Origin of the sequence: Clostridium sp. C8-1-8, assembly GCF_009928445.1 — a bacterium.
GTDB lineage: Bacteria > Bacillota > Clostridia > Clostridiales > Clostridiaceae > Clostridium_AR.
Genome location: NZ_JAABNO010000004.1, coordinates 1 through 115343, shown reverse-complemented (window position 1 = coordinate 115343; position 115343 = coordinate 1). Strand labels below are relative to the sequence as shown.

Below are 115343 nucleotides of genomic sequence, written 5' to 3'. Positions count from 1 at the left end.
ATGCATCTTCTTCATGAAAGGCATTTTGCTGAAGATAGTCTTCTCTTATGGACTTGGCAACCTCAAGCTTCAATCTATCAGCTTCTGATAATGCATCTATGCCTACAAGCCTAACAATTTCCTGGAGATTTGCTTCCTCCTGTAATAGTGTCATGGCTTCTGTTCTCAAGGCTGACCACTGCTCATCTATATTTCTATCCATCCATTGTCCAACTCTATCTGCATATAAAGAATATGAATTAAGCCAATTTATAGCTGGAAAATGTCTTCTATATGCAAGCTGGGCATCCAATCCCCAGAACACTTTTACAATTCTTAAAGTAGCTTGAGATACTGGCTCAGATATATCACCACCTGGAGGAGATACTGCCCCTATAGCGGTAATGCTACCTTGTCTTTTTTCAGTACCTAAACATACAACTTTCCCTGCCCTTTCATAATAGTCAGCTAGTCTAGAGCCTAAATAAGCAGGATATCCTTCATCACCAGGCATCTCTTCAAGTCTACCTGACATTTCTCTTAAAGCCTCTGCCCATCTCGATGTAGAATCTGCCATTATTGAAACCGAATATCCCATATCTCTAAAATATTCTGCTATGGTTATTCCTGTATATATAGATGCTTCTCTTGCAGCTACGGGCATATTGGAGGTGTTTGCTATAAGCACTGTACGTTTCATTAAACTCTCTCCAGTTTTAGGGTCTTTAAGTTCTGGAAACTCATTAAGAACGTCCGTCATCTCATTACCACGCTCACCGCAACCAACATATACTACAATTTCTGCATCACCCCATTTTGCTATTTGATGCTGCACCACTGTTTTTCCTGCTCCGAAAGGCCCAGGAACTGCTGCCGCTCCACCTTTTGCTACTGGAAAAAACGTATCTATTACCCTTTGACCAGTAACCATAGGTTCTACTGGATTTAGCTTTCTTCTATAGGGTCTTCCCTTTCTTACCGGCCACTTCTGGAGCATAGTTATTTCCTTAACTCCATAGTTAGTTGCTATAGAACAGATTTTTTCTTCTACAGTAAACTCTCCACTTCTTATATCCTTAATAGTGCCTTCAACCCCATATGGAACTAATATTTTTTGTTCTATAACTGAAGTTTCTTGTACTGTTCCTAAGATATCACCTGCTGAAACTTTATTACCTATATTCGCTACTGCTTTAAAGATCCATCTTTTTTCCCTATTTAAAGCTTTTATAGATAGTCCTTTTACAAGAAACGCACTGTTAGAAGCCTTCATAAAGGCATCTAAGGGTCTCTGAATACCATCAAACATTGATTCTATCAATCCAGGTCCTAGCTCTACAGAAAGCGGTTCTCCAGTTGATATTACCGGATCTCCTGGTCCGATACCTGCAGTCTCTTCGTATACTTGTATTGAGGCTCTATCCTGCCTCATCTCAATTATTTCACCAATTAACCCTTTTTCTCCAACCTTAACTACATCATAAAGGTTGGCCTCTTCCATTCCTTCAGCAACAACCAAAGGTCCAGAAACCTTTATTATCCTTCCTGTCTTCAATATACCAACCTACCTTCCTATAAGATGTTCACTCCTACTGCCTTCTCAACATTATCTCTTATTCTTCTTAATCCTATATTTAAAGATCCTTGGTTGCTAGGAATAAGTATAACTGCAGGGAGTGTTTGTTTACTATATCTCTCTATTGTATCTTCAATATCCTTTGCCACTTGTTCTGTGACAAAAATAACGCCATAATCCTTCATAGCTAGTCTATCTATAGTTTTTCTCGCCTCTTCCACCTCAAAAACTGGAAACACCTCTATGCCTAAGGCCTTAAAAGCAAGCACTGAATCCTTATCTCCTACAACTGCTATACCTTTATACATATACCTCACGCAGCCTTTCTCTTATAACTTCTGAAGGAATGTTATTTAACTTTCCAACCATTATAATCCTTAAATTCTTTATCTCACTTTCTTTTGCAAATATATAGGCTAATATAGGCTCTGGTCCAAAAGTTACATACTTAGCATCCTTCATAAACTTCATTAGGTAATTATCACTAAGTTTTTCTATGTTACTAGCAGATTCCGTTTTTATATAATGGTCAATGCTACTTTTAAGTACCATTGCGTACTCAGTATGAGCTAGCTTATTATATATATTTTCTGGAGCTTCATTTAATAGAATAAGCAACTTATCCTTGTCTAGCTTTCCTCCAGTTAATAAAGTTTCTCTAAAAAACTCTCTTCCTTTTTTAAGTTTTTTCACTCTTAATAAGGTTATTATATTACTTAGATCTATTGAAAAATCTACATACCTTCCTATGAAAGGATTATCTAGTAGTTCTGAAATATCCCTTATTGCCTGATATTGATATCGATCTACTATTATATCTATCCTCTGAGGATCTTTTTCCTTTGAGAAATCTAAAAGAACTTCTTCTATTGCCTTTGCCATAACCTTAGGTATATCTCTATAACTTTCATTCATTACAGCATCACTTAGCTTCTCAAGCTCTACAGTTCCTATATTAACTAATATATCCTTCATATCCTTTTCAGAAAGTTTGCTTTTTATTAGAACTTTTATATTATGAAAGTCATACTTAATGCTCATCAAGTCAACTATCTCTCTATAAGGACTAACCTCATACATTAGGTTAAATACTCTCTGTAATTCATTACTCAATACTCCCTCATAAGCTCTAGGATTACTTGAGTTATTTAAAACATTATTATACTCAGTTTCCTGCAGTATTTTTAATACCTCTTCAGTAGAAGCTGCATCAGTCATCCTATCAATTTTAGCTTTATCAAGGAGTCTGTTTTCAAGCACTCTAATCCTCGGAATAACCTGGGTAAAATCCATAGCCTCCATATATTTAAGCCTCCTCAATTAAAATAGAATACTTGCTACCTCTGTTTCCAATTCATCCCTACAAGAACTTATTAGCGCCTCAAAGGTATTATTTATTTCCACTCCATTTTTCTCCAGTATAAAACCACCTCTAAAATTTCTAGTTTCTTCGCTTATTGTAAGCGTCCCAACCTTGCCCATGTTTAAAAGTTCTGTATTAAGTTCAGCAATGAAAGAACTATCCACAATGTCTTTTCCATAAGAGTTAAGTATAAGCTTCTCATCACCTTTAATATCTGCTTTTAAAATTACCGACTTTAAGTATATTAAGAAATCATCTTTAGTCATAGAACAAAGATCATTTAAAGCTTGCTGAAACACCTCATCCATTATTTTCTGCTTAAGCTCAAGCTTTTCATTTCTCAGTTTTAAGGATGCAGTTGACAGCATTCTTTCTCTCTTTAATTCAGCTTCTTCATAGGCTTTAGCTATTATAGTTTTTTCTACTTTTTTTGCTTCTTCAAGCGTTTTTCTTACAACCAACTCTTTCTCTTTTTCAGCTTCTTCTAAGATTCTTTTACTCTCACCTTCAGCATCTTTAAGTATTTTATTAACTAAATGCTCTATTTTAGACATTTATATCACTCCAAACCCTCAACAAGGTATCTTATTACTTATTTAACAAACAAAACCATGAACAGTGATGCTACGAAGCCTAAAACTGCATAGGTTTCAACCATAACTGCATATATTACACCCTTCATTACATCGTTAGGCCTCTTAGCTAAGATTTGTACCCCAGCTGCAGCTACCTTACCTTGCCATATAGCTGATCTCCAACCTGCTATAGCAACAGGAAGGCAAGCCATGAAATACTTTAATCCTAAAGATAAACTAGGAGCATCCCCTCCAAAAATTCCTATCTTAGTAAATAATAATAAAGCTATAACAAATCCATATAACCCCTGAGTACCAGGAAGCGCTACAAGAATAAAAGTCTTACCAAACTTTTCTGGCTCTTCTGTCATAAGCCCTGCTGCTGCTTGACCTGCAATTCCTATTCCTTGTGCAGAACCTATGCCTGCGAGTCCTACTGCAAGTGCAGCCCCTAATAGTGCCATTATCAAACCATTACTTGTTGATTGAAAAAATTCTACCCATGTATTCATAACTTCATTTTCTCTCCTTATTATTTAATCTTTATATATTTATTTGAAAAGTTGTATGGAGTAAATTTCTTGCCCCCACCTTCATAAAACTTGTTAAAGAACTCCAAATACTGAAGTCTTGCTGCATGCACATACGCTCCTAAGGCATTTACCAGTAAATTAAAAGTATGCAAACCTACAAATAAGAATGGCGCTAATACATATTTGTAAGGCGATGGAATCAGGCTGATTATAAGATTTAAGGCATTAGCAATAAATCCTGTAGCTAGTCCTAAAGCCAATAATCTAGAATAAGAAACTATATCGCCTAAGTAGCTTGTTATACCATAAACTCCATATACCCCCCAACCTATCTTTCCTCCTATAGTTGGAGCGCTTCTACCTTGTGTAAGCAATAGAACTACTAAGCCTACCACTATCATTATTAACCCTAACTTTCCTCCTATACCTAAAATAGCTATAAGTATCCCTATTAGTGTTATATACCAAGTTAATACGTCATATATAGCAGCCCTTATATCTCCTGCTCTTATAAGCATATAGCCTTTAATCCCAAGACCTATAAATATGTGCACTATCCCAAAGCCTAAGGACATTATAAATATTGTTGTTATATCTCCTGTACTATCTAATAACTTTGGCGGAACTATTCCAAAATAGCTTGGAAGATCTCCAAACCAACCTCCATATATTGCTCCCCATATAACCGTAGATAATCCAGCTAAGAAGAACAGCTTGTAACTTTTTCTCTTTTCCTCATCCTTTACCCTATAGAGCGCAAAACTGGCTGCTGCAACTATAATCAAACCATAGCCTGCATCCGATAACATCATGCCGAAGAATAAGAAATAGAATATAGAAAGTATTGGTGTAGGATCTACTTCAGAGTAAACTGGCATGCTATACATTTCAATGACGCCCTCAAAAGAAGCTGCGAATTTATTGTTCTTAAGCTTAATTGGTACCTGCTCTAGCTCTTCTTGTCTTACTTCTTCAAACTCTATATAGTAATCTGATCCAATTGCCTCTTCTATAGTCCTCTTCAATTCATCATTGGCTTCAACAGGATTCCACCCAGAAATAGCTATTACATTTTTTGTTTTTAAGAAGTTAATAGAAACTTGTAGTTTAGTTATAAGGTTATTGTAGTATTCATACGCAAACAATAATTCTTCTCTTTTATCTTCAAACTTAGATATAGCTGCTATTATGTGTTTTTTCTCTGCTCTTATTTCTTCTATCTGTGTTAAATTATTTTCTATATATTCTTTTGGAATACTTTTTATATCTGAAGTAAAAGATGTGAACCCGTAGTTTTTTAAAATTTCCTCAGTAAGGTCAGTTTCACAATTATGAGTGATGACCAATAGATATAGATCCTGATTTGTTCTCTGCACGATCTCTATATAAGAATAATTAAGCTTTTCTTCTAGCTCTTTTAATGCATTGCTTTCATATTGCTTTGATAAGGTTCCTAATATAGCCTTTGAAGCTTTGAATTGTTTAAATCTAGAAGGTTCAACATCTAAAGCTTCCCAGTTCTTTAGCTCGTCAATGGCTCCCTTAAGTGAATTAATTTTGTTATCTAAATCACTTAAATAAATTTCTTTAGCTTTAAGCTCTTCATAAACCTCATTCCAATCACTGTCTGTAGCAATAGCTTCTAGCTCATTGATAGTAACTTCTCTTTTATCCTGAAGCATAGAAAGTAAAGGTTTCTTTTCTGGAAAAAACTTATTTATAAAGTCTATTGAAAAAGTTATTTTCGAAAGACATTGTTCATAAACTTCATACTCTTCTCCTAGGTTATCTTTCATTATAGTTCTACTATTCTGGTCATCTTCTAACTTTTCTTCAGCTTGAAGATTAATAAATTGAACCTTTTTTAATTTTTGCAGAGCGGTTAGAAGCTTATCTTTGTCAGATTGGATAGAGAGTAATGTAAATTTATTCATCTTAACTATTGCCATGAATATCCACTATCCTCTCAATTATTAATTTCACCGCACTATGTTTTTTTTCTTCTGTAAGGTTTTTATTTATTTCATCTAACTCTTTATTTGTCTGTATGCTAAGAGTTTCAATTTGCTTTTTAGCCCTTTCAGTAGCAGAATCTAATAGTTTCTCAGCTTCTTCTTTGCTTTGCATTAAAACTTTTTTATATTCTTCTTCACCAAATTTTGTAGCACTTTTTATTATTTCCTTGCTTTTTTTGTTAGCCTCTATTATAAGTTTCTCTGCCATCTTCTCTGCATTAGTTATTTCTTTAACTGCTTCTAGTGCCAAGCCTTCATCCCTCCTCTATACCACCAATATACATTAATGCTTTATAGGTTATTTAATAACGCTTTATTATTAAAGGATACCATGTTTTCAGTTATTTTTCAACTCATTTTCATTTTTTTTACATCCATCAACGGACTTTTTATACATTAAAAAATGATAAGGATTATTTTTACGAATATATATTTTTACTTAAATATAAAATTTCAGCCACTTTAATTATACTTATTCACTATTATTTATAAAAAAGTGCCACTTCTATTCGGATTACCTTTCCAAATAGAAGTGGCACTTTTTCTCTTTTACCTATATTTAATAACATCGTTGAAATCAAGTGGTCATGAAGGAGATGCTATATGAGCAATCTATTAGCTCAAGCTCATTTAAGCATAGGATGACTGACCACTTAATTTCAACCCAGTACTTTAACAGCGCCTTTATTTTTAATATTCCCTCTGAAGATATATCATATTATCTGCATCATCTAAGTCAAATATTATGTAATTAGTCTCCATACAAAACTGATTATTTTCCAAATACTTTTTAACATCTAAATCAAACTTTTCTATATGAGCTCTCTTTAGATTCATATCCTCTTTTAAATTGTCCTTTATTATTCTTTCCTCTTCCTTGGTAATATCTCTATTCAAAAAGTCAGGAAGCCACTTTTTCTTATTATATCTTAGATAATCATATTTGATTATATCTCTTACTGCTTTATCATTTTCTCCGCTAAATCTATAATTATTAAAGTCTACAAAGGCTCTATAATACTCTGTGTTTCCTATATTTATATTAAAATATCCTCTATCATAAAAATACTTACCCATTTCATGATAAAAGTCAAAAGGACTTTCAAACTTACTTAAGAAGTATTTTAAAATAGTATTAAACTTTTGAGAATTATAGTATTTATCCACTATTTCTTCTACCTTTTTAAGCTCTAAAAGTTCTTCGTAGCTTATATCCTTTGATTTTAGGATTTCATAGGGAGCGTAAGGCGCATAAACTATACCCCACTTTTCAGCTTCTTCTCTCATAGAAGATCCCTTTAGAAGTTTTAAGAATCCAAGCTGTATTTCATCAGGTCTTATAGAATGCACATCATTGAAGGAATCTTTAAAAGATGAAAAATCCTCTCCTGGCAGACCTGCAATTAGATCTAGATGTTGCTTTACGTTATTGGCCTTAGCTATCCCTACAACCTTATCCTTTAGAGTTTCAAAACCAACATATCTATTTATATTATTTAAAACCTGATTATTAGTGGTTTGAACTCCAACTTCAAGCTGAATTCTTCCTTTAGGCGCTCTGTTTAACAATTCTATCTCATCATCTCTTAATAAATCTGCTGATATCTCAAAGTGAAAAGTAGTTTCAGTATCTTGCTCTATGAGAAAGATCCAGATTTCCTTAACAAAATCATGCTTGCAATTAAAGGTTCTATCAACAAACTTAACAAGTCTTACCTTTTCATCAATAAAGAACTTTAGCTCTTTCTTTACTCTGTCTATATCTAGAAATCTAACCCCATCTGCTGTAGAAGATAAACAATACTTACATTTAAACGGACATCCTCTAGAAGCTTCATAATAGACAATCTTATTATGAATCTCCTTATCCCCTTCTTTATAAGGGAATACTAATTTATTCATATTCATCTGAGGTCTTATACCATTAAATAGAATACCATCTTCAGCTCTGTAATAAAGGCCTCTAATTGATTTTATTTCTCTTTGACCAAGTTTATATTCTACAAATTCCTTAAAGGTCTCTTCTCCTTCGCCAGCAATTACATACTCTCCTAAGTTCTCCTTAAGGAAATTCTCACTGTCATAGGAAACCTCAGGTCCACCATATAATATCTCTATATTGCTATCAACTAGCTTTATTAGATTTGCAAGCTTATTTACATATTCCATATTCCAGATATAGCAAGAAAATGCCACCACATCTGCCTTCTCTGTTATTATCTGTTCTAGTATTATTTCAATTCTGTCATTAATGCTAAATTCTCTTATTTTACATTCACATGGTAACTCTTCAGTATAGGCTTTAAGATAGCGTATAGCTAAATTACTATGTATGTATTTTGAATTTACCCCTGTTAATAATATTTTCATCCGCTGTTCTTTCCCTTCTTTTTGCTTTCACAAAGTAAATTTTATCATAAAAATCAACTTTTTCTATTTCAAAATAGCTTTCTACAACTTTTTTTAGAAGATCAATATTAAGTTGATTGATAGGATTTAGATCTCTATATTTAAAGGATTTAGTTTTTTCTCCTGGAAGTAGCACATTTATCTTGGCATTTACTATCTCCTTTGATTTTTTATCATAATCCCATATATAAAGATAACCATCATCTTTTATCAAATCCCACACATGTTTTATTATACCTCTTCTTTCGCTATTAGTATAAATTTTTCCCATGGTAAAAAATAAAACCGCGCCATCGTAAAATACTTTTTCCTCTTCAGCTATAGTTTTACTATCGCTATAATAATCCACTGATATCTCATCATCCATATTCTTTTTCAAGTTATATATTATACCATAGTTTTCTTTTCCTATATCAAGTAAATCTCCATCTAAATTTATCTCTCTTAAATCTAAAGTATATTCCATATAATACCACCTTTGTTAATATTATCTTAAATTAGTATTCTACATAAAAAAAAGAATTCCTCTAAATCACCGGAATTCTTTTTCAGTATTCTACAAGTCTTTTTCTTTATCGTAATTCATAATTACTGTATCATAATAGAAAAGCAAATATCCTGCTGTAGTTATTTGTGCTTCTCTTAAAATCTCTTTTGATACTTTGTAATACCTTTGCTCTGTATCCTCGATTTCCATATACTTATGGTGGACGCTATTTGCAAACTTAGCATTATTTTTAATGAATTCTTCCACACTATTATATCTTTTTGTCCCAGCCATTATTGAAAAATTATATTGTTTAAATAATCTATCTATAATCCAAAGCTCAAACTTTCTATGACTTTTTAATAGCCTGTTATTAACATGATGAGGAACAGTCATGTCTTGAATCAAGTGTGCTGAAGCTCCTAAGAAAAACAACCCCTTATGTTCCTCTCCATTCTTTATAAGCCTTATAGACTCTTCATAGTACTTTTGGCACTCAACTAGTGCATTTGAAAAACCATATAAGCCTCTTTCTAATTTATAATGATAAAAATGATTGGTACTTTTAAAGTCTTGATCCGCCCAAGTGACTCCATCATTTAAATGCTTTATATGTTTTTTATAGAATATATAGGCATCGTCATACCCGTCATTTTTCAATATCTCTACCGCTTGTATATTTATATATTTATGAACAACACAATGAGTTTTCACAGCCATCTTCTTAACAGGATTAACTGCAACCATAACTCCTCTGGCCATCCTACCATAAGTTTTTTCCATCTGTCTTCTCATAATTTTCTCCTTGCTTTTATCTACATAATTTACTTTATCTTAATACTAAATTTAACTATTATTATACCCATAGCTAATATTATTACACAGAGTGAAAAAAACACTAAACTGCTGGAACTACTCATAAGGTTTTTCTTCTGTTTTTGTGCTTCATATAGTACCCCATTATTTTTATCTAATATATAAAGTGAATTATCTATTAACTTTATATCCTTTATTTGAGCATTACTTCTAAATTTAAACACCTTACTAATAAGTCCATTTTTATCTAGATTGTAAATAGCTTGTTGTTTTTTATCATAAAAAAAACTTGAATCCTTTCCTTTAATGATGCCATTTTTGTCTATAATTAAAGAACTAATGGCTCCTACATCCTTATAAACATAAGCTGGCGCAGGAGGACTAACCATGGGCCATTTACTTAGAAGCAGTTTTACAGCTTTACCCTTATCATCTGTAAACTTTGGTGAATCTAAAGGATCTCCCCCGCTAAAGTCAGGCCAGCCATACCATATATCCTTTTTAAGCTCATATATATAATCCGTATCTCCTTGAATTGGTCTTAGTCCTCTATCCTCCATACCTCCTACTATTGCCATTAAGGAACCTTCAGAATTGTAGTCCCATCCTTCAATATTTCTTATTCCTGATGCAAATAGTTCTGCTTTATTATTTTTAATACTGTACTTTATCACCGATGCGTTACCAGGAAAGCTCTTTTTGATAACCTGTCCATTTTTAGTTTTAACACCATACTTAGAGAAAGCTCCTGTAGGTTCTTCTCCATAATTACTTCCTTTTAAGGTTATATCCATAGGTGAACTGTCTGGAACAGCTTCTTTGCCACTTACTATTCCTGAATTAGTTGCTGCCCCAATGGCTATATATATATCATCCTTGCAGATGATTAATTTACACTTGTTATAATCTCCTTTATCTGGCAAGTTATTAATTAATTCACTTTTTATCTTATTTTTAATATCATAAGATATTAGATTACTACCTTCTACATAATAAAGCTTTCCATCCTCATACCCTATGGAATTGATATTTATATTACTTTCTTTTATTACGTATTCACTCTTGCCATCAGTTCTATATAATTCTATACCATTATCTGAGCCAAAATATATATTCCTTTTTTCATCAAAGGTAAAGCAGTTAGCTTCTTTAATACCTTTTACTTTTATTTCCGTTCCTAACCCAGAGCCAATCAAAGATACATTAACCCTCATGGCATTTGTAAAAAGCAAAGCACCACCTAAAACTGACAGGATTATAATACCTATTATAATTTTTGTTCCTCTCATACCATCCTCCATCATAAGGTTTCTAAGTTAAATATATTTTTAGTTAATACAAATAATGATAACCAATGAATATTTGTCCACTTTTTTGAATAATTTTTATTATTGAGGCTTAGAGGAGTGATTGTATTGGAGCAAAATAGTTTTTATAAGAATTCTATTCTTTTAACTGTAGCCAACCTAACCACGGGAATGTTAGGATTTATATTTTCGATTTATCTTTCAAAGGTATTGGGACCTGAAGGAATGGGGCTTTATGGTTTAGTAATGCCTATTTATAATCTTTTTATATGTCTGATGACTGCAGGAATTGTGGCAGCTATTTCTAAGGTATCAGCAGTTTATTCTTCAAAAAATGATTTTGGAAATCTGTTTAAGACAATTCGAACTGTAGCTATCTTCAACCTTGTTTGGGCTACTATAGTTGGAATTTTAGTATATTTAGCTGCACCAGCTATTGGATCTTACTGGGTTAAAGACCCAAGAACAATAAATGCCATCAAGATCACTTGCCCTGCTATGGTTTTTATTGCTCTTTCAAACATATTAAAGGGATACTTTTATGGAAGCTCAAAGATAGTTATGCCGGCTTTCATAGACATACTAGAAAAAGGTATGAGAATTTTTGTAATTGCCTTACTGATTTATTTTTTCAAAGCTAATTCTCTTTCTTCCTTGGTCACCGTAGCGTATATTGCTCTTTGTATTGGTGAGTTTCAAAGCTTGGCTTTACTTTATGTATACTACAAAAGCCTTACTAGAAAAATTATGATTATGCCATCAAAAAAAGAAGGACGAGCTCAGCTTCTATTCGATGTTTTAGTTGTATCTGTCCCACTTTGTATTACTGGATTTTTAACAAGTATATTCTATACCATGTCAGCTTTAGTTGTACCGAGAAGACTTGTACAAGCCGGTTTTGAATATAGTACTGCTTTATCCATGATTGGTAAGTATAACGGAATGGCCTTGACCATAGTAACCTTTCCTTTTTTAATAATACAATCTCTAAATACTTTGCTTATACCAGACTTATCTCAGTCCATGAATAAAAAGGATTATTATTCAGCTGCAAGGAGAATAAAAGAGGTAATAAAGCTAGTTTTCCTAATAGGTATATGTACTTCTGTTATATGCATATTGATTCCTGACTCCTTAGGACAAATGTTCTTTCGAAGAAATGACTTAGGTGATTACATAAAAATAGCCGCTTTCTGTACACCGCTTTCTTTTACTTCAGGCACTATGTTCGGTATACTCAACGGTTTAGGAAAACAAAATGTAATACTGAGAAACTCAATAATTATTGAAGTTATAGAACTTATCTCTCTATATATCCTAACAGGAATACCTTCTATAAATGTTTATGGATATGCTATAACCGCATTGCTAGTTTCAAGCTTAAGTCTTATCTTAAACTTATATGAGGTTAATAAAAACATTGAACTAAACCTATCCTTTGGCGCAGTTATTATCTTCATACTTATAGGCGTTTTGACCTTCTACCTATTGTCTATATTATTGCCTTTACTTACTGGCATTAATATAATACTAAAGAATATCATATTGATAGTTGCTTGCTTTACCTTCTTTATAGGGGTTTCTGTAAAATTGAGAATAGATTAATGTTTATATACTTAGAAACTTGGTTCTTTTAAAGTACACTGTTGAAATTAACTGTTCATTCATCCTACACTTTAATAAAAGTTACAATTTCATTAAAGTTTTATTAAAAAAAGACGATAAATAAGGGATGAGCTCTAAGGCTCACCCCTTATTTATTATTTTAGTAACCCTATAAAATTATATAATTAAATAATTTAATAGGAATACACTAATTACTAAACTTATTATATTTTATTTTAGACGTCTTTTTAAGAATCCAGGCATCATCCTAGATACCTTTGGAGATAGTGAATCCATCTCCTTTTTAGTGATACCTCCGATAGATATCATAGCGTATAAGTAGGTTATGCCGCCTAAAGCTATAGCTATAAACAGAATAATAGAGTTTACTATTCTTCCTTCTCCTAAATAAGTATTCATTATGCCAAAAACTGATATCTTTAAAAGCAAGATAACTATGGTCATAGCAAGTGAACTTAATATAGGCTTAGAGGCCACTCTAAGCAAGGAGAACTTGAACTTAAGAGTCTTACACATCTTTCTATGATTCAATATCATAGGTACGAAGAAGCATAGCACTCCTCCTACTACAGCTCCCTGTATATTTATATCTTTATAACCAATCAAAATATAGTTTGATACTATCTTAAGCACTATACCTATGCATAAGGAACCAACTACAAAATAAAACTTATTTACTGCCTGTAGTATGGTATTTTGTATTTGTACTATAGCCATAAATACAACTACAATAGATCCGTAAAGCATAAGCTGTGAACCTGTGGTCTTTCCAAATAAGACCTTATAAATCTCACTGCTTAGTATAGCTAGTCCGAATGCTGCTGGAATTGCTACATCATAACTTATTCTAATAGCAAATAATATTTTTTCCTTCATTGTCTTCTTATCTTTAACTACCAGCGCTCTAACTATTGCTGGCATAACTGCAGTAGCTAAGGCAGTTATTATTGTCAAAGGAACATATAAAAGTGTCTTATAGTATCCCAAGATACCATATAATACATTACCTTGATCTTCTGTAAAGCCTGCATATAATAGTCTTTTAGTAACATTCGTCATATCAACTACAGCTCCAAAGTTCTGTAGTCCTGCACTTAAGGCTATTGGGATCCCATACATACCAAGCTTCTTAATTATTGTCTTAGTTCTTACTCGCTTTATTTCTTTATCTTGATTAGAAACCTTCCTGTCAATTCTCTCGATTGCAGCTATGTATATTAGATAAACTATTGCTATAAACGCACCTAAAGAAGTTCCAACGGTTCCTCCTGCACTTCCTTTTTCAACGCCATACTTTATAAATATATATGCAAATATTAAACTTGCAGCTACGTTCATAAACTGTTCTACTACTTGAGACACAGCTAAGGGCGTCATTATTCCTTTTCCTTGAAAATACCCTCTATAAACGCATAAAACTGAAGTTAACGCTATAGCAGGTGCTAAAGTTATAAGTCCCATAAATATTCTTGGACTTCCAGTATTTACAGCTATAAACTTAGCACTAACTATAAGTATGATTGATATTCCAGTTCCAACTAATAATAAAAGCGTTCTAGCCAATCTAAAAGTTCTTTGTGCATCTCTATGGTTACCCATGGCCATAAGTTCAGATATGTATTTTGCCACAGCTGTTTGTATACCTAGATTTAATACAGCGTATAGGAAAGTGAAAATTTCATAAGTCTTTTGGTATATGCCATATCCTCCAGTCCCGATTATAGCTTGTAGCAGAGGTACATATAGCAAAGACAAAAGCTTTGCTAATATGCCTGCTAATGAAAGTATGGCAAATCCTTTGGTGGTTGATTGCTCTTTCATGATCTACCCCTATCTAAATAACAAATTTAAATACGTCCTTTTTAACCTTTTTGAACATAGGAGGAAGTCCTTCTGCTATAGTCTTATTGTTAAGGTAGTTAAACTTCTCTGGAACTTCCCTAAATATAACCTTATAAGCATATAAAAATTGATAGGTAAGGCCAAATTTATTTTCAAAGAAATTATTTAGCTTTTTGTCACCGTATTTAGGATCACCTATAATAGGATTATTCAAATGTGCTAAATGAGCTCTTAGTTGATGACTTCTACCTGTAATTAATTCCAACTCTACAAGTGAATATGCACCATTACTTTGAATAGTCTTAACATCCATAGCTATCTTCTTAGTATCTGGAGCATACTTGTCATACACTGTAGCAGTGTTGTTTTCATCATCCTTAGATATATAAGCTTCATATCTACCGTCTTTAATTCTGCCTTTAACCAATGCAGTATAATACTTCTGAATCTTTCTTTCTCTTATCATCTCATTGAGAAGCTTTAAAGATTCGAAGTTCTTCCCAAAGAAAACTATTCCTGAAGTATTTCTGTCCAGTCTATTGCATGGAGCTGGTGTAAAGGTAAGTTCCTTCTCTGGTGTATAATCTCCCTTTTTGTGTAGGTATGATAATACATAGTCAGTTAGAGTAGGATCTCCATTCTTCTTATCTGAATGAACCAGTACTCCTGGCCACTTCTCCACTAAAACCATATTTTCATCTTCATAGGTTATCTTTATTGACTTAGGATCAACAAGCTGAAAAGTTTCAGCCTTTTCCCTCTTAGACTCTATGTATTTTATCTCTATGCTATCTCCAACTTGAAGAGAATACTTCTCTTTTTCTTTCTTGCCGTTTACTTTAACGTCACCTTTTCTAAGTGCTTTAAAAATAGCACTAAGTGGAACATCCTTTAAAAGCTTTCTAAGAAATTTATCCAATCTTTGACCTGCTTCATTTGTTCCTATCTCTATTTTCACATAATCAACTCCTAATTAAGTTTCTTCCATTGTTTAGCTTAATATTATTTCATTATCTTGTCAAATAATTAAATACAGTTTGGCATTGTACCGCTACTCCAACAGGTAAACACTGTTCATCAATATCGAAGTTTGCGTTATGGATTGGAGCCACAATGCCTTTCTCTTTATTGCCGCAGCCTAACATATAAAAGCATGCTGGTCTTTCATTTGCGAAGTAAGCAAAGCTCTCCACCCACATTCTTGGTACTGGTTGAATTAAAACATTTTCCTCGCCTATTGCTTCTTTAGCAGAAGCTCTTAAAAGTTCAACCATGTCATCATCATTGTATAAACAAGGATAGCTTTCTTCTATTTCAAGCTCATAGCTTCCTCTCATTGCTGCACATATGCCTTTAAGTATTTCTTCTAGCCTTAATTTTGTATTTAATCTATCTTCTGAAGACATTGTTCTAATTATTCCTGTTAGCTTAACTTCATCAGGAATAATGTTTTGTGCTGTACCACCTTGTATGCTTCCTATAGTAACTACAGCAGGGTTAAATGGATTTATTTCTCTGCTTACTATAGTTTGCATTGCCAATACAACTTGAGCTGCCATAACCACTGGATCTACAGCATTATTTGGTGCTGCTCCATGCCCACCTTTACCTTTAACCTTTATGGTAAAAGGATTTGAAGCTGCATTAACAACTCCATTCTTAACCATTATCTTTCCTGCTTCTAAGTCTTCAGTTACATGAAGTCCAAATACTGCATCTACCTTAGGATTTTCTAGTATTCCTTCGGTTATCATAACTCTTGATCCGCCAGTGGTTTCTTCCGCTGGTTCGAATATTAGCTTTACTGTTCCCTTTAAAAGATGTTTATTTTTATTTAAAAGCTTAGCTGCCCCTAAAAGTATGGTGGTATGTGCATCATGACCGCAGGCATGCATCTTACCAGCTACCTTTGAGCTGTAATCACAAGATTTCTTATCTTGTATAGGAAGTGCATCCATATCTCCTCTTAATGCAACAGTCTTACCTTGCTTTCCACCTTCAGCAGTTCCTTCTATGATTCCACATACTCCTGTGCCTGCATAAACTTCATAAGGTATACCTTCTTTTTCTAAAAACTCTTTTACCTTACCTGAAGTTCTATGCAAATCAAAATCCAGCTCAGGATTCTCGTGAAAATCTCTTCTTAAACTTACAAGCTCATCATTTATTGATAATGCTTCTTTATAAAAGTCTAGCCCCATTACTTATTCACCTCTTAATTCCAAAATACTTCTATTTTGTCGCCCTCGTTTAATTTATCAGTATAAGCTGCATTTTTACCATTTAGCAGTAGATTAAGTGTGCCCTTAACTACAGTGAGATCAAATTCAATATAATTGAATATATCTACAAAAACATAATCCTTCTTACCTTTAAGCTCCTTAGGTTCACCATTTGCAAAAACCTTTAAGGTTATTCCTTGTTCTTCTTTTTTAGTAGGATTACTTTCTTCCTTATCTTTAAGCTTTTCTTCAACTATAGCTATTCTATCTCCGTTTTTAACTTCATATCCTTCTGGTTCAATTTCACCGTTTATACTTAAGATTATGCTATCTTCAAGCTTTAATATGTATTTTTTTATTCCTTTTAAGGTTCTAGGATAAATTATGTTTACTTCATCACTATTTTTTATTACAGAATCTAAACTTGCTTTCTCACCATTAATTAAAATTACTGGTTCGATTGTTATAAGCTGTTCCTTATAGTAGCAAGTTAAGTCCTCTATATCTGTCATATAGTCCATAACCCTTGGTGCAGCATCTTTTCCATCCTGAGCATAATCAATTGTTATCTTATCACCATCGGATACTAAGGTTTCAAGAGTTGCCTCTTCATCATTTATTTTTAACCTTGCGTTGGTTCCTAATTCACCAAAAGCCATTCTTTTTGAACCATTGATAGTAAATCTTATGTTTTTGCCATTCTTACCAATCAAAATTTTAGGATTGATATTAGCATGAAGTAAAACATCCATAACATTGTGCTTGTGAGAGTTAAACAAGCTTATTAAGCTATCATTTAAAGCTACATCTATAAAGTTGTGACCTAAGCTCTTTATAGATAATAAGGCTATACCAAGCACTGTAACTCCTGAGCTTCCTGGTGTAAGATCTGTACAAACACAATCAGTAACAGCATCTCTTCCTTTTATGCCGATTCTCTGTATAGGTATATTTAACTTTTCACTGATTAATTCCTTCAAATATGGAGTATGAGCACCACCACCTACTAAAAACACCGCACTAGGAGCCTTAGATCCATTTAAATCTATTATCTTTCTAGAAACCTCTTCCGCTATTTTTTGAACTATTGGCTCTACAAGCTTAAAGATTTCATCCTTACTTACAGTATTTTCAAAACCAATTACATCGGTATAGGCTATTTGATCCTTTTCAACAGATTCCTTTTTTATTCTCTCTGCAGTATTAAAGTCCACAAGATAAGTTTGAGCTATGGCTTCTGTAACCTCATCACCAGCAAGGGGAACCATACCATAAGCAGTTACGCTTTCTTTATTGCATATGGCTATATCTGAAGTTCCTGCTCCAACATCCACTAGGGCTATGTTAAGAAGTCTTAGGTTCTGAGGCACTACTGCTTCCATAGCAGCAATAGGTTCTAAGGTTAAATTAACCACATTTAGATTAACTTTATTCATTACGGAGTAAAGGCTGTCCACAACTGATCTAGGCAAAAAAGTAGAAATAACTTCTACAGCTATATTCTCTCCCTTATGACCTAATAAGTTGGATATTACATAACCATTTAAATAATAATTTTTAACACTATATCCTACACAATATAATTTACCATCAGTAGTCTTATTAATTTCTTCCTCAGCTTTTAGCACTGCAGTCATTTCCAGACTTCTAAGAGTATCCTTACTTATCTCTTCATCATTAAGTTCCATTTCAGCTTTACTTTCTACAGTTCTTAAGAATCTACCAGCAGCTGCTATAGCCACCTCTTTTAACTTAAAGCCAAGCTCCTCTTCCAGTTCTCTCTTAACATTGTTCACCCCAGAAGCTACTAGATTTATATCATGAATTTGTCCATCTACCATAGCTCTTTCATCATGCTCTAAAAATCTTTCACAAATAACATGAAACTTCTTATCCTTAACCATTCCAACGGTAGCTTTAATAGTTCTTGTACCAATATCTAAAGAAAATATGACATCCTGCTCTACTATATTATCCATAATCATATTCGCTTAACCCCTCTTACGTTAAAATCTAAAGGCTCATATTCTAATGAATATGAGCCTATACTTACTTATGATTATATTATAAATTTACCAATGCCACAATGTTTACTTTTCATTCTTACATAATCTAATAATAGAGTGATTTTAAAGAAACTTTTATTTTAAATTGTTTATAGAAATATATTCTATTCAATTACTATTACCTCATTGTGGAGCCTTGAAAAATATAGTAAAATTCCCTTAATGCATTGATTTCAATATCTTGAGGTTGGTAAGGCACTAACATTTTTAAAGCAGAAACAGAAAAAAATGACAGTCCCAAGTAATCAATACTTTAAGTTCGATATATATTTAGAGACTATTAAAAATAATACGTTTAGAAAATAAATAAGCTCTTAATTTTGCTAAATAAGAGTCTTAAAATGTTTCACATAAGTAAATAATAATTTGAATATGTCCATGAAAGGATATGCACCATGTATAAGAATAAACACAATAAATATAATATGCCTATACGATTTTTTCCTAAATATAATATAACCTATAAAATTGTTATTGCTTATTTTAATTTATGTACTATAGCTCTTGATATTTTTTTATTTTATGAGCTTATTATAGAACATATGAATATAAGAGATATTTTAATAATATTAGCTATAACACTTCCTTTACATTTATATGTAACATATCTAGATGCTGATTTAGTAGGTTCTATAATTCTAAAAAGGCAATACGTTGAAATAAATTATGACGGTATCATAATCAAAAAGTTGTCTAAAGAAATAATAATAAAATGGGCTGAAATATTTGAAGTTGAATGTCATTCATACAGAGGGACAGATTCTATAAGGATATCAAGAAAAAAAGACATAGCTATAAATAAATATTTAAGAGTTCTGGGACGATGGTTGGGGCTGTTTTATATAGAAATTAATAATAGTAAATATAAGAACATAGATATTAATAAATTTATTGATACAGCAGGTAGTTATATGAAAAAAATTCATCTTCTATAGCCTTATCCAATTTTAATACTTATCACATTTTTCTTTTAGATTATGCAATATCAAATAGCATTGACTTTATATATCAATGCTATTTTTCTGAATTCTATTCAATTAAAATTATATAATTTCACTCTAAAAAATATAAAATTTTAACAAGTTCAATTCTTAACTTTTTTTCCTCTTAAATTGTTAAGAAGTTAAGAATTTATTGTATTCAAGCCAGTTTGGAGACTTTTAAATTTAATCCAAGCCTCAAAACTCTATTTCGATTTTATTAGTTTTTTATTAGATATAAAATAACCAATAACTACACCTAAAACAGCTACCATAAGAAAATCTATATTTATAGTTATCTCCCTATGATAGGATAATCCAAAGATAGAAAAGATAGAATTTATCAAAAAGATTCCTATATAAATTGCTATACCTAAGAGTATGCAGTTGTTAAGCTTTCTAAAGCTATTATAAGCAATAGGTGCAAGAATACCTAAAAGAAAATATCTAAAAAAATATTTTAATACAACTCTTATAAAAATATTTAGTCCTAGCCCTTTAAGTGCCATTCCTTTTAATATATTAGGTATACCTATGATTGGTATTAGGTTTATTGAATAATTTATTTGTTTAGAAGTATCAGAAAAGGTCTGTATATATTGAATGTAACTTCCTATAAGATATGCTATATATATTACAAAAAATAATCTTATCCACTCAAGCTTTAAGCTTACTGCATCTTTATTCTTTATACTCTCTTTAAGCTTTATAGCTCTTAGAATAATGTATATTGGAGCTGATAATATCATTACTACACCTTTTATTGTTCCTTCATCCCTTACATAATTGGCAATACAAAATATAAAGGCAAATGAAATAGTAATCATACCTAAAGCTACAAACAGCGCTATATTAAAATTCTTTCTAGTAAAAGGAATCACCTTTGAAAGTTCAGCCTTTATCCACGGTGCCTCTCCAAATCTTTCTATCGCTATCTTTATGCTTTCAGCTTCACCTTTTCCTTCTCTCTTAAGTTCCTCTACAGTTTCTATTAAATGCTGTCTCATATCATTTTTTATTTCTTCTATCTCTTCAAAATCATCATCTGCATTTTTATATATAGAATTTATATAGTTATCTATCTCCTTCACCACCATACCTCCTTAAAAGATGTTTAGTCTACAAATCCCCTTTAATAAATTGTAATACTATCATTGAGCCTTAAAAGAACTCTATTTATGCAAATACCTATGATTTTCTTATCTTTTTGCTATATATAAACCACCCAACAACTGTTCCTAAAATACATGATATAAGGTAATCTACATCAAAGTTAATAGTTCTTACTAGTGTTAATCCCAAAATAGACATAGAATAATTCAACATAGTAGCTATTAAAAAAATTGTCCCCCCTAATCCTATACATGCACTTAACTTTTTATATCTACTACTTACAATTATGGATAAAGCCCCTACTACTAAGTATGAAATAAAGACTTTTACACAGCTTATTACTGGTACATATATAGGAACCCCTCTATGGGTTACATCTATCATATGACTCAAAGGTATAAGGCTTACAGAATAATATACTTTGTTATTATAGTTTGGAAAGGTTCCAAACTGATGTATAGCAGAGCCTATTATATAAAAAATAGAAATTATAAATAATAATCTTATTCCTTCTTTTTTCAAGTCAGTTTCTTGGTTACTCTTTCTTATACTCTCTAGTTTTGAGGCTCTGATAATAATGTATATAGGTACTGCAAGAACTGATAGCATAGTGCCGTCAAGTAAAAATTTATTACCTGCATAATTTGCCAGTGTAATTACAACTACAAGCAATATACCAATCATCGACAAAGAAGCACATAGAGATATGCTAAAATGCTTTCTAGTAAACGGAATCACCTTTGAAAGTTCAGCCTTTATCCACGGTGCCTCTCCAAATCTTTCTATCGCTATCTTTATGCTTTCAGCTTCACTTTTTCCTTCTCTCTTAAGTTCCTCTACAGTTTCTATTAAATGCTGTCTCATATCATTTTTTATTTCTTCTATCTCTTCAAAATCATCATCTGCATTTTTATATATAGAATTTATATAGTTATCTATCTCCTTCACCACTATTCCTCCCCAAAAAAGATGTTTAGTATATCTCTGAAAAACACCCATTCCTCTTTCTTTACTTTAAGATACTCAATACCCTTTTCTGTTATCTTATGATATCGCCTTCTTCCGCCTCCGCTTTCTCCATCATCCCAGTAGGTAGTTACAAGCCCGTTATTTTCAAGTCTTTTAAGTACTACATACATGGTGCCTTCTTTTATCTCAAAGCTTCCCCTGCTAGTATTTCTAATTCTCTTTGCTATCTCATAGCCATATAGATCTTCTTTTTTCAAAAGCGTCAGTATAATGCTTTCTATATAACCTTTAATCATTTCTTTGCTTAATTCCAAATAGTTCACCTCCAGTAATATTATACCATAAACTACTCTATGCTATAAAGTACTTCATGCTATAAAAATAAAGTTTTGTATGTTTTTTACAACCTCAATGCATAAAAGCCTTTAATCTACTGTGAAGATTGTAAAATTACACTTTTTTACGTTTTAATCTATACTTGAAAACATTGTTTTTTTATATTCCTATGTATTTAAAAAATGTTGGTGTAGGATATCATCAAGCCAATAAACTGATTTTACACAGTAAATGACTAACTTAATATCCGATAACGCTAACCTCTAGAGCAAATAAAGATATACCACTTTGATAGAAAATATACATTTAAAGCTTCTCTGCCTTCTGAAATGAGATTTTGAAACATGAATTTTATTACTTAGCGATATATCTTTATCTGTCATTGTTCAACTTAGTATTTAATCCATAAATCCATTAACAACATTTTTTAAATACATTCCTATATACCAAAAAAACTTTACTATATAGTGTTCTATATAGCTTGTCTACATAATATTATTTAAATCTATATTTATATTTTATACCATCATTTTAAAACTATATATTAGAATTACTGAGCTAAAATCACCCTATATGTTTACACAAAATTTAATATATGGTAAACTTATCTAGAACTTATGTTCGTAATATTATTACTTAAAGGGGCCGTTTTGATGAAAGTATCAATAAATAATTTAAATATTAATTATGAAACAATTGGCGATGGGAAGCCAATTGTTTTGATTCATGGATATTATCCTGATCACAGACTTATGTCTGGATGCATGGAGCCTGTTTTCAATAATCTATCCAGTTATAAAAGAATATATATTGACTTACCAGGCATGGGTCAGTCCGAAAGTGCAAGCTGGATTAAAAACTCTGATATGATGCTTGATATTGTAATAGAGTTTATAAACACCCTAATTCCTGGCGAGAATTTTCTCCTTTGCGGTGAATCTTATGGAGGATATATTGCAAGAGGTATTACCTATAAGATTCCTGAAAAGGTAGATGGGTTATTTCTTCTATGTCCTTGCATTGTAGCAGATTATAATAAACGTAATAATCCTCAACATGTAGTCTTATATGAAGATCCTAATTTATTATCAACCCTTGAGGAATTTGACGCTAAGGACTTTAACTCTATGGCAGTGGTTCAAAGTGAAAAGATATGGCAAAGATATAGTGATGAAATATTATGCGGCGTAAAAATAGCAGATGATAAATTTTTAACCAACTTAAGAAATACCGGTTATGAGTTTTCTTTTAACGTTGATAACCTTGAAGCTGTCTATGAAAAACCAACTCTTATGCTTTTAGGCCGTCAAGATTCCAGTGTAGGTTATAAAGACTCCTGGGACATATTAGATAATTATCCTAGAGCAACCTTTGCAGTTTTAGATATGGCTGGTCATAACCTTCAAATAGAACAAGAAGCTGTTTTTAATACATTGGTTAAAGAATGGCTTGAAAGAGTGGAAAAAAATTAATCTTTCGAAATGATTAATAAAAATAATATTCTGTTAAAGTACTATATTGAAATTAATTTACCAGTTATCCTATGCTTTAATGAACTTAGACAAATAGTTAATGTTGAAATTTAAAAAAGGGATTCTTTTTTCAAGAACCCCTTTTCTAAACTTATAGACGTTAAAGTATTTAATTTTCATTGTTATTTTATAATATTGTTTCAAAAATCTAGCCTATAAACTTAACTTCAGTTTCCAAATCTATATCCGTCTTATCCTTAACGGTCTTCTTAACAAGTTCAATTAAAGACTTAATATCCTTTGCTGTAGCATTTCCTGTATTAACTATAAAATTGGCATGTTTCTCAGAAACTTTTGCTCCGCCTATTGCTACATTTTTAAGCCCTGCATTCTCTATTACAGCTCCAACTGGATGGCCGTTTATTCTCTTAAATATACTGCCTGCATTTGGATAATTAAGTGGTTGAGATGAAATCCTTTTAGCTTGTATCTCACTCATCTTAGCATGTATAACTTCATAGCTATCTTTCCTTAGATTAAACCCTGCAGAAAGAACTGTATAATTTTCCTTTTGTATTATGCTGTTTCTATAAGAAAGCATAAGTTCTGCTTTACTTATCTTTTCTGTCTTATCTTCTTTTAAGACAATAGCATAATCAATTATGTCACTTATCTCAGAATTGTAGGCACCTGCATTCATGGTGATAGCTCCACCAATGGTACCAGGTATACCTGAGAGAAATTCAGTTCCAGCTAATCCATGCTCTAGTGCTATTTTACTAACAGTTGAAAGAAATGCTCCGCATCCTGCTTCAAGTAGATTCTCTTTAATATTAATAGAATTCAATTTTGATGTCTTAACAATAACTCCCCTATATCCGCTGTCCTCTACAACCAGATTACTTCCATTCCCTATAACTATGTGCTTAATATTATTTAATCTTAAATACTCAAGTACTGATATCAATTCAGCTATAGTATCTGGACTTACCAATACATCTGCATTTCCTCCCACACGAAAAGTCGTATGCTTACTCATAGGTTCATTTACAAAAACATTTTTATTATTAAGCAATACTTCCAAGCTTGAAACAATATCGTCAGTGTTCATAATGATATCTAGCTAATATGATATAAAATCATAAGAACTAGAATCCTCCTTTTTATCAATCTCCCTATATTCTATAACAGATTATATAATTGCTTACATTTATTTTCAATATAAAAGTATACTACTATCTATTAAATTATAAAAGGACTATTTAACTTTCGCTAAATAGTCCCTATCATAAGCAGATATCTTATTAATTTATGCAGCCTCAGATTCTCTAAGTTGCTGCTTCTTATTTTTACCAAGCTCCATTATTGCTCTTACTATAAATCCTCCACTTAAAAATACTAATATAAAAATCAATAATCCTATCATATTACTATTAAGTAATGATTGATTTATACCAGATATGGTCATTCTAAGTGTACTTACTGAGTAAGTCATCGGTACTACTTTATTAATAATCTTATAAAATAAAGGAGCAGTCTCTATTGGGAAAGTTCCTCCAGAAGAAGCTAGTTGTAGTAGAAGTACTATAAACATTACCGCTCCCCCCAAAACTCCTATAGCATGAGATACTCCATACATTACACTGAAAAATGCTACAGCAATCAGAATATTTGTCATATAAAATTCAAGTATATTTGCTGGGTCTATTCCTAAGCCTTTTGTAACAGTTAAACTCAATATTATGGCCTGCATAGTTACAAGACCTGAACCAACTATAAACTTGCCAAAGAAGCTGTTCATTAACTTACTCTTAAATAAATTCTTTGATTTTGCAATGGAAAGTATTAAACTCATAAACATTGCACCTAACCATAAGGATAATGACATAAAATATGGTGCTAAGCCTTCTCCATAGTATTTCACATCATTTATAGAGTTATCCTTAAGAGTTATAGGCTCGGATATAAACTGAGACATATTCTCAGAATTGAATTTAAGTTTATTACTCATCTTATCATAGCCGCTATTTAGTCCATCCTTAAGTTTGCTAGTTCCATCATTGGCATCGCTTAAACCGCTAGTCAAAGTATTTGCTCCGCTGCTAAGCTTATTAAGTCCATTAGTTAAATCTTCAGTTTTACTTGCTGCAGTATTTAAACCTGAACTTAAACTTACCGCACCATCATTTGCAGTTTTTAATCCATCTCTTAAAGCTATAGAACCAGTGTTTAGCTGTTGCAATCCATTAGACAGTTCTCCAGTTTTGCTAGCAGCTGTGCTTAAGCCACTATATATAGCAGAACTTCCACTTTGAAGCGCCTTTGCTCCAGCTAATAACTGATCTACGCCCACTGAAGCTTTATTTTGTGTATCTGATAGACCATTTACCAATTGATTTATTCCATCTGAAAGATTTTTGCTTCCTTGTTTTAACTGTTCCATAGCATTAGGTAAAGGCTTAACCCCTTCTGCCATAGCTGAAAGATGTCCAGATATCTTTGCAGTTTTATTTACTGCATCTACCTTTTGCACTGTACCAACTATTTGTTTTATTTTTGCTTTATCCGCTTCACTCATATTTGAGTTATCAAGATCAGCAACTAATTCTGGACTAATTGCACTATTGGCACTGCTAATAGCTTGTTCTGTTTGACTTGTACCATAAGCTAAAGCACTAAAATTAACATAATTCAAATCAGAAGTTTTTTGTGCTAGTTCACTAGTTTTATCACTTAACTGAGAAGCACCACTAACTAACAGTGGAAGTTTGTCATTCTTAGCGGTTAAACTTTGCTTAAGCGTGTCTAAGCCACTAACTAGCTTACTTGCTCCATTTAAAACTTGATTTTCTCCAGAAGCTAGTGTAAACAATCCATTTTTCAAGTCATTTGCTCCATTGGAAGCTTGTGTAATTCCACTAGAAAGATTGTTACTACCATCATATAACTGTTTTGTTCCAGCTTGAAGTGATTGCCCTCCAGTCGCTGCCTGCTTCAATCCATCTTCTAGTTTAGAAGCTCCACTAGCTGCTATTCCAAGACCATCAGTTAAAGTTTTACCGCCATCAAGTAGCTTTTGTGTACCATCTTGAAGCTTAGAAGCTCCATCTCCAGCATCCTTAATAGATACCTTTACGTCATATAAACTATCTACCAATGCTTTTGAAATTTCTTTTTGTATGCTGGAACTAACTTCAGTTTTAATACCCTCAGCAACCTTTGAGGAAACTTGCGAAAACACAAAATTTTTCCCTTTGTTTGCTGTATAAGTTATCTCTGGATTATTAAACTTTCCATCTTGTGCATTTGAGATGCTTTGAGAAAAGTTTTCCGGTATCTCTATCACTGCATAGTACTTAGTTCCCTTAACGCCATCCATAGCCTCTTCATGACTTACAAAACGCCAGCCTACTTTATTGTTATCTTTAAGCTTATCTTCAACTTCCTTACCTATAGCATATTCTTTTCCATCCTTCGTAACCGACTTATCTAAGTTTACAAAAGCTACTGGGACACTATCAAGCCTCCCATAGACATCCCATACGCTGCCAAGGTAGATAGAGGAATATAGCATTGGTACAAACATAACTGCAACAACTAATACAGATATAATAACTAGTGTAAACTTTCTATTATCTTTTGCTTTCTTTAATTGCATTTTGCTACCTCCTTATACTATTGATCAGTAATACAATTACATAAACACTTGTTTTTTAATAGACACATGTGTATTATAAGATGTGTGTTGTCCATTTTCAATCATTAATATAGGCTGATTTGATGGTTATTAGACACATAATAGACATTTGTCTATTATCTCACACAAAAAAATATTAACCTTACTAGAATTTTTTTTGTAATATAACTTTGTAACTGCACACTTAAAAAATTTAGCATATGAAGAATTTTTATTTTATGGAGGATTATTATATGAAAGAAGAGAAAGTTGATAGGCGTATAAGGAAGACAAAATCAACGCTACTCCACGCTCTTACTGCTCTAATGTCTAAAAAGAAAATAAGTGACATTACTGTGAAAGAACTGACTGATTTAGCTGATGTTAATAGATCTACCTTCTACTTATATTACAAGGATATATTCGACATGGTGGAACAAATAGAAAATGAAATGCTAGAGGATTTCAATGATGCCTTCGATGAGTTTTCAAAGGACGCCAATAACTATTCCAATTTCTTGTCCTTTTATACTCATATCTTTGAGTACGTACAGGATAATGGCGAGATGTGTAAGATACTGCTTGGCCCAGACGGAGATTATTCTTTTATAGAAAAATTTAAAAAGGCTATCATTCAAAAGAAACCACCTTTTGGAGAAACTATACCTAAGATAAAGATACATTTTGTAAGACCATTTTTAATATCTGGCTGCATAGGAGTAATACAACAATGGCTGAAAGATGACCTAAATGTTCCCCCAAAGGAAATGGCTCTTATTGTATCAGACATAATTCAAAACATAACTAATAATTTATAATAGCTAGTTCTTGTACCTATTATGTAATTTAAAAATATTGAATGTAAATTTTGATAAATGGAAAATATTATTTTTTGTTAAAATATCAATTTAATTTTTATTAAGTTATATCTAAAGTTCTTGCTTAAATGGTTTAAAATTTAAGTATAAAGCTATTCTTATAACAAGCAGATATTGTATTTTAAGAAAAAAAGTACTTTTATTTTCATACTAATACTTGATTATATTCACTTTTATACATATAATTACAAGTGAAGTTACCCAAAACTTTTAGAAGGACGTAACAAGCTTGTCTACAATTTTCATGTTGCGTCCTCCTATTTTATTTGTAAGGCTTTTATGGCATTAATAATATAAGTATACTGATCTTATGATAACTTTATATAAGCAAAAGTAACCTCTTTAATACATCTAATTAAAGAGGTTTTATTTATATATCACTATATTTTAAATTATTACTAATTTATAGCTTCTCAATCTTACTCAAAAGCTTATTTTCCACCAGAATCTTTAAGTTGAAGCCTCTTACCATTCCATCATCAAAGGTTATTTCTATGTTATCCTCAGTGGTTTCTTTAACAAAGCCTGCTCCAAAGCTTTTATGGAACACCCTATCTCCAATGCTAAAGCCATAGTCTTCTCTCACTATATACTTGTCTATGGCTATCTCATTTAAGAATTTGGATCTTTCCTTAAACTTTCCTCTTAACATCTTTGGAGAGTATATGAAAAGATTATCCTTGGCTCTTGTTACTCCAACATAGAAAAGTCTTCTTTCCTCTTCCCCGTCTTCTTCTGCATTTTTGTGAGGGATGATGTCTTCATTAACATCTATAACATATACGTTTTTAAACTCCATACCTTTTACGCCGTGAATAGTGCTTAAGATTACTGAGTCGTCTTCACTCTTTCTTATGCTGTTTTTTATATTTTCTTCTACAGTTTCTACATGAGCTAAAAGAGTTATTATGGATTTGAATTCTTTGCTTATTTCCTTAAATTCTTCTACGATTTCATCAAGTTCATTGATACTTTGCTTGAACTTATCACTATATTCTCTCAGATAGCTATAGTACTCTAATTCAAATAATATAAAGTCAATGGCACTGCTTAAGGTCATCTTGTTCAAATTAGCTACGTCTCTTTGAAGCTCGTCAATTTTCTTAAGCTGAAAAGGATGTATGTCTCCTAGTTCCATCAGCTTCTTAAAATTACTTTCTTTGATTCTTGAAGCGCTAACCTTTTCCAGGTTAGACTTTGAAATATACCTAAAGGGTTTGTTTATAACTCTAGTAAAGCTTTCCATGTCCCAAGGATCTATGGATAGCTTTAAATAAGCTAGTATGTCTTTACATATGAAATGATGGAAAAAGTTATATTCCTTATCTAAAAGCTTAAAGGGAATCTTATGTCTAATAAAACCATCTATAATGCTTCTTGACTCCATATTGGTTCTATAAAGTATGGCATTATCTTTATATCTGTCTCCACTGTTCTTAAATCCTTTAATCTTTCCGATGATATCTTCGATTTGAGAACTTTCATTAAAAGGAATAACCACTTCTAATCTTCCAGTTTCTTTCCTAAAGTATTGAATCTTCTTGTTATTTCTGTTCTTATTATTTACTATTATCTCCTTGGACAAATCTACAATATTACTAGTACTTCTATAATTATAATTTAGGTAAAACTTTTCTCCTTGGTCAAAGTTATTGTGGAACTCAACCATATACTCAGGCTTTGAGCCTCTAAAGGTATAAATACATTGATCTTCATCGCCAACTGCAAATACAGAATTGCTGTTGTTTAAGAGTTTTAAAAGGCTTATCTGTAGATCATCACAGTCTTGAAACTCATCTACTAATATATATCTGAATAATTTTCTATAACCATTTAAAATTTTTGGTTCTCTTAAGAAAAGTTCTTTACATCTAAGCTGCAAATCATCGAAATCCATCAGATTTCTCTGTTTCTTGTACTCCTCATACTTTTCATAGCATTCCATAAATACTTCCTTGCTTATAGAGGATTCAAAGTCATCTATTGAAGTATTGGAGGTTTTAAAAAGTGATATGTTGTTTAGCACTTCCTTAACTTTTTCCTCTCCTACTTCATGAAGCTTTTCTAATAATACTTTGTTTATCAGCCTATACCCCTCACTAGGATTAATCAAATCCACATTTCTTTGATGCCTTTTCAATATCTTATAAAAAAGACCATGAAAGGTACCGAAGAAAGGATAGTTATTTAACTTACAAAGCTTAGTAAACCTATCCTTCATGTTTTGAGCTGCTGCCCTTGTAAAAGTTATTACTACAATGTTACTTGGGTGTACTTTTCTTTCTTCTATCAAAAACTTTATTCTATTTATAATAACCATAGTTTTTCCGCTACCAGGAGCAGCAATTACTAAGGTATTTCTACTATTACATCTAACCGCTTGTTCTTGAAATTCATCTAAATTAGTCACTGTTCTCCTACCTTTGTTCATTCAATTCTATGTGAATATGCGTACCTTATATAAGATCCATTTATAAAACTCCCACCATTTCTTCTAGGAGCCCTTTACACATATATTAATAACTGCCTCATCTATAATTATATCTCTGAATTTGTATACTGACTTGAAACCTATATATAATTATAGCAAATGAAACACATTCTTAAGTATAACATCAAACTTGACTTATATAAAAGCATATATGTCTTCCATTGCCCTAAGTAAATTATTGCCTATATATCACAAAGCTCAAACTCAAAGATATGAGTAAGCTTAAAAATTTCTAAGTATATTGTAATAATTAATTTATAAGGTTACAATATCCTTATGGTATTTCATGTAAAGGAGATTAACTATGACAAAAGAAATTAACTTCGATGTAAGAAGTTCTAGAAATTTGACTATGCTTGTAGATTTCTATGAACTTACTATGGGAAATGGATATCTTAAGGATGGATTAAAAGATAAGATAGCTTATTTTGATATGTTTTTCAGAAGAGTTCCTGATGGTGGTGGATACTGTATAATGGCTGGTGTTGAACAGCTTATTGAATACCTAAGCAATTTAAAATTCACTAAAGAAGACATCGATTATTTAAGAAGCAAACAAATATTTGCTGATGAATTTTTAAAATATCTTGAAGACTTTGAGTTTTGCTGTGATGTATGGGCTGTACCAGAAGGTAATCCAGTATTTCCAAATGAGCCTTTGGTAACTGTAAGAGGTCCAGTTATACAAGCACAGTTTATTGAAACTATGATACTTCTTACAATAAATCATCAAACACTTATCGCTACAAAAGCAAATAGAATATGCAGAGCCGCACAGGGAAGAACGGTTATGGAGTTTGGTTCTAGAAGAGCTCAAGGATACGATGGAGCTATATATGGTGCTAGAGCTGCTGTAATTGGTGGCTGCGCTTCTACAGCTTGTACTATAGCAGAAGAAATGTTTGACATTCCGGCTTCTGGAACGATGGCTCATTCTTGGGTTCAACTTTATCCAAATGAATATGAAGCTTTTAAAGCTTGGGCTGAAGTTTACCCAGAAAACTGCACCTTCTTAGTAGATACCTATAATGTATTAAAATCAGGTATACCTAATGCCATAAAGGTTTTTGATGAAGTTTTGAAACCAAAGGGACTTAGACCTAAGGGAATAAGAATAGATAGCGGAGATATAACTTATCTTACAAAAAAATGTAGAAAGCTACTTGATGCTGCTGGTTATAATGATTGTAAAATCGTAATTTCAAACTCTCTTGATGAGCATATTATAAGCGATGTAATAGCTCAAGGAGCTAAGATTGATTCTTTTGGTGTAGGCGAAAGACTAATCACTGCCAAATCAGAACCGGTATTTGGTGGGGTATATAAGTTAGTTGCTATAGAAGAAGATAACAAAATAGTTCCTAAGATTAAAATAAGTGAAAATGAAGAAAAGATAACAAACCCTGGTTTTAAAAAGATTTATAGAATCTTTGACAAGGACAACGATATGGCTATTGCTGATCTTATAGCTCTTAACAATGAAGTAATAAACACCGATAGCAGTTTAGAAATTTTTGATCCTGTTTATACTTGGAAAAGAAAAAAGCTTACAAACTTCTATGTTAAAGACTTGATGGTACAAGTTTTTGATAAAGGTAAGCAAGTTTACGAAAACCCTTCTGTACTTGAAATAAAAGATTTTGCTAGCGAAGAAACCGAAAAACTTTGGCCAGAAGTTTTAAGATTTGAAAATCCTCATACTTACTATGTTGATTTATCAAGTAATCTATGGAGTTTAAAGCAAAGCCTATTACATAAATATACAGATCAATACAAATAAGAACGTAAGCGGTTACTATAATAAAATTAAACTTCTTATTTTAGATAGGGTTAAAACCCCATAAAACACAAAAGATTACAAAAATAAGTGTCCTTCAGATAAAACACACTATCTGAAGGGCACTTATTTTTAGGCTTTAAACAGAATATATATTTTAAACAAAACCTAATTATATGCTTATAGATTGCTTAATTCAACATATGTAAGTTTTAGTATCCTGTGGAAGTCTTAAACTTTTTGATGAAATAATCCTCTTCAATTTCCTCTGAGAATTCTACAGCACCAGTTACTTCCTTTAATGAAACTCCTGTAAGATGCGTCCTAAATACACAATCTTCTTTATCTTGTGTACTACTTTTCATAGGACATTCTTGATTACATTCAATTGCTTGATTATAATTTGACCAAAAAGGACAGTTTCCCATAATTATCCCCCCTTTAACAATTAAGAAAATTCTTCCCATTTTTCTATAGAGATATTATATTTTAATTTTAGAAAAAAATAAAGAGACTTTTTGTTAACAATTTAACTAGTTTTATTTATTCATTCATACTTCCAACCCATTCTAATGAATCAATATATATATTGGACAGTTTCTCGATAGCTATATTATGTTTTTCTGTAAATATCATTAGTTTATCAACGTCCATACTTTCATAACTAATTGAGATGTCTAATATTTCATAAAGAAAGTTATCTTTTTTTATTAATGCTCTTTTTATTTCCTCATCAACTGGAAGTTCTTCAAGTAAAGTTTCCATATCTGTTGAAAGCACTACATCTAAGTGAGAGAATAATCCTACCATAAAAGCAGATGCTGATACGCTATTTCCCATTGCTTCGCATAAAGCCTCACAAAAATGAGCTCTAACCATAGCATTTTTAGAAAGCTCTTCGTAATCAGGGTCTGTAAATAAGTTAAAACTAAGCAATATTACCCATTTCTCTAATTCTTTTATCCCTAGTAGAGTAATTGCTTGTCTAACTGACTTTATCCTATTAGGAATTCCAAAATGTGCAGAATTTATATATTTTATTAGCTTATAAGATAAAGATGCATCGCTTATTATAAACTGTTCCAAACTTTCAAGACTTACATCACTCTTCTTTAATTCTCTCATAAATATAACAAAACTTGTACTCGCCACCGGACTATGCTTTCCTGAAATAATCTTAGGCTTACTAAAGAAGAACCCTTGAAAATAATCATAGCCTACATCCAATGCCTTTTCAAAATCTATACTATTTTCAACTTTTTCAGCTAAAACCTTAATTCCTAACTTTTTAAAAGTGCTACATATCTCTTTCTGTTGCTCTTCTGTAGTTAAAGAAAAGTCCACCTTAACAATATCAAGCATACCTATTAAAGGGGTTATATCTCTGTCATTTGCAAAGTCATCAACTGCAATGGTATAACCTTTGTTCTTAAGTTTTTTGCATGCTGTAATAACATCATCTGTAAGTTCAACATCTTCTAATATTTCAACTACAACTGTTTCCTTAGGCAAAAGAGTTGGTAACTCTTCAATAAGAGTATTTTGGGTGAAATTTATAAAAGCTTTTTTACCTTCCGTAATTTTATCTAACTCAAGTACTGCTGCGTTAGATAAAAGCTTTCTTGTTGCAATATCACCATCTATATTAGCAAACTTATTTACATTACTATTTCTATACAACAATTCATATCCAAAAACTCTCTTATTTCTATTAAATATAGGTTGTCTAGCTATAAAAATTTCCATATAATCTCCTCAAGTATCCGTAAAGTAAAATTTATGTCTAAAAAAATAGGATTTCTATTTCATAAAATTCATACATATGATATAATTACACTCGATTTTTGTGTTTTATCCTTGTACCCACATAAAAAAAAGGAGGTTATTTTATGAATACACAATCAAAAATCAGGTTTTTAGCCTACACGGCAATTGTTGCTGCACTATATGTAGTAATAACACTTTCATTTTCTTGGATGGCTTATGGTCCTATTCAACTAAGAATTTCCGAAGTTTTGGTACTTCTGGCTTTTATAGACAGAAAGTATATACCTGGCTTAGTTTTAGGCTGCATTTTAGCCAATCTATCAAGTCCAATTGGACCTCTTGATATAGGAATAGGAGCTTTTGCTACTTTTTTAGCAGTATTCTTCACAAGTAGAACCAAAAACTTATTTATTGCTACATTATGGCCAACCATATTTAATGGTCTTATAGTTGGAGGAGAACTTTACTTTTTAGGCTTTGCACCAAATGCAGCCTTTGGAATTCACCCTCTAATACTATCCTGCGGTTTTGTAGCAATTGGAGAATTTGTAGTAGTTTCTATAGTAGGGTACATATTATTTAACGTAATATTAAAAAACAAGAATATCGTAAATGCACTAAAAATCACTAGGTAAAGACTTTTAAGTCTTTGCCTTTTTAATTTCTACAAATTCCTCTTATATTATTATAATCTAATTTAATCTATTTTTAACATTTTATTCACGACATATTATATCAAAGCAAGTATTTTTTTACTTATAATGGATATTTTAAAAGGTATTTTTTAATTACTGCTTGTTTTTCAATTTAAATATTTATTATTTATATTTTATTAGAACATTGAAATAATTTCAAATATATTTTATATTTCTAATTAAATATACAATTGTTATTGTTTTGCATATCTAGTTTTCTTAAATACACTTAAGGAGTTTCGACAGGTAACAGTTGCTTCATTTTTTTATAGTATATAAAAAATAATCTTTTTGCCTATCTTACTTTGCCAATATATATGAGAAAAATCTGGCAGGCTACATTTTTTTACTTTTTATAGCAAACAGCTTATCTAAGTCCTTTAAATCACTAGTTTTTTTCTAGCAAAACATTTATAATTTCATAAACAACAAAAAAGAAGATGTTTTCACATCTTCTTTTGTAGATATTATCATTAATTAAAAAATTCCTAATAAACCTTAATTACTATCTGTTGTATCTGCATTCAGGGTGTATAGTATTTTTAGTAACACTTATATTTATAATTTCGTTTTGGAATGCTTTAAGTAATGCTTTTTCAAGTACTTTTTCTTGATCAAAGTTCTCTACATCACGACATTCTGCAAATACTTTGTTTAGCTCGCCATTGGCATTTCTATATGTCAATGTAACATAAGGTTTCTCATATTCTACCTTAATTACTTTTAGTCCCCATGATATCTGTGCATAGTCACCATCTATACTTAATTTAGTAAGATCCTTAAGTCTATCTTTTTCTTCGTTTGGGTCATTAATGATAAGTAACTCATCACCAATTTTATATTTTGCCATATTTCAGTCCCTCCTTAAAATAAAATATATGACTTCCGCTACTAAAGTTAAGTTTATCACTTTAGCATCTTTTAGTAAAGGTTATTGACTATATTCTTTATTTAATTATATATTATAGATAAACTATTACTATAATGACATTAGTTGTTAAGGCCAATTAACTTGGTAATTGTTTTTTATTTTGATTCAGCAAATATATATAATCTGATTTGTTTGCTACAATTATTATATTAAAATATACTTTTCACAAATTTGTTTAATAGTATAAGTTTGCCAAAGAGTAAAGACTAAGGAGTGTAGATATTTGTTTGGATATGTTTTACCCTACAGGATGGAGCTTAAAGTAAAAGACTATGAAAGATTTAAATCCTATTATTGCGGCTTATGCCACTCTATAAAATCGATTTATGGCAATATGCCTAGAATATCACTTAATTATGATATGACCTTTTTATCTATCTTACTTGATGCTTTAATTAAAGAAGAAAATGATTATAATAGGATCGTCTGTGCACTTCATCCCACTCAAAAGAAAATAATATTAAAAAATAGTTCTGCATTAGATTATTCTGCACATATAAATGTTGCACTATTTTACTATAAACTAGTAGATGATATAAATGATGATAAAAGCTTAAAAGCTAAATTAATGTCCGTAATGTTCGTTAACAGTAAAAACTTATTTTCTAAAAAATATTCTACTATTAATGAAATCATAAATACTGAACTTAACGATCTAACCTATAAGGAATTAAATCATACCAATTATACATTAGATGAAATTGCTCATCCTTTTGGTAATCTTACTGGAGAACTTATGCGAAAATTTCCTGGTGAATTTATAAATGACTCCCAAATATTAAGGGATAACTTGTACAATCTAGGATATAATCTTGGTAAATGGATTTATCTAATAGATGCTTTAGATGATCTTAAAGAAGATATGGAAAAGAAAAAATTTAATGTGTTTAATAATTGTCTTAATGATAAAAACTTAAGTTTTCATGAATTTTATCATAGCATACTACAAAGAGCAGAGTTTTCTCTTTTAAGCTATGCATCTCAGTGTTATAATTCATTTATGGAGCTAAATGTTACCAAAAATAATGAAATATTAGACAATATTCTAAAACTCGGATTGATGGATAAGTTAGATTCCGTAATAAAAAAATATGAAGACAATAATTCAACTGACAGGAGGACATTTTATGAATAATCCTTACGAAGTACTTGGACTTAAAGAAGGCGCCTCAGAAGAAGAGATAAAGAAAGCTTATAGAGAGCTTGCAAAAAAATATCATCCCGATCAATATGGCAATAATCCCTTAAAAGATTTAGCAGAAGATAAAATGAGGGAATTAAACGAAGCTTATGATTACCTTCTTAAAAATGTAAAGAGCAACTATAAAAACAACTACTCTGGGTATGATAGTAGTAATACATCTTCCAACGGATCATACAATGCAAACTATGCTGAAATTCGTAGAGACCTGGCTTCTGGAAGAGTTTCAGATGCAGAATACAAGTTAAACGCTATGAAAATGCGTGATGCAGAGTGGAATTACCTATATGGTATAGTTATGCTTCAAAAAGGTCATATGGACTCTGCTTACAGCTTTCTTCAGCAAGCTTGCTCTTTAGATCCGAATAACGGGGAGTATAGAGACACTCTAAATAGAGTATCTTCAAGAAATAATAATTATAGACAGTCCTACTATAGAACAAGTAGGAATAATGATGCTTTTGAATGCTGCATGCAATTATGGTGTCTTGATAGTTTATGTGAATGCTTTGGTGGAGATTTAATTGGTTGTTGCTAAGCTATAGGAAAAGGAGAGCTGTTATATGAAAGCAAGTCATATGGCAAAAGGGGGTATATTTACAGCCCTATCAGTTATATTCTTATATTTGTCTGGTGTCTTACCTACAAATAGATTAGCTTTTATTGCTTTGGCATCAATTTTGATTCCAATATCAATCATGGCCACTTCCATATCAACATCAGTTTTAATTTACGTTTCAACGTCTATTTTAGCTTTACTTCTAGCAAATAAACTTACTGCTTTTTTATATATAATATTCTTTGGGTCCTATGGATTTATAAAATATTATATAGAACGTATTAATTCTATATTAATAGAGTATGTTTTAAAAATAATATTCTTCAATCTATGCTTTTTTGTAATCTATAAACTATATAGTGTGTTTTTAATCACTGATGCTATGAAGAAAGTACCAGTATGGCTTCTTATTATAGGAGCTCAAGTAGGCTTTCTTGTATTTGATTATGCATTAACTATCGCAATAACCGCTTATATAAGAAAATTCCACAATAAAAACTTGTAGTTTGAGAAAACAGTTATATATAAATTAATACTTAATAAGCAATAAAAACGTCATATTCAAAATATGACGTTTTTTTATATCTTTTGATGCCTTTTCTTTTATACAATATTATTTTAAAGCAAAAAAATAAAAGAACAGTAAAACTGTTCTTAAGGATAAATAGAAAATGAACATGGACTTGAAATTTGTTAATTAATTAACAACTTCGTTTATATTTTAACAGATACAGATTACTATTACAAGAGTTTATTAAAAAATATTTTTTTACTTTTTTCGCAAGTGGTAAGTAGTAGTATTTGACAGTTAATAATAATTATTATATAATATAGATATCACAATATTGAGGATGGTGAAAATGGATAATATAACAAGTATCTTTAGAGAAAAAAAATTAAAGCTAACACCTCAAAGAATTGCTGTATATAAATACTTAAAAGGCACTAAGGAACATCCTTCTGCAGAAGTTATATATAAAGCACTTCAAGCTGACTATCCTACTATGAGTTTAGCCACTGTTTACAAAGCTTTGAAAACTCTAGTTGAGGTTGGTTTAGTACAAGAGATTAACGTGGGCGAAGGAAATTTCAGATACGATGCTTTTTCTACTCCTCATCCACATATTCAATGCGTCAATTGTGGAAGAGTTGATGATTTAGATCAGTTAGATCTAAGCGGGCTTAATAAAGAAGCTGAAAATCATAGCAAATACAAAGTTCTTTCTAACAAAGTTTATTTCTATGGTATTTGTCAGGAATGTCAAGAAAAATAAAGCTACTTAAATAAGTAGCTTTATTTTTCTTTTGAATAAGTTTTAGAAAGAATATTCTGCCACTCGTTACCACTATATCCACCATTTAATATACTTTTTGTCTGCTCTATTAAGGTAGGTTTCATTTTATATGGCAGATTATGATAAAACACTATGTTATTTTCATTTGCAACAGTTATTGGCCAAAGCATCTGAGATTGTACTTCCTTTAGCTTAGAGTTTGCACTTCTATTGCCGGTTATTATTCCTTCTGCCGCTAGACTTTCATATGCCTTATCATCAGATAAATAATCTATAAATCTAGCAACTTCATCCTTATTCTTAGCATTTTGTAGTTGACATACTATATGATCAATTATCACCGGAGGATTTATCTTCAAACTCTCCATAAGATTGCTATTGGCAACTCCAATTTTCTTACTCTCACTTAATTCTTTTGAACTTAATGAAGTAACAAATGCAAAAGGGACTTCTCCACTCTCTACCTTTTTTACTATACTACTATCACTCGCTACAAACTTATCAGTATTAATACCATAGTCTTTATATAGAGTATTCATATAGCTAAACACTTGCTGCATCTGCGAAAAGTTCTTATATTTCTCTTCACCTATATCAAAGTTTTTTTCTAAATCAGCTTCATTAATCATATTATCGGCTACTATTGAAGCAATTGCTAAAGATATATCCATATCTTTTGGTAAAGCCACTGGTATCTTCATATTCTTATCTTTAGCTATCTTTAGTAATGCCGTCAAGTTAATATCATCTGGATTTCCTCCAATACCAGTTGCTTGTTCCCTATTATATATAAAATTCATGGAATATGGTATAATTCCCATACCAAAATATTTGTTATCTACCCTTCCATAGGTTGAAACAATACCATAAAACTTATCTATAACCTTATTATTTCCTATACTACTAGATATATCTGCTATATTTCCTTGCCTAGCCATACTTATCATAAGGTTTCTCTCACAGATCAGAACATCATAATCTGACTTTTCAGATGTGACCTTCTCTATCTTATCTTGCTCTGTCATGTTTTCAATTTTTATTTCTATTTTTGGATGATCCTTTTTATAGTTTGCAATCAATGTATTTATTCCATCCACATCCTGCGAAGCATTATTCTCAATCAATATACTAAGTTTACCGCTTGATTCAGATTTACTTTTTGAGCAACTTATGAGAAACGTAAAGCTTAAAGCTACTAGCAAAGCAATAGAAATAATATTCTTCAGCTTTTTCATATTACACCTCCTAAAATAACTTAATAATATTTTGTGTAAATTAATTTATTCTATGTTTGTTTCATATAATTTTAACGAGGTGATAAAATGAAAAGAACCATAGTACTTATGAATAAGAAATTTTTCTATATCTTAACCTTTATCTTAATCACTATTTTGATTATGATAACTATATTTATTTTTTTTACGTTAAAGTCTAGGCCACAAGATGACCAAGCTGTATCAACTAATACTTTAGTAACAAATGAAAAGGCTATAAAAAAAGACTTAAACGGTGATGGTAAGGATGATATCTTATATATATCTACGCAAAGCAATAAATATTATATGGAAGTTCATAGCTTAGGAAAAACAATTTTTTTAGACCCTGACAAAAAGATCGGAACCGTTGGAACATACTCAAGTTTTTGGCCTATGAGTGTTTCTCTAATAGATCTTTCTAGAGATAAAATACCAGAGATACTAGTCCAAGCTTCCCAAGACAAAGTTCCAATTCAGCATATATTTTACTACTCTAGTGGAGAATATAGAGATATTTACTTTGGATCAAATAATGTCTTTGGTATATTAGACTCTAAAAACAACAAGACCCCTAAGCTTATATCCATGAATTTAAAAAGCAGTAATAAGGATACCTCTCAGTATATACTAATAAAAGATTCTCTAAAAAAAGTTAGTTCTGATAGCTTAACAATACCTGGTCTTCAAAATGTACTACTTTTTATTGACATGATTGAAAGTTCAGGTGAACTAGATAACACTTATGATGTCTTCACTTCAGATATAGATAGTGATAGTATGTCTCTCATTTGGAAACTTGACAAGAAAGATTATATTTATGAATTTCAAGATGCACTCTTCAATGATACAAAATGGGATGAGAAAGGTTCTCCAAGAGAAATACAGTGGACTTTAAATTTTAAAAAAGTTATGGCTCAAGGTATTGGTGATCCTACTCAAGTAAAATTAAAAATCAATGTAATGAAAGAAGATGATAAATTTAAAATAAATTCTATAAAAATACAGAAAAATTAAAAGGGTCGCTTTCGCGACCCAAAAGGGGGATGGGGGGTTTTAGCTTTAATGAAGACAGTCTTCATTTAGCTATAGGAGATTTCTCCTAACTACATTTATTATTATTGACTAGTTTGCTTTTTTTATACATATTTATTATTTTAATATTCTATTTCACCAGATTGGTACATTTCTATAACTCTATCAATAAATCTAGCTCTAGCTGGATCTACAAAACTTCTTACTGCTCTTAACATAGATATGTTACCATCTTCACCACCTGAAAAATTAACAGGCCCACTATACTGTGTTTGATTGCTATTAAATCCTCCATTGTTGCTTCCACCATTAAAAGAGTTAAACATAGAACCTAAATTGTTTAAATCAAATCCTTCAGGTGACATGGATGAAAATAGGGATGATAAATTATTAAGATCTATATTATTAAACATTTCAGACATTTGAGGATTCATGCTAAAAGGAAATGGCAATCCTCCTGTAAGAAAACTTAATGGGTTCATGCTTCCCATTGATCCCATCATACTATTCATAATGTTCCCCATAGGTCCCATATTATTCATATTACTCATGTTGTTCATATTATTCATGTTGTTCATATTCCCCATGTTTCCCATGTTTCCCATGGGTCCCATGTTATTCATGCCACCAAGGTTCTCGTTTCTGCCTCTATGTCTATGCTTTGGCATAATACTCCCTCCAATTAATTACTGTGTATGTATTATATAAAATTTGCTTAAGAATAAAATAATATATTTTTTTGGAGGGCATAAAGCCCTCCAATCTATATTCTAGCGATAGCCATATCCATAGCCACCGTATGGTGTATTGCAGCCTCTACCTGAGCTGCATAGCCAGAATAATAAGAATAGTATGAACCCATTTTTATTACATAATACTCCGGAAATCCATAAGATAATGAAAGCTATTAGCCAACCACATCCATTATAACTTCCACTTCTTCCATTTGGATAATAACCATACTGGGGACCAAATACAGGATATCCATAGTTGCAACAACTATTACACATATCTTAAAGCTCCTTTCCCTAGCATTGTTAACTTATGGTTTTAGCAGCATCTTGGTTGGAAGAATCCAGCTCCGCCTCTGTTACCACCGAAGCCACCGCAGCCACATAATAAGAATAATAGTATTAGAAGAAATCCCTTATTGTTGCATAGTAATCCAGAATACTGGAATATTAATAGTAGTATAGCTATTGTACAAGGACTTCCACCGAAGCCTCCACAGCTAGATCCTCCACCAAATCCACCGATTCCAGGACCATATCCACCACCGTACATTGGCATTGGGTATCCACCACCATATGGGTTACAGCATGGGTCACAGCAGCATTTTCTCTTTGACATATCAAAATCCTCCTATCATCATTTTTTTATACTTTAGTATTTCATTGTTTATTAGTCGTTTACGCATGTGTTGTTATCGTTGCATCCACAGTTGTTACCTCTGCCCCATCCTCCACATACAAAGAATAGGATTATAATTAAGAACCATAGCCAGTTTGAACCGTAGCCACCAAAGCCACATCCACCGCCTAGGCCATATCCACCATATCCTCCGCCGTATCCAGGATATCCTCCGCCACAGCATGGATTTTGTTGTGGATAATAACAGGTTTGCTTACAGCATCCATGTTTAGTTTTCTTAACATTGCAGCAGCAAGGGTTTATTGCTCCATAACCACCATTGCCTCCACCATAATTCCCACCGTTTCCGCATCCACAGAAGATTAGTAGTAAGAATATTATCCAGATTCCAGATCCTCCAAACCCTCTATTACCTGTTCCACAGTTATCATTACAGTTATCATTGCCGCCTGTTAATCCATTTAGGATTTCATTTAGTTCCATAAATCTTCCTCCTTCTTGTTAAAATGGATTTATTTGGATTTATAATATATACTATTCTACCAATTCCAATTTGACACTGTTTTTAGGAATATAATTCGTCAGGAGAGAATATATTATTTTACTATATTAATTATTCATTCTTTCTAATATTTTTTCTCCAGTTGCGAATCGATAAGAATCGGTATAATTTTAAGATATGAAATTATGCTAAATATGTACCTAAGGATGTACCACTTCATCCCAACAAGTTCAGTTTTTTAGCGTCTAAAAAAGTCACTGAAGCGATCTTCTTCAGTAAGATTTTTTTTACATCTGCCTTTCCCAATGTACATAAGTGAAATCTAACAGGTGAATAAAATTTCCTTTATATTTTTCTATACAATAAAAAAAGACATTAAATCTTCAAGTGATTTAATGTCTTTTTATTAACTTTGTAAGCTTAGTAATTTAACATATTAGGATTCTTTTGGCTGCTCATCATCTTTAAGTATAATATCGTCAAATATTGAATCCACTAGCTCATCTCTTCCAACTTTATTTAATGAAGAGAAATAATATAACTTATCTTCTTGAGCTAACTTCAAAGTATCTCTTATTACTTTTTCGCTTTTTCTAAGTTCATTTTTAGATAATTTATCGCTTTTAGTAGCTATAACTAAAACATCATACCCGTAGTGCTTTATCCATTCATGCATCATAATATCATCTTCTGTAGGCTTGTGTCTACAATCAACTAAAAGTACAACTCTTTTCAACTGTAATCTTGAGCTAAGATATGTCTCAATTATCTTTCCCCAACTAGCCTTCTCAGTCTTTGATACCTTTGCATAGCCATATCCAGGCAAGTCTACCAAGTAAAAATCATTATTTATGAGAAAAAAGTTTATAAGTCTAGTTTTCCCAGGAGTTTGACTTACCTTTGCAAGTCCTCTCCTATTAGTTATAGAATTTATTATTGATGACTTACCGACATTTGATCTCCCTACGAAAGCAACTTCTATTCTCTCATCTGTAGGATATTGCTCCCTTCTAACTGCGGAAGTAATAAACTCTGAGTTCTTAATCTTCATTTTTATCAGCTCCAACCAATGCATTTTCCAGTACTGTATCTACTTTTTCAGCAAGTATAAAATTAAGCTTACCCTTTATACTTTGTGGTATTTTTAATATATCTTTTTCATTTTCCTTAGGAACTATTACTGTATCTATTCCAGCTCTATAAGCTGCTAAACTCTTCTCTTTTAATCCTCCAATAGGAAGAACTCTTCCTGTAAGAGTTATCTCTCCAGTCATCGCTACGTTACTCTTAACCTTTTTGTTAGAAAGCGCAGATACCAATGCAGTTATCATAGTCACTCCTGCAGATGGACCATCTTTAGGTACAGCACCTTCTGGAACATGTATATGAATATCCTTTGATTTATAGAAATCATCTTCTATATTAAGTCTTTTAGCATTAGCTCTAACATAGGTATATCCTGCTCTAGCTGATTCCTTCATAACATCACCAAGCTGGCCGGTTAGCTCTAGCTTACCAGTTCCGTCCATTACCATAACCTCTACTGGCAGTGTGTCTCCGCCATATGCAGTCCAAGCCATTCCAGTAACTACTCCAACTTTATCTGCTTTATCTACTTTATCATAGTTAAATACCTTAGGTCCTAAATATTTTTCTACTACCGTTGGAGTTACTAATACACTTGTTTTTTCTTTTTCCATCATATCTTTTATTGCTTTTCTTATTATGCTTCCTACTCTTCTCTCAAGACTTCTTACACCTGATTCTCTTGTGTAACCTTCTATAATAAGCTTTACAGAATTATCACTTATCTTTATCTCATTATTCTTTATGCCATGTTCTTCTAATTGCTTAGGAATAAGATATTTTTTCACTATATGATATTTCTCTTCATATGTGTACCCAGATACTTCTATAACCTCCATTCTATCTAGAAGAGGTCTAGGAATTGTATCTAAAGAATTTGCAGTAGTTAAAAACATAACATTTGATAAGTCCATCTCTACTTCTAGATAATTGTCTCTAAAAGTAGAATTTTGCTCTGCATCCAACACTTCTAAAAGTGCATCTGCAGGATCGCCTTTAAAGTCATTTGCCATTTTATCTATTTCATCTAATAAAAATAAAGGATTCATTGACTTAGCTTGCTTCATTCCATATATAATTCTTCCAGGTATTGCACCAACATAAGTTCTTCTATGACCTCTTATCTCAGCTTCATCTCTTACACCACCTAAGGACATTCTTACAAAGTTCCTATTGAGAGCCTTAGCTACACTTCTAGCAATGGATGTCTTACCAACTCCTGGAGGTCCAACTAAACATATAATAGGTCCCTTCAAAGTATTACTTACCTTTTTAACAGAAAGATATTCTATAATTCTTTCTTTAACGTCCTCTAATCCATAGTGATCTTCTTGAAGAACTTCTCTTGCCTTCTTGATATCTACGTTATCTTTGGTTTGCTTGCTCCAAGGTAAATCTAAAATCCAATCCAAATAGGTTCTTATTATATTTCCTTCGGAGGAATAGCTTCCTGAAGTTTTAAGTCTAGAAAGCTCATATAAAGCTTTTTCTTTAGCTTCTTTAGGAAGTTTAAGCTTTTTGATTTTACTCTCATAAGCTTCAACTTCTTTTCTATCCTCATCATCTTCGCCTAGCTCTTCTTGTATAACTTTAAGTTGTTCTCTAAGATAGTATTCCTTCTGAAGTTTATCCATCTTTTTCTTTACTTTATAACCGATTTTCTTCTCTATCTTTAGAACTTCAATCTCATTCTTAACAATTACAATTAATTTTTCTAATCTCTTTTTAATATCAAAAGTTTCTAATATTTCTTGTCTAACTTCTTGTTTTAGCAATAAATATGATGCTACAACATCCGCTAATCTAGCAGGATTCTCAATGTCATCCAATGAGATAATTATATCCGAAGAAGTATTCCCTGATAAACTTAAATAGTCACTAAATTCATCCTTAAGTGATCTTGTAAGTGCTTCTAACTCTAATTTAACCTTTTCACTTAATGTATCTTCTTCATCCTCAGTATATATCTCAGCTTCTATTGTAAAGTACTTATCATCATCGCTTAGAGAAAGTATTTTTCCTCTATTAACACCTTCCACCAATACTCTTATAGTCTCTCCTGGTAGTTTCAGAAGTTGTTTAATTGTACAAAGTGTTCCTACTTCATATATATCCTCTTTTACTGGTTCTTCAATCTTAGCATCCTTTTGAGTCGCAAGGAAAATTTGCTGATTATTTAACATCGCTTCTTCTAAAGCAGCAATGGATTTCTCTCTACCTACATCAAAATGAATAACCATGTTTGGAAAAATGGTTATTCCTCTAAGAGGAATTAAAGGAAGAACTTTTATCTCTTTATTCATGCTTCTCCCCTCCACAAATTAATTTTATCAATTAGACCTATTTAGTATACACATTATATGGCTATTTTTCAATAAATATTAGTATTGATTTTTAACACAATAAGTGCTGCTGATATCAGCAGCACTTATATCAATTATTTAGTGATCTTGCAGATAAAACTTCTACTGATTGCTCTGTAGGAGCATTACTACTTATTTTATCACATATATTGACCAATGCCAAGTTTATTACCTCAATGATATTATCTACCGCCTTAACTTTTATCCCCTCTAAAGCCTCAAAGGACTGACTATAATTTTCACTTGGAACTATTACAATCTTAGCACCAGCCTTTTGAGCTGCAGATACCTTTGCATTTACTCCACCTATAGGCTTCACTAGACCCTGCAGAGAAATCTCTCCTGTCATTGCCACCTGATTGTTAATAGGTATATTTTTTACAGCACTATACACTGCAGTTGCTATACTTATACCTGCTGAAGGACCATCGATTGGTACACCACCTAGAAAATTTATATGAATATCATAATTTTCACACTCTATATCAAAATTATTATTTAGTACTGTTAGTACGTTTTCTACCGAACAATAAGCAGTACTCTTTCTCTTCACCTTTCTGTTAGAAGATGATATTTCTTCTTCTTCAATAATGCCAGTAATCTTTAGGCTACCCTTTCTGCCTATAACTTTCTTAGCACTAGCTTCAATCTCTATTACAGTACCCATATTAGCACCATAAACAGCCAATCCATTTACCACTCCAACCTTAGGTTTAGTTCCAACCATCTTTTCAGGTCTTAAGGAATACTGTCCGTTCTCAACTACCCATTCTATATCTTCTTCATTTATTATAGTTCTGCCTTCATTTATAGCTAATCCTGAACATAGTTGAATTAAGTTAACCACTTCTCTACCATTGGAACAGTACCTACTTACTATATCTAATCCATTACTACATATTCCAAGGCCTACTTTTTTTACAGCATTGTCTGCTATTTGTTTAATTTCCTCTGGTACTAAAGCTCTAAAAAATATTTCGACACATCTAGATCTAATCGCTGGCACTATCTCTTCTGGACTACGTGTAGTAGCCCCTATTAGTCTAAAATCAGCTGGCAATCCTTTTTCAAATACCTCCTTAATGTAAGTAGGCATATTGGGATCTTCAGAACTATAATACGCACTGTCTAAAAATACTTTTCTATCTTCCAATACCTTTAAAAGCTTATTGAGTTGTATAGGATGTAACTCTCCTATCTCATCGATAAACAATACCCCACCATGCGCCTTAGTAACAGCACCTGGCTTTGGTTGAGGTATTCCAGCTACCCCTAAGGTACCAGCTCCCTGATATATAGGATCATGAACAGAACCAATTAATGGATCTGCTATTCCTCTTTCATCAAACCTAAGAGTTGTAGCATCTATCTCCACAAACTTTGCCAAATCTCTAAACGGTGAGTTATTACTCTTTTTAGCTTCTTCAAGAACTAACCTTGCTGCAGCTGTCTTTCCAACTCCTGGAGGACCATATATTATAACATGCTGTGGGTTAGCACCACATAAAGCGGCTTTCAAGGCCTTAATACCCTTTTCCTGCCCTATTATTTCTTCAAAGTTTTTAGGTCTACTTTTCTCTGTTAACGGTTGAGTAAGTTTTATCGCTCTTAATTTATTAAGTTTGTCTAGTTCCTTATGGTTCTCTTTATCTATTACTAATTTATTTGTCCTCTGATTACTAGAATTATTTATCATATAGATAAAAAGTAAAACAAGCATAATCACCTGCAACAAAATAAGAATATTGGTCATTTATTATCGCCACCTTACTACTTTCTAATTTCCTATTTTGTATTATGCTCATATAAAACATAGAATATAACCCATATAATGGTATATAAGTATTTATTTTTCGAATTTCAAAAATATTTTAAACGACATTTTTTACTGTTCGACCTAAACAGCTAATCTAAACATTGATATTTCTAGTTTTAGATAAGAAAAAACTTTGTACTTTCCTTAACAGTAAAAAATCCACTAAAGCGACCTTCTTTAGTGAATTTTTTTCCGCATTTGCCTTTCCAAATTCATATGAGGAAAATCTGGTAGACGATATAATTTCTCTTTTTTCATTCTTTCTCCAATATATGCATTTAACCCATATACACATAGTTATGCACAGCTTTATATAAAATATAATTTACTAAAGAATAAAAAAGACTGACGAACTAAGTCGTCAGTCATGTTATGCAGATTCTATACCTTTTTTAGGTTTAGATTTTTTACTCTTTAATACTGGCCTTGTTTCACCTTCTGCAACTAAAGTAATTTCTGGTTCCTTCTTATCCTTAACTGAATCTTCAGTTACCGTTACTTTAAGTATATTATCTTGTGAAGGGATATCAAACATTATATTAGTCATCATTTCTTCTACTATAGCCCTAAGACCTCTAGCACCAGTATTTCTCTTTATCGCTTCATCAGCAATTGCATCTAATGCTTGATTATTAAACTCTAGATCAACATTGTCTAACTCAAATAACTTCTTATATTGCTTTACTAGAGCATTTTTTGGTGTGGTTAGTATATTTACTAGAGCACCTTTATCAAGTGATTCTAAAGTAACTACTATCGGCAATCTACCTACAAACTCTGGTATCAATCCAAACTTTAAAAGATCACCAGGCATTATATCTTTTAATAATTTACCTATATCCTTTTGTTCTTTAGATTTAACATTAGCACCAAAGCCAATAGCACTCTTACTTGTTCTCTTTTCTATTATCTTATCAATACCATCAAAAGCTCCACCGCAAATAAATAATATATTGCTAGTATTTATCTGTATAAATTCTTGGTGAGGATGTTTTCTTCCGCCTTGTGGAGGAACTGAAGCTACTGTGCCTTCAAGTATCTTTAATAAAGCTTGTTGAACACCTTCTCCAGAAACATCTCTTGTTATTGATGGATTTTCTGACTTTCTAGCTATTTTATCAACTTCATCAATATATATAATACCTTTTTCAGCTCTTTCAACATCATAATCAGCATTTTGAATAAGCTTCAATAAGATATTTTCTACATCTTCTCCAACATATCCTGCCTCAGTTAATGTAGTCGCATCTGCTATAGCAAATGGAACATTTAGAAACTTTGCCAAGGTTTGAGCAAGCAGTGTTTTACCTGATCCTGTAGGACCTAAAAGAAGTATATTACTCTTTTGCAATTCTATATCATCATCTGCTTCATTGGAGTTTATTCTCTTGTAATGATTGTAAACTGCAACTGAAAGTGCCTTTTTAGCCGCTTCTTGGCCTATAACATATTGATCTAAGTAATTCTTTATCTCTACAGGCTTTGGCAAGCTAGTTGAGTCAAATTGAATGCTTTCTTCAAATTCATCTGCTATAATTTCAGAACATAATTCAATACATTCATCACATATATATACGCCTGGTCCAGCAATCAGTCTTTTAACCTGATCTTGGTTTTTACCACAGAAGGAGCATCTTAACTGCTTTTTGTCTTCGTATTTAGCCATTAACTACACCTCACTAAGGTCAAACAAAGAAACTATTCTTTATTTTTCACCTCTTCATTTTTTCTTATAACTTTATCAACCAATCCATACTCTGCTGCTTCGTCAGCACTCATAAAGTAATCTCTTTCAACGTCAGCTTTGATTTTTTCTAATGGTTTGCCAGTATTCTCACTTAGTATTTGGTTTAAATTATCTTTTATCTTTAGTATTCTTCTAGCATGTATATCAATATCTGTTGCTTGGCCTTGGAACCCACCAAGTGGCTGATGAATCATTATTTCACTGTTTGGCAAAGCAAATCTCTTTCCTTTTGCCCCAGATGAAAGAAGGAATGATCCCATTGAAGCAGCCATACCAACACATATAGTCGCTACATCAGATTTTATATATTGCATTGTATCATATATAGCCATTCCGGATGTAATAGATCCTCCTGGACTATTTATGTATAAATAAATATCTTTATCTGGATCCTCACTTTCAAGGAATAATAATTGTGCTACTATCAAGCTAGCAGAAGTATCATTTACTTCTCCATTAAGCATAATAATCCTATCCTTTAAAAGTCTCGAAAATATATCGTAACTTCTTTCTCCTCTGTTTGTTTGTTCAATTACCATAGGAACTAAACTCATTTTCAATCCTCCTTCAATTCAAAATACTCTATTTATAATATATCCTATTTTGATATTTTATTATAATTAAATTATATAAAATATTTTATCATTTGTTAATCAATATATATATAAGTTGCAACAAAAATTAATGTTTAATTCAAATATTAAGATATTCCCTTATATCTTATGCAACTTACCCAATAAATTTAAAATTTTATCAAAATTAAAATAAGTGTATTTAATCCTAGCTAATAAATTTTGAAGATTATATATTTAAAATGATTGCCAGAATTTCTTCTGGCAATCCATTTTACACAATATATTATTCAGTTACTTTAGTATTTTCTACTAATAAATTAATTGTTTTTTCAGTAACAACATCTAATCTTATAACTTGTTCTTGAGCCTTTAGTAGCATTTCTGCCATTTTTTCATCTTCTCCAGCTCCATACATCTTAGCTAATTCAATTGCCTTAGCTTTCTTTTCATCTTCTGTAGCATCTATAGCTTCAACTGCAGCTATCTTATCTAAAACTAAATCAGTTTTTACCTTTTTAACTGCACTTTCTTGCATGTATGTTTTCATTTGTTCTTCACTGCTTCCAGTGAATTCATAGTATTGATCAAGAGTTAATCCTTGATATCCAAGTCTGTTTTCAAGATCCTTAACCATAGTTTCTACTTCTCTGTCTACCATTATTGCTGGTACTTCTACTTTTGCATTGTCAACAGCCGCAGTTACTACAGCTTCTTCAAATTCCTTCTTAGCTCTATCTTCGTTAGAATCAGCTATCTTCTTTCTTATATCAGCTTTAACTTCTTCTATAGTATCGAATTCTGACACTTCTTTAGCAAATTCATCATCTAATGCTGGAAGTTCTTTAACCTTTATTTCCTTAACAGTAACTTCAAATACTGCTGGCTTTCCATTTAAATCTTCTTTACCATAGTTTTCTGGGAAAGTTACATTTACATCTTTCTTTTCTCCAATTGTTGCACCTACTAATTGATCCTCAAATGTATCTATAAATGTACCTGAACCTATCTCAAGAGAGTAATCAGTTGCTTCTCCACCTTCAAAAGCTATTCCATCTACAAATCCTTTGAAATCTATTGTTACTATGTTTCCTTTTTCAACAGTTCCTTCAGTCTTTGTTTCTATTCTAGCATTCTTTTCTTGCATTGCTTTTAATTGTCTTTCAACTTCTTCTTCTGAAACTTCGTAAGAAACTTTCTTAACTTCTAAGCCCTTGTATTCTCCAAGTTCTACTTCTGGATAAGTAGTAACCTCTGCTGTATAAACTAAATCTTGACCTTCTCCAACTTCTAAAACATCTATCTTAGGATAGTCTACTGGTTTTATGTTGTTAGTACTTAAAACTTCTGGATATGTTTCATCTATAGCAATGTTTATAGCATCTTCAAGTAATGCTCCTACCCCATAGTATTGCTTTACTATGTTCATTGGTGCCTTACCTTTTCTAAATCCTGGAACATTGAATTTTTTTATATTTTTTTTGTAGGCTTTATTTAAAGCTTCATCGAATTTCTTAGCCTCAACCTTAACTTCAAATTTAACTATATTTGCTTCTATTTTTTCCATTTTAACGTCCATTATAAAATTCCTCCTAAAAAGTGTACTAATCGTCTTTAGACTAAGATATTATAACACATTACTTCTTTTATTTACAAACATTTATTTATATAATTATCTAAAAGACCCATTAACTTCTACAATGGTTATTTTTATAAACTTCTTATAAGTTTATCCAAGTAGTTTTTGCTTTCATTTATTTCACTATAAGATGAGTAATTATCACTATATACCTCAATTATTGCCATACCTTTATATTTTATATCAATTAATCTTTTAAAAATTTTATTGTAATCTATATCGCCTTTACCTGGCAGCATACAACTTTCATACTGACTTTTATCATTTATATGAAAATTACACAATCTATCTTCCATTACATCAATGTATTGTTCTGGTTCCACATTAGCTTTATAACCTTGCTTTAAATCTAGAGTATAGTATAAAGGATATCTAACTCTTTCTCTTAGCATTTCCAAATATCTTATATCTGAAGACATACACCAGGATACATTTTCTTGAGCTAGCTTAACACCATTTTCTTGTGAACTATAGGTAAGTCTATTGTACATGTCTATTATCAAATCATAATCTAGCTGCGAAGCCTCAACTTTTCTCATTCCGTGGAAAGTATATATTTTGTTACCACCTAATAGACTTATAGCCTTGCAAACCTTCTTGAAAACCTTCATCATATCGTTTCGCCTTCTAGTATATGAATCAAATAAAAAAGGTTCCACCATACTGCTGCATATATGAACAGAATTAACATAAAAATCATTCTCTACACATTTTTCTTTTATTTTAAGTACAAATTCTTCTTCATATTCGGAAAATGTGTTTAAAAACAACTCACCTTGAGCAAACCCCATATCTTTCATAACTTTAACGCTATCTTCTGCATTTACATTTGGATACAAACAAGCAGAAGACATACCAATCTTCATCATTACAATTACCCTATAAGCTGCTGAATAGGAATAACCTTATCACCATCATCAGCTTTTACGTGTAAACCATCAGCTGCTAGACTAGTTATCGTTAAATTCTTTGATTTTGTAGTCATTACAGCTTTGTGTTCTCCAGTATTTATATCTACTACCCATATATAAGAATAAAGATCTGGAACTCCAAACCATGGAAGTTGACTCACATATGCCACATGACTATCATCTATAAACTTAGCATTTACAGACCACAAATACCCTTGATACTGTTTTAATATGGTCTCTCTTGCGAAGGCTCTTCCATCCTTTGTTGTATAATTAGGTTTTGTAACATCCTTTATCTGACCACTTCCATCTACTACTTTTATCTGCTGTGTATTTGTTTCGTTTATTAAAATAGAAGTTTGAGATGGACTTATATCAAAGGATACTCCATTATCTATAGGATCTAGTAACTTAAACTTTTTTGTACCTGAAACCTCATCATAAAAAGCCTTTGATACAGCCCCACTAGAAAGTGTAACTTCTATATACTTATCGTCTTTACTGTCATCTTGTTTTTTATCATCTTTGGCAAGAGCATCGGATTGTTTACTATTATCTTTTTCTTTATCATTTTTTAATTGAGATGCTGTTTCCTTATCCTTCTGAACTTTATCCTTACTGCTCTTATTAGCAAAGATAGCTACAACCTTGTTTTTTATATTAGTACTAAAGTTCATTTTAGTAGATACTAAAACTGCTGCAACTGCCACAATTAATAATACAATTAAAGTTGATACTATCCTCTTTCTTCTTTTCATCCTTTTTTGATATTCCTTACTGAATATACTAGGTTTTCCCAATATTATTACCTCCTAGTTGATTTAGTCTTTTTTATTTTATTATTATAAAAAGGCATTATATTAATATAATTGATAATTGATAATTCATATTTCCTTTATCTTTATTGTAAGTCTTTAAGGAACCATATATATTATACCTTAATGACAGCAAAATTAATAATAATTTTTGTAAAAATTCATATCTTAATGTATAATAGACTATAACTTACCTAATTATGATTGGAGGTCACCATGACGAAATTGCACATTTTAGGCACTGGTAGTGCTATGGTAACCAAGTGCTACAATACGTGTTTTACAATTTCTAATTTGGCAGGGGAGCACTTACTAGTTGATACTGGAGGTGGAAACACCTTACTTACCAATTTAGAAAAGCTTAATATCCCTATTTCAAAAATACATAATATATTTTTATCACACACACATAATGATCATATAGCTGGGATAACTTGGATTGTTAGAGCTGTTGCTCAAGCCATAAATACAGATAAATATTCTGGAAACCTGAACTTTTTCGGTCATCCAGATGTTCTATCAGTTGCTAAACAAATTTGTCTTCTAATGCTAGAAAGTAAATTTACCAAGTTCTTTGACGACAGAATATTATTCATACCTGTAAAAGATAATGAAGAAAAGAATATTATAGACTTCAATATTACTTTTTTTGATATAAATAGTGCCAAACGTCTTCAATATGGTTTTAAACTTAAAGACAGCGAAGGTATAACCTTCACCTTCATAGGAGATGAACCATATAAAGCATGTCTTAAAGAGCATTGTATTGACTCTGACTATATGATGCATGAGGCATTTTGTTTATTTGAAGAAAAACACCTATTTAACCCTTATGAAAAACATCATACTACAGTAAAAGAAGCCTGTGAAAACGGAAGAAATTTAAATATTAAGAATCTTATTTTAATTCATACGGAAGACAAAAATTATCATTGTAAACCTGAGTACTACTGTGCTGAAGGAAGATATTTTTTCAGTGACAATTTAATTGTACCAACAGATTTAGAAATAATTGAATTAGTAAAAAACGAAGATTAGCTTAATAGAAATGCTTTTTAAATGTACTACTAATCCTAATAGATATTTGGGACGAAGTAGTACATTTTTTTATTTTAGCCTATATCTAAGAGGTTGGCTTATATAAGCATCAAGTTGCAAAGCAATTAGTTTCAACAGTTAGTTTAACGGTGCCTTATTTAAAATTTGTTATAGGCAACTGTATATTCTTATATTATATTAAATAGAATTATAATGAATATATAAATCACTTCATATTAGTTCTTAGTACAAAATTACTATAAATAATAAAGGAGGCTATAATGCTTAATTATTTTAATAATAATAATTTAATAAGAAAGTCAGACTCAAGAAAAAAATCTACGCCAATCATATTAGTTTTTATTCTATGCTTTGTCTTTGCATTTCTTTCTCAAATAATAGGTGGACTAGCGATTGGCTTTGCGGTTCACTACCTTAATCTATCATTTAATCAATATAGGAACTTTATTTCTAGTAGTTATTCGATGCTTCTTACTACCTCAATATCTATTGCCCTATGCTTTTTGTGGGTATATCTTTATGAGAAAAGGAAGCCTGTATCCTTAGGATTCTATAAAAAGAATGCAGCCCCAAACTATATTCAGGGATTTTTAATAGGATTACTATTAATGTCTATTGAAGCAATAATACTTAGCATTACTAACAATGCTTATATATCAAAAGGTGATGTTTCTAGTTATGGATTGTTAAGCTTGATAATTGTAGTTATTTCCTGGATAGTACAAGGTGCTTCTGAAGAGATTTTAATTAGAGGTTTTGCACTACAAGCAATATCTGCTAGATATAATACTATAGTTGGAGTATTGGTATCCTCAATAATATTTGCATTGCTTCACATGCTCAATCCTGGAGTGTCTTTATTGGCTATAATAAATCTAATTTTATTCGGGATATTAGCTGCTCTTTTGGCATTGTACACTGAAAATCTTTGGGCAAGCTGTGCTCTTCATAGTGCATGGAACTTCGCTGAGGGAAATGTTTATGGTTTTTTAGTAAGTGGTACTAATGCTTATGGCGGATCCTTTCTATATGTTCAATATAAAACAAATAATCTTATCAATGGAGGGTTGTTTGGTCCAGAAGGAGGACTAGCCGATACGCTTATAAGCGCTATTGCTATAATTGTACTTCTGCTTCTCATATCTAAGAAAAGCAAACATAACTCATCAATTTCTGAATAATGCAAATAAGCTTTGATAGATTAAAGTAGATCTTTATTACATTGTAGTTATCATAGAAATACTAATAACTTCTTTGTAGTTTTGCATAAATAAAAAAGTGATCTAGTAGTTGTTTCTACTAGATCACTTTTTATATATTATTTATTACAACAACCACCCTTTGAGGAGCATCCACTGCAACCACTACAACCTCCACTGCTTTGACAACAACCAAGACTTATTCCTAAGCCTTTAGCTTCATCTTCAGTAAGAGTTGCAACATTTTCACTGTAGTCCTCATAGTCAGGAGTATCCTTAAGATATGAATTCTTCTGTATTTGAATCATATATACACCTCATGCCTAAAGCTTTGAATTATATAAATATAATATTTATCTAAATAATTATAATCTTTAATAATATAATTATCCACCATAATATAAAAATTATCACAATATCAATATATTTTTGTTTCTTAAGTGACTTTTTTTGCGTATCTACTTTTTTCTGAACACATGGGATGAAATTCTGGTAGTAGAATATTTTTTTACTGTTCCTCCTAAATAGCTACTCTAAAACCTTTATATTAGTAGGTTTAGCTAGGGATTTTTTTACTGGTATAGACAATAAAAAAAGAAAAAGAACTAACCTAATAGCCCTTTTCTTCATAATAAAATTATTCTATTATTATAATCCAGAAACGTAATTATGCGGATTCTGAGGTTGCCCATTTACCCTTATTTCAAAGTGAAGATGAGGACCAGTACTATATATTCCCTGGCTGTCTATATACGCTATAGTTTGCCCTTGATTTACCTTCTGTCCTACTTGAACATCTACTGTCTTCATATGTCCATACATTGTCTGATATCCATTTCCATGATCTATAACCACCATATTTCCATATACAGTATCCCATTGAACCCTAACAACCGTTCCACTTTTGGACGCCTTTATAGGAGCTCCTTTAGGCCCGCCTATATCAACACCAGTATGGTTACTCAACGTATGTTTAATCGGATGTATTCTTGGTCCAAAATCATCTGTAATTGGCCCAACAGCTGGTCTAATAAATGCTTGTCCATTAGAAGTAGCTCCATCATCTGCCTTTTCATTATTTATGCTATTGAACATTGAGTCTAATTGCTTTTGAAGTGCTTCATTATCTTCTTCTAAATCATCCACTTTTGCCGCAATCTTCTTTTCACTGTCACTTAAAGAACTTATGATATTATTCTGTTGATTTCTTAATGATGAAAGCTCATCATACTTATGCTTATTATCATCTCTTTGTTGCATTAGAGACTGCTGAGCTGATTTAAGTTGTGATTGCTGAGCTACCACATCACTCTTCTGCTTATCTAGTTCTGACTTTTTACTAGCTAAATCCTTTTGCTTACTCTTTAAATCCTCTTGAACTTTTTTTACTTCTGCAATTAATTCATTATCTTTTTGCATTATTGTAGTTATTACAGTCATTTTTTGCATAAAATCAGTTAAGTTATCACTCCCTAATATTACGCCGAGAATTTGTTCTCCTATATTTGTCTTATATGCAGCTCTGAGTCTCATTCCAAGCAAATCTCTTTTTTCTGCCTCTTCTTGCTCTTTCTTCTCTATATCCTTTTCAACACTTTCAATATCTTTCGAAATCTTATTTATGTCAGATTGGACCAAATTAATCTTTCCCTGAAGAGTATTAATATGTCCTTGATATTCATCAACCTTACCTTGAGATTGTTGAAGCTCTAAGCTCTTTTTGTCTAATTGATCTTGAATTGATTTCAATTTATCATTCTCTTGATTTTTGGTATTTTGTATCTGATTTTTTTGATTTTGCAAATCATCAATTTTGTCTTTGTTAGCGTCGATTTGATTTTGCAATGTATCCGATGATGCAGCAAAGGCTTGTACCGAATTTAAGCCAGATATAAGAACGCAACAAAGTACTAAAGATAAAATCTTCTTTTTCATCTTATCTGTCATTACCTCCAGTTATTATTCTATCTTTAATTATACTACAAATTTCATCATAATATCGTTATTTTTTAATTTTTATGCCGTTGTTTAAATTAATTTTACAAATTTCATATAAGTTTTGCTTTTTATAGCTTATATTGTAAAATAATTGAACGTTGTTCTATACTAAAACCATATTATTGCATTAAAATTACTTTAATTATATATTGGCAATTCTATCAAACTCTATTATAACTTTGGTAAACCTACCCTCTTCACTCTCTATTTTTATCTTTCCTTTATGTAAATCTACTATCTTTTTGGAAATAGTTAAACCAACACCTGTACCTGCAGTAACTTCTCTACTCCTATCCCCTCTATAAAATCTTTCAAATATAAAAGGTATATCACTTTTCTTGATCCCTATTCCGGTATCTTCTATAGTGGAACTAATAATTTCTGATGTTTCAAGCAAGGATACCTTCAGCTTACCTTTATTTTTATTATATTTTATTGCATTAGATATTAAATTTATATATACCTGCTTTAGCATATCCTCGTCTCCCCATACAACAGCATCATCTGAAAGATTACTATCATATTTAAGAGTCAAATACTTAGAATCGATTTCGGCTTTGTAGTATTCCAATATATTTCTTATAAGAATATCTAAATTCACCGGTTTACTATCTATATTATTATTTTTTTCATCTATGTAAGTTAGTGATTTCATGCTATTCAGCAACTTACCAAATCTTATAACTTCACTGTTGATAAGTTCTAAGGTCTCATTATTAATTGGATATATACCATCTATCATAGCCTCTATTATATTTTGAAGTACGTTTAACGGTGTTCTTATTTCATGAGAAACATCAGATATGAGTCTTCTTCTAAGATCATCTTGATAATTAAGTTTGTCAGCTAAGTCATTTATAGTTTCTTTCAACTCTCTAATTTCTGTTATTTTCGTCTCATAGGATGCTCTTGCCTCTAGATCTCCATTAGCTATTTTCTTAGACACTTCTGCAATTCTTCTAACTGGGAGACTGAATTGCCTTCCTACTACTAAACTAACAGCTAGTCCTATAATAATAGAGATAGTTATTGCAATAACTATGCTTCCATTAATTTTCTTACTAAAATCCACATCATCCTGAGTTAGCAACAAATCTGAAAATTGCCCTATATTAACATATCCAACCACAACGCCATTATAACGTATTGGTAGATTCTTACTTACATAATCACCTTTATGACTACTGACTACCATGTTATCGAAACCTAGGGTCTCAGTAATAAGCTTAGGATCCATCCCCCATATCATATTCTTCTTATCATCTAGGAGTGATATACAAAAATTACTCATATGAGCCTCATGTTGTAACTCAATTCCTGATACTGTTGTCCACTTTTTATCCTTTGAATATATGCTTTCAAAACTAGCTACAATTCTATCCTCTCTCTTCTTCTGACTTTCTTCCATATAGCTTTTAAAATGTGACGAAATAGAAATATTTATTATTATTCCAGTTACTCCTATACAGAAAATAACAGTGAATATCATAATTAGAAATAAGTGTGTTCTTATATTTCTCATAGTTTTTACTCTCCGCTAAATCTATAACCTAATTTTACTACTGTTATTATATATCGTGGATTCCTGGTATCTCTCTCTATTTTTTTTCTTAAATTCTTTATATGAACATCAATTGTTCTATCATAACCTTCAAAATCCATTCCAAAAACACTTTCAATCAATGCTTCCCTGCTAAAAACCTTACTTTTATTTTTTGCCATAACATAAAGTATATCAAACTCATTTGGAGTTAAGCCTACATATTTTCCATCCACCAATACTTCTCTAGTTTCAGTATTAATTATTAAACTTTTATCATTAAAAGCCAATATAGAATCAGTGTCATCTTTGTGTGAAATTCTCCTAAATAGGGAATTAACTCTAGCCACTAGCTCTCTCGGACTAAAAGGCTTAACTAAGTATTCATCTGCCCCTATATTTAAGCCATGTACTTTCTCATCCAAAGCACCTTTTGCAGTCAGCATAAATATATACACATCTGATATCTTTCTAAGCCTTTGACAGATCTCTTCTCCTTGAATATCTGGTAGCATTAGATCTAAGATAACAAGATCTACCTTTTCTTTAATAAACATCGAAAGACCATCTAGCCCATATTCAGCACAAAGCACCTTATACCCTTCTTTTTCTAGGTACGCCTTTGTTACCTCTCTTACAGTTTTTTCGTCCTCTATAACAAGCACAGTATCCACATTGTTCCCCCCCGTAACTTTAGTCTATTTCATTAAGTATATCTTTATATTAGATAACTTATATAATCATATTAATATTTTTATATAAAGATTTTATGTAGAAAGCTTGCTTTTGAGTCTAGGTATTGAAGTGGTACATCTCTAGCCAGATAAGCTATTCATTTTCACATACTCCTCATAACTTACACTGAATTCTGCCCCAGAGATGAATTCTATTCCTAATGAGTTAAATTCTTTTAATATTCCATCATCTAGCTTTGCTTCATCTATGTTAGCTAAAACAACAATTTTATCAATTTTTTTAGATGCTTTGATTCCTATGAGCTTATACATATTTATCTTGTTAAACTCATCTGATTTAAAGCAGCTTACATAAACTTTTTCACCTGTATGCTTACATAGTAACGTATTTGTATCAAACTTATTTATAAAAACATAATTTTTATTCTTTAAGTATTCAATACACCAATCTATGAATTCTTCAGAGCTAAGTCTATCTAATTCTTCACCTAAGGTATTTATCTTAAAATCTTTTTTTATTATATTAACTATTCTTATCAGAGTTCTACCAATCCTGAATAGTTGGTACATGGACAATATTACTATTATACCAGTTATAGTAAACATTCTAAACAGCTCCTTCTGAGATCATCTCTTTCTCTATGTTCTTTCTTATAAGCTTAACCAGCTCCTTGCCATCTATTATCCTAATATCTATACCTGAGTTTCTAATATCTTTAATCTCCTTATAGCATTGAGGTATATATCCCCCTTTAGTTATCAAGATACCTTTCTTAAGCTTTTTAGATTTCATTTTTCCTATTATCGAATAGAGTATATCTAAGTCTACTAAATCATCTACAGGCTTTAGTAGATATACTACCGTAGGTGAATTATCCTTGTAGCATAAAACTTCTTCAAGATTTTCTGCTATTACAGGATTTTTATATCCTAAATCCTCTAATGTACTACAAATATATTCTAATAATTCTTCATTTTTCATAAGCTTAAGATCACTGCTGCAAAACAGTCTATAGACCTGCCTTATATCGGTCCCCTCTTTAGAAATGATTACAGCCAAAATTCCTAGTATTTTATTTACTATTATGCATAATATGAAAAAACTAATCATAAACTTAAAATCTCTAATAATATCCATAAATATCACCTCATTTAATTTATTGACATTTTATTAAGAAGCTAAAACATTTTTATAAAGTTAACATAGACTTAATTCTACAATAACATTATCTTAATATTCTCCCATTATCATAAAATATAAACAAAGAAATTCTCCTTTAACAGAGGCAATTTTTTTGCCAGCCAAAAACTCTATTTCTCAGGTTATGCTTTTTATAGCATAACCTATTTTATTATTTAGGAAATTATATTCTAGCTAGAGCTGTGGATAAATATGCCCAGTCTACCTAACAGTATCTAAAGGAGAATCAATAAAAGTCATGCCGCCTGCCATATTTTTCTCGTATACATTCGGAATGGCAGATATGCAAAAAAGCTATCTTGATTGCATAGTTGTATTAATTTAATACCTTGCCTACAATCAAAATAGCTCTTAATTTATGTACATATTTAATTTTCAACTTACTCCATTATGTCTATAATCCACTTTTTACAGTTTAAACATTTATATATTCTTATTACATATAAGTTAAGAAATTTTTCTCCATATTGCTTTCTATACTCTTCTATTTCTTCTTGAAATATAAAGTTTTCTTCTTCATCAATATAACCAACAATATCTCCATAAAGATTACTTTTTGTTTTTTCACAGCAATCGTTTAAATCTGTACATTCAATAGTATCTAGTTTTATTAGTGCAGCTCTTTCTTGAATTATAGGGATTATATCATCGTACTCAGTTATATCGTCTAAAAAATCTTCCTTATAAAACATTTCATCTTGTATTACAAATAACGGTTTCATCTTGCATCACACATCCTTATCATAGGTAAATACTTTCTATTCTATTTCTACCATTTTTCTTAGCCTCATAAAGTTTATTATCACATATATTTATAAAAAAATCTAGATTAAAGTCGTCAGTAGGAACAATAGTTGCTACCCCTGCACTTATTGTAACAAATTTATCTTCTCCAAGGGCTTTATTAGGTATACTTTCTTCCTCTACCTTTTTCCTTATTTCCTCACCTATTACTAAAGCTTCATCAAAACTTCTATTAGGAAGTATGACAAAGAATTCTTCTCCACCATATCTACCTACTACACCTAAGTTCTTTTCAGCAACTTCATTAATAGCAGTGGCAATCCTAACTAAACAACTATCTCCCTTGACATGTCCGTAATAATCATTATATTGTTTAAAAAAGTCTATATCAGCTATCATGATAGATAAGCTTCCAGACAACTTCTTTAAGCTATTCCAATACATATATGTCATTCTATCAAGTTTTCTTTTATTGGCTATATTGGTTAAAAAATCTTTATCGCTCATCTCTTTTAATTTCTTGTTAGCAAAATGTAGAGAATTATTTATCTTCATTAAACTCAAGTTTTTATTTCTAATGCTATTTTCTTTATTGTAATTATCTATCATTCTGCCATAATTTCTTATAGATATAAGTATAGAAACTATGCAAGTTATAGTTGTATTAATTATCACCATATCTTGTCTTCCATAAATGCTCATACCATTTAGAGCTCCAATGAACGAAGCATATGCAAAAGCATAAGTGAATATTATCTGCGTAGTAGAAAGATAGAATACTATAGAAATACATAGTATCACTTGATTGTACACCATAGAATTAACCATATAGTAAGAATTTGAACTTTTCATATACCATAATGACCATAATATAACTATAAAAATAATACTCATCTGTATAAGCGAAAAATACTTTTCTATGAACCTTTTTTTCTTCTTTATAACATTTAATATTATAATAGAAGTTACAGATATAGAAAATAGAACAAGATAATTCATTCTATAGTGTATAGGACTATATTCAGGTATATCAATTTTGTATACTGCAAAATATATAAAGCCAAACAGTGCAAGTATTAGACTTAATAGTACCAAAATCCTTAAGGCAAAATAACTTTTCTTATAATTATATCTATTTCGTAATTTTATTAATTCTTCATCATAGTTATCATCAGTTGCTGAAAACAAGCTCTCACTAATTTCTTTCAACATTAACCCTCCACAGCTTAATTATCGCCTATATTACTTAGAGCCCCTTCTATTATATCCTTAGGATAACCTAGAAACTTTAAAAGCTTTATAGCGTTTCTTGTAGGCGAAATTCCTTCCTTTATCTTATAGTCAAAAGTTAATCCTTCAGCTTCATTAACTTCCTCGCTAAAGTAATAGCATCGATAATCTTGTCCAACAAGTCTTGCAATTTCATGGTCATGAGTTGCTGCTATTACAAGGGTATTGAATTTTATGACATACTTAAGAATTTCTGCTGAAGCCGCAATTCTTTCTATAGGATTAGTTCCTCTGAAAATCTCATCGATCAAACAAAGCATTGGTTTTCCATCTTTAGCATTATTAATTAATCTTAACATAGCTTCTGCTTCACCTAAGTAAAAGCTTTTTCCACTGGTTACATCATCAGATGGACTTATAGAAGACATAAGCTTCATATAACAAGCTTCATACTTGTCACATAAGCATGTATAAAAACTTTGAGCAAGTAAAACATTTATTCCAACCATTCTCAAGAAGGTAGACTTTCCAGACATATTAGTTCCTGTAAGAATTATTCCTTTTCTAGACAATAAGATAGAATTAGGAACTGGCTCATCTATTAATGGATGCACTCCCTTTTCAATGTTTAAATACGCATCTCCCTGAATAAAATTAGGTTTTGAAAATTGCTTTATGGATTCTCTGTAAGCAGCAAAACCTATTAAGCTATCAATCTCACCTATTAGCTCATAAATATCCAGAAGTTCAGATGTCTTTTCATTTATTTTATGAGACATCTTAAGATATACTCTTTCCTGGGCTAAAAACATTATATATATAGTATCTAATAAGCCATCATTTCCTTCTGCTCTACCAAAGGATACAGAATTTTTGGCTATATAGTGTATCTGTCCATATAAAGTCTTTAGCTTTGAAGTGTAATTACTTATCTCTTCGTAATCGCTACCACTTATCCTTTTAGCAGCCTTAATAACAGATCCTAAATATAAAATACTATCAACATTCATATTATTTCTCTCTCGAGAATGGATAAAAGAATTGATAATAAATATTGGCACAAGCAATGCAAAGTATCCTGGTCCCATAAACAAAGCTGTAACCACTGCTAATAATGGAAAAACTAATCCTAACATGTTATACATCCATCTTTTAGAATTATCTTCTACCAGTCCATCTTTAAGCATATTTACTGTATAATTATTTTTCTTTCTTCCTAGCTTATATAATTGAAGTTGAATTTCTTCTCTTGCCTGTTTATTCTCTCTAAAAAAATCAATTATTTTATCTCTATTTTTCAATTCTTCTATATCACTTACTGGTTTTCTAAGCATGTGATAAAATACATCTTCTCCTGGGGAAGTAAGGGTTCTGTCCATATTACTATATATCTTGTCCATGTCCAGATCATTCCAGGTCTGATCATCTATATAGAATTCTTCTTCTTTTTTTACTGAATCATGAAAATACCTTATTTTCTTAAAATCCCTTTTTCTTTCCACTCCCTTTGGCCAAATATATCTTACGTAATCTAGATAAGTCTTATTACCAAACACACAATCACTCCTAATCTAAAATTGATAGGTAATATACAGAAATAATCTTAAATAATAACATTATTCGCTATTTAAATTCATACTAATTATTTTATAACTAATAATGTAAAATATCAACAACTATACAATTCTTATAATTATAGTATCAAGTTCCTATAAATTGAATTTAAGTTGTTTATTATCTCTTTTAAATAATAGTTATATTTAATAATATTGTTAAAATTAAGTGGTCATGAAGTAGATGCTATATGAGCGAGCTAGTAGAATTAAATGATTTTTTCAGATGGAATGGCGTTAATAAACTGTGTGTTCGAACGTAGTGAGTTTACAGTTTTAGCCATGGAATATGAGAAAATCATATTAATTCTTTGCGCAAGCTCATCTAAGCATCGGATGACTGACCACTTAATTTGAACACAGTACTTTAACAGAGCCTAAATAATAAGATTTTTGTAGCTACTTTTTTCTGAATGTCTAGTGTACACACTAAAAAAAGATACTGAAATACTTCAGTATCTTTAATAATTATTTAATTACTTTTTCTAATGTATTAAATAGTTCTTTATTTTCTTTTATCTTATTTTCATTTCCTACTACACAAATTAAATCTTGCTCCATTACACACTGAACTAAAGGTGCGAAGCTTCTTATTACCTTTTCATCAGCCTTAAGAACTTCATCTCTTTCTCTTTGGATATCTTCTGCTGTTATATTGCTAAGATAGTTTGCTACAGCAACCTCTGATTTTGATGCAGTGGTAAGAGGATAATCCAACTTCCTTATAGTTCCTATGATATATTTTGTCATTTCCCTTTCGTTACTAGTAAAGTTATTTAGATAATCCTTCATATCATCATAAATTTTTATAGTTTCTTTAAGATTTGGATCTCTATAAGACACAATATATGCCCCACCATCTCTTCTGAAGTTTGCAAATACACCGTACGCTCCACCTTTAACTCTTACATTATTCCACAAATAATCAAAGCCAGAAATAGTTTCTAAAACATTTAAAGCTCCATTATAACTGAAACCTTTCTTAATGTAGTTTCCACCCTTAGCAACATATTGCACATTTCCTTGAGTTAAAAGACCTTCATTAGTTACGATTTCTCCAAAGCTAAATACTCTAGCATCTATATCGCTTTCTTCTAAATAGCTTACAAGTTTTGGTGTAACATGTTCTAGAGTCTTATAGTCCTCTTCTTCAGAAGAATAACTTATAATTAGATTATTCTTGTTAAACAAAGCCTTAGAAACTTCTTTTAACTTAGAAATAATATCTTTCTTTTCTGTGCTAAAGCTGTCTTCAAGCTTACATAAAAACTCATAATAACTAAGTCCTAAGGTTATCTCGTCATACTTACCTTTTTCAGTACAATAAGATAAAATCTTTCTTAGAGCCAATCTATGTCCATTGTCTATAAGTCTTCCTTCAATTCTTGACCTAATCTCTTTTATTAACTGTAGAAGTCTATCTTCCTTGTCATATACAGTATTTTTTATTATTTCACCTAACAACTCTACTCCGTCTTCAAGCTTATTAAGAAGTGTTTTAAGATTTATTAGTAAATAAGGGTTGAAGTTATCTGGATCTCCATTTATTGAATAGCTTACTGGACTATATGCAATTCCACCAGTGTTTATATTTATCTTATTTGATAAAGTTCCGTAGTCATAATTTTCAGTATCTAGCTTACCTAGAATGTCCGCTAAAAATCTTACATAAACAACATCATCAGAATTAAGTGCGTCACTATTAAAATACAGATTTAGATAAGCAATCTTATTAGTAAATAGCTTATGATATAACACCTTAACTCCATTTATATTTCTTTCCTCTAGTGGAAGTATTTCAGCTTTCCTATCAATGTCATCTATAGACAGCATAGGAATAGAAGCTAAAGCTTCTTCAGTATCTGGAGCATTTTGTCTTTCTTTTAAATTCTTACATTTATTTATTAACTCATTAATTTGTTCTTCACTGAAGGATTTCTTAATGTCAGTCAATTTGTCTTTTAAAGCTTTTTGCTTTTCTTCGTTAAGATTTTTCTTAGGTTTTAGCATGATGAATGAGCTATGCTTATTTTCTAAGATATACTTTCTTATAAGCTTCTCAAAGTAGTCTTCCTTTAAAGCAACCTTAATATTTTCTAAATAGTTATCGTACTGTAGGTGTACAAAAGGATCTCCTCCATATAACCAGCTATCCATTATTCTAGTGTAATGGATAAGACCTTTAGGATACCCATCGTATTCTCCTTCTCTTAACTCAAACTCTATTCTATTAATTGATGCCTCTATTGTTTCTTTATCAATACCGTTATTGCACAGCTGTTCCAGAGTCGAGAACACTATATTCTTAAACTTTTCTTTATCCCCTTCATTGCAGTTCTTAGCTATGATAGAAAATACAGGTTGCTTTATAGAACCACTGTATTCCCCTGAAATAGCCTTACCTATTCCATTATCCAGTAAAGCTTTCTTTAAAGGAGCTGCAGGTGTTTTCAAAAGCATATGAGCCAATATCTCAAAGGCTAAAGCTAATTCTCCTTCCTCTGCATTTCCTATAACAAAATTTAGATTTAAGTAAGTTTTGTCTTCTAAACTGTCTTCTTCTGACACTCCATACTCAAACTCATTTTCGCTTAACTTTTCAAAAGCCTTTTGAGTTGGAATATCCGAATCAACCTCTACCCTATCAAAGTCCTTTAAATAGTTTTGATCTAAGAAGCCTAATTCTTTATCCAAGTCTCCATCACCATAAACTAATATATAGCTATTTGATGGATGATAGTATTTCTTGTGAAAGTTTAAGAATTGCTCATAGCTTAAATCCGGAATAAATTCTGGATCTCCTCCTGATGATTCTTTATATGGAGTATCAGGCAAAACAGTTTTATTTACCATTCTATAAAGTAAGGATTCAGGTGAAGAGTAGGCTCCCTTCATTTCATTATAAACAACTCCATTATAAGCTAAGTCATCCTTAAAGTTTTCTATATTATAATGCCAGCCTTCTTGCATAAATATTTCTGGATACTTATATATATTAGGATATAAAACCGCATCCATATATACATCCATAAGATTAAAATAATCTTTTTCATTTCTTGATGCTACTGGATAAATTGTCTTGTCTGGATAAGTCATTGCATTTAAAAAGGTATTTAGCGATCCTTTTAAAAGCTCTACAAAAGGTTCTTTTGTATTAAACTTCCTTGACCCACATAAAACTGAATGTTCTAATATATGTGTAAGTCCTGTGCTATCTTCTGGAGGAGTTCTAAATCCAATAGAAAATACTTTGTTATCATCATCATTTTCTATCTTAATAAGCTTAGCTCCACTTTTTTCATGTTCAAAAACATATGCCTTTGAGCTTATCTCCTTTAACTCCTTTGCGTCTTTAAGCTTAAAACCATGTAGCACTTCATTTATTTTTAATGTCATCTAAAGCTCTCCTTTCAAATTTCTACTTTACTCCATAGTAATTAATTCCATTAATAAATACAAGTTTTAATTTAATAATTTTTACTTCTTCAGCTTTCCCAGATTCTTTTATAAACTTCACATAAATCCCTATTATATGTTTTACCACTTTTATTCTTTTCATGATTAAATTTTATACTTTTTTTACTATAGCCATAAGAATATAGCAAAAAATCAGTAAGATGACCTTCTTTTAAGCCTTCTACTAACGCTTCTTTACAAATCTATCTACATATAATTTCCTAAGAAATAAAATACAGTAGCCACAAAACTATGAAGCTAATAGTTTTATGACTACTATATTAAAAATTCAATGTATTCGCTTTATTTACTCTTTAAGACTCTTTAGCATATTAGCCGTAAGCTCTGCAGCTATTGCTTGCTGCTGATCACTACTAATAGTTGCTTTTCCATCACCTTTTTGATGTCCATAGCTTCCAAAACCGCCGTGGTTTCCACCATCAATTTGTTTAAAAACTGCTGTATCTGGTAGTTCATCTTTTGCAGCTTTTACCTTATCTAATTTAGCCACCTTATCATTCTCTCCCCAAAGGCTTATTACCTTTAAGTTAGTTCCCTTCAGGCTTTTATCCTTTAATGGGTAAGAACCATAAAAAGCAACTCCCTTTATCTTATTTTGGTTGCTATAAGCATAGCTTTCTGCCATCACTCCACCTAGCGAATGTCCACCAATAGCCCAGGCCTTAACATCTTTATTATCTTCTATAATCTTATCTGCTGCCTTGCCATCAAATACCGCCAGTTTAAATGGCATTTTAGCTATATATACATTAAAGCCCTTGTCCGCAATCTTTTCCATGAACTTTATATAAGCCTTCTCATCAACTTTCCCACCTGGATAAAATATAAATCCTACATCGCTCTTTTCGCCCTTAGGTACTATCTCTATATACCCAGCTTTATCATTTACTGTAACACCAGAATCTTCGCTGGCCATAGTTTCTATGCTCTCTTCTGCTTTATAATAAGTATTCAAATAAATTATGCCTGTTGCAAGTATTAGAACCAACATTATTGACAAGAATAATAATAGTTTTTTCTTCTTTTTCATAAACTCACTCCTATAAAATTATATATATTCTTATTATATTAGAAATTCTTAATTTGAAAAGCATTTTCATTTAGATTTTCTTATGGTAGTTATAGGAGTATTTATATCATTAGAATTGTTGAAATTAGAAACTACAAATAGTATTAATTTTAGGAGGTTTTTCTATGTATACAATAATGGCAATAAAGCTATCACCAAGAAATAAGATAGCTCCAACAGTTCAAGAAATATTGACTAGATACGGCTGCATAATAAAAGTAAGGTTAGGACTTCATGAAGCTTCAGTAGATGCTTGCTCAGCTTCAGGTTTGATACTACTTGAACTATTAAGTGATCAGAAAAATGAGATTATAAAATTAACTGAGGAATTAAATTCTCTGGAATATGTTACAGCTAAACTTATAGAAATATAATAAAAAATTCACTGAAGCAACTTCAGTGAATTTTTTTATCTGTACACCAATGCAATTTATAATGTTAGAACTATAAATTTATTTAGCCTGGTAGTAAAACAAATCTTATTATAAATAAAACTGCAAATACATATAAAATAGGATGCACTTCTTTATATTTTCCGTTCAAAACCTTCATAAGTGGATAAAATATTAAGCCAGTCGCTATACCGTTCGCTATACTATATGAAAAAGGCATCATTGCTATAGTGAAAAATGCAGGAACAGCTTCTGTAAAGTCACTAAAATCTATATCCTTAACTGAGCTTAACATAAGAACGCCTACTATTATAAGAGCTGGCGCTGTAGCACTTGATGGTATCAAGCCAACTACTCCACTAAAGAACATAGCAATAATGAACAGTATTCCTGGAACAACGTTTGCCAATCCAGTCCTAGCACCCTCAGATATACCCGATGCAGACTCAACTACTGTAGCAATTGTTGTAGTCCCTAGTAGACCACCTATAGTAGTTGCTAAAGCATCACTTTCAAGAGCCTTTCTAAGGTTTTTAACATTACCTTCTTCATCAATCATACCAGCTCTACCTGCAGTTCCAACCAATGTCCCTATAGAATCAAATAAATCAACAAGACTCAAGGTTATTACCACCATAGTTATACTTAAGAATGCTCCTACTATTCCTGAGCCATTATGAGATAAAAGCCCTTTAAAATCTAACGCAAAAAATGTAGCCCCTATAGTTGGCATTGAAAAAATCTTAGTAGTAGGATCTATAGTTGTAACTCCCATAGGTATACCTATTAAAGTAGTAGCAACTATCCCTATTAATATCGAACCCTTTATATTTCTAGCCATTAGTACAGCTATAATTATTATTCCAATGATAGTTAATATAGTAGCTTTATTTGTAAAACTTCCAAATGCCATTAAAGTAGAGGGATTAGCAACTACTATTCCACCGCTTTTAAGACCAATTAAGGCTATAAACAAACCTATACCTGCTGTTATCGCAAGCTTTAAATTATTTGGAAGTGCCATTACTATCTTCTCTCTAATTGAAGTTAACGTAATTAAAATAAATACCAATCCAGATATAAATACAGCAGCAAGCCCTTGTTGCCAAGTATATCCTAAGTTCAAACAAACATTAAACGAGAAGAATGAAACTAATCCTAAGCCTGGTGCCAATATAAATGGAAGATTAGCACGAAAGGCCATTATAAGTGTTCCTATTGCTGCTGCTAGACATGTTGATGCAAAAGCAGATGCTACAATAGGATCATTAGAAATAAGAAGCTTAGCAGCTTCATCACCTTTTAACCCTGCCATGTTCATTCCACTTAACTTTAAAATATTAGGAATGACCAAAAGTGCATAAGCAACAGTGATAAAGGATGTTAACCCTCCAAGAAGCTCTGTTTTTACATCTGTTTTATTCTCTTTAAGTTTAAACAGCTTCTCCAGTAAATTGTTCATATTAAGTTTTCTCCCTTCAAAATAAAAATAATACTATTTATTCTTGCACTTGAATTAGCTTTTAAGTTTTCTATATATATACTTATTATCAGCTTACCTAAAATTCAAGGCATAATGAATAAAAAATGCCGTTATTTGAGGCAAATCAAATAACGGCATTAACCATTTTGATTTACCCATAGTGAGAAATTTTACGGCTTTCTCGTAGAGACTTCTGAACCTTATCATCAGAAATATATGGATAAAAATTTTTCTATATATTTTTGTACATGCTTTATAATAGCACTCTCGCTACATTTTATCAACAAAAACTTTATAATTTCGACATAATATATCAGTTGAATTTAAACAAGAAAACGGTTATATTAAATAGAGGCAATAACTACTAGGAGTGTGTATTATGAACAAAAATTCTAAGCTGCAGGCTTTGCTACAATTTATTACTTATTCTATGGTTGGAGCTAGTAACGTTATTATAGATATAATAGTCTTAAACATACTGTGGACCATTACAGGACGTTACTTCGGACCAATAAACTTTCTATTTAAGTTAATATCCTTCTGTATATACTCTACAAGTGGTTATTTACTAAATAAACATTTCACTTTTAAAGGCGATTCAAATTCTTCTTCCTACTTTGGCTACGTTAGCCTTCTAGGTATTTTGTCATTTTTAGATGCAGTAATCATATCCTATATGACCATGCACAATGTGTTTCACTTACATAGACATATGTGGGCAAATATATGCGCTATGTTAGCTGCTATGGCCACAGGCCTAATAGGATTTCTTGTGAATAAATTCATAATATTTAACAAAGAGTAAAGGTGGACAATAATATGTTGTTCACCTTTACTCTTTGAATATACATAATAATTTATATTCTTAAACTCTACTGTAAGAACCCAGAGGATAATTAAGACTATATTCTCCATTGAAGTGGTACATCTTTATAGAGTTCCAACTTCAACTAATAAGTTATGCATGTGGTAAAAATCCTCAGAGGCACGATTTTCGAACATTCATAACTTAAGTTTCCGTAATGAAATCCTATATAAGCTTACTTCTTAATAATAAGGATTTCCCCTGCTTTTACTTCTAAGCTACCATTACTTTTCACCTTTTTATTTTCTTTATTGTCAAGCAACACTTCATACTTGCCTTTTTCAAGAGGAATCTTACAATCAGCAGAGGTACTATTAACTATAACGTATATGCTGTCTTTATCGTAAGTTCTCTTCATGTTAAGGACTCCACTATCATTAGTTTCAACCTTATCAACTTCGCCAAGTCTTAGTGCCTTATAGTTATTTCTAAGCTCTAAAAGCTTTTTATAAAAGTTATAAATTGAGTTTTTATCTTCCTTTTGAACATTTAGTGCAATCTTATCAATATCATTTGTACTATCCATCCATTTAGTGTTTTTACTTGTATCCTTATTATCCCAAATAAATGGTTCTCTTATATGTTCATCTGGTTTTGTTCCAGTCATCCCAGTTTCTTCACCATAATAAATATATGGAGTTCCTGGAAGTGTTAGGTACATAGCAGCAGCCATCTTAGCCTTTTCAACATCTCCAAGGTTGCTCATAACTCTATTCTGATCATGATTGCTCAAAAAAGGAGCAGGAACAAAATTCTTATTCTTATCTTTCAATATACTATAGTTATCTTTTATTTCAGAAGGCAAGTCTTCAATACTTTGGCTACTTAAACCTTTATTTATTGAATCAGCCAATGGGAAATTAAATGTACTGTCTAAAGCTTCTTGATACGGTGCTATTGCATAAAGATTGTCCCAGACCTCTCCAGTTAGTATAAAGTTTTTATTAAGACTCTTGCAATAGCTGCTATATTCCTTCCACCATTGAATGTTCTTGCTATCATCTTCATATATCCACTTAGCTGCATCTAATCTAAAGCCATCCAAGCCCATATCAATATAGTATTTAGCTATATTTTTAACCTCTTGCCTTACTTCCTTGTTGTCATAATTCAAATCAGGCATACTTTCAGAAAATATAGAATAATAGTAGTCATTTAACACATCATTTTTAGTCCAAGTCTTTGTATTCATTTTTGAAATAACATCTTCCACACTAGAATCATTACTCCAGATATAATAATCTCTATACTTGCTATTCTTGTCCACTCTAGCTTCCTTAAACCATTTATTTTCTGTAGAAGTATGATTTATTACCATATCCATAGAAACCTTAATATTACGTTTATGAGCTTCCTCTAAAAGCTTCTTCAAATCCTCCATGGTTCCATACTGCGGATTTATTTTGTAATAATCAGTAACATCGTACCCATGGTAACTAGGTGAGTCATTTATTGGCATAAGCCATATGCCGTTAATGCCTAAATCCTTAAGATAATCTAACTTCTCAGTTACTCCATTAAGATCGCCTATCCCATCACCATTACTGTCATTAAAAGATCTTACAAAGATTTCATAAAAAGTTCTTCCATCATAAATTTGCTGATCCTTTTGCGCAACCGTTTGCTTAGAACAACCAAAAAATAAAGAAACTATCAGTATAAGACCCATTGCTATACTTACTTTCTTTCTCATAATTAATCTCCTTAAATATATTATTCTACTTCCCTTAATAACGTATTAGAAGCCTGTCAAATAATACTGCTTACTTGCTTAAGATTATTAAAGCATCGCATCACTGACTAGTTAATTTCAACGACGCCTTAATATCACCTAATTTATATATATCCTAGCTTCATAAGGTCTAAGTTTTACTAACTTTTCTTGAAGTTTTATACTCCCATTATTATATAATCCATAGTTATCAAGTTTAAGTTTATATCCGCTTTCAACTACTTCATCTGATAAATTTATTTCTGAATCCCTTCCGAAGAAATTACAAACAACTAGTATTTTCTTGCCACCTAAGCTTCTTTCGTAGGAATATACAGACTTATTATCCTCATCAATTTCCTTAAAGCTTCCATAAACAAGTGTAAGCTCTTCTTTTCTAAGTAAAGTTAATTTCTTATAATAATTTAAAATAGAATTCTGATCCTTTTCTTCTTTTTCCACATTAATGATGTTATAATTGGAATTTACTTTAATCCAAGGATTAACTTCACTAAAGCCTGCATTTTTTCTATCATTCCACTGCATAGGAGTTCTTGAGTTATCTCTCGAAGTAAGGTTTAGCCCCTTAACATAATTTTCATGGCTTACAAGACCTGACAAAACATACTCCCTATACCCATTACTTACTGAAATATCTCTATAGTCTTCAAGCTGAAAATCAGCTGCATTAGTCATTCCAATTTCATCTCCATAATAAATAAATGGAGTTCCCTTATGTGTCAATTGAAGAGTTGCAAGCATCTTAGCTGAAAGTCCATGATACTTTTTGTCATCCCCTAATCTAGAAACAGTTCTAGTAGTATCATGATTAGAATAAAATATAGGGCACCAACCTTCATTTTCTTCTCTTGTAGCCCACCCTGTCATTTTTTCTTTAATATCCTTTATTAAGTCTATCTCTACTCTCTCCCAAGGTTTTTCACCCTTGCCCACACTATGCATATCAAAATGGAAGGTAAAATCAAGTTCTTTATTGTCCAACCCTGTGTAAACATGAGCATTTTCATAGTTTATGCCTCCAGTTTCACCTATTACAACCTGATCAGCAGTAAATACATCTTTTCTTAGCTCCTTAAGATAGTCATGGACCTCTGGCAGGTTTTGAACATATGGAATAAAATCTCCGTACAGAGCCCCTTCCCTCATCTCGCCATCTGGGAAGTTCATATCCTTTGCCAAATGATTAATAGCATCCATTCTAAATCCATCAACGCCTTTTTCAATCCAGTACTTAATCATTTTCTTCATGTCTTCTCTTAAGCTTTTGTTGCTCCAATTAAAATCCGGCTGCTTTTTTGAGAATATATGAAGATAATACTCTCCTGTGTTTTTATCTAACTCCCAAGCGCTTCCTCCAAAAAATGATCCCCAGTTATTTGGTGGGTTTTCTCCTCTTCCTTTGCTCCAAAGATAGTAATCTCTATATTTATTATCCTTTGATTTCTTAGCTTCTATAAACCAAGGATGCTCATCAGAGCTATGGTTTATTACCATATCCATTATTAGCCTCATATTTCTACTATGAATGCCACTTAGCAATTCATCAAAATCAGCTAAGCTTCCAAATTCAGTCATTATATTTTCAAAATCACTTATGTCATACCCGTTATCATCATTAGGAGACTTATTTATTGGATTTAAATAAATCATATCAACTCCCAAGGACTTTATATAATCAAGCTTCTCTATTATCCCTCTTAGATCACCAATTCCATCATTATTGGAATCTTTAAAGCTTCTAACATAAATTTGATAGGCTACGCCTTCCTTCCACCACTTTCTTTCCACCACAATTCCTCCTTATGTTATCAATTCTATTCTCCAATTAGCACTACAGATTTAGCCTTATAACTGTAGAAACATACCAGTTCAAGGTAAAATATATAAATCAATAAAGATACTTTTAATAGATAAAATACTTCCTTGCATTTATCAAGATTATTTATAATTTATATCTCCTGAACGTACCTAGTATTTGATTATTTATACTTAGTATATAATCCTATTACTCACAATTAAGTTTTAATAAAGCTTATAAACTATAGCTTCATAAGGCCTAAGTTTTATGTTATTCTCTACTGAAACCTCTCCATAGTTAGATATAATTGTAGTTCTTTCTAATGCTATTAGCTCCTCAGGTACAGTAAATTCCACTTCATTATCAAAGAAATTTAATACTACTAGAAGTCTTTCTCCATTAAGTTCTCTCTTATAACAATAAACTTCTTCACTGTCCTTATAGTATTCTTTGAACTCTCCATATACTATAACCGGATTTTCTTTTCTTAGTTGAATTAGTTTTTTGTAATAATGAAAAATAGAGTTACTATCTTTTAGTGCTTCTTCTACATTAATATCCGTATAGTTAGGATTTACTTTAAGCCATGGCGTTCCTGTAGAAAAACCACCATTTAAGGTATTATTCCATTGCATTGGAGTTCTAGCATTATCTCTTCCCATTCTATAGACTCCAGCCATGAAGTCTTCCTTTTTCATAAGACCACCTTCAACAAGCTCCTTATAAGCATTTAGTATCTCCAAATCCTTATAGTCCTCGATAGAAGAGTATTTAACATTGGTCATACCAATCTCTTCACCTTGATAGACATATGGAGTTCCTTGCATGGTATGGATCATTGTTGCCAGCATCTTAGCAGATTCAACTCTGTATTCTTTATCATTTCCAAATCTAGATACCATTCTTGGCTGATCATGATTGTTTAAGAATAAAGAGTTCCAACCGTCATCACTTAGTTGCTCTTGCCATTTACTCATAATCCCTTTAAATTCTCTAAGCGTCCATTTCTTTTCTTCCCATTTTGTTCTGCCTTTTCCTATATCCATAAGCTCAAACTGGAATATCATGTTAAGCTCATTTCTATCTTTCCCTACATAAGTTTTAGCCATTTCTGGTGAAACCCCTGGACACTCTCCAACTGTCATAACATCATACTTACTTAAAACTTCTCTATTCATTTCCTGTAGGAACTCATGGATTCTTGGTCCATTCATCGAATATGGAGCAAAGTTACCGTATAGATCTCCTTCTCCCTTTGGTCCGTCTGGAAGCCCTGGAACCTTAGATATAAAGTTAATAACATCCATTCTGAAACCATCCACACCCATTTCGAACCAATGTTTCATCATATCATAGACTTCTTTTCTTAACTGTGGATTTTCCCAGTTTAGATCAGGTTGCTTCTTTGAGAATAAATGAAGGTAATATTCATCAGTAACTTCATCATACTGCCAAGCACTTCCACTAAAACATGAACCCCAGTTATTTGGAGGATTGCCATCCTTACCTTTTTGCCATATATAATAATCTCTATATTTATTATCTACGGAGCTTCTGCTTTCTACAAACCATTTATGTTCATCCGATGTATGATTAACCACCAAATCCATTACAAGTCTAATACCTCTATGATGAAGTCCTTCTAGTAATAACTTAAACTCCTCCATAGTTCCAAACTCGTCCATTATTTCTCTATAGTCACTTATATCATATCCCATATCATCATTGGGAGATTTGTATATAGGATTAAGCCATATTATATCAATACCTAACTCCTTAAGATAATCTAACTTTTCTATTATCCCCTTTAAATCACCTATGCCGTCTCCATTAGAATCCTTAAAACTTCTAGGATAAAGTTGATAAACCACGCCTTCTTTCCACCACTTTTGTTCCATTAAGTATCACCTCTATAAAAAATATATTTTTGTGCATACGGTTTCACAACTATTTTATCATACTAATTTTCTTTTAAAAAGAGCTTTAAAGAATAAATGTAAAAGTTATCAAAGTGTTCGTTATGTTTGAAGAGAAATCTTTCTTTCAAATTCTTGAAACCTGCAAAAAACTACTAAAATAGAAAAAGATAAAGATAGTTATTCTACCTTTATCTTTTATCCATTAACTATACAATTTTTATATCTTAGTCATTAAACTAAAATGTATACTTTTCTAAGTTTTCTATAGCCTTATCAACTAGCGCATCTATATCTAGCACACTTTCTGACTTTCTTATAGCATCAACTCTTGGTTTTGTCTTTGGATGCTTTGGAACGAATATAGTACAGCAATCTTCATATGGTAATATTGAAGTTTCAAAAGTACCTATGTTGTTTGCTATTTCTATAATATCTTCCTTATCCATTGCTACAAGAGGTCTAAAGACTGGTCTATCTGCTACATCTGTGCTAACTATCAAACCTTCCATAGTTTGAGACGCTACTTGACCTATACTTTCTCCACTGGATACAGATTGTATTCCTTTTATTTCTGAAAGCTTGCATGCAACTCTCATCATAAATCTTCTCATTATGATTGTAAGTTCATCTTCTCTGCACTTTTCTATTATAGACATTTGAATATCCGTAAAAGGTACTACATACAGATTAACTTTTTCAGTATATTGAGCCAATATCTTAGCTAAGTCTTTAACCTTATCCTTTGCTCTCTCTGAAGTGTAAGGATGAGAATGATAATATACACAGTTAAGCTCAACGCCTCTTCTTGCCATAAGATAACCAGCTACTGGGGAGTCAATACCTCCTGAAAGCATAAGCATAGTGCTTCCATTCATTCCATATGGAAGTCCTCCCGCACCTTTTATCTTGTCTTTATTTGTATAGACATAAGCATTCTTTTCTCTTATTTCTACCTTTAATCTACATTCTGGATTATGTATATCTACTGATATATGTTCTAGCTTATTAAGTACGTATCCACCAACACCTCTTGAAGTTTCCATTGAATTAAATGGGAACAGCTTGTCAGCTCTATTAGTTTCTACCTTGAAGGTCGAAGCTCCGCTTTCCTTTACTTTTTCAAGAGCTAATGCTTTTATAGCATCTAAATCTCTCTCAACCTGAGTAACTATACAAATCTCCATTACTCCAAATACGTTTTTAGCTCTTTTGCTAGCCTCTTCTAAATCATCACACTTTATAAACCATCTGTTTTGATCTTCTATTATTTCGAAATCAAGCCCAGCTAATTTCTTTTTAATATTTTCCTTAAGCTTTCTTTCAAACTTACCTCTATTAAGTCCCTTAAGAAATATCTCAGGTGCATACTTAACAAGAATTAATTTTCTCATATTTTTACTCTCCTTAAAAAAGTTAATGAATTTTTTAATACTTCTATAACATAATCAACTTCTTCTATTGTATTGAAACTTGAAAAGCTGAATCTTATTGCTCCAGTTATTTCTTTTTCAGATAATCCTATAGCATTTAGCACATGACTGCCTTTAGTTGAAATATGTCTAGAGGAACAGGCTGATCCTGTTGAAACATATATATCCTTTTCCTCTAATAGATGAAGAAGAACTTCTGCTCTAACTCCTACAAAAGATACATTCAAAATATATGGTGATATATTATCATTTAAAGGACTATTAATCCTTATATCTTTTACATCTTCTAATCGACTTATAAAATATCTCTTTAACTCTAAAGTCCTATTAAACTTATCATCTATATTTTTATAAATTATTTGTGCTGCTTTTACCATTCCCATTACTGCTGGCAAGTTTTCTGTACCAGATCTAAAGCCCTTTTCCTGTCCTCCTCCACTTACTAGAGGGGCCAAAGAAAGGCCTTTTCTAACATAACAAAATCCAGTACCTTTGGGACCATGTATCTTATGGGCACTTACAGAAAGTGAGTCTATTTTAGACTTTTTAATATCTATCTTAAACTTACCGAAGCTTTGAACCGCATCTACATGAAATTTGGCTCTTTTACTTCTTTCTTTTACTAATTTTCCTATCTTCTCAAGGTCTTGAACAGCACCAATTTCATTGTTAACATGCATAATAGATACCAATACTGTATCCTTACATATACTTTCTTCAAGCTGTTCTATATCTATTTGTCCAAAATTATCAACATCAAGATAAGTAACCTTTACTCCATGTTCCTCTAATTCCTTACAAGTACTCAAAACACTTGGATGCTCAAAACCAGAAATTATAATATGATTTCCAGGCTTAGTTAGTCCTTTTATTATCATATTATTACTTTCACTTCCACCAGAGGTAAAATAAATTTCCTCTTTAGTACAATTTATTATATTAGCTAGTATCTCTCTACAACTTAGAAGTTCTCTATCACACTTTATCCCCATCTTATGCAAGGAAGAAGGATTACCATAGAATTCTCTCATCCCATAGTTCATGGCTTCAATAACTTCATCAATAGGCTTTGTAGTAGCACTATTGTCAAAATACACCTCCATCTTATCACCCTCTCAGTATATACAATACTTTAATATCTGTTTTGCGAAAAATATACACTTATTACAATGCTAATATTCCGCTTAGTCATAAACTCTCTATACAAAATTCAATCACAAAATATCTTTTATCATCAAATATAATATTTTACATGAAATTCTTCTTTTTTTCAATGTTTAAATAATAACTGTAAGTATTATCCTTTAACTTATACTTCCATATACAGTAAAAAAACATGCATACAGGATAACCTCCTAGTTTGCATGTTTTAAACATCATAATCGATTTAATATTATTATTTTTAGCTAGCCTTCTCTAAACCTTTAAATAACTTATCTTTAAACACTATTCCTATTATTATTAAAGCTATGAATATAGTTGTTCCTGAATAAATTACTATTCTGTTGCCCATTGCCAAATTAGCGCCATAGTAACTTGATAATATAAGCATTGGCAAACGTCCTAAAGTGGAGTATATTAGGAAATCCTTCAAAGAAACCTTTGAAAGGCCACACAGGAATATGGAGCTATCCTTAGGTATCCCTGGTAAGAAATATATCAAGAAAACAACAAGATTTAGTCTCTCTGTGTTCATAATCTTTTCAAAAGGCTTTATGGCTATATCTGGTACTACTTTACTAACAAAGCCAGTTCCATACTTTTTAGTGAGTTGAAATAATATTACTGATCCTAAGTTTATACCGATTATAGATAATACAGTTGCTTCTATAGTACCGAATACGTACCCCCCAGCTGTTTGAAATACTTCTCCTGGAATGAAAAATATAACCACCTGGAGAAATTGAAAAAAAGTATAAACTATTGGAGCCAAAGGTCCAAAAGAAAGTAGGTACCTCTTAAACTTTTCGTTATTCTTCAAAGTTTCTGTAATATTGTGTATCTGTGTTCTAAATATATAGAACAATAAGAATAAGGCTATAATGGACAGTACAAGAATGATTATTCCTTTGTACTTTTTTAATGAGCTTATCAGTCTATTCATAAACTCCTCCTCTTAGATAGTCTACCTTATATGCTTTTTATAAGTTTATCACTTCATGATAACATCTATATTTTAAGTTTACCCTATCATAAAATAGAGAAGTGATTAAAATAGTCTTTAAAGCGAAGTGACTGGATATAGGAATTATAAAAGTTCATTTCATATGTTCCTATATACATCTTACTATGAATTAATAAAAAGTAAATTAATTTTATCTTAATTTTATCTTAATTATTTTATTTTCTCATAGAATTTTATCGTTAAAATAGTATAAAAACACAATGAACTAGCTTCTACCATTTTAGCTAGTTCATTGTATTTCCTGATTATGTTATTGTAATAGATAGCAAGCCTATCTACTATAACCCATGCTATCATATACAAATACATTATTTAAACCTGCTGTAATCTCTTAAACAATATTTCCTCTTTAATGCCTTCATAGCTCTCGCCAGTAGTGGATGCTATGGTGTCAACAAACTTTTCTAGCTTTTCTATAATTTCATCTATCTCTTCTTCGCTCATTTTCCCTCTAGCTAATCTATCACAAAGAGAAAGTAATATTATCTCATGTACTGAACAGTCATCAACCATATTAGATATTTGTGCAAAAGGTAATCTCTTATTAACATATAAATTTTGCATATGCCATCGTACAAGACCTACCACTTTATCATTAAAATACTCATCTGAAGAAAATTCTCTCAAAAATCTTCTACTCATCTCAGCTCCCACTGAATCATGATCATAGGCAGTCCATCTTCCATTTCTTTTGACAGTTGTTTTTATCTTTCCAACATCATGAAGAAGTGCTGACCACATCAAACTCCTTTTATCCTCACTAATATCTCTTCTTAAGGCAGCTTCATCAACCACAAGCATAGTGTGATTCCATACATTGCCTTCAGGATGGAACTTTTTCTCCTGCTCTATCTTATCTAAACCACCAATTATATCAAAGGGTCTTTTATATAATGTCCCATCTTTTTTAAGTTTATCTAAAAAGTTAGATGGTCTATCATCTTCTAATAAATGCTTTTCAATCTCATTAAATATATCTATATTCTCCAAGTTAACACCTCCATTCTATGATTTATTATTGCCTAATTTCTTCTATAAATATCACATATATAAGTTTTCATAAATAAGTCAATATTTTCACTATTAATTAATTAGATTATAGCATTAAATGTAAGTATTTGTATTCTAATTATAATATTTTGTAAAAATACTATCTTTTAATTTAGTCCACATTTTAAAAATTATCCACTTAGAGGATATCCCTTTAAAAACTTCCCATTTTTAGCTGAAACAATCACTTCAAATACTATACTAGTTGAGATTATACTATTTGTATTAAGCATTATATCTGTTTTTTATTCTTTCTTAAATATATAAATTCAAGCTATATATACATATCTGTCCACAGCTTTATATAACATATACTTTTCTAAATAGTACGAAACTTTACAAACACTAAAGTTCAACTTAATCTTTTATAAAAACAAGTATTATTGTTAATTTTTAAACAAAGGAACAACCACTACTGAAAGTTTTTATTTTCTGAATCTTTTTTATACAAGTATCAAACACAGTGATACCAACAAGCACCATTGTAAAACAAATCCTGCTAACTTTATTTTTTATTTAAATCACTTGATAAAAACTTAATACATGCTAAAATACATTTGTCGGTATTCATAAGGAAACCGAACTAATTGGTTTTTTAATTAAAAGCCGAATTATATCCTATAATTTAAGGAATAAGAACGGAGGTAAAGTATGGAAAGAGGTTTAAACAAATCAAAGTTCAGCACAAGACAAATGGTGACTACTGCTATGCTAGCTGCCATATCAATTTTTTTAGGATTAAGTGGTTTAGGATTTATTAAAATTCCACCAGTTAATGCTACTATAATGCACATACCTGTAATAATAGGATCCATTATTGAGGGGCCTATAGTTGGTGGATTAATAGGCTTATGCTTTGGACTATTTAGTATGTATCAAGCATTTACTGCTCCAACGCCTACTAGTTTCGTATTTATGGACCCTAGAGTAGCGCTTATCCCAAGAATATTAATTGGTGTTGTGAGTTACTATGTATTCATATGGATGAAGAAAGCTGTAAAAGCAAATGCAAAGGCTTCTGGACTGGCGGTAATAGCCTTTCTATCAATTGTATTAGAATTAGCCTTAAACTTAAATAAATTCTTTTCTATATATATAAGTTGTACAATTGCAGCAGTTGTTTTTGTTGTGTTAACTTTCTTATTCATAAAATATAAATTGAGTGAAAAAAGCGAGGTCCTTTCAATAGGTACAGCTTCTTTACTTGGAACACTAACAAATACAGTTTTAGTATTAACCTTAATTTATGTACTCTATGTTGATAAATTTGCAAAAGCTATAAGCATAAATCCTAGTACCGCAGGAAAAGCTATAGCACTTATAGGAATGACAAACGGTACTCCTGAAGCAATAATATCAACTATAATTATAGTTCCTGTAGTATCTGCATTAATCAAAATAAGAAAATAATACTGAAAGTGTGTAGCTATGAAAATAGCAGCACACTTTTTTACCTATATATCCAAGAAAGGAGCTTTAAAAATGAAAGAAATAAACTTTTTAGACATAGATGGAATCAGAATGGGTCACAGCCAAAACTTTGAAGCCGGTACTGGCTGCACAGTTGTAATATGTGAAGCAGGTGCCTCTGCTGGTGTAGATGTAAGAGGAGGTGCACCTGGTACTAGAGAAACTGATTTATTAAATCCTACTGAAATGGTTGATAAGATCCACGCAGTAGTTCTATCTGGTGGAAGTGCTTTTGGACTAGATGCAGCTTCTGGAGTTATGAAATATTTAGAAAATCACGATATAGGCTTTGATGTATCAGTAACCAAAGTACCTATAGTATGTCAAGCAGTTCTTTTTGACTTAGTTTGCGGTAACGGAAAAGTAAGACCTGATAAAAAGATGGGCTTCGATGCCTGTATAAATTCTGAAAATTATAAAGAGGATATAAACGGCAATATCGGTGCAGGAACAGGAGCAACTGTTGGTAAGATACTAGGACCTCAGTACTCAATGAAGGGTGGACTTGGCACCTATGCAATGCAAGTAGGTGAATTAAAGGTTGGAGCGGTTGTCGCAGTAAACTGCCTTGGTGATGTAATAGATCCATCCACCAATGAAATAATAGCTGGAGCTCTGGACAGTGAGCTTCAAAACTTTGTTAATACAGAAGAAGTTATGATATCTCAGTATTCGAAAAAGAATAATGTATTCAATGGAAATACAACCATTGGAATTATAGTCACTAATGCAATACTTACTAAAGCTGAAGCTAATAAGATTGCTTCCATGGCTCACAATGGTTTTGGAAGGACCATGAGACCAGCTCATACTATGGTTGATGGTGACACTATCTTTACCATGGCTACTAACAAGGTACAGGCTGATATAAATGTAGTTGGTCTTTTAGCGGCTAGAGTTATGGAAAAAGCAATACTTAAAGGAGTAAAAAATGCAACCTCAGACTATGGCTTTAAAGCTTATTCTGATAAAATAAAGTAATTAAGCCTGAAATCTGCTCTTGACATAGCAATTTATAGTTTCTAATATTTAAACTATAGGGTTCTTATAGTTTTTACAACTATGAAACTTGCTCTATGTTAAGGGCAGCTTTTATTTGTACTTATAAGAAACTTTAATTCGATATAATTTTAATGCTAGATTCACAGCTAACTTTCTTGTAGCTTTACAAATTATAAATTTTACGCCATATTTAATAATATTGTTAAAATTAAGTGGTTATGAAGTAGATGCTATATGATCGAGCAATTAGAATTAAATAATTTTTTCCAATGAAATGGCGTTAATAAACTGCTAATATTACTATAAAGGATTATAATGGTGCCTATATGAAAACCAGTCTAAAGTTAAAGTTTTTTTGTTTATTTCTTGCACTTTTATTTACTAATTTTATTATAGGGGGTGTATCCCTTTATAACTTATTTAAGGTAGAAAATAATACCTCAAAGTTAACTTCAAATAATTATGCAAGCATAAAAGCTACTAATAAGATGATTCAAATTATTGATGAAGAAGCGCAAGATATTATAAGCTACATAAATTCAAAAAATCCAGTATATATAAGAAATTTTTATGATACAAACAATAGTTTTCATGAAAACTTCACCTTCCAGTCAAATAACGCTACTGAAGAAGGGGAAAAAGTTATTAATGAAAATATAAACAAGTCCTATTCAGACTTTTTAGACTCTTTAACTAGCCTTATTGAAATTAGAGATTCAAAAGGGAAAGAGGCTGCCTTAAATAAATACACCAGTGAGATACAGCCTTTATATGAAAAGCTAAATAAATCACTTAGAGATATATCTGAAATAAATGATAAAGCAATGACAGACAAAAAAGATTCTATGAATAAAAATATAGAATCAGCTATAAAAATGACACTAGGCTTAAGTTTGTTCTTGATTCTAGTTGGTCTTGCTTTATCCCTAAAATATATAAATAGATTTCTTAACCCATTATATTCTCTTCACGATGATATCATTAAAGCAAAGGAAGGCGACTTCACTCATAGAGCTGAAATCCTTACAGATGACGAGATAGGTATCTTAGCTGAGGAATTCAACAACATGAGTGAAAAAATAAATCAATTTCAACATAGTACTTTTGGAAAGCTACTAGATGAAAAGAATAGATCTATGACAATAATAAAAAGTATCTCCGATCCTATTATAGTTTTAGATACCAATTATAGAATAGTACTATTAAACGATGAAGCAGAAAATTACTTCAGAATTACTCAAGCTCAAGCTACAGGTCGTCACGTATTAGAAACCCTAACTTATGGGGAACTATTTGACTTTATTTCAAATGTAATGGACAATAACATAGAAAAAGATAGTAAGATAATGAGCTTTAAAAACAATAGCACTATCTTCAAAATCAATCTATCTAAAATCAATGATAATATGAATAAGACTAATGGTATAGTGGTCTACTTCCAAAATATAACAGAAATAAAGAAGGTAGAAAAGTTAAAACATGATTTGATTTCCTCCTTATCTCATGAAATCAAAACTCCACTTACATCTATTATGATGGGAGCAAGCTTATTAGAGGATTCAGAGATGATGGAATCAAATAAGAACTTTAATAAGATTGTTTCTGCTATAAGTGAAGACAGCCAGAAGCTGCTTAATCTTATAAATAACTTTTTAAGATATGGTCAATTAGAATCGGATCAAAAACTTTTAAATATGGACTTCTGCTCTGCATATGATATCATTAATAGGAGTGTAGAAGAATATTATTCACTATTAGAAAACAAAAACATTGAGCTTCGTATAGGGCTTCAGGACAACCTTCCAGAACTTCACGTTGATGAAGAAAAGATAGGCTGGGTATTAAATAACCTGATGTCCAATGCTATTAAATACACTAAAAACTTTGGCTCAGTACTGATAGGAGCCTATGAAAATAATGGATATTTAAGTATCTTTGTTAAAGATACAGGTATAGGAATCACCAATGAATATCAGACTAGGATTTTTGAGAAGTTCTTTAGAGCTAATAGTGAAAGTGACGGTACTGGTCTTGGACTAGCACTTTCTAAACAAATTGTAGAACTTCATGGTGGAAATATTTATTGTGAAAGCCAATATGGCTTAGGTAGTACTTTTACTTTTGAGTTACCTATAAGGGAGGATTAAACATGAAAAAGGTATTGGTGGTAGATGATACGAAAAATATAAGAGAAATGCTAAAAACCTATCTAGATATGGAGGGTTTTCATGTATTCGAAGCTATAAACGCCACAGAAGCAATTGAAATAATAAAAAATGAAGACATCTCTATTGTATTTACTGATATAAAGATGCCTGAAGTAAGTGGAACTGAACTTTTAAGGCTAATAAAGAAGTACAATAAAAGTATAACTGTAATAGTTATGACTGCCTTTGGAACCATAAAAAATGCTGTTGAGTGTACAAAACTTGGCGCAGCAGCTTACCTTCAAAAACCTTTTACAAGCAAGAGAGTTAAAGCTGTATTGGATGAGGTATTAAAAAAGGATTCAATAAAGAATAACCTAATAGCCCATCTAACCCTCGCTAAAAAGCTAATAGATGAAAATGAACTTGAAAAAGCTGAGGAAGTTTTGAAGAAAACCCTTACTATAAAGGATGACTGTGGAGAAACTTATTTTCTTATATCTAAGCTTGAAGAACTTAAGGGAGATATGGAAAAAGCTGCTCGTTTTAGAAAAACTGCTGAAATATTTCAATTTGAATGTAATCTAGAGTAACGCTGTAGCAATTACATTCTCATGTTTAAAGATATAATTCATATTACCAAGTGGTACATCCATAAAATAACGCTATATACAAATACTCTATAATAATATAGTTTGTATATAGCGTTATTTTTAATCAATATTATTTATAATAAAATCCATTACTTCCTCTATTTCTGATAGGACCTTATAAGATATCTTAACTTCAAACCCTTCTTTAGAAAGTCTGCTTTTCCAAGAGTTTTCATTGTCAGAAAGCAAGTCTCTTTTCCCATGGAACCCTAACACAAATAGCAATGGCTGTAATAACACAGAACTAACATTTCTCTCTCTAAGCTTATTAACTATTTGTTCAAAGGACGGCTCTCCTTCAATTGCTGCTATATGAACATTGCTATAGCCTTCTTCACTTAAACGCTCTTCTAGTTCAAAGTAAGAAACCTTAGCAGAATGACTGGATCCATGAGCCACCATAACAATCTCATCTTCCTTATTAATCATGGTCTTTATTCTATTTATAAACTCACAGTATCTAAGTTTATCTTTTTCTATAAGTGCTCCGTGACTTATGTTAAATCTTATAGATTTGTTTTTCACCCTATACTCATTAACTAAGTTTTTTGCTTCTTCATACTCTTTTCCTTCGATTAGAAATAAGGTTGCCACTGATATCTCTTCAATTCCACTAGTTATAAGTTGTTCTAAAGCCTCACTGAGATTAGGAACTTTAAGATCATATCTACTTTTTAACTTACCTATAATTTTCTCCGATGAAAAAGCTTTAATAACTTGTTTGTATTTGCTTGTATCTACACTTTTAATTACATTTTCATATCTGTCTAACGCCTCAAGATCTGCAGTTCCATTGCTAAGTATAATCAAACCCTTTTTCATTGCTTACCTCTTTACATAAATTTATAGTATACACTAAAAATCAAGCACTGAAGCCCCACCTAAAATTGTATATTTATCTCCCCTATGTTACTAATTATTATAGCTTTCTCAAAGCCTCAGCAAAGCTTTCTATCTCTTTCTCCCCATGTCTTACAGATAAAAACATCGCTTCATATTGTGATGGTGGAAGATAGATTCCTTCCTTTAGCATATGTGAAAAATACTTATTGAACATATCTATATCGCAAGTCTTTACATCATCATAAGTTCTTATAGCTTCACTATCAGTAAAGAATAAAGTCATCATACCACCACATCTATTTATCACATGTTTTATTCCTTTTTCAGTTAGTACAGACTTAATTTCCTGCTCCAATAAAGCTCCATACTTTTCAATGTTGTCATAATAACAACTATTATTATAAAGCTTCTTTAAAGTTGTAATACCTGCAGTCATAACTATAGGATTTCCAGACATAGTCCCAGCTTGATATATATGCCCTGAAGGAGATAGTTTTTCCATTATATCTCTCCTTCCACCATATGCTCCACAAGGCATTCCTCCGCCCATTATCTTTGCATAGGTAACTAAATCAGGTTTCACGTCAAATAAAGTCTGTGCACCTTTATAAGCTACTCTAAAGCCACTCATGACTTCATCAAAAATAAGAAGGCTTCCATTGCTGTCACATAAGGCTCTAAGTTCTCTCATAAAGTCATCTTCAGACTTTATAACTCCCATATTACCTGCTACTGGCTCGATGATCACCGCAGCAATCTCTTGACCAAAGGCATTAAAAATTGCCTTTACTGAAGATATATTGTTATATTCTGCTACAAGGGTATTTGAGATACTTCCCTTTGGTACCCCAGCACTACCAGGTATGCCCCCAGTAAGCACTCCTGAACCTGCACTAACTAAAAAACCATCAAAGTGACCATGATAACAACCAGAGAACTTTATTATCTTATCTCTTCCTGTATATCCTCTTGCAAGCTTTACAGCACTCATGGTTGCCTCTGTACCTGAATTAACCATTCTTACCATATCTATATTATCAAGGGTTTCACACATAAATTTAGCTAGTTCTAGTTCTAATAAGGTTGGTGCTCCAAAGGCCAAACTATTGTCTAAAGCCTCTTTCATGGAATTTATTACATCTTCATCCTTATGACCTAAAAGCATAGGCCCCCATGCCCCAACAAAATCTATATATTCCTTGCCATCCTCATCATAGATATAAGCTCCTTCTCCTCTTTTAATAACAGGCGGAATCATATCAAGACCTTTAAAAGCTCTTACTGGCGAGTTAACTCCACCAGGCATATACTTCTCAGACAACTGAAATATCTCACTATTATTCATGTCTATTCCTCCTTAAGCCAAGCTGATGCTTCTAATGCATAGTAAGTTATTATTATATCCGCACCTGCCCTCTTTATAGAAAGAAGACTTTCTAACGCTACCCTCTTCTCATCTATATACCCAAGCTTTGCGCCAGCTTTAATCATAGCGTACTCACCGCTTACACTGTATGCGGCAACTGGATAGTTATATTTTTCTCTAGCCATCTTTATTATATCTAAATAAGATAAAGCAGGTTTAACCATTATTATATCTGCTCCCTCTTCGATATCATTTTCAATCTCTCTCTCAGCTTCTCTGCTGTTGGCCGGGTCCATCTGATAGCTCTTTCTATCTCCAAATTGTGGTGCCGAATTGGCAGCTTCTCTGAATGGTCCATAAAAGGCTGAACAGTATTTGGCGCTGTAAGCCATTATGCCTATATTTTCAAAGTGATTTTCATCTAAGGCTTCTCTAATAGCCCTAACTCTTCCGTCCATCATATCAGAAGGTGCTACCATGTCAGCACCAGCTCTTGCATGGGATACAGCTACCTTAGCTAATATTTCTAGAGTTTCATCATTTTTAACATATTCGTTCTCAATGACTCCACAGTGTCCATGGTCCGTATACTCACATAAGCATACATCTGTAACCACCCACAAGTCTTTATTAAGCTCTTTTATCTTTCTAACAGCTCTTTGGACTATCCCCTCTTCTGCAAAGGCTTCTGATCCACAGCAGTCTTTTTCTTCAGGAATACCAAAAATCATTATTCCTCTAACCTTAGCCTTTTCTATCTCTTTAACTATTTCTTCTAGTCTATCTATTGAAAAATGATAGTTTCCAGGCATAGATTCTATTTCTCTCTTTATATTAGTACCTTCAACTACAAATATAGGATATATGAAATCCTTAGAGGATAGTGAGTTCTCTCTCACTAAATCTCTTATTTCTTTTGTTGTCCTGAGTCTTCTATTTCTTTTATACATTTATATCACCCCATACTTCTATAAGCTTTTCTATAGCACCGTCTTCACTATGAACTTCTGATAGCACAGCATCTACAGTTTTATCTGTAAGAGCCTTATAGGTAATAGGTCCAATAGCTATGCAAAGCTTATCTTTCACCTTATCAATACCTACTGCTTCTATTAGATTATTTACCGTAGAAGGACTTGTAAATATTATTGTATTCACACTATCAAAGGCATTTAAATTCCTAAAATCTGCTTTCTGAGTTTCATAGGTATGTATCCTATATACTTCAGCACCTTGCTCTTTCAAAAACTCTTCTACTAAGCTTCTTGAATTTTTTGATATAGGCATAAGAACCTTCTTGCTTTTAAGTTCGTAACTTGCTAACTGCTTCACAAGTCCTTCAGCTACAAACTCATCAGCCATAACACTAGCAACTATACCTCTTTCACTTAAAGCCTTTAAAGTTGCTTTACCTATAACTGCAAATTCTGCTTTTATCTTTCTTACATCAATATTATTATCCTTAAGATAATCGAAGAATATGTTTACCCCATTTACTGACGTTAAAATTATATAGTCAAAGGAGCCAAATTCATCTTTGAAATCATCTAAGTTATCTGAAGTGTTAACTATCTTTATAGCAGGTATCTCCGTTACTTCAGCTCCAAAGCTTCTTAATTTTTCCTTCATGGCCCCAGCCTGCTCTTTAGTTCTTGTGACACAGACATTTGCACCAAAAAGCGGTAGTTTCTCAAACCAATTTAGCTTATCATTTAAAGTTACAACCTTACCAACTACTATAATTGAAGGAGACTTTAAGCCATTGTTCTTAACTAACTCTTCAATGTTCTCTAAAGTTCCTATAACTTTCTTCTGCTTTGCAGTAGTACCTCTCATTATGACACCACATGGAGTATCCTTTGACTTTCCGTTCTCCACAAGATTTTTTACTATATCTCCTAAGTTCTCTAGTCCCATTAAGAACACAATAGTATTTTGAGACTTAGTTAAAACTTCCCATTGTATATTAAGAGTTGCTGCACTCATTCCTGTAAGCACATGGAACCCTTGTGACAAGCCTCTATGAGTTATAGGTATTCCAGCATAGCTCATAACTGCAACAGCAGAAGTAACCCCTGGAATAACTTCGAAGGGAATGTTTTCTTTTTCAAGTGCTAAGACCTCTTCTCCACCTCTTCCAAACACATATGGATCTCCACCTTTTATTCTCCCTACAGTGTGTCCTTTTTTCGCCAGTTCTACCAGCATAGCATTTATCTCATCTTGTGTCTTATAATGACAACCAGGTTCCTTACCACAGAAGTATACCTCGCAATCATCATTTAGATAAGAAAGTACGTTGTTTCCTATCAATCTATCGTAAAGCACCGCAGTGCATTCCTTCATTATCTTCACAGCCTTAAGAGTTAATAATCCTTCATCTCCTGGACCTGCTCCAATTATATATGCTTTTGCCATTTTTCCACCTCTTTGATCTTATATCTATTTCTCTGAACAGACATACTACTTCATCCTTAAACTCAAAATAAAACCTTAGATGAATCTACGAAACTTTATTTTGACAGATTTCATTTTGAATTAGTATATTTATAAATCCACCAAATCTCAAATAAATATATTAATAATATTATAATTCCATAATAACCTTTTTTGCTAAAGACTTGCCAAGCTCAAGGTGATCATAAACCTTACCTTGAATATCTTTTTTTACTAATCTAGCATTAGCTTCATATATTCCTATTATATAAATATCATCTTTCTCTATCCTTGCATAAGCACCTATAGGAGAGTGACATCCTCCATTAAGTTCTCTCATAAAGCTTCTTTCTGCTTCAACCGCCACTCTTGTATCCCTATGATCAAGCTTTGAAAAGATATTCTTTTTATCACTATTCTTTAAACATTCTATTCCTAGAGCACCTTGCCCAACGGCTGGTAGAAAAGCTTCTTCCTCAAAATAGTTAGTAATTATGTGTTCCATTTCTAACCTTCTTAGGCCAGCTGCTGCAAGTATTATGCCGTCTAAGTTCTCTTTTTCAATCTTGTCTATTCTAGTCTGTACATTGCCTCTTATAGGAACAATCTCTATATCAGCTCTCAACGCTCTAAGCTGAGAACTTCTTCTTATACTTGAAGTTCCTATCCTTGCACCTTTAGGTAAATCATAAAAGCTTATACCTTCTAAGGATACAAATGCATCTCTTGGATCTTCTCTTTCAGTCATAGCAACTATCTCAAATGGCTCCTCTAACATAAAAGGTACATCCTTCATGCTGTGCACAGCTATTTCAGCTTTTCCCTCAAGTAAAGCATACTCTATCTCCTTAACAAACAAACCTTTTCCACCTATTTTATTTAAGGCTACATCAAGACGTCTGTCCCCTTCTGTTGACATAAGAAGTTTTACACTGTCTTCTCCACATTTTTCTTTTAATAAACTCATAACAATTTCTGTTTGGGTTTGTGCAAGCTTACTTTTTCTAGTGGCTATAACTAAACTCATGCTAATATCCTCCGTAAATCAAAAAATCATCTTCAATCAAATTATCTACATATTCTTTATTAAAATATAAATATAATACTTTTTCTCCATAACCTTTTCCAAAAAAGAAACTAAACTCTTCTGAAGTGATAAACTCCATAATAACTTTATCTATTTTTCCTAATGCCTTCATCCTTTGTCTTAATTTCGTAGAAAAGGATGTAAGCTCAGATAAAGGTTCCACCGCTTTTTCTATGTCCCTCAATATTCTTCGCGCCATCTTAGGATTTGCCTTATTGGTGTTTATAGCATAAGAGATTGCTTTATTATTAGCCTGCATAGGCATTACAGCCAAGCCTTCTTTGGAATCAACACAGTTTATATAAAGCTTACTAAGCTCATTACAGTCATTAATTATTTTCCTAGTAACTTCTTTATCATCTATACATATAAATACCAAATGCTTATCTAATATAAAAGCTTTATCATAGCCTTCTTTTATAAATACAGCATCCTTGTAGATTAAAGCTTCCACCTCTTCATCAAATTCCTTTGATACAATGGTTAAGTTGCAGCCTTTATCTACCAAAGACTTAGCTTTAATATATGCAGCCTTGCCTCCACCAACTATAATTACATTTATCTTGTTGCTTATCAAGGATAAAAACATATAATCTAGCTCAGGAATATCTGACTTATTATCTCCATGCACTGCTCATCACATCCCTTTAACTTTGCTTCCTTTAAGACTTTTATGGCTTTATTTATGTAATGGTCAGAAGTACTCTTTATAAGAACTTCAGCTAGACCTTCTGACTTTTTATCACTAGCTTTATTTTTATAGCTTTCATACCTATCACTAACTACTTCCTTCCCCTTTTCTTTAATTGCTGCAATCACAGGGGACAGTTCCCTGATCTTTAACCAGTAGTTATACTCTTTAACACAGTCATCAATCAAATACTTAAATTTGTTCATTCTCTCTTTTCTTTGAAGCTTATTGCTATCATCTATTTTTGATATATCATCAATATCAAAAATTTGTATTTTTTCTAAAGTCTTTATCTCTGTATCCACATCTCTAGGTACAGCTAAATCCAAAATAAAAAGTTCCCTATCTAAAGGCATATCCTCATACTTTACAACTGTATGAGGAGCAGAAGTACAGGATATTATGCACTGAACATCTGTCATAGCTGAATTTTTTTGATTAAAATTAATAACCTGAACTCTATGGTCAAAGATATCATTAACATTTTCAGGAGTCCTTACCACTAGGAATATCTTTTCAACATGGTGGCTTAATAGATACTTCATAGCCAAGCTACCAATCTCACCATAGCCTATAACCATAAAGTGTTTATAACCTCTATCTATAGCTTCATGAACTGCTATAGATGAAGAAGATACTGGAATTTCATAAAGTTTTGCCTCTGTTCTAAACTTTTTTCCGCAGGTTATAGCATTTTGAAACAGCCTACCTAGCTCTCCTGATGCAGCTTCTTTATCCTTGGAATATTGAAAGCTGGCTCTTATCTGACCAAGGATCTGATCTTCTCCTAAGATCTTAGAATGAAAGCCACAGGCAACCTCCAGTAGATGCACTGTGACTTTGTCTTCTTTTTCATAAAAAATATATTCCTTCAAATTAAGATCCCAGTCAAATAAATTAAATATGTAATCTAAGTTTTCCTCACTGTACGCTTCAGAAGTAAAATATATCTCAGTTCTATTACAAGTATTTATTATTATAATCTCCGGAAACCTCTTAATCAGTTCTGGCATACATAAATCTATCTGACTTTGTCTTAACGCAAACCTCTCTCTTATATCAAGAGATAAGTTTCTCTTAAATCCAATAAGTTGGTTCATTCTCTATCACTCCAAATATTATCAACCCTCAGTATGACTATATATTTATATAATTTTATAATTTTATAATTATATAATTAAAAATTCTTATAAATATAAAAATATGTAATCTTATGATTATATTAAAATGAATATATAGTTACTATTGCTGATGTAAATGATTGTCTATATCTTAAGTTATAATTATACTTCATAATATGCTATGTAACCATAACTCTAATAAAGTATATTTTACGTCCTATTTTCTTATCTATCAACAAAAGTATAACCTAATAACAGTTATACTTCAACAAAGTGGACAATTTTGATACAAAAAGGAAGCAGTCACCTGCTTCCTAGTTATTAGTACCTTATTCCACTCCAATATACATTATCCTTAAGAATAGCCTTTGGTCCTAGTTCAACATCTTTCAATGCCCATTTCTTGAACTCTTGGAATCCAGTTCTATCAACTATATATCCTATATGCTCTTTTCCACCTGGAGCATCTTTATCTATATATTCCCTTACATATTCGTAAGTATTCATTATTATCTTCTTTATGCTTTCTTCATCTACCCAAATTATAAAGTCTTCTGCAAGTCTTGGGTTTTTCTTACCGGATCTTCCCATTATAGCTAATCTATAATATTTCTCTTCACTTCTTGTCCATGCTCCAGTTGGGCATTTACCTACGCATTCCCCACAACCTATGCACTTGTCATGATCTCTAACAACCTTAAAGTTCTCAAACTTTAAAGCTCCAGTCGCTCTCTTTTTACAATTAGTAACACAAGCTTGACAGCCTATACATCTATAAGAATCATATTGAGGTTCAGTCATACCAATAATACCAAAGTCATGTTGTCTAACCTTTAAGCAGTCATTTGGACATCCTGTTAAGGCTACCTTAACATGTAAGTCATCTGGAAAAATCATCTTTTCTATTCTTTGAGCAAAAGCTGTTGTATCGTAGTTAGCAAAAGGGCAAACTCTGTTACCTATGCAAGAAGTTACATTTCTTGTACCAGCTGCTGGGTACCCCTTTCCTTCTTCTTCTTGATTAATATCAAGTCCTTCAATCAAGTCTTGAAGCATTAAGTTTACTTCATTCATATCCTTCATTTCAATACCAGTGATCTCAAAGCCTTGTCTTGTAGTTATATGAACGGATCCATCTCCAAACCTTTCAGCGATCTCTCCTATTTTTGCTAAATACTTAGCATCAAGATGACCACCTGGAACTCTTATTCTAGATGAGGTTATCCCTCTTTTTTTAGTAACTCTGAAGGCATTCTTTTTAAGTGACTTAGTGTTTATATCCATTATTTCTACCTCCCTCTAGTCTCTTAGAAGCTTTCCAACTGAATAATTAAATACAGGTCCATCTAGGCATACATAAGTATCATCTATCTTACAGTGACCACACTTACCTAAACCACAGCACATCTTTCTTTCATGAGATATCCAAATCTTTTCTTCTTTTATCTCTCTCTTTAAAAATTCACCTACAGTAAACTTCATCATCATTGGAGGTCCAACTACTATAACCTCTACATTGTCCATATCTTCTATTGGAAGCTCAGGAATGTACTTAGTTACAAGACCAACCTTTCCTTCATAACCTTCTGGAGCTGTATCAACAGTTAATATGAAGTTTATGTTTTCCTTCCAAGATTCCATGTCTTCTTTAAAGAGAATATCTGTTGGAGATTTGAAGCCTGATATTAAAGTAAAGCTCTTTGCTTCCTTTGGATTTTGTGAAAAGTAATCAACTATTCCCTTTACTGGTGAAAGTCCTGTACCACCAGCCACAACTATTACTTCTTTACCTCTGTAATTATCTATATCGAAACCATTACCGTATGGTCCTCTTAATAAAAGCTCTTGACCTACGTAATAGTTAAATATTTCATCTGTAACAACTCCAACTCTTCTTATAGTAAGTTCTATATAGTCTTCACCTATTCCACTTACTGATATCGGCGCTTCCCCATACTTTGGAAGAGACACTTCAAAGAATTGTCCTGGCTTCACATCGCCTTTAAAAGAAAGTCTAAAGGTATACTCTATTTCAGTATGCTTTTTTATATCTAATATCTTTGATCTTAGTGGCATATATGGGTTAGTCATTTGCTTTCACCTCTTCCATTCCTTTTGCTAATTTATTTACACAGTTAGAGAAGGATATATATTCTGGACATATGTCATCACATCTTCCACAACCAACACACATGTTGTAGCCCCATCTCTTCTTATAGTCATAAACCTTGTGGAGAACCTTAAATCTCATTCGTTGTCCTTTGTCTAATCTGAAGCTATGACCTCCAGCCATGTTTGTGTAGCCATCAACTTGACAAGAAGCCCAAACTCTTCTTCTTTCACCAGACTTTTTATTATCTTTATAGAATATATCTTGCATTGTAAAGCAAGTACATGTAGGACATACAAAGTTACATCTTCCACATGCTATACATCTAGCAGAGTATTTCTTCCACATAGATGAATCCATTACGCTTATATCTAAGTTCTCTGGTATATTTACCTTTACTCCGTTTTCTGTAACAAAGTCAGGTTCTACATCCAATTCTTCTCTTGTAAGCTCTTCAAGTAAAGCTTCTAACTCCGCATCCTTTACATCAAAGTACACCATGTCATCTTCTACTTTTATATAAGCTTGATGCTCATCAGTTTTGTTAGTTCCCATACTTACACAGAAGCAATTGTCAAAGCTTTCCTTGCATCCTATAAGAACAAACTTAGTTCTCTCTCTAAGAGCCTTATAGTAGGGATCCTCAAAACCATTTCTCAAATATATATCGTCAATTCTTCTAACAGAATGCATGTCACAGCTTCTTAAGAATATTATTGCTCCTTTTTCTTCCTGCTTTGGTTCTATCCATTCATCTTCTGTAAAATAGAATAAAGTCTGAGTTATTGGAAGTAAGACTTCCTTATATGAAAAATCTGATTTTTTATCAAATACTACTTGGTTTATGTCATTTATTTCACCATATCTTACTACATCAGTATCAGAATAACTTCCTTTACCTTCGAAGACCTTTGGTGCAAATATTTTATATTTTTCAGATAGTTTAGCTAAATATTCATTATAGCTTTCTACAGTCATCTTAAATCCCATAATAACACTCCTTATTTTTCTCTAGATATTAAATAGTAAGGTATTGCTAATATTATTGCTCCACCTACGATATTGCCTAGTGTTACAAATGTTAAATTGTGAACAAAACCACCTATTGTTATTGCTGCCTGATGAGGAATAAACAAACCTATTGATAATAAAGTCATGTTTGCTATACTGTGTTCAAAACCTGCTGTTATAAATACGAATAGACACCAGAAGATCATAACAAGCTTTCCTATCTCTTCCTTCATCTTAAAGGTACACCATACTGCAAGACAAACTAATATATTACACAAGATACCTCTAACAAAAAGTTCTTGATTTGATAAATGCATTTTTGTGTTTGTAGCACTTAATATGAACTTTCCAACTGGTCCTGAAGCTAGTCCAGTAGCATAGAATAACCAAGCTCCAAAGATTGAACCTACAAGATTTCCTATAAAGCTTACTATCCAAACTAAAATAACATCTAACCATGAAACGGTTTTCTTTAAAGCACCAATTGTCATAACAAAATTATTACCTGTAAATAATTCCGAACCTGCAAAAACAACTAAAGAAAGTGCAACTCCAAAGGATGCTCCCATTGCTACTTTAGTAAATGGTGAGCTAGCTGCTGATAGTAGTCCACCTACTGTAAAAATAAGCATGATTCCTAGTCCCACATATAAACCTGCAAAAGCTGACGATAACAAATATCCAACCTTATTATTTTTTAATAAATCACTTTTTCCTTTTGCCGCCTGGGCAACTTTGTTAATTTCTTCACTAAACATACTAAACCCCTCCTATTTGTCTTTAGTATACTTAAAAAAATAAAACAAGACTGTGATAAAAATCACAGTCTTTAACTTTTTTTATTAATAAGTTTTATCTAATAATATAAATTATTGTTTTTCGTGTCTTTAGGATGATAAATACCTTCACACCTTGTTTTGCTTCCCAGTCAAACTCTTTTTCTCTATCGGGCAACTTTATTATTTATAGCCTATAAAGCCCAAGATCATCAGGATTTTTACTGTCCTCAATTTTGTTGGTAAAAAAACTATTTAGTTATCAACATCTGTCGTAACGGTATAATAACACTCCAAATCACTTGTCTTTTCTCCATGGTTAATTGAGTCTGAACCCTCTAACGCTCTTTCATTAGCTTCTACTTTTATTGAAATATTGTATCCACTTTATTGTCTTTTAGTTTTAATTATACAAAAAATCCTTACACCAATATACTAGTAAAAGCTTTAGAAACTGTTAACTTATCAATATTAACAGTGGTTGCTGCTTAACCATTAACTTTTGTTACAGTAAAGTTTCTATTTTGGCTTATTGTACTTCCATCATTTCCTATTGAATCTATCCTTATATTGTGATTCCCTGGATTTATAGAGTTTATATCTAAATTATAATCAAAACCACTCTTCTCTCCATTTTCATACTGAGGAAAGGCATTCTTTACATCTGGTCTTGAGCCACCAATATTTGCATTACCTATAAAGTTTCCATCTATATATACCTTTACCTGTTTTACTCCACCTTTGTGTAAAGACCATCCGTATACTTTTAAACTACCGTTTAGGTTTTGGCCTTCAGTTGGTGCATCAATGTTAATTTTTGGAGTTAAGTCTTGTACTATAAAGTTTCTATTTTGACTTACCATACTTCCGTCATTTCCTATAGAATCTATCCTTATATTGTGATTCCCTGGATTTATAGAGTTTATATCTAAATTATAATCAAAACCACTCTTCTCTCCATTATCATACTGAGGAAAGGCATTCTTTACATCTGGTCTTGAGCCACCAATGCTTGCATTACCTATAAAGTTTCCGTCTATATATACCTTTACCTGGTTTACTCCGCCTTTGTGTAAAGACCATCCATATACTTTTAAACTACCGTTTAGGTTTTGGCCTTCAGTTGGTGCATCAATGTTAATTTTTGGAGTTAAGTCTTGTACTATAATGTTTCTACTTTGACTTATCATACTTCCGTCATTTCCTATTGAATCTATCTTTATATTGTGATTTCCTGGCTTTATAGAGTTTATATCCAAATTATAATCAAAGCCACTCTTCTCTCCATTTTCATACTGAGGGAAGGCATTCTTTACATCTGGTCTTGATCCACCAGTATTTGCATTGCCTACAAAGTTTCCATCTATATATACCTTAACCTGGTTTACTCCACCCTTGTGTAAAGACCATCCATATACTCTTAAACTACTGTTTAGGGTTTGGCCTTCAGTTGGTGCATCAATATTCATTCTTGTTAAGTCTTGTACTATAAAGTTTCTATTTTGGCTTATTGTACTTCCGTCATTTCCTATTGAATCTATCCTTATATTGTGATTCCCTGACTTTATAGCGTTTATATCTAAATTATAATCAAAACCACTGTTCTCTCCATTATTATACTGTGGAAAGGCATTCTTCACATCTGGTCTTGATCCCCCAGTATTTGCATTGCCTACAAAGTTTCCGTCTATATATACCTTAACCTGGTTTACTCCACCTTTGTGTAAAGACCATCCGTATACTCTTAAACTACTGTTTAGGTTTTGACCTTCAGTTGGTGCATCAATGTTTATTTTTGGAATTAAATCTTGTACTAAATTGATTTTAAAAGCTTCTATTCTCTTACCCTCACCAGTGGTTCCTGCCAACTGTCCATCCATTACAGGATCCATCCATCCTTTATCCTGTACATGTACTTGATATTGTATATGGTAGCCTGCTGGTGCATTTTCTAGTTGCATTCTCATAGCTTCTATTCTTAATCCACGTCCCATAGTACCTGCGTCTGCCCCATCATATACATAATCCATCCAGCCTATGTCTTGAACATGTACCTGATACTTTATTCTAGCTCCTTGTGGCAATCCACCTCTATTAATATTTATAGCTTCAACTCTAAGACTTTGCCCTATTGTTCCAGAAATTTGTCCTTCTGATACGTAATTCTGCCATCCTATTCCTTCCACATGAGCCCTATAGCTTATTGGACCCGTCATTACATCGGTAACCTTTTTACTCTTCAATATATTTAAGAAAGCATTGGTTACCTTTTGAGAAAATGCTCTGTTTATGATATCTTGACTACTACTTGGCCAAGGTAGCTCTACTAAAGCAGCCTTTGCCCCTATAGACTGTGCCCAAGAAGAAAAATATCCTTGTCCATTTAATTCGCACTTATGGGAAAATCCAAATTCTCTATCAAAATATCCACTGATTTCACTATTTCCTATGGTTGTATTTTCCCATCCATGAGTGTCCACTACTATCATTTCGTTAGACTGACTCTTAATACCGCTTACTAAATTAGCTAAAGATTTAGCTTCTGATGGTATTAAGCTAGTATTTCCTGTTTTATTTCTTGGATTGGTTAATACCCTAAAACCATCTGGAAAGTCTCTATTTATATCTATTCCTTCTTTTATAGTTGTTCTTCCTGGCCCGTTATTGGTCGTACCTTCTATAAGCCCATCAGGGTTAGCACAAGGTACTATATATACAGACCAACCATCTAACCCTCCATTTGTAGCCGAGTAACCAGCTACATTAGATACGAGATTTGCTGCTATCTTAACTAATTCTAGACCATCAGAGTCCCAAGCATCTTCGAAACCATGAATAGCAAATACTGCTACTATAGCATTTTTACCATTTCCTACTCTATATACATTAAGACTTCTTCCTTCACCACTAATCCCATATTGACTTACCTGTACACCTTGTGCTGATATGGTTGGCAAAACTATAGGGGAAGCTTTAGAAAGTGTATTAACAAATACTTTCTCCTGACTTCCAATAGTTCCAAGCGCTGCATAGGATGAGTATTGTCCTGTATAAGTATTTTGAGCCGTATTAGATATTCCTATATGCTGCTGAGATTTTATATCTGAAAGACTTCCTCTATCTGCTATATTATTTCTATCAGTATATCCACTTTTTCTTCCTGCCTTAGTGTTATACTCAACATGATACAAACTATCGTTCCACTCCAGAACAATAACAAACTCACTATTTTTTACGGAATCAGTAGATACATAAGTACCTTGATTGCCTGGACTAGAGTATATTGGTGTATCTACCTTAGCACTACCTAGAAATCCTTTTTTTCTTCCAATAAGAAGACTAGCTTGAACATAGCCTCTCTTAGTTCCTAAACTACTACTACATTCAATATAAACATAACCATTTTGAGTTTTATTAAATACAGTGATATCTTCTCCTTTATCTACTGCACCTATGGAAACATAATTAGTTCCTGGTCCAGAATAGATATTCGAATCACTTGTTAATCCATCACTGTAGCCAGTATAAGATATATTTCCTAGCCTTGAGAACACATCTTCTTTATCTTTAACACTATCAAGCGGAACGAAACCTCTTTCCGGCCCACTTGGTGTACTGTATTCAATGTACAGCCAGCCTCTTTCCACTCCCAAACCAGTAACAGCCTCATTGGTATCTACACTTCCTATATTAACATAGTTTACTGTATCTGGACCTGTATATACAGCAGTTCCTTTATGTATCTGTACTTTGACAGGTGTACCAATAGTTGAGTATAGTGGAACTTTACTTACAACCTTAAGCTTTGGCTTAGGCTTCTTATCACTTATTTCTTTTAGTATGGCAGCATTGTTTTCCTTTGAACTTTCATCAAGTTGATTTAAAAGCTTTAAGGCTAATTCATTGCTTAACTTGCCACTTTCAAGTTCTTCAAAAACCTTAGAGTTTAATATAATTAGCTCACTAGCTTCATTAGTTAGCTTGTAGCTTTCTTCAGTAGTAAATTTACTTTTTAATAAAGTATCAGTTTTGTCATCATAATATACAAAACCGTTATCCTTGCTAAGTATTATCCTTTTATTATTGTTGATTAGTTTATCTAAAAGCTTAGAAAAGATATCTGATTTTAATAAATCTACAGTACTCCTCTCATCTGCTTTTAAGTAGCCTTTTTCATTAACTAAGTATTTCTTGCTTGAAATATAATTAATTAAGTTAAGTACAAACTGCCTATCTTTTTCTGGTATCCATATACCGTTCTCCTCCGGCAGGTTATTAAGGTAAGCTGATAGCTTGTCCTTCTCTAGAGAAGCAACCTCAGAAAAAAGTCCTGCTATAGCTACCTCAAACTTTCCTTTCTTTATTTCAGTACTAGAAGGTTGCTTGCTGTTTTCCTCTTTATTAGTTAAGTTAGGTTCTTCCTTAACTTGCTGCTTTTGTTCCTCAGCTTTAGAGCTAGTATCAGAAATATTAACCTTATCAGCTTTATTTTCAGTAACATCATCAACATAAGTTACTATCTCTTGCTGATCTGCTCTTTCTCTTATCATATATATACCTGGCTGTTTTACAAAGAAACTTATTTTCTTAGCGCTTACTGCAAGCTTCACATTTTCTTGCTCTGTAAGTAATCCTTTATCATCCATAGCATATATAGTGAGTTTATTTTCATCTATTTTTCTGTCATTATCATAATAATAACTTAAGGTTAGCTCCCTATTGATAACCTCTGTGTTATCCTTATTAATAACAATCAAATCTTCCACACCATAAAGATCCTTAGAAACAGCCTTAAAGCTATTCTTTTCAAACTCTTGCTCAGACTGCTCTTTTAGTCTTTGTAAAAGCTTATTATACTCCTCATTATTTAACTTAACTTCATTAGTTTTATCAGTAATAGCATCACTTTTCTTTTGCTCATTGGTATTGACATTCTGTTGCTTTAAAAGTTCAACCTTTGGTACTTCCTTTTTTTTCTCCTGATTTAAAGGAACCTTAAGGTTATTTAAAGGATATTTAGCCCCATTCTCATCTATAAGAGCTACCTTATACTCATATTCCTTATCTGCGGCTATATCTTTGTCTAAGAATAAATTTCCTTCTGCTTTTTCTACTATAGTCTTATAATTCTCCTCACCAACAGCTCTTCTCGAAATCGTGTAGAACTTTAAGGCCTCTACCTTGTCCCACTGCAATTCTATACTGTTAGACTCTCTTTTCCAATTCAAATTAACCTGCAAGTTACCATTATCTAGCTTACTTTTTGAAGCTTTTAGATCTTGTACTACTACAAGCTTAGTAACAATCTTATCCTTATAAGAAGCTGTCAATGTAGCCATACCAGTACTTGCAGCTACTAGCTTTTTATCTTCTATGGTGAAAACCTTTGTATTACTAGACTCATATTTAACATCATCTTTTAGTTCTATAGTTCTTTCTTTGTAAACGCCATAGGTCTTTAAGTCTATCTTGTTCCCTACATAGATATCCTTTGAAGCTAGTTCTACTTTTAATCCTTCTAAATAACTACCTTCAACTGCTAAACCTGTTTCTGATGCGGATATAAAAGTAAAAATCATGACCAGAAACACAATTAAAAAGTTCTTCAAAAATCCATTAAATTTTTTCATAAAATCTCCTTTGCAAAATTAAAATATTTAATACTCCCCCCCCCTTATACCATTTGTAAGTATAATTTTATCAAAAAAGTCGTCTTATTTACAAGTTATTTTTGCGCATATTCCTTTTTGAGCGCATGTGAAGAAATTCTGGTAGGCGCTATAATTTTTCTTTTTTATTCTTTATGTCATGTATGCATCAAACCATATAAGCATATTTATATAATGCTTTATATAAAGTATGCTTTTATAAATAAAGAATAAAAAAGAATCCTTGAGTCTTCAAGGATTCTTATCTACCAGAGGTACACTAGCTTTCAGTATAAGTTGAAATTGTATCTTGAGTTACGTTTATTGCATTATTAACAGCATCTAAAGATCTTTGAATCTTTTGTCTGTTTTGATCTTTTTCTACTGTGTTTAAAGCATCTTGAAGATGTTGTTTGCAATGGTTTAACTCATCAAATGTAGTTTGAACGTTTTGTTTTGCGTTTGCCATCACTAATCCCTCCTTTTAAATTATTAGACTAAAGAAATATAAAAATATATTTCAGGTCCTTTTGCAACAAAATTATTATGTGTAAAGAACACATAAAAAATTCGCCAAAAAGAATATACCTAATGATTTTTTTACACATCTGAAGTTTGAAAGTGATGTATCTTTATGCTGAAGTCTGATAAAATAGTTGTATATGTTTTTTAAGAAGGGATTTATATGTCAAAACTCAATACTGAAAATATAAGTGATTTAGAGATATTTTTTGGTCTTAATAACGATACCTTAGAAAAGCTCTGTAATCTCGGAACCATAAAGGAATATAAAAAAAATTCTCAAGTGTTTTTAGATAAAGATACTATAAATAATATATTTATTGTCCTCAGCGGAAAATTTTCTTTATATAAATTAAGTGAGAACGCTCAAAAGAAAATAATATTTATACTTGGAGAAGGAAAAATACTAAATGAAGTAATATTAGATGACCTTCCGGCTTCAATCTACTGTGAAACCTTTGAAGATGGTAATCTTCTTGTATATGATAAAAAGGCTTTTATTGAACTTATGAAGGAAGACTTTGACCTTACTAGAAATGTTCTCAATTCCTTAGCAATAAAAGTAAGAAGACTTTATAGGCAGATGAAAAATACAACGCCTATAAAAATAGAGAAAAAGATCGCCGCAAAACTTTGGAAACTATCCAAGGACTACGGTGTTCCTCATCCTTTAGGGACTTTAATAGATCTTAATGTGTCTGTAACTTACCTTGCAGATATGTTTGGAAGTCAAAGAGAAACTGTTTCTCGAGCCTTAAAAAAGCTTACACAACTAGAGTTGATGTTACTTGAAAATAAAAAGATTATTATCCCAAACAGAGATAGACTTTCAAGATATTTTAAAGATATAGAATGAAAAGCCACGCTATAAACTTTATTTTAGAGAGAGTTCAAGGGGTTATGAAGCAATTTCCATCTAACACTGATCATTAATACAAAAAAATCGCTAAAGTCTTTTAGCGATTTTTTTTGTATCTGAAAATATTATTCCAAACATCACTGATCTGTAAACAACTATAAATTCTTACAAATCTCTTCTGCAAACTCAGTGGTTGTAGCACTACCGCCTAAATCTGTAGTAAGTACCTTTCCATCTATAAACACCTTTGAAAGAGCATTTTCAATCTTCACTGCATGATCATACTCACCGATATGCTTAAGCATCATTATAGCAGATTGGATTAATGCAGTAGGGTTTGCTTTATTTTGGCCTGCTATGTCGGGTGCACTTCCATGTACCGCTTCAAAAACAGCATAATCTTTTCCTATGTTAGCCCCAGGTATTATTCCAAGACCTCCAACAAGACCAGCACATAAATCCGATAATATATCTCCATATAAGTTTGGCATCACCATAACATCATATTTTTGAGGATTTATAACTAGATTCATAGCTGCAGCATCTACAATTAAATCGTTAAATTTGATTTCTTTATTTTCTTCTGCCACTTCTCTTGCAGTATTCAAGAATAATCCATCAGAAAGCTTCATTATATTAGCTTTGTGCACAGCAGTAACCGTCGATCTTTGGTTATTTTTTGCGTATTCAAAAGCAAATTCCACTATTCTCTTAGATGCTGGTTTCGTTATAAGCTTTATGCTTTCAGCAGCATAGTCCCCAATTTTATGTTCAATGCCAGCGTAAAGATCTTCTGTGTTTTCTCTCACTATGACTAAGTCTACATCAGAATATCTTGACTCTATTCCCTTAAAGCTCTTAACCGGTCTAAGGTTTATATAAAGATCAAGATTTTGTCTTAAAGTTACATTTACGCTCTTAAAGCCTTTACCAATAGGAGTGGTTATTGGCCCCTTTATAGCTATCTTGTTTCTCTTTATCGCTTCTATTACATTATCCGGAAGCGGGGTGCCATACTTTTCTATCTGAGCTTCCCCTGCTTCAACCTCTTCCCATTCTATGTCTACGCCAGATGCCTTTAACACCATCTTCATGGCTTCACTTACTTCAGGTCCTATTCCATCTCCAGGTATTAAAGTTATTTTATGCATTGGCGCTACCTTCTTTCATTAAATCTTTAGTGTAATTAAGTTTTCCACCAGCTAAAAGTATCTCAATCTCTCTTTGTGATAAGTCAGCTATTACCTTAAAGCTAGTTCCCTTAGTTATATTTTCAACTGTAAGCTCCCCAGTATAGATATCTCCCTCAATATTGTTTATTGTCAAATCATCTAAAAGTTCAACAGTTTCATAATCAGCTTCATTTTTAAAAGTAAGAGGAAGTATTCCGCTATTTATTAAGTTTGCCTTATGAATTCTTGCAAAACTCTTAACAATTACCGCCTTAACTCCTAAGTATAATGGTGCTAAAGCAGCATGCTCTCTGCTTGAACCCTGTCCGTAGTTGTTTCCTCCAACTATAAATCCACCGTTATATGCCTTAGCTCTTGCTGGGAATTCAGTATCTACTGTATTAAAACAGAAATCTGCAAGGTAAGGTACATTTGATCTATATGGTAAAAGTTTTGAGTTTGATGGCATTATATGATCTGTTGTTATGTTGTCCGTTACCTTTAGCAAAGTCTTTCCATCTAAAGTATTTGTTAGTGGCACACCATTTGGGAATGGCTTTATGTTTGGTCCTCTTACAACCTCAACCTCACAAGAAGCTTCAGCTGGTTTTAGTATCATAGAATCATCTAATATAAATCTTTCAGGAAGTTCTACAGTTAAATCAACTTCAAATTCTGTTGGATCTGTTAATACTCCAGTTATTGCACTGACTGCAGCAGTTTCAGGACTAACTAGATAAACCTTAGCAGTTAAAGTTCCACTCCTTCCATAGAAATTTCTATTGAAGGTTCTAAGAGAAATCCCTTCTGTTCCAGGCGCTTGCCCCATTCCTATACATGGTCCACAAGAGTTTTCAAGTATTCTTGCTCCAGCACTGATTATATCTCCTAAAGCTCCATTACGTGATATCATCTCCATAACTTGCCTTGAACCTGGAGCTATAACTAAGGATACCTCTGGATGAACCTTGTTACCTTTAAGTATCTTAGCCACCTTCATAAGATCTTCGTAAGAAGAGTTAGTACAGCTTCCAATAGCTACTTGATCAACTTTAATCTTGCCAATTGTTCTTATTTCCTCTACGTTGTCAGGGCTATGCGGCTTTGCAGCTAAAGGTTCTAGCTTTTCCAAATCTACAGTTATCTCTTCATCATATACTGCATCTGCATCTGGAAGAAGTTCTTTCCATTCCGCTTCTCTACCTTGCGCTTTGAAGTACTCTAAAGTTCTTTCATCACTTGGAAATATAGAAGTAGTTGCACCAAGTTCTGCTCCCATATTAGTGATAGTAGCTCTTTGCGGTACTGATAGAGACTTAACACCTTCTCCAGCATATTCAAATACTCTTCCAACTCCACCTTTTACAGTAAGTCTTCTAAGAACCTCTAAGATTACATCCTTTGCCGAAACCATTGGAGAAAGCCTTCCAGTAAGATTAATCTTACATACCTTTGGAGCATTTATAAAATAAGCTCCGCCTCCCATAGCAACAGCTACATCAAGTCCACCTGCTCCGATAGCTATCATTCCAACGCCACCAGCAGTTGGAGTATGACTATCAGATCCTATCAAGGTATCTCCAGGAGTTGAGAATCTTTCTAAGAATACCTGATGGCATATGCCATTACCAGGCTTTGAAAATAGAACTCCATATTTAGCTGCTACAGTTTGTATATATCTATGATCATCTGCATTTTCAAACCCTTGTTGAAGCATATTGTGATCAACAAAAGCTACAGATCTTTTTGTCTTGACTCTATCTATTCCCATTGCCTCTAATTGAAGATACGTCATAGTTCCAGTAGAATCCTGTGTAAGAGTTTGATCTATTTTTATCCCTATAGGTTCCCCTTGTACAAGTTCTCCTTCAACTAAATGCTTTTCTAAAATCTTATATACTAAATTTAATCCCATCCTAGGCTCCCCCTTGTTTTAAGTATTACTTACTTGAAAAGTCCTTGTACAGCTGTACAAGTTCCTTATCAAAAAGACTTCTCTTAAGCTTCACCGATAGCTCTCTAACCATAGCAAGTAGCTCATCAGCTTCTTTTGGAGAAAGCTCTATATCATATTCCTTAAATTTATTAACTATTGCTGCCTTTCCTGAATGCTTGCCTATAACTATTTGTCTTTCTAATCCTACATCAGAAGGTTGGAACACTTCATAATTTAAAGGATTTTTTATGGCACCATCAGCATGTATACCTGATTCATGTGCAAACATGTTAGAACCAACAATAGCCTTCCAAGCAGGAATCTCTCTTCCAGAAGCCTTAGCAACATATTCGGATACTTCCTTGAACATCTTTGTATCCACAGTTACATCATATCCATATACATGCTTTAATGCCATTAATACTTCTTCTAATGCCGCATTACCAGCTCTTTCACCTAAGCCGTTTACTGTAACGCCTAAATGAGTTGCTCCACCAGCAAGTCCAGCTAACGCATTAGCAGTAGCCATACCAAAATCATTATGAGTATGCATTTCTATATCAAAGTTTGTATTATTACTTAAAAAACTTATATCTTCTAGTATCTTTGCTGGATGCATTATACCTACAGTATCACAGTATCTAAACCTATTAGCTCCAGCTTTCTTTGCTTCGTTTATGAACTGAACAAGGAAATCTCTATCAGCTCTTGAGGAATCCTCCCCACTTACAGAAACGTAAAGTCCATTTTTCTTTCCGAACTCTACTGCTTTAATCATGTTTTCAAGGACCCATTCTCTTGAAGTCTGAAGTTTATGCTGTATGTGTATGTCAGAAACAGAGATAGATATGGCTATTGCATCCACGCCACAGTCAATTGATTGCTCAATATCACTTATAACAGCCCTATTCCAAGCCATTATACTTGATTTTAAGTTTTTCTTTGCTATTGCCTTTATAGCTTCTTTTTCGTCTCCTCCCATAGTTGGAATACCAACCTCAAGCTGATCCACCCCAAGATCGCTTAACATTTCAGCTATGGACACTTTTTCATGATTTGCAAATACAACTCCTGCGGTTTGTTCACCATCTCTCAAAGTTGTATCCACTACATAGATTTTTTTACCTGTTCCTTTTTCAAAAACAGCCATTTTAGTAACCCCCTTTAATTATTGCATGACAAATTATCTCATTCTCTCATACATATTTTGTAATCTTTTGTAATTTTGACTTATAATCTATTACGTATAGTTATATACAAATTTTATTATAAATCATTCTATCATACTTTTTTTAAGAATACTATACCAATTATGATAAATTAAGAAAAAATAGCTATTTTCTTTTTTATTCTTTATACTATAATTGCATTTAGCCATCAAAAGCGTATTTACGCACATTTTTTTCTTGCATAAAAATATATAAAAAAAGAAGCTCTAACCCTAAAGTTAAAGCCTCTTTTCAATATTCATCGCAAGCGTAAAGTATTTAATTGCCTCTCTCACTTCACCAATTTCATGGTACATATTTGCCATCTCAATGTATCTGGTATATCTTTGAGAATGGTTTCCGAACTTAACCAATGAATCTATAGAGAGATTCATGTACATCTCTGATTGCTCATAGAGTCCTTTTTTCTGGAAAACAGAAGCCTTTAAATAATATGATCTCTCTATAAGTCTCACATTGTCGCAGCCTATTGCTATGTTTAGCGCCTCTGAGGCTATTTCATCTGCAATTTCTAGTTCTCCATTTTCTATGTATATGGCAACAGCCTTGTTTAATAACTCACAAAAATAGTCATTTCTTTCTCTCGGAAACATATCCATTGCTTCCTTTACTTCTTTTATACCCTTTTCTCTTTCGTTGTGCTTAAAATAACACTCTCCATAAAATAACTTTGCTTTTGCTAATTCCCTTTGATCTTCTTTAAGATAAACCAAAGCTTTAGCTCTAGTATCCTGACCATCAATTTCACCAAATCTTATTAATAGCCCTGCGTATAAGCTTAATACTTTACCCTTTATGATAACATCATCTATTTTTCCAAGACTATCAATATACTTTTTTAGCAAGTCATAGGCTAAATCATCCTGCTTTAACTTTAAGTAACAGCGAGCCTCAGAATATATGATATCTGCAATATATTCCTGACTGATATCATTAGAGCTTATTCTTAGTTTGCTATAATAAGCTAAGGCTTCATTAAATTCCTTGTTATTGAAGAAATATCTAGCCATATCTCTATAAAATGTAACAGTTTTGTCTCCTAGCTTTTGAGATATATCATAGTATTCATTCATCATACCTTGTATATCATTATACTTAAGCTCGTCCAAATAATAAATAAACAGAAGATGCATAAATTCAAAAGCTAAATCATTATAACCATAATGTATAGCGTAACTTATACTCAACTTTAAATCTTCCTCATAGTCATAATCCTTACTTCTCTTCTTAAAAGCTTCAAGATTATTTTCAAGTTGATCTTTAACATCCTCATTTAAGTAACTTACATCTAAATCTAGCTTTTGCGCAACAATCTCTATGATCCAAGGCTCTGCTTTTACTTTACCATTCTCAATACAGCTCATCTTAGAAATAGATATATTCTCATCGCACAACTCTTTTAATGTTATTCCCTTATATATTCTAGCTCTTTTTATCTTTTCTCCGGTTGATAAAATCTCCATTCCCCTCACCTATCAAAAAAAACTAATTTCTAATAACGCCAATTTTTTTAAAAATCCCTACACCTTCATCTAGGAATTTTGCTGCTTCGCTATCGTTTCTTTGATCTAAATAGAACTTTCCTACCATAACGGCAATTTCTCCAGCTTTTTTAAAGTTTTCGCTATCCTTTGAAACTTTAAAAGCATCTAACAACACAGCTTCTGCCTCCAAATAGCTTTCTTTTATTACTAGAACTCTAAACTTGATCAGCATAAACTCTATAATATCTGAGTAATTACTTGGATCTATACGTTCTTCAATTTCTTTCATAACCGCTGTACACTTTGAAATGTCTTTTAGCTTAATATAATTCTCACAGATATTAATAAGTGTCTCAGGTAATTTGCTGTCCTTATTTTTCTCTCTAAGTTCCTTAGCTATTTCATAATGCTTGAAAGACTCTTCTAAGTTTTCGAATTGATAGAATAATCTTCCTAAATTATTTTCAATATAGGATATATTCTCTAAATCTTCTAACCCTTTATACACTTCTAAGGTTTTCTTAGAGTACTTTATAGCATTAGTTAAGTCACCCTTGCTATTATATTCTTCTGATATTAACAACAAAGTTTTTGCATATTTTTTCTGGTCATATATTTGTTCAAACTTTTGCTTAGCTAAAAATGCATAATTCATTGAATTCTTGGCATCTTCTAACTTAAAGTATGTCTTTGAGATTGTAAAATATATCTCTCCTAGTAAAAAATCATCACCAATATTACGATCTATATATAGCTTTTCTGCTTGTTTCAGATATGATGTAGCTGAATGATACGCTTTTAACTCAAGTGTTATCTTTCCTAAATATAGAAAGGTTTTTACCATTTCCTCGTAGTTGTTGTTTTTTATAAAAATAACATTAGCTGAAAGGAAAAACTGTTGTGCAGACACATTCTCACCCTTAGCCATATAGATCTTAGCTCTTAAATATAGGTTCCTAGCTTTTCTATATTCTAAGTTGTATTTTTCCGCATAGTAAAGTGAATTTTCTATATACTTCTCTGCGGTTATTGTATCATTATCTAATATATAAGATTCTGCCACTTGTTCAAAATACGTACATATGTTTTCCGCTTGAGTTTCTTCTGATTCCATTAAATACTCTACAGAAGTTTTTAATGTTGCAGCTAAATATTCAAGTAAATCCATGGATGGATTTGATCTTCCAGACTCTACAAGACTTATCTGCCCAGGTGTGATTCTGTCACCAGCTAAATCCTTTAATGTCATATCTAATTCTTTTCTTCTTCTTTTTATCTTTTCTCCTAATGAAAGAATCTCCATACGCACTCTTCCTTTTTCCTTAATTATGTAATTTTTTTATAAATTAAAATTATAATTTATTATATCATAAATATATACTATTAGAACTGTTAAACTAACAAATTTCTTTTATTTTTTATTAAATTCCCTATTTTATACAAAGTTTTTGTAAGATTTTATACTTTTAATTTTATTTTTGGGTTAATTACTGGAAATACTTCACTTTTAATACCATAATTTTCATATGTTATTTATAAAAAACCTACTAAATTTAACTTTATTGGTTATATATTTTTGTATATACATTATCTAAATGCTTTTATCATAAATATTAGCAATAAATGTATTTATAACTTTAACAACATAAAAATACTCGAGGAAAATCCTCGAGTATTTTTACTTAAATATGTTCATCATCCCATCAGCTCTATCTTCAGCAAGATTCATAACCATTCTTCCTGCTCTCTTTAAAGATTTTTGAGTTTTTCTATCTAGCTGAGGCAAGATCATCATGCCAAATGCTGCTCCGACTATTGCTCCAGTAGTTACACCACTCATAAATTTTCCCATAATCCAGCACCTCTTTTTATTAAATTTTCATTTATAGATTATGCATTTTTCAACAAATTATTTGCTCCAATATATTCCTATGGAGATACTGCTTTTCCACAAAAACATAGACTCTTCTCCATTATATATTATTGAGTGTCTTTTTGTGGTGTGCTTCTTTTCGCTTAAGCCTTATTGAAGTGATCTAAGTAAACTTTTTTAGCATAACTTATAATCTCTCCTTGTCTTCCTTCTGGAAGAGCATCTATTATATCTTTAATTGATTCAGGTACTTGAATCTTAGATTTATTACTATTTATAGAAGCCTTAGTGTTATCCTCACCATCTATAATAATATTCTCTGAGTGCTTAGGAGCTAAACTCTCAATTTCACTTTTTATAGTTTCATTTGATACCTTTAATGTATTACTGCTTAGCCATCTAGATACAACTTTCTCCGATGCTATGCCTAATTTTTCTTTACATTTTTCGTCTACAAGCTCATTAAAGAAATCACCAGTATGACTATCAACCTTTACAAATATTAATTCAAGGCCCTTACTCATAATATCGTTCATTCTAGCATGATATTGCTTAGATGAATCATCCTTTCTTTCCCAAAAACCAGTAGCATGATAGCATATTCCAGCATAATCATGGAAAAGAACCATTCTTTTCTCACCAATACTAAGAGCATACTCTGCAGCTTTTACAGCAGCCTCAAGCTCTCCAGCAATTTGCCTTATATTCTTTTCGGAGTTACTCTTTCCAACACCACTATCAATATATTCCACCACATTGTCACGAACAGCTACTACCCCGTAAGCATATTCTTCAGTACTTATGCTATAGCTTCCATCAACATAAGCATGCAAACAATCCATTGGGTATTCATGCTCACCTTTTTTTAATATATTTCCTTGTTCATTTAAGAACTTCCTAGCTTCTTCTAAGCTTTCAAAACTCTTGTATTTCGCTCCCTTTACGCCCTTAACAAGCTTCAAACACTGATCCCAGGTATTTACTATTATATTTTCCACCTTTTCATTCTTAGAAAAATCGAAACCTTCTTTTATTGCATATACTTTTTTACCCATATCTAACCTCGCTATATTTTTCTAGATGTACCACTTCGTATTAATACTGAGCTGAAATTAAGTGGTCATGAAGGAGATGCTATATGAGCGAGCAATTAGAATTAAAT

At 31.9% G+C, this 115343-nt stretch carries 96 protein-coding genes, 1 pseudogene and 1 riboswitch (1 of these 98 running past the window's edge); of the genes and pseudogenes, 21 read left to right on the top strand and 76 right to left on the bottom strand.

Annotated features, from left to right (window positions below; all coding sequences use genetic code 11):
* From GXK57_RS06015 to GXK57_RS05965, 11 genes are all read right to left on the bottom strand, one after another.
* Positions 1-1534: the 5' portion of a V-type ATP synthase subunit A gene (locus GXK57_RS06015; RefSeq protein WP_160672984.1), read on the bottom strand. Its footprint begins 242 nt before the window's first position; only the first 1534 of its 1776 coding nucleotides appear in the window; the start codon lies at positions 1532-1534; the stop codon falls past the left edge of the window.
* 17 nt (positions 1535-1551) lie between these two features.
* A complete protein-coding gene (locus GXK57_RS06010) occupies positions 1552-1863 on the bottom strand; it encodes a V-type ATP synthase subunit F (protein ID WP_160673488.1) in 312 nt (103 codons plus the stop codon).
* Positions 1856-2857 carry a V-type ATP synthase subunit C gene (locus GXK57_RS06005; RefSeq protein ID WP_160672981.1) on the bottom strand — a complete coding sequence of 334 codons (1002 nt, stop codon included), beginning with the start codon at positions 2855-2857 and terminating at the stop codon, positions 1856-1858. Before GXK57_RS06005 ends, GXK57_RS06010 begins: the two co-directional genes overlap by 8 nt.
* Positions 2858-2875: 18 nt before the next feature.
* The gene (locus tag GXK57_RS06000) at positions 2876-3472 is read right to left on the bottom strand and encodes a V-type ATP synthase subunit E (protein ID WP_160672978.1); all 597 of its coding nucleotides are present in this window, start codon (positions 3470-3472) and stop codon (positions 2876-2878) included.
* 38 nt (positions 3473-3510) lie between these two features.
* Positions 3511-4005 (bottom strand): V-type ATP synthase subunit K, encoded by a 495-nt coding sequence (locus GXK57_RS05995; protein ID WP_160672975.1) that lies wholly within the window; start codon positions 4003-4005, stop codon positions 3511-3513.
* Positions 4006-4025: 20 nt separating this feature from the next.
* Positions 4026-5975, bottom strand: coding sequence for a V-type ATP synthase subunit I (locus tag GXK57_RS05990; protein WP_160672972.1), 1950 nt, complete (start codon positions 5973-5975; stop codon positions 4026-4028).
* Entirely contained in the window at positions 5962-6291 is a 330-nt protein-coding gene (locus GXK57_RS05985) for an ATP synthase F0 subunit B (RefSeq protein WP_160672969.1), read from the bottom strand. The genes GXK57_RS05990 and GXK57_RS05985 overlap by 14 nt, the downstream gene beginning before the upstream one ends.
* Positions 6292-6731: 440 nt before the next feature.
* A complete protein-coding gene (locus GXK57_RS05980) occupies positions 6732-8411 on the bottom strand; it encodes a B12-binding domain-containing radical SAM protein (protein WP_160672966.1) in 1680 nt (559 codons plus the stop codon).
* On the bottom strand, positions 8368-8916 hold the full coding sequence (locus tag GXK57_RS05975) for a hypothetical protein (RefSeq protein WP_160672963.1): 549 nt from the start codon (positions 8914-8916) through the stop codon (positions 8368-8370). Before GXK57_RS05975 ends, GXK57_RS05980 begins: the two co-directional genes overlap by 44 nt.
* A 90-nt stretch (positions 8917-9006) precedes the next feature.
* Positions 9007-9732, bottom strand: a complete 726-nt coding sequence (locus GXK57_RS05970) for a zinc dependent phospholipase C family protein (RefSeq protein ID WP_160672959.1) — start codon at positions 9730-9732, stop codon at positions 9007-9009.
* A gap of 29 nt (positions 9733-9761) precedes the next feature.
* Positions 9762-11042, bottom strand: coding sequence for a hypothetical protein (locus tag GXK57_RS05965; protein ID WP_160672956.1), 1281 nt, complete (start codon positions 11040-11042; stop codon positions 9762-9764).
* 126 nt (positions 11043-11168) lie between these two features.
* Between GXK57_RS05965 and spoVB the strand changes: the two genes are divergently transcribed.
* Positions 11169-12665 (top strand): stage V sporulation protein B, encoded by a 1497-nt coding sequence (spoVB, locus tag GXK57_RS05960; protein WP_160672953.1) that lies wholly within the window; start codon positions 11169-11171, stop codon positions 12663-12665.
* 231 nt (positions 12666-12896) lie between these two features.
* Here the strand turns inward: spoVB and GXK57_RS05955 are convergent, their stop codons facing one another.
* From GXK57_RS05955 to GXK57_RS05940, 4 genes are read right to left on the bottom strand one after another with little or no spacing between them, the layout of a single operon-like run.
* Positions 12897-14507 (bottom strand): polysaccharide biosynthesis protein, encoded by a 1611-nt coding sequence (locus GXK57_RS05955; protein WP_160672950.1) that lies wholly within the window; start codon positions 14505-14507, stop codon positions 12897-12899.
* 13 nt (positions 14508-14520) lie between these two features.
* Entirely contained in the window at positions 14521-15486 is a 966-nt protein-coding gene (locus GXK57_RS05950; RefSeq protein ID WP_160672947.1) for an RluA family pseudouridine synthase, read from the bottom strand.
* Between the two features lie 52 nt (positions 15487-15538).
* Positions 15539-16729, bottom strand: a complete 1191-nt coding sequence (locus GXK57_RS05945; protein WP_160672944.1) for an amidohydrolase — start codon at positions 16727-16729, stop codon at positions 15539-15541.
* A 14-nt stretch (positions 16730-16743) separates the two neighbouring features.
* The gene (locus tag GXK57_RS05940) at positions 16744-18735 is read right to left on the bottom strand and encodes a cell division protein FtsA (protein ID WP_160672941.1); all 1992 of its coding nucleotides are present in this window, start codon (positions 18733-18735) and stop codon (positions 16744-16746) included.
* A 476-nt stretch (positions 18736-19211) separates the two neighbouring features.
* Here GXK57_RS05940 and GXK57_RS05935 point away from each other — a divergent pair, with 476 nt between their 5' ends.
* Positions 19212-19751, top strand: coding sequence for a hypothetical protein (locus GXK57_RS05935; protein WP_160672938.1), 540 nt, complete (start codon positions 19212-19214; stop codon positions 19749-19751).
* Between the two features lie 251 nt (positions 19752-20002).
* On the opposite strand, the gene GXK57_RS05930 is transcribed toward GXK57_RS05935, so the two are convergent.
* The 3 genes from GXK57_RS05930 to GXK57_RS05920 form a co-directional block, all read right to left on the bottom strand.
* Positions 20003-20887, bottom strand: coding sequence for a permease prefix domain 1-containing protein (locus GXK57_RS05930; protein WP_160672935.1), 885 nt, complete (start codon positions 20885-20887; stop codon positions 20003-20005).
* Positions 20888-20984: 97 nt separating this feature from the next.
* Entirely contained in the window at positions 20985-21857 is an 873-nt protein-coding gene (locus GXK57_RS05925; RefSeq protein ID WP_160672932.1) for a permease prefix domain 1-containing protein, read from the bottom strand.
* Between the two features lie 2 nt (positions 21858-21859).
* Positions 21860-22192 carry a PadR family transcriptional regulator gene (locus GXK57_RS05920; protein WP_160672929.1) on the bottom strand — a complete coding sequence of 111 codons (333 nt, stop codon included), beginning with the start codon at positions 22190-22192 and terminating at the stop codon, positions 21860-21862.
* A 675-nt stretch (positions 22193-22867) separates the two neighbouring features.
* Here GXK57_RS05920 and GXK57_RS05915 point away from each other — a divergent pair.
* Positions 22868-23686, top strand: a complete 819-nt coding sequence (locus GXK57_RS05915) for an alpha/beta hydrolase (RefSeq protein WP_160672926.1) — start codon at positions 22868-22870, stop codon at positions 23684-23686.
* A gap of 208 nt (positions 23687-23894) precedes the next feature.
* Here the strand turns inward: GXK57_RS05915 and murB are convergent, their stop codons facing one another.
* Together murB and GXK57_RS05905 are read right to left on the bottom strand one after the other, a co-directional pair.
* Complete coding sequence (gene murB, locus GXK57_RS05910) at positions 23895-24797, bottom strand: UDP-N-acetylmuramate dehydrogenase (protein WP_160672923.1); 903 nt, start codon at positions 24795-24797, stop codon at positions 23895-23897.
* A gap of 198 nt (positions 24798-24995) precedes the next feature.
* Positions 24996-27344 carry a YhgE/Pip domain-containing protein gene (locus tag GXK57_RS05905; protein ID WP_160672920.1) on the bottom strand — a complete coding sequence of 783 codons (2349 nt, stop codon included), beginning with the start codon at positions 27342-27344 and terminating at the stop codon, positions 24996-24998.
* A 272-nt stretch (positions 27345-27616) separates the two neighbouring features.
* Here GXK57_RS05905 and GXK57_RS05900 point away from each other — a divergent pair, with 272 nt between their 5' ends.
* Positions 27617-28180 (top strand): TetR/AcrR family transcriptional regulator, encoded by a 564-nt coding sequence (locus tag GXK57_RS05900; protein ID WP_160672917.1) that lies wholly within the window; start codon positions 27617-27619, stop codon positions 28178-28180.
* A gap of 463 nt (positions 28181-28643) precedes the next feature.
* Here GXK57_RS05900 and GXK57_RS05895 read toward each other — a convergent pair whose 3' ends face one another.
* A complete protein-coding gene (locus GXK57_RS05895; RefSeq protein ID WP_202127682.1) occupies positions 28644-30650 on the bottom strand; it encodes an ATP-dependent helicase in 2007 nt (668 codons plus the stop codon).
* Between the two features lie 385 nt (positions 30651-31035).
* On the opposite strand from GXK57_RS05895, the gene GXK57_RS05890 reads away from it, so the two are divergent.
* A complete protein-coding gene (locus GXK57_RS05890) occupies positions 31036-32511 on the top strand; it encodes a nicotinate phosphoribosyltransferase (protein WP_160672911.1) in 1476 nt (491 codons plus the stop codon).
* A gap of 209 nt (positions 32512-32720) precedes the next feature.
* Here GXK57_RS05890 and GXK57_RS05885 read toward each other — a convergent pair whose 3' ends face one another.
* Both GXK57_RS05885 and GXK57_RS05880 read right to left on the bottom strand, forming a co-directional pair.
* Positions 32721-32936 (bottom strand): hypothetical protein, encoded by a 216-nt coding sequence (locus GXK57_RS05885; protein WP_160672908.1) that lies wholly within the window; start codon positions 32934-32936, stop codon positions 32721-32723.
* 115 nt (positions 32937-33051) lie between these two features.
* Entirely contained in the window at positions 33052-34254 is a 1203-nt protein-coding gene (locus tag GXK57_RS05880) for an HDOD domain-containing protein (RefSeq protein ID WP_160672905.1), read from the bottom strand.
* A gap of 143 nt (positions 34255-34397) precedes the next feature.
* On the opposite strand from GXK57_RS05880, the gene GXK57_RS05875 reads away from it, so the two are divergent.
* Positions 34398-34910: a QueT transporter family protein gene (locus tag GXK57_RS05875; protein ID WP_160672902.1), complete on the top strand. Its 513-nt coding sequence runs from the start codon at positions 34398-34400 to the stop codon at positions 34908-34910.
* Between the two features lie 565 nt (positions 34911-35475).
* Here GXK57_RS05875 and GXK57_RS05870 read toward each other — a convergent pair.
* Complete coding sequence (locus GXK57_RS05870) at positions 35476-35820, bottom strand: hypothetical protein (protein ID WP_160672899.1); 345 nt, start codon at positions 35818-35820, stop codon at positions 35476-35478.
* A gap of 304 nt (positions 35821-36124) precedes the next feature.
* On the opposite strand from GXK57_RS05870, the gene GXK57_RS05865 reads away from it, so the two are divergent.
* The 4 genes from GXK57_RS05865 to GXK57_RS05850 all read left to right on the top strand — a co-directional run bounded on the left by GXK57_RS05865 (position 36125) and on the right by GXK57_RS05850 (position 38935).
* Positions 36125-37036, top strand: coding sequence for a DUF5685 family protein (locus GXK57_RS05865; RefSeq protein ID WP_160672896.1), 912 nt, complete (start codon positions 36125-36127; stop codon positions 37034-37036).
* Positions 37029-37640, top strand: a complete 612-nt coding sequence (locus GXK57_RS05860; protein WP_160672893.1) for a DnaJ domain-containing protein — start codon at positions 37029-37031, stop codon at positions 37638-37640. Before GXK57_RS05865 ends, GXK57_RS05860 begins: the two co-directional genes overlap by 8 nt.
* A 25-nt stretch (positions 37641-37665) precedes the next feature.
* Positions 37666-38166: a hypothetical protein gene (locus GXK57_RS05855; protein ID WP_160672890.1), complete on the top strand. Its 501-nt coding sequence runs from the start codon at positions 37666-37668 to the stop codon at positions 38164-38166.
* A 355-nt stretch (positions 38167-38521) separates the two neighbouring features.
* The gene (locus tag GXK57_RS05850; RefSeq protein WP_160672887.1) at positions 38522-38935 is read left to right on the top strand and encodes a Fur family transcriptional regulator; all 414 of its coding nucleotides are present in this window, start codon (positions 38522-38524) and stop codon (positions 38933-38935) included.
* Positions 38936-38955: 20 nt separating this feature from the next.
* Here GXK57_RS05850 and GXK57_RS05845 read toward each other — a convergent pair whose 3' ends face one another.
* Complete coding sequence (locus tag GXK57_RS05845; RefSeq protein WP_160672884.1) at positions 38956-40191, bottom strand: ABC transporter substrate-binding protein; 1236 nt, start codon at positions 40189-40191, stop codon at positions 38956-38958.
* An 87-nt stretch (positions 40192-40278) separates the two neighbouring features.
* On the opposite strand from GXK57_RS05845, the gene GXK57_RS05840 reads away from it, so the two are divergent.
* On the top strand, positions 40279-41226 hold the full coding sequence (locus GXK57_RS05840) for a VCBS repeat-containing protein (RefSeq protein ID WP_160672881.1): 948 nt from the start codon (positions 40279-40281) through the stop codon (positions 41224-41226).
* 140 nt (positions 41227-41366) lie between these two features.
* Here the strand turns inward: GXK57_RS05840 and GXK57_RS05835 are convergent, their stop codons facing one another.
* The 12 genes from GXK57_RS05835 to GXK57_RS05780 all read right to left on the bottom strand — a co-directional run bounded on the left by GXK57_RS05835 (position 41367) and on the right by GXK57_RS05780 (position 54051).
* Positions 41367-41912, bottom strand: coding sequence for a hypothetical protein (locus GXK57_RS05835; RefSeq protein WP_160672878.1), 546 nt, complete (start codon positions 41910-41912; stop codon positions 41367-41369).
* 102 nt (positions 41913-42014) lie between these two features.
* Positions 42015-42254, bottom strand: a complete 240-nt coding sequence (locus GXK57_RS05830; RefSeq protein ID WP_160672875.1) for a hypothetical protein — start codon at positions 42252-42254, stop codon at positions 42015-42017.
* A 40-nt stretch (positions 42255-42294) separates the two neighbouring features.
* Positions 42295-42594 carry a hypothetical protein gene (locus GXK57_RS05825; protein WP_160672872.1) on the bottom strand — a complete coding sequence of 100 codons (300 nt, stop codon included), beginning with the start codon at positions 42592-42594 and terminating at the stop codon, positions 42295-42297.
* A 51-nt stretch (positions 42595-42645) separates the two neighbouring features.
* Positions 42646-43098 carry a hypothetical protein gene (locus GXK57_RS05820; RefSeq protein WP_160672869.1) on the bottom strand — a complete coding sequence of 151 codons (453 nt, stop codon included), beginning with the start codon at positions 43096-43098 and terminating at the stop codon, positions 42646-42648.
* Positions 43099-43553: 455 nt separating this feature from the next.
* Complete coding sequence (gene yihA, locus GXK57_RS05815; RefSeq protein WP_160672866.1) at positions 43554-44168, bottom strand: ribosome biogenesis GTP-binding protein YihA/YsxC; 615 nt, start codon at positions 44166-44168, stop codon at positions 43554-43556.
* Positions 44158-46506: an endopeptidase La gene (lon, locus tag GXK57_RS05810; RefSeq protein WP_160672863.1), complete on the bottom strand. Its 2349-nt coding sequence runs from the start codon at positions 46504-46506 to the stop codon at positions 44158-44160. Before lon ends, yihA begins: the two co-directional genes overlap by 11 nt.
* Positions 46507-46636: 130 nt before the next feature.
* Positions 46637-48319: an ATP-dependent protease LonB gene (gene lonB / locus GXK57_RS05805; RefSeq protein ID WP_160672860.1), complete on the bottom strand. Its 1683-nt coding sequence runs from the start codon at positions 48317-48319 to the stop codon at positions 46637-46639.
* Between the two features lie 433 nt (positions 48320-48752).
* Positions 48753-50048 (bottom strand): ATP-dependent Clp protease ATP-binding subunit ClpX, encoded by a 1296-nt coding sequence (gene clpX, locus GXK57_RS05800; protein WP_160672857.1) that lies wholly within the window; start codon positions 50046-50048, stop codon positions 48753-48755.
* Between the two features lie 32 nt (positions 50049-50080).
* Positions 50081-50683: an ATP-dependent Clp endopeptidase proteolytic subunit ClpP gene (clpP, locus tag GXK57_RS05795; protein ID WP_128214837.1), complete on the bottom strand. Its 603-nt coding sequence runs from the start codon at positions 50681-50683 to the stop codon at positions 50081-50083.
* Positions 50684-50987: 304 nt separating this feature from the next.
* Positions 50988-52280 (bottom strand): trigger factor, encoded by a 1293-nt coding sequence (gene tig, locus GXK57_RS05790; protein ID WP_160672854.1) that lies wholly within the window; start codon positions 52278-52280, stop codon positions 50988-50990.
* Between the two features lie 131 nt (positions 52281-52411).
* The gene (locus tag GXK57_RS05785) at positions 52412-53206 is read right to left on the bottom strand and encodes a sugar phosphate isomerase/epimerase (protein ID WP_160673485.1); all 795 of its coding nucleotides are present in this window, start codon (positions 53204-53206) and stop codon (positions 52412-52414) included.
* A gap of 8 nt (positions 53207-53214) precedes the next feature.
* Positions 53215-54051, bottom strand: a complete 837-nt coding sequence (locus GXK57_RS05780) for a hypothetical protein (protein WP_160672851.1) — start codon at positions 54049-54051, stop codon at positions 53215-53217.
* A gap of 231 nt (positions 54052-54282) precedes the next feature.
* Between GXK57_RS05780 and GXK57_RS05775 the strand changes: the two genes are divergently transcribed.
* Both GXK57_RS05775 and GXK57_RS05770 read left to right on the top strand, forming a co-directional pair.
* The gene (locus GXK57_RS05775; protein WP_160672848.1) at positions 54283-55104 is read left to right on the top strand and encodes an MBL fold metallo-hydrolase; all 822 of its coding nucleotides are present in this window, start codon (positions 54283-54285) and stop codon (positions 55102-55104) included.
* A 281-nt stretch (positions 55105-55385) separates the two neighbouring features.
* A complete protein-coding gene (locus GXK57_RS05770) occupies positions 55386-56306 on the top strand; it encodes a CPBP family intramembrane glutamic endopeptidase (RefSeq protein ID WP_160672844.1) in 921 nt (306 codons plus the stop codon).
* A gap of 137 nt (positions 56307-56443) precedes the next feature.
* Here the strand turns inward: GXK57_RS05770 and GXK57_RS05765 are convergent, their stop codons facing one another.
* From GXK57_RS05765 to GXK57_RS05715, 11 genes are all read right to left on the bottom strand, one after another.
* Positions 56444-56632 carry a hypothetical protein gene (locus GXK57_RS05765; protein WP_160672841.1) on the bottom strand — a complete coding sequence of 63 codons (189 nt, stop codon included), beginning with the start codon at positions 56630-56632 and terminating at the stop codon, positions 56444-56446.
* Between the two features lie 340 nt (positions 56633-56972).
* On the bottom strand, positions 56973-58259 hold the full coding sequence (locus GXK57_RS05760; RefSeq protein ID WP_160672838.1) for a peptidoglycan DD-metalloendopeptidase family protein: 1287 nt from the start codon (positions 58257-58259) through the stop codon (positions 56973-56975).
* Between the two features lie 205 nt (positions 58260-58464).
* The gene (locus GXK57_RS05755; RefSeq protein ID WP_160672834.1) at positions 58465-59844 is read right to left on the bottom strand and encodes a HAMP domain-containing sensor histidine kinase; all 1380 of its coding nucleotides are present in this window, start codon (positions 59842-59844) and stop codon (positions 58465-58467) included.
* 5 nt (positions 59845-59849) lie between these two features.
* Complete coding sequence (locus GXK57_RS05750; protein WP_160672831.1) at positions 59850-60536, bottom strand: response regulator transcription factor; 687 nt, start codon at positions 60534-60536, stop codon at positions 59850-59852.
* A gap of 141 nt (positions 60537-60677) precedes the next feature.
* Entirely contained in the window at positions 60678-61163 is a 486-nt protein-coding gene (locus GXK57_RS05745) for a hypothetical protein (RefSeq protein WP_160672828.1), read from the bottom strand.
* A gap of 1 nt (position 61164) precedes the next feature.
* Positions 61165-61695, bottom strand: coding sequence for a restriction endonuclease (locus tag GXK57_RS05740; protein WP_160672825.1), 531 nt, complete (start codon positions 61693-61695; stop codon positions 61165-61167).
* 443 nt (positions 61696-62138) lie between these two features.
* A complete protein-coding gene (locus GXK57_RS05735; protein WP_160672822.1) occupies positions 62139-62480 on the bottom strand; it encodes a hypothetical protein in 342 nt (113 codons plus the stop codon).
* 19 nt (positions 62481-62499) lie between these two features.
* The gene (locus tag GXK57_RS05730; protein ID WP_160672820.1) at positions 62500-63714 is read right to left on the bottom strand and encodes a GGDEF domain-containing protein; all 1215 of its coding nucleotides are present in this window, start codon (positions 63712-63714) and stop codon (positions 62500-62502) included.
* 14 nt (positions 63715-63728) lie between these two features.
* A complete protein-coding gene (locus GXK57_RS05725) occupies positions 63729-65288 on the bottom strand; it encodes a DNA mismatch repair protein MutS (protein WP_160672818.1) in 1560 nt (519 codons plus the stop codon).
* 525 nt (positions 65289-65813) lie between these two features.
* On the bottom strand, positions 65814-68741 hold the full coding sequence (locus GXK57_RS05720; RefSeq protein ID WP_160672816.1) for an insulinase family protein: 2928 nt from the start codon (positions 68739-68741) through the stop codon (positions 65814-65816).
* Positions 68742-69108: 367 nt separating this feature from the next.
* The gene (locus GXK57_RS05715; protein WP_160672814.1) at positions 69109-69852 is read right to left on the bottom strand and encodes an alpha/beta family hydrolase; all 744 of its coding nucleotides are present in this window, start codon (positions 69850-69852) and stop codon (positions 69109-69111) included.
* 164 nt (positions 69853-70016) lie between these two features.
* Between GXK57_RS05715 and GXK57_RS05710 the strand changes: the two genes are divergently transcribed.
* On the top strand, positions 70017-70265 hold the full coding sequence (locus tag GXK57_RS05710) for a hypothetical protein (RefSeq protein WP_160672812.1): 249 nt from the start codon (positions 70017-70019) through the stop codon (positions 70263-70265).
* A gap of 82 nt (positions 70266-70347) precedes the next feature.
* Here GXK57_RS05710 and GXK57_RS05705 read toward each other — a convergent pair whose 3' ends face one another.
* Complete coding sequence (locus GXK57_RS05705) at positions 70348-71745, bottom strand: NCS2 family permease (RefSeq protein WP_160672810.1); 1398 nt, start codon at positions 71743-71745, stop codon at positions 70348-70350.
* 159 nt (positions 71746-71904) lie between these two features.
* Positions 71905-72006: riboswitch (purine riboswitch) on the bottom strand.
* Positions 72007-72145: 139 nt separating this feature from the next.
* Here GXK57_RS05705 and GXK57_RS05700 point away from each other — a divergent pair.
* Entirely contained in the window at positions 72146-72571 is a 426-nt protein-coding gene (locus GXK57_RS05700) for a GtrA family protein (protein ID WP_160672808.1), read from the top strand.
* 235 nt (positions 72572-72806) lie between these two features.
* Here the strand turns inward: GXK57_RS05700 and GXK57_RS05695 are convergent, their stop codons facing one another.
* The 7 genes from GXK57_RS05695 to GXK57_RS05665 all read right to left on the bottom strand — a co-directional run bounded on the left by GXK57_RS05695 (position 72807) and on the right by GXK57_RS05665 (position 82685).
* Positions 72807-74324 carry an alpha-amylase family glycosyl hydrolase gene (locus tag GXK57_RS05695; RefSeq protein ID WP_160672806.1) on the bottom strand — a complete coding sequence of 506 codons (1518 nt, stop codon included), beginning with the start codon at positions 74322-74324 and terminating at the stop codon, positions 72807-72809.
* 138 nt (positions 74325-74462) lie between these two features.
* Positions 74463-76151: an alpha-glucosidase gene (locus GXK57_RS05690; RefSeq protein WP_160672804.1), complete on the bottom strand. Its 1689-nt coding sequence runs from the start codon at positions 76149-76151 to the stop codon at positions 74463-74465.
* A gap of 234 nt (positions 76152-76385) precedes the next feature.
* Positions 76386-78059, bottom strand: a complete 1674-nt coding sequence (locus GXK57_RS05685; protein WP_160672802.1) for an alpha-glucosidase — start codon at positions 78057-78059, stop codon at positions 76386-76388.
* A gap of 257 nt (positions 78060-78316) precedes the next feature.
* The gene (gene thiI / locus GXK57_RS05680; protein WP_160672799.1) at positions 78317-79471 is read right to left on the bottom strand and encodes a tRNA uracil 4-sulfurtransferase ThiI; all 1155 of its coding nucleotides are present in this window, start codon (positions 79469-79471) and stop codon (positions 78317-78319) included.
* A complete protein-coding gene (locus tag GXK57_RS05675; protein WP_160672796.1) occupies positions 79468-80613 on the bottom strand; it encodes a cysteine desulfurase family protein in 1146 nt (381 codons plus the stop codon). Before GXK57_RS05675 ends, thiI begins: the two co-directional genes overlap by 4 nt.
* 299 nt (positions 80614-80912) lie before the next feature.
* Positions 80913-81614 carry a VTT domain-containing protein gene (locus tag GXK57_RS05670; protein WP_160672793.1) on the bottom strand — a complete coding sequence of 234 codons (702 nt, stop codon included), beginning with the start codon at positions 81612-81614 and terminating at the stop codon, positions 80913-80915.
* A gap of 393 nt (positions 81615-82007) precedes the next feature.
* Positions 82008-82685 (bottom strand): HD domain-containing protein, encoded by a 678-nt coding sequence (locus tag GXK57_RS05665; RefSeq protein ID WP_160672790.1) that lies wholly within the window; start codon positions 82683-82685, stop codon positions 82008-82010.
* A 711-nt stretch (positions 82686-83396) separates the two neighbouring features.
* On the opposite strand from GXK57_RS05665, the pseudogene GXK57_RS26990 reads away from it, so the two are divergent.
* From GXK57_RS26990 to GXK57_RS05645, 5 genes and pseudogenes are all read left to right on the top strand, one after another.
* Positions 83397-83783, top strand: a pseudogene (locus GXK57_RS26990) (ECF transporter S component); the annotation flags it as partial.
* Positions 83769-84155 carry an ECF transporter S component gene (locus GXK57_RS26985; protein ID WP_347709082.1) on the top strand — a complete coding sequence of 129 codons (387 nt, stop codon included), beginning with the start codon at positions 83769-83771 and terminating at the stop codon, positions 84153-84155. The pseudogene GXK57_RS26990 and the gene GXK57_RS26985, both read left to right, overlap by 15 nt.
* A 72-nt stretch (positions 84156-84227) precedes the next feature.
* Positions 84228-85196, top strand: coding sequence for a P1 family peptidase (locus GXK57_RS05655; protein WP_160672784.1), 969 nt, complete (start codon positions 84228-84230; stop codon positions 85194-85196).
* A gap of 347 nt (positions 85197-85543) precedes the next feature.
* Positions 85544-87364 carry an ATP-binding protein gene (locus tag GXK57_RS05650; protein WP_160672781.1) on the top strand — a complete coding sequence of 607 codons (1821 nt, stop codon included), beginning with the start codon at positions 85544-85546 and terminating at the stop codon, positions 87362-87364.
* Between the two features lie 2 nt (positions 87365-87366).
* Positions 87367-87957, top strand: coding sequence for a response regulator (locus GXK57_RS05645; protein ID WP_160672778.1), 591 nt, complete (start codon positions 87367-87369; stop codon positions 87955-87957).
* A gap of 120 nt (positions 87958-88077) precedes the next feature.
* On the opposite strand, the gene GXK57_RS05640 is transcribed toward GXK57_RS05645, so the two are convergent.
* The 13 genes from GXK57_RS05640 to GXK57_RS05580 form a co-directional block, all read right to left on the bottom strand.
* Positions 88078-88839, bottom strand: a complete 762-nt coding sequence (locus GXK57_RS05640; RefSeq protein WP_160672775.1) for a sirohydrochlorin cobaltochelatase — start codon at positions 88837-88839, stop codon at positions 88078-88080.
* Positions 88840-88936: 97 nt separating this feature from the next.
* Positions 88937-90205 carry a glutamate-1-semialdehyde 2,1-aminomutase gene (hemL, locus tag GXK57_RS05635; protein WP_160672772.1) on the bottom strand — a complete coding sequence of 423 codons (1269 nt, stop codon included), beginning with the start codon at positions 90203-90205 and terminating at the stop codon, positions 88937-88939.
* Between the two features lie 2 nt (positions 90206-90207).
* On the bottom strand, positions 90208-91176 hold the full coding sequence (hemB, locus tag GXK57_RS05630; protein ID WP_160672769.1) for a porphobilinogen synthase: 969 nt from the start codon (positions 91174-91176) through the stop codon (positions 90208-90210).
* Positions 91169-92644 (bottom strand): uroporphyrinogen-III C-methyltransferase, encoded by a 1476-nt coding sequence (gene cobA, locus GXK57_RS05625; RefSeq protein ID WP_160672766.1) that lies wholly within the window; start codon positions 92642-92644, stop codon positions 91169-91171. The genes hemB and cobA overlap by 8 nt, the downstream gene beginning before the upstream one ends.
* Before the next feature lie 169 nt (positions 92645-92813).
* A complete protein-coding gene (gene hemC / locus GXK57_RS05620; protein WP_160672763.1) occupies positions 92814-93689 on the bottom strand; it encodes a hydroxymethylbilane synthase in 876 nt (291 codons plus the stop codon).
* Position 93690: 1 nt separating this feature from the next.
* Entirely contained in the window at positions 93691-94380 is a 690-nt protein-coding gene (locus tag GXK57_RS05615; protein ID WP_160672760.1) for an NAD(P)-dependent oxidoreductase, read from the bottom strand.
* Positions 94344-95540 (bottom strand): glutamyl-tRNA reductase, encoded by a 1197-nt coding sequence (gene hemA, locus GXK57_RS05610; RefSeq protein WP_160672757.1) that lies wholly within the window; start codon positions 95538-95540, stop codon positions 94344-94346. Before hemA ends, GXK57_RS05615 begins: the two co-directional genes overlap by 37 nt.
* 342 nt (positions 95541-95882) lie before the next feature.
* Positions 95883-96845, bottom strand: coding sequence for a sulfite reductase subunit C (asrC, locus tag GXK57_RS05605; RefSeq protein WP_160672754.1), 963 nt, complete (start codon positions 96843-96845; stop codon positions 95883-95885).
* Positions 96846-96860: 15 nt separating this feature from the next.
* A complete protein-coding gene (gene asrB / locus GXK57_RS05600; RefSeq protein WP_160672751.1) occupies positions 96861-97652 on the bottom strand; it encodes an anaerobic sulfite reductase subunit AsrB in 792 nt (263 codons plus the stop codon).
* Positions 97645-98661 carry an anaerobic sulfite reductase subunit AsrA gene (gene asrA / locus GXK57_RS05595; protein ID WP_160672748.1) on the bottom strand — a complete coding sequence of 339 codons (1017 nt, stop codon included), beginning with the start codon at positions 98659-98661 and terminating at the stop codon, positions 97645-97647. Before asrA ends, asrB begins: the two co-directional genes overlap by 8 nt.
* A gap of 11 nt (positions 98662-98672) precedes the next feature.
* Complete coding sequence (locus GXK57_RS05590) at positions 98673-99440, bottom strand: formate/nitrite transporter family protein (RefSeq protein ID WP_160672745.1); 768 nt, start codon at positions 99438-99440, stop codon at positions 98673-98675.
* A gap of 506 nt (positions 99441-99946) precedes the next feature.
* The gene (locus tag GXK57_RS05585; RefSeq protein ID WP_160672742.1) at positions 99947-105088 is read right to left on the bottom strand and encodes an Ig-like domain-containing protein; all 5142 of its coding nucleotides are present in this window, start codon (positions 105086-105088) and stop codon (positions 99947-99949) included.
* A gap of 298 nt (positions 105089-105386) precedes the next feature.
* Complete coding sequence (locus GXK57_RS05580) at positions 105387-105575, bottom strand: EscE/YscE/SsaE family type III secretion system needle protein co-chaperone (RefSeq protein ID WP_202127681.1); 189 nt, start codon at positions 105573-105575, stop codon at positions 105387-105389.
* A gap of 216 nt (positions 105576-105791) precedes the next feature.
* On the opposite strand from GXK57_RS05580, the gene GXK57_RS05575 reads away from it, so the two are divergent.
* Positions 105792-106484, top strand: coding sequence for a Crp/Fnr family transcriptional regulator (locus tag GXK57_RS05575; RefSeq protein WP_160672736.1), 693 nt, complete (start codon positions 105792-105794; stop codon positions 106482-106484).
* A gap of 158 nt (positions 106485-106642) precedes the next feature.
* On the opposite strand, the gene GXK57_RS05570 is transcribed toward GXK57_RS05575, so the two are convergent.
* The 7 genes from GXK57_RS05570 to GXK57_RS05540 form a co-directional block, all read right to left on the bottom strand.
* A complete protein-coding gene (locus GXK57_RS05570; RefSeq protein ID WP_160672733.1) occupies positions 106643-107638 on the bottom strand; it encodes an isocitrate dehydrogenase (NAD(+)) in 996 nt (331 codons plus the stop codon).
* On the bottom strand, positions 107631-109574 hold the full coding sequence (locus GXK57_RS05565; RefSeq protein ID WP_160672730.1) for an aconitate hydratase: 1944 nt from the start codon (positions 109572-109574) through the stop codon (positions 107631-107633). The genes GXK57_RS05570 and GXK57_RS05565 overlap by 8 nt, the downstream gene beginning before the upstream one ends.
* Before the next feature lie 25 nt (positions 109575-109599).
* Complete coding sequence (gene nifV, locus GXK57_RS05560; protein WP_160672727.1) at positions 109600-110745, bottom strand: homocitrate synthase; 1146 nt, start codon at positions 110743-110745, stop codon at positions 109600-109602.
* A 297-nt stretch (positions 110746-111042) separates the two neighbouring features.
* On the bottom strand, positions 111043-112287 hold the full coding sequence (locus tag GXK57_RS05555; RefSeq protein WP_160672724.1) for a helix-turn-helix transcriptional regulator: 1245 nt from the start codon (positions 112285-112287) through the stop codon (positions 111043-111045).
* A gap of 22 nt (positions 112288-112309) precedes the next feature.
* Complete coding sequence (locus tag GXK57_RS05550) at positions 112310-113611, bottom strand: helix-turn-helix domain-containing protein (protein ID WP_128214891.1); 1302 nt, start codon at positions 113609-113611, stop codon at positions 112310-112312.
* A gap of 375 nt (positions 113612-113986) precedes the next feature.
* The gene (locus tag GXK57_RS05545) at positions 113987-114160 is read right to left on the bottom strand and encodes a hypothetical protein (RefSeq protein ID WP_160672722.1); all 174 of its coding nucleotides are present in this window, start codon (positions 114158-114160) and stop codon (positions 113987-113989) included.
* 164 nt (positions 114161-114324) lie between these two features.
* Positions 114325-115236 (bottom strand): ribonuclease H family protein, encoded by a 912-nt coding sequence (locus GXK57_RS05540; protein ID WP_160672720.1) that lies wholly within the window; start codon positions 115234-115236, stop codon positions 114325-114327.
* Positions 115237-115343 lie beyond the last annotated feature (107 nt).

Coding starts and splice junctions, on each gene's coding strand:
- GXK57_RS05575 (WP_160672736.1), top strand. CDS start 105,792: ATGTCAAAACTCAATACTGAAAATATAAGTGATTTAGAGATATTTTTT.
- hemB (WP_160672769.1), bottom strand. CDS start 91,176: ATGTATAAAAGAAATAGAAGACTCAGGACAACAAAAGAAATAAGAGAT.
- GXK57_RS05675 (WP_160672796.1), bottom strand. CDS start 80,613: ATGGAGGTGTATTTTGACAATAGTGCTACTACAAAGCCTATTGATGAA.
- nifV (WP_160672727.1), bottom strand. CDS start 110,745: ATGGCTGTTTTTGAAAAAGGAACAGGTAAAAAAATCTATGTAGTGGAT.
- GXK57_RS05940 (WP_160672941.1), bottom strand. CDS start 18,735: ATGATTATGGATAATATAGTAGAGCAGGATGTCATATTTTCTTTAGAT.
- GXK57_RS05905 (WP_160672920.1), bottom strand. CDS start 27,344: ATGCAATTAAAGAAAGCAAAAGATAATAGAAAGTTTACACTAGTTATT.
- GXK57_RS05685 (WP_160672802.1), bottom strand. CDS start 78,059: ATGGAACAAAAGTGGTGGAAAGAAGGCGTGGTTTATCAACTTTATCCT.
- GXK57_RS05570 (WP_160672733.1), bottom strand. CDS start 107,638: ATGCATAAAATAACTTTAATACCTGGAGATGGAATAGGACCTGAAGTA.
- lonB (WP_160672860.1), bottom strand. CDS start 48,319: ATGACCAATATTCTTATTTTGTTGCAGGTGATTATGCTTGTTTTACTT.
- GXK57_RS06000 (WP_160672978.1), bottom strand. CDS start 3,472: ATGTCTAAAATAGAGCATTTAGTTAATAAAATACTTAAAGATGCTGAA.
- GXK57_RS05640 (WP_160672775.1), bottom strand. CDS start 88,839: ATGAAAAAGGGTTTGATTATACTTAGCAATGGAACTGCAGATCTTGAG.
- GXK57_RS05900 (WP_160672917.1), top strand. CDS start 27,617: ATGAAAGAAGAGAAAGTTGATAGGCGTATAAGGAAGACAAAATCAACG.
- GXK57_RS05825 (WP_160672872.1), bottom strand. CDS start 42,594: ATGTCAAAGAGAAAATGCTGCTGTGACCCATGCTGTAACCCATATGGT.
- GXK57_RS05990 (WP_160672972.1), bottom strand. CDS start 5,975: ATGGCAATAGTTAAGATGAATAAATTTACATTACTCTCTATCCAATCT.
- GXK57_RS05745 (WP_160672828.1), bottom strand. CDS start 61,163: ATGTTTACTATAACTGGTATAATAGTAATATTGTCCATGTACCAACTA.
- GXK57_RS05875 (WP_160672902.1), top strand. CDS start 34,398: ATGAATACACAATCAAAAATCAGGTTTTTAGCCTACACGGCAATTGTT.
- tig (WP_160672854.1), bottom strand. CDS start 52,280: ATGGACGTTAAAATGGAAAAAATAGAAGCAAATATAGTTAAATTTGAA.
- GXK57_RS06010 (WP_160673488.1), bottom strand. CDS start 1,863: ATGTATAAAGGTATAGCAGTTGTAGGAGATAAGGATTCAGTGCTTGCT.
- GXK57_RS05650 (WP_160672781.1), top strand. CDS start 85,544: ATGAAAACCAGTCTAAAGTTAAAGTTTTTTTGTTTATTTCTTGCACTT.
- GXK57_RS05765 (WP_160672841.1), bottom strand. CDS start 56,632: ATGATTCAAATACAGAAGAATTCATATCTTAAGGATACTCCTGACTAT.
- GXK57_RS05720 (WP_160672816.1), bottom strand. CDS start 68,741: ATGACATTAAAAATAAATGAAGTGCTACATGGTTTTAAGCTTAAAGAC.
- GXK57_RS05880 (WP_160672905.1), bottom strand. CDS start 34,254: ATGGAAATTTTTATAGCTAGACAACCTATATTTAATAGAAATAAGAGA.
- GXK57_RS05775 (WP_160672848.1), top strand. CDS start 54,283: ATGACGAAATTGCACATTTTAGGCACTGGTAGTGCTATGGTAACCAAG.
- GXK57_RS05820 (WP_160672869.1), bottom strand. CDS start 43,098: ATGGAACTAAATGAAATCCTAAATGGATTAACAGGCGGCAATGATAAC.
- GXK57_RS05870 (WP_160672899.1), bottom strand. CDS start 35,820: ATGGCAAAATATAAAATTGGTGATGAGTTACTTATCATTAATGACCCA.
- clpX (WP_160672857.1), bottom strand. CDS start 50,048: ATGGCTAAATACGAAGACAAAAAGCAGTTAAGATGCTCCTTCTGTGGT.
- GXK57_RS05890 (WP_160672911.1), top strand. CDS start 31,036: ATGACAAAAGAAATTAACTTCGATGTAAGAAGTTCTAGAAATTTGACT.
- GXK57_RS05715 (WP_160672814.1), bottom strand. CDS start 69,852: ATGAAAAAGAAGAAAAAACTATTATTATTCTTGTCAATAATGTTGGTT.
- GXK57_RS06005 (WP_160672981.1), bottom strand. CDS start 2,857: ATGGAGGCTATGGATTTTACCCAGGTTATTCCGAGGATTAGAGTGCTT.
- murB (WP_160672923.1), bottom strand. CDS start 24,797: ATGAACACTGACGATATTGTTTCAAGCTTGGAAGTATTGCTTAATAAT.
- GXK57_RS05885 (WP_160672908.1), bottom strand. CDS start 32,936: ATGGGAAACTGTCCTTTTTGGTCAAATTATAATCAAGCAATTGAATGT.
- GXK57_RS05545 (WP_160672722.1), bottom strand. CDS start 114,160: ATGGGAAAATTTATGAGTGGTGTAACTACTGGAGCAATAGTCGGAGCA.
- asrC (WP_160672754.1), bottom strand. CDS start 96,845: ATGGATATAAACACTAAGTCACTTAAAAAGAATGCCTTCAGAGTTACT.
- cobA (WP_160672766.1), bottom strand. CDS start 92,644: ATGGCAAAAGCATATATAATTGGAGCAGGTCCAGGAGATGAAGGATTA.
- GXK57_RS05770 (WP_160672844.1), top strand. CDS start 55,386: ATGCTTAATTATTTTAATAATAATAATTTAATAAGAAAGTCAGACTCA.
- hemC (WP_160672763.1), bottom strand. CDS start 93,689: ATGAGTTTAGTTATAGCCACTAGAAAAAGTAAGCTTGCACAAACCCAA.
- asrA (WP_160672748.1), bottom strand. CDS start 98,661: ATGGGATTTAAGATGACTGTAGAAAGCTATAATGAATATTTAGCTAAA.
- hemL (WP_160672772.1), bottom strand. CDS start 90,205: ATGAATAATAGTGAGATATTTCAGTTGTCTGAGAAGTATATGCCTGGT.
- GXK57_RS05585 (WP_160672742.1), bottom strand. CDS start 105,088: ATGAAAAAATTTAATGGATTTTTGAAGAACTTTTTAATTGTGTTTCTG.
- GXK57_RS05835 (WP_160672878.1), bottom strand. CDS start 41,912: ATGCCAAAGCATAGACATAGAGGCAGAAACGAGAACCTTGGTGGCATG.
- GXK57_RS05760 (WP_160672838.1), bottom strand. CDS start 58,259: ATGAAAAAGAAGATTTTATCTTTAGTACTTTGTTGCGTTCTTATATCT.
- GXK57_RS05915 (WP_160672926.1), top strand. CDS start 22,868: ATGAAAGTATCAATAAATAATTTAAATATTAATTATGAAACAATTGGC.
- GXK57_RS05710 (WP_160672812.1), top strand. CDS start 70,017: ATGTATACAATAATGGCAATAAAGCTATCACCAAGAAATAAGATAGCT.
- GXK57_RS05700 (WP_160672808.1), top strand. CDS start 72,146: ATGAACAAAAATTCTAAGCTGCAGGCTTTGCTACAATTTATTACTTAT.
- GXK57_RS05550 (WP_128214891.1), bottom strand. CDS start 113,611: ATGGAGATTCTTTCATTAGGAGAAAAGATAAAAAGAAGAAGAAAAGAA.
- GXK57_RS05975 (WP_160672963.1), bottom strand. CDS start 8,916: ATGGAATATACTTTAGATTTAAGAGAGATAAATTTAGATGGAGATTTA.
- GXK57_RS05645 (WP_160672778.1), top strand. CDS start 87,367: ATGAAAAAGGTATTGGTGGTAGATGATACGAAAAATATAAGAGAAATG.
- GXK57_RS05730 (WP_160672820.1), bottom strand. CDS start 63,714: ATGTTGAAAGAAATTAGTGAGAGCTTGTTTTCAGCAACTGATGATAAC.
- GXK57_RS05995 (WP_160672975.1), bottom strand. CDS start 4,005: ATGAATACATGGGTAGAATTTTTTCAATCAACAAGTAATGGTTTGATA.
- GXK57_RS05955 (WP_160672950.1), bottom strand. CDS start 14,507: ATGAAAGAGCAATCAACCACCAAAGGATTTGCCATACTTTCATTAGCA.
- GXK57_RS05540 (WP_160672720.1), bottom strand. CDS start 115,236: ATGGGTAAAAAAGTATATGCAATAAAAGAAGGTTTCGATTTTTCTAAG.
- GXK57_RS05970 (WP_160672959.1), bottom strand. CDS start 9,732: ATGAGAAGACAGATGGAAAAAACTTATGGTAGGATGGCCAGAGGAGTT.
- GXK57_RS05565 (WP_160672730.1), bottom strand. CDS start 109,574: ATGGGATTAAATTTAGTATATAAGATTTTAGAAAAGCATTTAGTTGAA.
- GXK57_RS05655 (WP_160672784.1), top strand. CDS start 84,228: ATGAAAGAAATAAACTTTTTAGACATAGATGGAATCAGAATGGGTCAC.
- GXK57_RS05670 (WP_160672793.1), bottom strand. CDS start 81,614: ATGAATAGACTGATAAGCTCATTAAAAAAGTACAAAGGAATAATCATT.
- clpP (WP_128214837.1), bottom strand. CDS start 50,683: ATGAGTTTAGTTCCTATGGTAATTGAACAAACAAACAGAGGAGAAAGA.
- GXK57_RS05695 (WP_160672806.1), bottom strand. CDS start 74,324: ATGAGAAAGAAAGTAAGTATAGCAATGGGTCTTATACTGATAGTTTCT.
- GXK57_RS05980 (WP_160672966.1), bottom strand. CDS start 8,411: ATGAAAATATTATTAACAGGGGTAAATTCAAAATACATACATAGTAAT.
- GXK57_RS05845 (WP_160672884.1), bottom strand. CDS start 40,191: ATGAAAAAGCTGAAGAATATTATTTCTATTGCTTTGCTAGTAGCTTTA.
- GXK57_RS05965 (WP_160672956.1), bottom strand. CDS start 11,042: ATGAGAGGAACAAAAATTATAATAGGTATTATAATCCTGTCAGTTTTA.
- GXK57_RS05850 (WP_160672887.1), top strand. CDS start 38,522: ATGGATAATATAACAAGTATCTTTAGAGAAAAAAAATTAAAGCTAACA.
- asrB (WP_160672751.1), bottom strand. CDS start 97,652: ATGACTAACCCATATATGCCACTAAGATCAAAGATATTAGATATAAAA.
- GXK57_RS05830 (WP_160672875.1), bottom strand. CDS start 42,254: ATGTGTAATAGTTGTTGCAACTATGGATATCCTGTATTTGGTCCCCAG.
- GXK57_RS05735 (WP_160672822.1), bottom strand. CDS start 62,480: ATGAAACCGTTATTTGTAATACAAGATGAAATGTTTTATAAGGAAGAT.
- GXK57_RS05945 (WP_160672944.1), bottom strand. CDS start 16,729: ATGGGGCTAGACTTTTATAAAGAAGCATTATCAATAAATGATGAGCTT.
- GXK57_RS05555 (WP_160672724.1), bottom strand. CDS start 112,287: ATGGAGATTTTATCAACCGGAGAAAAGATAAAAAGAGCTAGAATATAT.
- GXK57_RS05855 (WP_160672890.1), top strand. CDS start 37,666: ATGAAAGCAAGTCATATGGCAAAAGGGGGTATATTTACAGCCCTATCA.
- GXK57_RS05935 (WP_160672938.1), top strand. CDS start 19,212: ATGTATAAGAATAAACACAATAAATATAATATGCCTATACGATTTTTT.
- lon (WP_160672863.1), bottom strand. CDS start 46,506: ATGAATAAAGAGATAAAAGTTCTTCCTTTAATTCCTCTTAGAGGAATA.
- GXK57_RS05580 (WP_202127681.1), bottom strand. CDS start 105,575: ATGGCAAACGCAAAACAAAACGTTCAAACTACATTTGATGAGTTAAAC.
- yihA (WP_160672866.1), bottom strand. CDS start 44,168: ATGAAGATTAAGAACTCAGAGTTTATTACTTCCGCAGTTAGAAGGGAG.
- GXK57_RS05755 (WP_160672834.1), bottom strand. CDS start 59,844: ATGAGAAATATAAGAACACACTTATTTCTAATTATGATATTCACTGTT.
- GXK57_RS05740 (WP_160672825.1), bottom strand. CDS start 61,695: ATGGATATTATTAGAGATTTTAAGTTTATGATTAGTTTTTTCATATTA.
- GXK57_RS05705 (WP_160672810.1), bottom strand. CDS start 71,745: ATGAACAATTTACTGGAGAAGCTGTTTAAACTTAAAGAGAATAAAACA.
- thiI (WP_160672799.1), bottom strand. CDS start 79,471: ATGAGAAAATTAATTCTTGTTAAGTATGCACCTGAGATATTTCTTAAG.
- GXK57_RS05785 (WP_160673485.1), bottom strand. CDS start 53,206: ATGAAGATTGGTATGTCTTCTGCTTGTTTGTATCCAAATGTAAATGCA.
- GXK57_RS05840 (WP_160672881.1), top strand. CDS start 40,279: ATGAAAAGAACCATAGTACTTATGAATAAGAAATTTTTCTATATCTTA.
- GXK57_RS05590 (WP_160672745.1), bottom strand. CDS start 99,440: ATGTTTAGTGAAGAAATTAACAAAGTTGCCCAGGCGGCAAAAGGAAAA.
- hemA (WP_160672757.1), bottom strand. CDS start 95,540: ATGAACCAACTTATTGGATTTAAGAGAAACTTATCTCTTGATATAAGA.
- GXK57_RS05860 (WP_160672893.1), top strand. CDS start 37,029: ATGAATAATCCTTACGAAGTACTTGGACTTAAAGAAGGCGCCTCAGAA.